At 64.2% G+C, this 114621-nt stretch carries 102 protein-coding genes and 3 pseudogenes (2 of these 105 cut by a window edge); 61 read left to right on the top strand and 44 right to left on the bottom strand.

Annotation, left to right across the window (positions count from 1 at the left end):
• From QA640_RS41110 to QA640_RS41050, 13 genes are all read left to right on the top strand, one after another.
• A protein-coding gene (locus QA640_RS41110) for an ABC transporter substrate-binding protein (protein ID WP_283038301.1) crosses the window boundary here: on the top strand, positions 1–637 show its end. Its footprint begins 1022 nt before the window's first position; the window shows 637 of its 1659 coding nt (coding positions 1023–1659); its start codon lies off the left edge, out of view; the stop codon is at positions 635–637.
• 162 nt (positions 638–799) lie between these two features.
• Positions 800–1753, top strand: coding sequence for an ABC transporter permease (locus tag QA640_RS41105; RefSeq protein ID WP_283038300.1), 954 nt, complete (start codon positions 800–802; stop codon positions 1751–1753).
• Between the two features lie 209 nt (positions 1754–1962).
• Complete coding sequence (locus QA640_RS41100) at positions 1963–2865, top strand: ABC transporter permease (RefSeq protein WP_283038299.1); 903 nt, start codon at positions 1963–1965, stop codon at positions 2863–2865.
• A gap of 80 nt (positions 2866–2945) precedes the next feature.
• Positions 2946–4007 carry an ABC transporter ATP-binding protein gene (locus QA640_RS41095; RefSeq protein WP_283038298.1) on the top strand — a complete coding sequence of 354 codons (1062 nt, stop codon included), beginning with the start codon at positions 2946–2948 and terminating at the stop codon, positions 4005–4007.
• Positions 4004–4201, top strand: coding sequence for a hypothetical protein (locus QA640_RS41090; RefSeq protein ID WP_283038297.1), 198 nt, complete (start codon positions 4004–4006; stop codon positions 4199–4201). The genes QA640_RS41095 and QA640_RS41090 overlap by 4 nt, the downstream gene beginning before the upstream one ends.
• Positions 4198–5613, top strand: a complete 1416-nt coding sequence (locus QA640_RS41085; protein WP_283038296.1) for an amidase — start codon at positions 4198–4200, stop codon at positions 5611–5613. The genes QA640_RS41090 and QA640_RS41085 overlap by 4 nt, the downstream gene beginning before the upstream one ends.
• The gene (locus QA640_RS41080; RefSeq protein ID WP_283038295.1) at positions 5610–6587 is read left to right on the top strand and encodes an ABC transporter ATP-binding protein; all 978 of its coding nucleotides are present in this window, start codon (positions 5610–5612) and stop codon (positions 6585–6587) included. The genes QA640_RS41085 and QA640_RS41080 overlap by 4 nt, the downstream gene beginning before the upstream one ends.
• Before the next feature lie 360 nt (positions 6588–6947).
• On the top strand, positions 6948–7217 hold the full coding sequence (locus QA640_RS41075) for a GlsB/YeaQ/YmgE family stress response membrane protein (protein WP_283038294.1): 270 nt from the start codon (positions 6948–6950) through the stop codon (positions 7215–7217).
• 233 nt (positions 7218–7450) lie between these two features.
• Positions 7451–9202, top strand: a complete 1752-nt coding sequence (locus QA640_RS41070) for a type I secretion system permease/ATPase (protein WP_283038293.1) — start codon at positions 7451–7453, stop codon at positions 9200–9202.
• Entirely contained in the window at positions 9199–10533 is a 1335-nt protein-coding gene (locus tag QA640_RS41065; RefSeq protein WP_283038292.1) for an HlyD family type I secretion periplasmic adaptor subunit, read from the top strand. Before QA640_RS41070 ends, QA640_RS41065 begins: the two co-directional genes overlap by 4 nt.
• 261 nt (positions 10534–10794) lie before the next feature.
• A complete protein-coding gene (locus tag QA640_RS41060) occupies positions 10795–12285 on the top strand; it encodes an AMP nucleosidase (protein WP_283038291.1) in 1491 nt (496 codons plus the stop codon).
• A 150-nt stretch (positions 12286–12435) separates the two neighbouring features.
• Entirely contained in the window at positions 12436–13059 is a 624-nt protein-coding gene (locus tag QA640_RS41055; RefSeq protein WP_283038290.1) for a tetratricopeptide repeat protein, read from the top strand.
• A gap of 183 nt (positions 13060–13242) precedes the next feature.
• Positions 13243–13518, top strand: coding sequence for a DUF1488 family protein (locus tag QA640_RS41050; protein ID WP_283038289.1), 276 nt, complete (start codon positions 13243–13245; stop codon positions 13516–13518).
• A gap of 20 nt (positions 13519–13538) precedes the next feature.
• Here the strand turns inward: QA640_RS41050 and QA640_RS41045 are convergent, their stop codons facing one another.
• On the bottom strand, positions 13539–14057 hold the full coding sequence (locus tag QA640_RS41045; protein ID WP_283038288.1) for a CinA family protein: 519 nt from the start codon (positions 14055–14057) through the stop codon (positions 13539–13541).
• A 142-nt stretch (positions 14058–14199) separates the two neighbouring features.
• Here QA640_RS41045 and QA640_RS41040 point away from each other — a divergent pair, with 142 nt between their 5' ends.
• The 3 genes from QA640_RS41040 to QA640_RS41030 all read left to right on the top strand — a co-directional run bounded on the left by QA640_RS41040 (position 14200) and on the right by QA640_RS41030 (position 16888).
• Positions 14200–15258, top strand: a complete 1059-nt coding sequence (locus QA640_RS41040) for an amidohydrolase family protein (RefSeq protein WP_283038287.1) — start codon at positions 14200–14202, stop codon at positions 15256–15258.
• A 23-nt stretch (positions 15259–15281) separates the two neighbouring features.
• On the top strand, positions 15282–16394 hold the full coding sequence (locus tag QA640_RS41035) for an amidohydrolase family protein (RefSeq protein ID WP_283038286.1): 1113 nt from the start codon (positions 15282–15284) through the stop codon (positions 16392–16394).
• Between the two features lie 80 nt (positions 16395–16474).
• Positions 16475–16888, top strand: a complete 414-nt coding sequence (locus QA640_RS41030) for a Rieske (2Fe-2S) protein (protein WP_283038285.1) — start codon at positions 16475–16477, stop codon at positions 16886–16888.
• Positions 16889–17088: 200 nt separating this feature from the next.
• On the opposite strand, the gene QA640_RS41025 is transcribed toward QA640_RS41030, so the two are convergent.
• Positions 17089–18420 carry an MFS transporter gene (locus QA640_RS41025; protein ID WP_283038284.1) on the bottom strand — a complete coding sequence of 444 codons (1332 nt, stop codon included), beginning with the start codon at positions 18418–18420 and terminating at the stop codon, positions 17089–17091.
• A 140-nt stretch (positions 18421–18560) separates the two neighbouring features.
• Positions 18561–19454 (bottom strand): transcriptional regulator GcvA, encoded by an 894-nt coding sequence (locus tag QA640_RS41020; RefSeq protein WP_283038283.1) that lies wholly within the window; start codon positions 19452–19454, stop codon positions 18561–18563.
• A gap of 111 nt (positions 19455–19565) precedes the next feature.
• Between QA640_RS41020 and QA640_RS41015 the strand changes: the two genes are divergently transcribed.
• Together QA640_RS41015 and QA640_RS41010 are read left to right on the top strand one after the other, a co-directional pair.
• On the top strand, positions 19566–19769 hold the full coding sequence (locus QA640_RS41015) for a DUF1127 domain-containing protein (RefSeq protein WP_283038282.1): 204 nt from the start codon (positions 19566–19568) through the stop codon (positions 19767–19769).
• A gap of 67 nt (positions 19770–19836) precedes the next feature.
• A complete protein-coding gene (locus QA640_RS41010; RefSeq protein WP_283038281.1) occupies positions 19837–20460 on the top strand; it encodes a GNAT family N-acetyltransferase in 624 nt (207 codons plus the stop codon).
• 200 nt (positions 20461–20660) lie between these two features.
• Here QA640_RS41010 and QA640_RS41005 read toward each other — a convergent pair whose 3' ends face one another.
• Positions 20661–21491 (bottom strand): enoyl-CoA hydratase, encoded by an 831-nt coding sequence (locus tag QA640_RS41005; RefSeq protein WP_283038280.1) that lies wholly within the window; start codon positions 21489–21491, stop codon positions 20661–20663.
• Between the two features lie 121 nt (positions 21492–21612).
• Positions 21613–22314: an SDR family NAD(P)-dependent oxidoreductase gene (locus tag QA640_RS41000; protein WP_283038279.1), complete on the bottom strand. Its 702-nt coding sequence runs from the start codon at positions 22312–22314 to the stop codon at positions 21613–21615.
• A 245-nt stretch (positions 22315–22559) separates the two neighbouring features.
• Here QA640_RS41000 and QA640_RS40995 point away from each other — a divergent pair, with 245 nt between their 5' ends.
• Positions 22560–24344 (top strand): acyl-CoA dehydrogenase family protein, encoded by a 1785-nt coding sequence (locus QA640_RS40995; protein WP_283038278.1) that lies wholly within the window; start codon positions 22560–22562, stop codon positions 24342–24344.
• A 77-nt stretch (positions 24345–24421) separates the two neighbouring features.
• A pseudogene (locus tag QA640_RS40990) lies at positions 24422–25465 on the top strand (Zn-dependent alcohol dehydrogenase); the annotation flags it as partial.
• Between the two features lie 250 nt (positions 25466–25715).
• On the opposite strand, the gene QA640_RS40985 reads toward QA640_RS40990, so the two are convergent.
• From QA640_RS40985 to QA640_RS40965, 5 genes and pseudogenes are all read right to left on the bottom strand, one after another.
• Positions 25716–27188, bottom strand: a complete 1473-nt coding sequence (locus QA640_RS40985) for an amidase (protein ID WP_283038277.1) — start codon at positions 27186–27188, stop codon at positions 25716–25718.
• A 109-nt stretch (positions 27189–27297) separates the two neighbouring features.
• Positions 27298–27399 (bottom strand): annotated as a pseudogene (locus QA640_RS40980) (cytochrome b); the annotation flags it as partial.
• Between the two features lie 104 nt (positions 27400–27503).
• Positions 27504–28475, bottom strand: coding sequence for an iron exporter MbfA (gene mbfA, locus QA640_RS40975; protein WP_283038276.1), 972 nt, complete (start codon positions 28473–28475; stop codon positions 27504–27506).
• A 63-nt stretch (positions 28476–28538) separates the two neighbouring features.
• Positions 28539–29699, bottom strand: coding sequence for an alpha/beta hydrolase (locus QA640_RS40970; RefSeq protein ID WP_283038275.1), 1161 nt, complete (start codon positions 29697–29699; stop codon positions 28539–28541).
• 414 nt (positions 29700–30113) lie between these two features.
• Complete coding sequence (locus QA640_RS40965; RefSeq protein WP_283038274.1) at positions 30114–31286, bottom strand: acetyl-CoA C-acetyltransferase; 1173 nt, start codon at positions 31284–31286, stop codon at positions 30114–30116.
• Positions 31287–31386: 100 nt separating this feature from the next.
• Between QA640_RS40965 and QA640_RS40960 the strand changes: the two genes are divergently transcribed.
• From QA640_RS40960 to QA640_RS40935, 6 genes are all read left to right on the top strand, one after another.
• Entirely contained in the window at positions 31387–32088 is a 702-nt protein-coding gene (locus QA640_RS40960) for a TetR family transcriptional regulator (RefSeq protein ID WP_283038273.1), read from the top strand.
• Positions 32089–32140: 52 nt separating this feature from the next.
• Positions 32141–32899 carry an SDR family NAD(P)-dependent oxidoreductase gene (locus QA640_RS40955; protein ID WP_283038272.1) on the top strand — a complete coding sequence of 253 codons (759 nt, stop codon included), beginning with the start codon at positions 32141–32143 and terminating at the stop codon, positions 32897–32899.
• A gap of 314 nt (positions 32900–33213) precedes the next feature.
• On the top strand, positions 33214–35085 hold the full coding sequence (locus QA640_RS40950) for an AMP-binding protein (RefSeq protein WP_283038271.1): 1872 nt from the start codon (positions 33214–33216) through the stop codon (positions 35083–35085).
• A 164-nt stretch (positions 35086–35249) separates the two neighbouring features.
• The gene (locus tag QA640_RS40945; protein ID WP_283038270.1) at positions 35250–36377 is read left to right on the top strand and encodes an acyl-CoA dehydrogenase family protein; all 1128 of its coding nucleotides are present in this window, start codon (positions 35250–35252) and stop codon (positions 36375–36377) included.
• 144 nt (positions 36378–36521) lie between these two features.
• Positions 36522–37766, top strand: a complete 1245-nt coding sequence (locus QA640_RS40940) for an acyl-CoA dehydrogenase (RefSeq protein WP_283038269.1) — start codon at positions 36522–36524, stop codon at positions 37764–37766.
• A 120-nt stretch (positions 37767–37886) separates the two neighbouring features.
• Positions 37887–38585, top strand: coding sequence for a nitroreductase (locus tag QA640_RS40935; RefSeq protein WP_283038268.1), 699 nt, complete (start codon positions 37887–37889; stop codon positions 38583–38585).
• A gap of 60 nt (positions 38586–38645) precedes the next feature.
• Here QA640_RS40935 and QA640_RS40930 read toward each other — a convergent pair whose 3' ends face one another.
• The 5 genes and pseudogenes from QA640_RS40930 to QA640_RS40910 all read right to left on the bottom strand — a co-directional run bounded on the left by QA640_RS40930 (position 38646) and on the right by QA640_RS40910 (position 43080).
• Entirely contained in the window at positions 38646–38885 is a 240-nt protein-coding gene (locus tag QA640_RS40930; protein WP_283038267.1) for a hypothetical protein, read from the bottom strand.
• A gap of 312 nt (positions 38886–39197) precedes the next feature.
• On the bottom strand, positions 39198–39983 hold the full coding sequence (locus tag QA640_RS40925) for an enoyl-CoA hydratase/isomerase family protein (RefSeq protein ID WP_283038266.1): 786 nt from the start codon (positions 39981–39983) through the stop codon (positions 39198–39200).
• A gap of 12 nt (positions 39984–39995) precedes the next feature.
• A pseudogene (locus QA640_RS40920) lies at positions 39996–41103 on the bottom strand (cyclic nucleotide-gated ion channel).
• A 149-nt stretch (positions 41104–41252) separates the two neighbouring features.
• Positions 41253–41471, bottom strand: a complete 219-nt coding sequence (locus QA640_RS40915; RefSeq protein WP_283038265.1) for a hypothetical protein — start codon at positions 41469–41471, stop codon at positions 41253–41255.
• Positions 41472–41574: 103 nt separating this feature from the next.
• A complete protein-coding gene (locus QA640_RS40910; protein ID WP_283038264.1) occupies positions 41575–43080 on the bottom strand; it encodes a TAXI family TRAP transporter solute-binding subunit in 1506 nt (501 codons plus the stop codon).
• A gap of 395 nt (positions 43081–43475) precedes the next feature.
• Between QA640_RS40910 and QA640_RS40905 the strand changes: the two genes are divergently transcribed.
• Positions 43476–43823, top strand: coding sequence for a DUF3307 domain-containing protein (locus QA640_RS40905; RefSeq protein ID WP_283043044.1), 348 nt, complete (start codon positions 43476–43478; stop codon positions 43821–43823).
• Positions 43824–43952: 129 nt separating this feature from the next.
• Entirely contained in the window at positions 43953–44351 is a 399-nt protein-coding gene (locus QA640_RS40900; RefSeq protein ID WP_283038263.1) for a hypothetical protein, read from the top strand.
• Here QA640_RS40900 and QA640_RS40895 read toward each other — a convergent pair.
• Positions 44348–44674, bottom strand: coding sequence for a YkgJ family cysteine cluster protein (locus QA640_RS40895; protein ID WP_283038262.1), 327 nt, complete (start codon positions 44672–44674; stop codon positions 44348–44350). The two genes, QA640_RS40900 and QA640_RS40895, sit on opposite strands and share 4 nt — an antisense overlap.
• Positions 44675–44679: 5 nt before the next feature.
• Positions 44680–45378: a YafY family protein gene (locus QA640_RS40890; protein ID WP_283038261.1), complete on the bottom strand. Its 699-nt coding sequence runs from the start codon at positions 45376–45378 to the stop codon at positions 44680–44682.
• 115 nt (positions 45379–45493) lie between these two features.
• On the opposite strand from QA640_RS40890, the gene QA640_RS40885 reads away from it, so the two are divergent.
• Positions 45494–45757 carry a hypothetical protein gene (locus tag QA640_RS40885; protein ID WP_283038260.1) on the top strand — a complete coding sequence of 88 codons (264 nt, stop codon included), beginning with the start codon at positions 45494–45496 and terminating at the stop codon, positions 45755–45757.
• A gap of 36 nt (positions 45758–45793) precedes the next feature.
• Positions 45794–46522: a glutathione S-transferase family protein gene (locus QA640_RS40880; RefSeq protein ID WP_283038259.1), complete on the top strand. Its 729-nt coding sequence runs from the start codon at positions 45794–45796 to the stop codon at positions 46520–46522.
• A gap of 287 nt (positions 46523–46809) precedes the next feature.
• Here the strand turns inward: QA640_RS40880 and QA640_RS40875 are convergent, their stop codons facing one another.
• The 5 genes from QA640_RS40875 to QA640_RS40855 form a co-directional block, all read right to left on the bottom strand.
• Entirely contained in the window at positions 46810–47961 is a 1152-nt protein-coding gene (locus QA640_RS40875; RefSeq protein WP_283038258.1) for an ABC transporter substrate-binding protein, read from the bottom strand.
• A 95-nt stretch (positions 47962–48056) separates the two neighbouring features.
• The gene (locus QA640_RS40870) at positions 48057–48476 is read right to left on the bottom strand and encodes a thioesterase family protein (protein ID WP_283038257.1); all 420 of its coding nucleotides are present in this window, start codon (positions 48474–48476) and stop codon (positions 48057–48059) included.
• A gap of 85 nt (positions 48477–48561) precedes the next feature.
• Entirely contained in the window at positions 48562–49323 is a 762-nt protein-coding gene (locus tag QA640_RS40865; RefSeq protein WP_283038256.1) for an SDR family NAD(P)-dependent oxidoreductase, read from the bottom strand.
• Between the two features lie 25 nt (positions 49324–49348).
• Complete coding sequence (locus QA640_RS40860; RefSeq protein WP_283038255.1) at positions 49349–51232, bottom strand: feruloyl-CoA synthase; 1884 nt, start codon at positions 51230–51232, stop codon at positions 49349–49351.
• Between the two features lie 10 nt (positions 51233–51242).
• Positions 51243–52052 carry a crotonase/enoyl-CoA hydratase family protein gene (locus QA640_RS40855; RefSeq protein ID WP_283038254.1) on the bottom strand — a complete coding sequence of 270 codons (810 nt, stop codon included), beginning with the start codon at positions 52050–52052 and terminating at the stop codon, positions 51243–51245.
• 701 nt (positions 52053–52753) lie between these two features.
• Between QA640_RS40855 and QA640_RS40850 the strand changes: the two genes are divergently transcribed.
• The 7 genes from QA640_RS40850 (at position 52754) to QA640_RS40820 (ending at position 59625) form a co-directional block, all read left to right on the top strand.
• The gene (locus tag QA640_RS40850) at positions 52754–53188 is read left to right on the top strand and encodes a DUF411 domain-containing protein (protein WP_283043043.1); all 435 of its coding nucleotides are present in this window, start codon (positions 52754–52756) and stop codon (positions 53186–53188) included.
• A 94-nt stretch (positions 53189–53282) separates the two neighbouring features.
• Complete coding sequence (locus QA640_RS40845) at positions 53283–53639, top strand: hypothetical protein (protein WP_283038253.1); 357 nt, start codon at positions 53283–53285, stop codon at positions 53637–53639.
• Positions 53640–53738: 99 nt separating this feature from the next.
• A complete protein-coding gene (locus QA640_RS40840; RefSeq protein WP_283038252.1) occupies positions 53739–54146 on the top strand; it encodes a FixH family protein in 408 nt (135 codons plus the stop codon).
• Entirely contained in the window at positions 54143–55585 is a 1443-nt protein-coding gene (locus QA640_RS40835; RefSeq protein ID WP_283038251.1) for an efflux RND transporter periplasmic adaptor subunit, read from the top strand. The genes QA640_RS40840 and QA640_RS40835 overlap by 4 nt, the downstream gene beginning before the upstream one ends.
• On the top strand, positions 55582–58767 hold the full coding sequence (locus QA640_RS40830) for an efflux RND transporter permease subunit (RefSeq protein ID WP_283038250.1): 3186 nt from the start codon (positions 55582–55584) through the stop codon (positions 58765–58767). Before QA640_RS40835 ends, QA640_RS40830 begins: the two co-directional genes overlap by 4 nt.
• Positions 58768–58775: 8 nt before the next feature.
• On the top strand, positions 58776–58904 hold the full coding sequence (locus tag QA640_RS40825) for a hypothetical protein (RefSeq protein ID WP_283038249.1): 129 nt from the start codon (positions 58776–58778) through the stop codon (positions 58902–58904).
• Between the two features lies 1 nt (position 58905).
• Positions 58906–59625, top strand: a complete 720-nt coding sequence (locus tag QA640_RS40820; protein ID WP_283038248.1) for a cytochrome c family protein — start codon at positions 58906–58908, stop codon at positions 59623–59625.
• A gap of 392 nt (positions 59626–60017) precedes the next feature.
• Here QA640_RS40820 and QA640_RS40815 read toward each other — a convergent pair whose 3' ends face one another.
• The 3 genes from QA640_RS40815 to QA640_RS40805 form a co-directional block, all read right to left on the bottom strand.
• Entirely contained in the window at positions 60018–61337 is a 1320-nt protein-coding gene (locus QA640_RS40815; protein ID WP_283038247.1) for a TRAP transporter permease, read from the bottom strand.
• Positions 61338–61339: 2 nt separating this feature from the next.
• Positions 61340–61849: a TRAP transporter small permease gene (locus QA640_RS40810; protein WP_283038246.1), complete on the bottom strand. Its 510-nt coding sequence runs from the start codon at positions 61847–61849 to the stop codon at positions 61340–61342.
• Between the two features lie 192 nt (positions 61850–62041).
• Positions 62042–63058 carry a TRAP transporter substrate-binding protein gene (locus QA640_RS40805; protein WP_283038245.1) on the bottom strand — a complete coding sequence of 339 codons (1017 nt, stop codon included), beginning with the start codon at positions 63056–63058 and terminating at the stop codon, positions 62042–62044.
• A gap of 261 nt (positions 63059–63319) precedes the next feature.
• On the opposite strand from QA640_RS40805, the gene pobA reads away from it, so the two are divergent.
• From pobA to QA640_RS40790, 3 genes are all read left to right on the top strand, one after another.
• Positions 63320–64489: a 4-hydroxybenzoate 3-monooxygenase gene (pobA, locus tag QA640_RS40800; protein WP_283038244.1), complete on the top strand. Its 1170-nt coding sequence runs from the start codon at positions 63320–63322 to the stop codon at positions 64487–64489.
• A 156-nt stretch (positions 64490–64645) separates the two neighbouring features.
• Positions 64646–65635 carry an integrase core domain-containing protein gene (locus QA640_RS40795; protein WP_283038243.1) on the top strand — a complete coding sequence of 330 codons (990 nt, stop codon included), beginning with the start codon at positions 64646–64648 and terminating at the stop codon, positions 65633–65635.
• Positions 65636–65761: 126 nt separating this feature from the next.
• Complete coding sequence (locus QA640_RS40790) at positions 65762–66181, top strand: PaaI family thioesterase (RefSeq protein WP_283038242.1); 420 nt, start codon at positions 65762–65764, stop codon at positions 66179–66181.
• 122 nt (positions 66182–66303) lie between these two features.
• Here the strand turns inward: QA640_RS40790 and QA640_RS40785 are convergent, their stop codons facing one another.
• Complete coding sequence (locus QA640_RS40785) at positions 66304–67188, bottom strand: LysR family transcriptional regulator (protein WP_283038241.1); 885 nt, start codon at positions 67186–67188, stop codon at positions 66304–66306.
• Between the two features lie 120 nt (positions 67189–67308).
• Between QA640_RS40785 and QA640_RS40780 the strand changes: the two genes are divergently transcribed.
• Positions 67309–67941 carry a pyridoxamine 5'-phosphate oxidase family protein gene (locus QA640_RS40780; RefSeq protein WP_283038240.1) on the top strand — a complete coding sequence of 211 codons (633 nt, stop codon included), beginning with the start codon at positions 67309–67311 and terminating at the stop codon, positions 67939–67941.
• Between the two features lie 165 nt (positions 67942–68106).
• Here the strand turns inward: QA640_RS40780 and QA640_RS40775 are convergent, their stop codons facing one another.
• The 3 genes from QA640_RS40775 to QA640_RS40765 are packed head-to-tail and all read right to left on the bottom strand — an operon-like array spanning position 68107 to position 71650.
• Positions 68107–68838, bottom strand: a complete 732-nt coding sequence (locus QA640_RS40775; RefSeq protein WP_283038239.1) for an ABC transporter ATP-binding protein — start codon at positions 68836–68838, stop codon at positions 68107–68109.
• Entirely contained in the window at positions 68835–70604 is a 1770-nt protein-coding gene (locus QA640_RS40770) for a branched-chain amino acid ABC transporter ATP-binding protein/permease (RefSeq protein WP_283038238.1), read from the bottom strand. The genes QA640_RS40775 and QA640_RS40770 overlap by 4 nt, the downstream gene beginning before the upstream one ends.
• Before the next feature lie 5 nt (positions 70605–70609).
• The gene (locus tag QA640_RS40765) at positions 70610–71650 is read right to left on the bottom strand and encodes a branched-chain amino acid ABC transporter permease (protein WP_283038237.1); all 1041 of its coding nucleotides are present in this window, start codon (positions 71648–71650) and stop codon (positions 70610–70612) included.
• Between the two features lie 175 nt (positions 71651–71825).
• On the opposite strand from QA640_RS40765, the gene QA640_RS40760 reads away from it, so the two are divergent.
• From QA640_RS40760 to nuoB, 8 genes are all read left to right on the top strand, one after another.
• Positions 71826–72356, top strand: coding sequence for a MarR family transcriptional regulator (locus QA640_RS40760; protein ID WP_283038236.1), 531 nt, complete (start codon positions 71826–71828; stop codon positions 72354–72356).
• Positions 72357–73029: 673 nt separating this feature from the next.
• A complete protein-coding gene (locus tag QA640_RS40755; RefSeq protein ID WP_283038235.1) occupies positions 73030–73302 on the top strand; it encodes a helix-turn-helix transcriptional regulator in 273 nt (90 codons plus the stop codon).
• A gap of 34 nt (positions 73303–73336) precedes the next feature.
• Positions 73337–75337, top strand: coding sequence for a hydrogenase 4 subunit B (gene hyfB, locus QA640_RS40750; protein WP_283038234.1), 2001 nt, complete (start codon positions 73337–73339; stop codon positions 75335–75337).
• The gene (locus QA640_RS40745) at positions 75334–76290 is read left to right on the top strand and encodes an NADH-quinone oxidoreductase subunit H (protein WP_283038233.1); all 957 of its coding nucleotides are present in this window, start codon (positions 75334–75336) and stop codon (positions 76288–76290) included. The genes hyfB and QA640_RS40745 overlap by 4 nt, the downstream gene beginning before the upstream one ends.
• A gap of 3 nt (positions 76291–76293) precedes the next feature.
• The gene (locus QA640_RS40740; protein ID WP_283038232.1) at positions 76294–76956 is read left to right on the top strand and encodes a hydrogenase-4 component E; all 663 of its coding nucleotides are present in this window, start codon (positions 76294–76296) and stop codon (positions 76954–76956) included.
• Positions 76953–78392 (top strand): hydrogenase 4 subunit F, encoded by a 1440-nt coding sequence (locus QA640_RS40735; RefSeq protein ID WP_283038231.1) that lies wholly within the window; start codon positions 76953–76955, stop codon positions 78390–78392. The genes QA640_RS40740 and QA640_RS40735 overlap by 4 nt, the downstream gene beginning before the upstream one ends.
• A gap of 3 nt (positions 78393–78395) precedes the next feature.
• Entirely contained in the window at positions 78396–79904 is a 1509-nt protein-coding gene (locus QA640_RS40730) for an NADH-quinone oxidoreductase subunit C (RefSeq protein ID WP_283038230.1), read from the top strand.
• Between the two features lie 3 nt (positions 79905–79907).
• Entirely contained in the window at positions 79908–80432 is a 525-nt protein-coding gene (gene nuoB, locus QA640_RS40725; protein ID WP_283038229.1) for an NADH-quinone oxidoreductase subunit NuoB, read from the top strand.
• 116 nt (positions 80433–80548) lie between these two features.
• Here the strand turns inward: nuoB and QA640_RS40720 are convergent, their stop codons facing one another.
• The 10 genes from QA640_RS40720 to QA640_RS40675 all read right to left on the bottom strand — a co-directional run bounded on the left by QA640_RS40720 (position 80549) and on the right by QA640_RS40675 (position 91881).
• Positions 80549–81832 (bottom strand): glycerate kinase, encoded by a 1284-nt coding sequence (locus QA640_RS40720; RefSeq protein WP_283038228.1) that lies wholly within the window; start codon positions 81830–81832, stop codon positions 80549–80551.
• 203 nt (positions 81833–82035) lie between these two features.
• On the bottom strand, positions 82036–83265 hold the full coding sequence (locus tag QA640_RS40715) for an ABC transporter substrate-binding protein (RefSeq protein ID WP_283038227.1): 1230 nt from the start codon (positions 83263–83265) through the stop codon (positions 82036–82038).
• A 167-nt stretch (positions 83266–83432) separates the two neighbouring features.
• Positions 83433–84662, bottom strand: a complete 1230-nt coding sequence (locus QA640_RS40710) for an ABC transporter substrate-binding protein (RefSeq protein ID WP_283038226.1) — start codon at positions 84660–84662, stop codon at positions 83433–83435.
• A gap of 256 nt (positions 84663–84918) precedes the next feature.
• Positions 84919–86145, bottom strand: a complete 1227-nt coding sequence (locus tag QA640_RS40705; protein ID WP_283038225.1) for an ABC transporter substrate-binding protein — start codon at positions 86143–86145, stop codon at positions 84919–84921.
• Positions 86146–86278: 133 nt separating this feature from the next.
• On the bottom strand, positions 86279–87505 hold the full coding sequence (locus tag QA640_RS40700; protein ID WP_283038224.1) for an ABC transporter substrate-binding protein: 1227 nt from the start codon (positions 87503–87505) through the stop codon (positions 86279–86281).
• A 21-nt stretch (positions 87506–87526) separates the two neighbouring features.
• Positions 87527–88546 (bottom strand): branched-chain amino acid ABC transporter permease, encoded by a 1020-nt coding sequence (locus tag QA640_RS40695; RefSeq protein ID WP_283038223.1) that lies wholly within the window; start codon positions 88544–88546, stop codon positions 87527–87529.
• A gap of 2 nt (positions 88547–88548) precedes the next feature.
• The gene (locus QA640_RS40690; RefSeq protein WP_283038222.1) at positions 88549–89427 is read right to left on the bottom strand and encodes a branched-chain amino acid ABC transporter permease; all 879 of its coding nucleotides are present in this window, start codon (positions 89425–89427) and stop codon (positions 88549–88551) included.
• Between the two features lie 13 nt (positions 89428–89440).
• Positions 89441–90154 carry an ABC transporter ATP-binding protein gene (locus QA640_RS40685; RefSeq protein ID WP_283038221.1) on the bottom strand — a complete coding sequence of 238 codons (714 nt, stop codon included), beginning with the start codon at positions 90152–90154 and terminating at the stop codon, positions 89441–89443.
• Entirely contained in the window at positions 90151–90948 is a 798-nt protein-coding gene (locus QA640_RS40680) for an ABC transporter ATP-binding protein (RefSeq protein ID WP_283038220.1), read from the bottom strand. Before QA640_RS40680 ends, QA640_RS40685 begins: the two co-directional genes overlap by 4 nt.
• Positions 90949–91014: 66 nt before the next feature.
• Positions 91015–91881: an IclR family transcriptional regulator gene (locus tag QA640_RS40675; RefSeq protein WP_283043042.1), complete on the bottom strand. Its 867-nt coding sequence runs from the start codon at positions 91879–91881 to the stop codon at positions 91015–91017.
• A gap of 132 nt (positions 91882–92013) precedes the next feature.
• Between QA640_RS40675 and QA640_RS40670 the strand changes: the two genes are divergently transcribed.
• From QA640_RS40670 to QA640_RS40630, 9 genes are all read left to right on the top strand, one after another.
• Positions 92014–94110: a 3-hydroxyacyl-CoA dehydrogenase NAD-binding domain-containing protein gene (locus QA640_RS40670; RefSeq protein ID WP_283038219.1), complete on the top strand. Its 2097-nt coding sequence runs from the start codon at positions 92014–92016 to the stop codon at positions 94108–94110.
• A gap of 193 nt (positions 94111–94303) precedes the next feature.
• On the top strand, positions 94304–95989 hold the full coding sequence (gene pimA, locus QA640_RS40665; protein WP_283038218.1) for a dicarboxylate--CoA ligase PimA: 1686 nt from the start codon (positions 94304–94306) through the stop codon (positions 95987–95989).
• Complete coding sequence (locus tag QA640_RS40660; protein ID WP_283038217.1) at positions 95986–97173, top strand: acetyl-CoA C-acyltransferase; 1188 nt, start codon at positions 95986–95988, stop codon at positions 97171–97173. The genes pimA and QA640_RS40660 overlap by 4 nt, the downstream gene beginning before the upstream one ends.
• Before the next feature lie 56 nt (positions 97174–97229).
• Positions 97230–98420 (top strand): pimeloyl-CoA dehydrogenase large subunit, encoded by a 1191-nt coding sequence (gene pimC / locus QA640_RS40655; RefSeq protein WP_283038216.1) that lies wholly within the window; start codon positions 97230–97232, stop codon positions 98418–98420.
• Positions 98421–98627: 207 nt separating this feature from the next.
• Positions 98628–99770 carry a pimeloyl-CoA dehydrogenase small subunit gene (gene pimD, locus QA640_RS40650; protein WP_283038215.1) on the top strand — a complete coding sequence of 381 codons (1143 nt, stop codon included), beginning with the start codon at positions 98628–98630 and terminating at the stop codon, positions 99768–99770.
• Positions 99771–100016: 246 nt separating this feature from the next.
• Positions 100017–100394, top strand: a complete 378-nt coding sequence (locus QA640_RS40645) for an endonuclease domain-containing protein (RefSeq protein ID WP_349253765.1) — start codon at positions 100017–100019, stop codon at positions 100392–100394.
• A gap of 313 nt (positions 100395–100707) precedes the next feature.
• Positions 100708–102210 (top strand): glycerol kinase GlpK, encoded by a 1503-nt coding sequence (gene glpK, locus QA640_RS40640; protein WP_283038214.1) that lies wholly within the window; start codon positions 100708–100710, stop codon positions 102208–102210.
• A 7-nt stretch (positions 102211–102217) separates the two neighbouring features.
• A complete protein-coding gene (locus QA640_RS40635) occupies positions 102218–102811 on the top strand; it encodes a GNAT family N-acetyltransferase (protein ID WP_283038213.1) in 594 nt (197 codons plus the stop codon).
• Positions 102812–103117: 306 nt separating this feature from the next.
• Complete coding sequence (locus QA640_RS40630) at positions 103118–103747, top strand: glutathione S-transferase family protein (RefSeq protein ID WP_283038212.1); 630 nt, start codon at positions 103118–103120, stop codon at positions 103745–103747.
• Between the two features lie 16 nt (positions 103748–103763).
• Here QA640_RS40630 and QA640_RS40625 read toward each other — a convergent pair whose 3' ends face one another.
• From QA640_RS40625 to metF, 3 genes are all read right to left on the bottom strand, one after another.
• Positions 103764–104330, bottom strand: a complete 567-nt coding sequence (locus QA640_RS40625; RefSeq protein ID WP_283038211.1) for a YbhB/YbcL family Raf kinase inhibitor-like protein — start codon at positions 104328–104330, stop codon at positions 103764–103766.
• A gap of 740 nt (positions 104331–105070) precedes the next feature.
• Positions 105071–108943, bottom strand: a complete 3873-nt coding sequence (gene metH / locus QA640_RS40620; RefSeq protein ID WP_283038210.1) for a methionine synthase — start codon at positions 108941–108943, stop codon at positions 105071–105073.
• A gap of 3 nt (positions 108944–108946) precedes the next feature.
• Positions 108947–109882, bottom strand: a complete 936-nt coding sequence (gene metF, locus QA640_RS40615; RefSeq protein ID WP_283038209.1) for a methylenetetrahydrofolate reductase [NAD(P)H] — start codon at positions 109880–109882, stop codon at positions 108947–108949.
• A 388-nt stretch (positions 109883–110270) separates the two neighbouring features.
• On the opposite strand from metF, the gene QA640_RS40610 reads away from it, so the two are divergent.
• The gene (locus tag QA640_RS40610) at positions 110271–111290 is read left to right on the top strand and encodes an LLM class flavin-dependent oxidoreductase (protein ID WP_283038208.1); all 1020 of its coding nucleotides are present in this window, start codon (positions 110271–110273) and stop codon (positions 111288–111290) included.
• 103 nt (positions 111291–111393) lie between these two features.
• On the opposite strand, the gene QA640_RS40605 is transcribed toward QA640_RS40610, so the two are convergent.
• Together QA640_RS40605 and QA640_RS40600 are read right to left on the bottom strand one after the other, a co-directional pair.
• A complete protein-coding gene (locus tag QA640_RS40605) occupies positions 111394–112251 on the bottom strand; it encodes a prephenate dehydratase (RefSeq protein WP_283038207.1) in 858 nt (285 codons plus the stop codon).
• 21 nt (positions 112252–112272) lie between these two features.
• Positions 112273–113013 (bottom strand): 3-deoxy-manno-octulosonate cytidylyltransferase, encoded by a 741-nt coding sequence (locus tag QA640_RS40600; protein ID WP_283038206.1) that lies wholly within the window; start codon positions 113011–113013, stop codon positions 112273–112275.
• Between the two features lie 220 nt (positions 113014–113233).
• On the opposite strand from QA640_RS40600, the gene QA640_RS40595 reads away from it, so the two are divergent.
• The gene (locus tag QA640_RS40595; protein WP_283038205.1) at positions 113234–113785 is read left to right on the top strand and encodes a cytochrome c family protein; all 552 of its coding nucleotides are present in this window, start codon (positions 113234–113236) and stop codon (positions 113783–113785) included.
• Positions 113786–114008: 223 nt separating this feature from the next.
• On the top strand, positions 114009–114621 hold the 5' end (the start) of the coding sequence (locus tag QA640_RS40590; RefSeq protein WP_283038204.1) for an extracellular solute-binding protein. The gene runs 1283 nt beyond the window's last position; the window shows 613 of its 1896 coding nt (coding positions 1–613); the start codon lies at positions 114009–114011; its stop codon lies off the right edge, out of view.

Genomic DNA, 114621 nt, shown 5'->3' with positions numbered 1-114621 from the left:
GCCGGCGACCGGAACCTTTGAGCCTGGCCATCCCTGGCGCGGCAATCCGACCTTCCAGATCAAGTACGACAAGCCTGCCGCGCAGAAGCTGATGCAGGAGGCCGGCTTTGGTCCAAGCAAGAAGCTGACGGTGAAGGTGCAGACCTCGGCGTCCGGCTCCGGCCAGATGATGCCGCTGCCGATGAACGAATATCTCCAGCAGGCTCTCGCCGAATGTTATTTCGACGTGCAGTTTGATGTCATCGAGTGGAATACGCTGGTCAACAACTGGCGGCGTGGCGCGAAGGATCCTTCCGCCAACGGCTCCAATGCCGTCAATGTGACCTACGCGGCGATGGACCCGTTCTTCGCGATGGTGCGCTTCCTGCAATCGAGCATGGCGCCGCCGGTCTCGAACAATTGGGGCTTCATCAACAATCCCAAGTTCGATGAGCTCGTCACCAAGGCGCGGCAGAGCTTCGATCCCGTCGTGCGCGATGCCGCGCTCGCCGAGCTGCATGCGGCCTCCGTCGACGACGCAGCCTTCCTCTACGTCGCCCACGACGTCGCCCCGCGCGCCATGAGCCCGAGGGTGAAGGGCTTCGTGCAACCGAAGAGCTGGTTCGTCGACTTCTCGCCGGTGTCGATGACACCGTGAGGCGGCCGTCGCTCGATCCATGCGTCAGCTTTTCCTCCACTCCGTCATTGCGGGTTCGATGCTGCGCATCGCCCCGGAATGACGGAGCAAGAGGCATTGGATGGCCGGGACAAGCCCGGCCATGACGATCGAGATGTCTACGTACCAACCTGAGTAACCGACGTGCTCGCCTATATCGCCAGACGCATCGTCTATGTCATCCCCATCGTCATCAGCGTGGCGCTGGTGTGTTTTCTGCTGGTGCACATCACGCCGGGCGACCCGCTCGTCGCCGTGCTGCCGGCCGATGCGTCGCAGGAGCTCGCGGCGCAGCTCCGCGCGGCCTACGGCTTTGACCGGCCGCTGCCGGTACAGTTCGGCCTCTGGCTCTTGCGCGCACTGCATGGCGATCTCGGCAATTCGATAGCGACTGGGCGTCCCGTGCTCGCCGAGGTCATGCGCGCGGTCGGCAACACCGTGACGCTGGCGATCGCTGCCGCAATCATCGGCTTCACGATGGGGATCCTGCTTGGCCTGATCGCCGGCTATTTCCGCGAGACCTGGATCGACAAGCTGGCGACATCCTTTGCCATCGCCGGCGTCTCGGTGCCGCATTACTGGCTCGGCATGCTGCTCGTCATCATCTTCTCGGTCGAGCTGAACTGGCTGCCCGCGGTCGGCGCCGGTCCCGGCGGCTCCGGCACCTGGGGCTGGGATTGGGCACATCTGCAATACCTCGTGCTGCCGGCAATCACGACATCGGTGATTCCCATGGGCATCGTCACCCGCACGGTGCGCGCGCTGACCGGCGATATCCTCAGCCAGGATTTCGTCGAGGCCTTGCGCGCAAAGGGCCTGCGTGAAACCGGTGTGTTCCGCCACGTCATCAAGAACGCCGCGCCCACCGCACTCGCGGTGATGGGCCTCCAGCTCGGCTACATGCTCGGCGGCTCGATCCTGATCGAGACCGTGTTCTCCTGGCCGGGCTCGGGCTTCCTGCTGAATTCGGCGATCTTCCAGCGCGACCTGCCGCTGTTGCAGGGCACGATCCTGGTGCTGGCCCTGTTCTTCGTCTTCCTCAATTTGCTGGTCGACATCGCGCAAGCCGCGATCGATCCGCGCATCAAGCGGGGCTAGCCGATGAGCGCAGCTTTAGCCGCGAAGGCAGCGCGCTCCCTCCCCCGCCTGCGGGGGAGGGTTGGGGAGAGGGTGTCGCCGCAATCGAGAACCTCCAAGAGGAGAGACCCCTCACCCGGCGCTGCGCGCCGACCTCTCCCGCAAGCGGGCGAGGTGCACCCCGTCCTTGGCGTGTACCGTTTGCACCAATACGCAACGGGAGCCCGGCAATGAGCGAGCTTCCGTTGTCAGCCATCAACGATGCGGCGCTCCAGGCCGCACCCGTGACAAAAGCGCGCGGCTACTGGGCGACCGTCGGCCGCCGCATCCTGCGCGACAAGGTCAGCATGGCCTGCGCGCTGGTGCTGCTGTTGATCTTCCTCTCCGCGCTGCTTGCGCCGTGGCTTGGACTGGAGGATCCCTACAAGGGCTCGATGATCCGCCGCCTGCGCCACATCGGCACGACCGGCTATCCACTCGGCACCGACGAGCTCGGCCGCGACATGCTGGCGCGGCTGATCTATGGCGGGCGGCTGTCGCTCGTCGTCGGCATTCTGCCCGTGATCCTCGCCTTTGGCATCGGCACCTCGCTGGGTCTCGTCGCCGGCTATGTCGGCGGCAAGCTCAACACCGCGATCATGCGCACCGTCGACGTGTTCTACGCCTTCCCCTCCGTGCTGCTCGCGATCGCTATCTCCGGCGCGCTCGGAGCCGGCATCCTCAACTCCATCGTGGCGCTCACCATCGTGTTCGTGCCGCAGATCACCCGCGTCGCCGAAAGCGTCACCACCGGCGTGCGCAACATGGATTTCGTCGAAGCCGCGCGGGCGTCCGGTGCGGGGCCCTTCACCATCATGCGCGTGCACATCCTCGGCAACGTGCTGGGCGCGATCTTCGTCTATGCGACCAGCCTGATCTCGGTCTCGATGATCCTGGCCGCCGGTCTCTCCTTCCTCGGGCTCGGCACGAAGCCGCCCGAGCCGGAGTGGGGGTTGATGCTGAACACGCTGCGCACCGCGATCTACGTCAACCCCTGGGTCGCAGCCCTTCCGGGAGCGATGATCTTCGCGGTCTCGATCTGCTTCAACCTGCTTTCGGACGGCCTGCGCAGCGCCATGGACATCAGGAACTAGGAGATGATGAGAGACACGCAGATTGCCGCGACGGCGGTGACACACCTCACCCCGATGGGGAGAGGTGAAGGACAGCGACCATGAGCGAGACCAACGCCTCTATCGCCATGCTTGCGCCCGTCGAGGATCGCGGCGGTGTCGCGCAGCCGCTGTTGAGGGTGAACGGCCTGACCAAGCATTTCCCCGTGCGCGGCGAGCTGTTCAGCGCGAAGCGCACCGTACGTGCCGTCGACAACGTCTCCTTCTCCGTCGCCAAGGGCGAGACGGTCGGTATCGTCGGAGAATCCGGCTGCGGCAAGTCGACCACTGCGCGCCTTCTGATGCATCTGATGCCGCGCGATGCCGGCGACATCATCTATGACGGCATGACGGTCGGCCGGGCGCTCAGCTTGCGCGAGCTGCGCCGCGGCATGCAGATGGTGTTCCAGGATTCCTATGCCTCGCTCAATCCGCGCCTGACCATCGAGGAATCCATTGCCTTCGGCCCGAAGGTCCACGGCATGGCGGATAGCGCGGCGCGCGCGCTGGCGCGCGAGCTGCTTGGCAAGGTGGGCTTGCGTCCGGAAAATTTCGCCAACCGCTACCCGCACGAGATCTCCGGCGGCCAGCGCCAGCGCGTCAACATCGCCCGTAGCCTGGCGCTGTCGCCGCGGCTGGTGATTTTGGATGAAGCCGTTTCCGCGCTCGACAAGTCCGTCGAGGCGCAGGTGCTGAACCTGCTTGCCGATCTCAAGCGCGAATTCGGCCTGACCTATCTCTTCATCAGTCACGATCTCAACGTCGTCCGCTACATCTCAGATCGCGTTCTGGTGATGTATCTCGGCGAGGTTGTCGAGCTCGGCCCGGTCGATGCGGTCTGGGACGCGCCCGCCCACCCCTATACCCGCGCGCTGCTGGCGGCGATGCCGTCCTCCGATCCCGACAAGCGCACCGAGACGCCGCCGATCTCGGGCGACCCGCCCAACCCGATCGATCCGCCCCCCGGCTGCCGTTTCCACACCCGCTGTCCGTTCGCGGAACCGCTCTGCGCAAAAGCTACGCCAAAGCTCACTGCGCTCGATACAATGGGCCACGAGGCCGCCTGCTATATGGCCATACCGGGATCGGGCCACAGCCTCGCGCGGCAAGAGGGAGCAGCATGACAAGACCGACTGCAAAAGACATCAAGGCGATGGCCGACACGGCTGGCGTCCCCGTGGACGAGGAGACTGCAACCCGTATCGCCAATTCCATGGGGCCGGTGTTCGACGGCTTTGCGACCATCGCCGGCACGTTGCCGATGGATCTGGAGCCTGCGCTCTTCGTGCTCGCGCAAGCCACCAAGGTTTCGGTATGAGCACCGAGCCCGCTTTGATGACGCTGACCGAGGTCGCACGCGCGATCGCGACGAAGCAGGTGTCCTCGCACGAGGTGACACAAGCGCTGTTGCATCGCATCGCGCAATGGCAGCCGCATCTCAACGCCTTCATGGCGGTCGAGGCCGAGGCCGCGCTGCAGGCGGCGGAGGACGCCGACGCTGCGCTCGCGGCGGGCGAGGTGCGCGGGCCGCTGCACGGCGTGCCGCTCGCGCACAAGGACATGTATTACGAGGTGGGCAAGGTCGTGACCTGCGGCTCGCTGATCCGCCGCGACTATGTCGCCACCACGACGTCGACGGCACTCCAGCGCCTGAAGGATGCCGGCCAGATCCGGCTCGGCACGCTGCACATGGCCGAGTTCGCCTACGGTCCGACCGGCCACAACAGCCATTATGGTCCGGTGCGCAATCCCTGGAACCTCGCGCATGTCACCGGCGGCTCGTCGTCGGGCTCGGGCTCGGCGGTCGCCGCGCGGCTGACCTTCGCCGCGCTCGGCTCCGATACCGGCGGCTCGATCCGCATGCCCGCGAATTTCTGCGGCGTCACCGGCTTGAAGGTGACCTGGGGCCGCATCAGCCGCGCCGGCGCGATGCCGCTGTCGCAATCGCTCGACACCGTCGGCCCCTTGGCGCAGACCGCGGAGGACTGCGCGCTGCTGCTCGCGCTGATGGCGGGGCCCGATCCTGAGGATCCGACCGCGAGCGCCGAGCCTGTGGCGGATTACGTCGCTGCGACAAAAGGCTCGCTGAAGGGCCTCAAGTTGGGGGTGCCCGCATCCTTCTATGTCGATGATCTCGATCCTGAAGTGGCACGTGTGCTCGACGAGACCATCGCGGTGCTCAAGCGCGAGGGTGCCGACATCGTCAAGGTCGAGCTGCCGGATCAGCGGCAATTGCAGGCGGCGAGCCAGCTCGTGCTGGCGGTCGAGGCCGCCGCCTTCCACAAGCGCTGGTTGATCGAGCGACCGCAGGACTATGGCGCGCAGGTATTGATGCGTCTCCAGAACGGGCTTGCGGTCCCCGCCATCACCTATCTCGAAGCGATGCGCTGGCGCGGGCCTGCGCTCGCCGCTCATCATGCGGCCACCGCCGGCGTCGATGCCGTGATCGCGCCGGTCTCGCCCGGGCCGCCGCCGACGATTGCCGAGAGTGATGTCGGCGGGAATGCGAATGCGCCGGGGGTGTTGCAGCGGCTGACGCTGTTCACCCGTCCGGTGAACTATCTCGGCCTGCCGTCGCTGGTCGTGCCGTCGGGCTTCACGCGAAGCGGCCTGCCGGTCGGCATGCAACTGATCGGGCGCGCATTCGACGAAGCGACCCTGCTCACCATCGGCGCCGCGTTCCAGCGCGCGACCGACTATCACGCCAAGGTGCCGAAGCTGCCGTCATGACAAAGCTCGTCGAGATATCAAGCCTCAACATCCGCTTCACCGGCGAACGCACGGTCCATGCCGTGAACGATCTCGATCTCACCCTCGGTGACGGCGAGGTGCTTGGCCTGCTCGGCGAGTCCGGCTCGGGCAAGAGCGTGACGCTGCGTGCCCTCATGCGGCTTCTGCCGAAGAAGCGCACGCAGATCTCGGGCACCGTCAACGTCATGGGCCGCGATGTGCTGGCCATGGGCGAGGAGGAGCTCTCGTCGTTTCGCGGCCAGATGGTGTCGATGATCTTCCAGGAGCCGGCGCTCGCGCTCGATCCCGTCTACAGCATCGGGGCGCAGATCGCCGAGAGCGTGGTGCGTCACGAAGGCAAGAGCTATGCGGAGGGCAGGGCGCGCGCGCTGGACATGCTCGAGGTCGTCCGCATCCCCTCGGCGAAGCGTAGGTTAGAGGCCTATCCGCACGAGATGTCCGGCGGCATGCGCCAGCGCGCGATGATCGCGCTGGCGCTCGCCTGCCGGCCAAAAATCCTGCTGGCGGACGAGCCGACCACCGCGCTCGATGCGACCGTGCAGATCCAGATCCTGTTGCTGCTGCGCGAGTTGCAGCGGGAGTTCGGCATGTCCGTCATTTTCGTCACCCACGACATCGGTGTGGCGATCGAAATCTGCGACCGTGTCGCGGTGATGTATGCCGGCCAGATCGTGGAGCAGGGGAACTTGCGCGACATCGTACGTGCGCCGGTGCATCCCTACGCCAAGGGCCTGCTCGCCTCGACCATTCACGGCGCCAAGCGGGGGCTGCGGCTCGAGACCATCCCGGGCACCCCGCCTTCGCTCGCCGAGAAGCCGCACAACTGCTCGTTCGCCCCCCGCTGCGCCGTCGTCCAGCCGCAGTGCCTGGCGCAGCTGCCTGCGAACGTGGCCGTTGGGTCGGGCAGGGCCGCGAGGTGTGTGCTGGCGGAGGCGGCGACGGCCGCTTCGTAGCCTGTTGGTATGAAGTCGGTGCAAGCCACGAGTCGGCTGCGCTCCCTCCCCTTGCGGGGGAGGGCTGGGGAGGGGGTAGCCCCGGGCGAGGCCGGAGTTCGTGGCACCCCCTCCCTGACCCCTCCCCCGCAAGCGGGAAGGCAATGAGAGAGCGGTGCGTCCCTCAGTCCAGATCCTCCGTGCCAATTGTAGCGACGCGGCCGAAAGCATCCCGGCCCAGGCCGGTCCTACTTTGCATGGGGTTGTTTTCGACATTTTTGTTTGTCGGGCCGCGCAGCCGGGGACAGGTCAAGAGCATTCAGTTCCCGTTCATCCCGGTTCCCGTTCCATGCCCCCGTTCACGGAGAGGGACTTCAACTTATGTATATTTCTGGCCAAAGCCTGATCGTCATCCTGTTCGTCGGCCTGGTTGCCGGCTGGCTCGCCGGCAAGGTGGTGCGCGGGAGCGGGTTCGGCATCATCGGCGACATCGTGATCGGCATCGCCGGCGCGTTCGTCGCGAGCTTCCTGTTCCCGCGGCTCGGCATCCATCTCGGCTTCGGGCTTGTCTCAGAGATCATCTACTCGGCGATCGGCGCCATCATTCTGCTTCTGGTGGTTCGCCTGGTGCGTGGCGGCGGGCGGCTCTAGCGATTCGTTGCCAAACCGGCTGCCGCGTTGAGAAATTCATCGCGGCAGCCGCAAAGCTGTGAAGTTCCGGATTTGCGCCGCAGCGCGGCTGCGCTAGAGATTTTGAGCCTGATTGTTGATCGACTGTCGTGCATTGGACGATAACCACAAACGCGATATTAATCCGGGTCGAGTACCCCAAATTCAGCTAGTGAAATCAGGGGTTTTACCCCTCATCCGATGAGAAGCGACTGATGGCAGCGGTTCCCGGCTTACGCCGTTCCGAGCTCGGTGACGCCTTGCGCGCCTGCCGCGCTGTGTTCCTCGGCGTCGGCCTGATGAGCTGCATGATCAACCTGCTCTATCTGACCGGGTCGATCTTCATGCTGGAGGTCTATGACCGGGTGCTGCCCAGCCGCAGCATCCCGACGCTGGTCGGTCTGATCATCCTCGCGAGCGGCCTCTACATGGTGCAGGGCGTTCTGGACCTGATTCGGGGCCGCATCCTTGGCCGTGTCGGCACTGCGCTCGACGAGGCCCTGAACAAGCGGGTGTTCGACACCATCGTGCGGCTGCCGCTTCTGGTCGGCAGCCGCAACGAAGGCCTCCAGCCCCTGCGCGACCTCGACAACGTCCGCTCCTTCCTCGGTGGCATGGGCCCGAGCGCGTTCTTCGATCTGCCCTGGCTGCCGCTCTATCTCGGCATCTGCTTCGCATTCCACGTCTTGATCGGCATCACCGCCTTGGTCGGTGCGATCATCCTGGTCGGCCTCACGCTGGTGACGGAGTTCATGTCACGCCGGCCCGCGCGCGAGGCGACGAGCCTCGCCGCGCGGCGCAACGATCTCGCCGCCTCCAGCCGCCGCAATGCCGAGGTGCTGGTCGCGATGGGCATGGCCGGCCGGCTCAACCAGCGCTGGAACGAGGCCAACGAAAAATACCTCGCCGGAAATCAGCGCGCCAGCGACGTCGCCGGCGGTCTCGGTGCCATTGCAAAAGTTCTGCGCATGATGCTGCAATCCGCGGTGCTCGCGGTCGGCGCCTATCTCGTCATTCATCAGGAGGCGACCGCCGGCATCATCATCGCGGGTTCGATCCTCTCGGCGCGCGCGCTCGCGCCAGTCGATCTCGCGATCGCGCATTGGAAGTCCTTCGTCGCCGCGCGGCAGAGCTGGCAGCGGCTCAGCCGCCTGCTGGAGCAGATTCCGGCCCAGGTGATGCCGACCCAGTTGCAGGCGCCCTCGAGCCGCCTCGCGGTCGAAGGTGTCAGCATCGTGCCGCCGGGCGAACAGCGCATCATCGTGCAGGACGTGACATTCATGCTCACTGCCGGCATGGGGCTCGGCGTGATCGGCCCGAGCGGTTCGGGAAAATCGTCGCTGATCCGCGCCCTGGTCGGCGTCTGGCAGCCGGTGCGCGGCAAGGTGCGGCTCGACGGCGCGGCGCTCGACCAGTGGGCCTCCGACGTGCTCGGTCGCCACATCGGCTATTTGCCGCAGGACGTCGAGCTGTTCGGCGGCAGCATCGCGCAGAACATCAGCCGGTTTGATCCCGACGCGACGTCCGATGCGATCATTGCCGCCGCGAAAGAGGCCGGCGTGCACGAGATGATCATCAAGATGCGAGAAGGTTACAACACGCAGGTCGGCGAGCAGGGCACGGCGTTGTCCGCCGGCCAGGCGCAGCGCGTGGCGCTGGCGCGCGCGCTCTACGGCAATCCGTTCCTGATCGTGCTCGACGAGCCCAACTCCAACCTCGACACCGAAGGCGACGAGGCCTTGACCCGCGCGATCCGCGCCGCGCGAGAGCGCGGGGCGATCGTCGTCGTGGTGGCGCACCGGCCGATCGGCGTCGAGGCGGTCGACCAGATCCTGGTGCTGCGCGACGGCCGTATGCAGGCCTTCGGCCCGAAGGAGCAGGTGCTCGCGCAGGTGCTCCAGCCGCGTGTCGCCCCACCGGCGCCGCCGATCAAGATCGTCAGCGAAGGCGGAGTGGCCAAACCATGAGCACGATGGCGATGGAGGGCGCCAAGCCCGCGGCAAAGAGAAGCGTGCGGCAGTCGATCAGGTTTCACCTGCTGCTCGGACTTGGGATCGTGCTGCTGCTCGCCGGCGGGCTCGGCGGCTGGGCTTCGACCGTGCTGATCTCCGGCGCGCTGATTGCGCCGGGCCAGATCGTCGTCGAATCCAACGTCAAGAAGGTGCAGCATCCGACCGGCGGCGTGGTCGGCGAATTGCGCGCCCGCGACGGAGACGTAGTGAAGGCCGGCGACATCGTGGTACGGCTCGACGACACCGTCACCAAGGCGAACCTCGCCATCGTCACCAAGAACCTCGACGCCGCCCAGGCGCGCGCGGCACGGCTGCAGGCCGAGCAGCGCGGCCTGGACAAGCTGGAATTTCCGCAGGCCCTGCGCGAGCGCGCAAGCGACCCCGACGTGGCGGCGCTGCTGGCCAGTGAAGGCAAATTGTTCGACGTCCGCGTCAACGGCCGCGCCGGACAGAAGGCCCAGCTCCGCGAGCGCATTCAGCAGCTCAACGAGGAGATCGACGGGCTGAGCGCGCAGGAGACGGCCAAGGACAAGGAGATCGCGCTGGTGCAGCAGGAGCTCGTCGGCGTCCGCGATCTCTACGAGAAGCATCTGGTGCAGCTCTCGCGCCTGACCACGCTCGAGCGCGATTCGGCCCGCCTCAATGGCGAGCGCGCGCAGTACATCGCCTCGCGCGCGCAGGCCAAGGGCAAGATCACTGAAACCGAGCTCCAGATCATTCAGGTCGACAAGGACATGGTGAGCGAGGTCTCCAAGGATTTGCGCGAGACCAACGACAAGATCGGCGAGCTGATCGAGCGCAAGGTCACCGCCGAGGATCAGCTCCGTCGCGTCGACATCCGCGCGCCGCAGGACGGCATGGTGCTGCAATCGACCGTGCATACGGTGGGCGGCGTCGTCACCGCCGGCGATACCCTCATGCTGATCGTGCCGCAGCAGGACGACCTTCAGGTCGAGGCCAAGGTCAATCCGACCGACATCGACAAGCTCCAGGTCGGCCAGAAGACGCTGCTGCGCCTGTCCGCCTTCAACCAGCGTACCACGCCGGAGCTCAACGGGGTCGTGAGCCGCGTCTCGCCCGACGTCACCACGGACCAGCGCACCGGGCAGAGCTATTACACCATCCGCGTCTCGATGCCGCCGGAGGAGGTCGCCCGCCTCGGCGAGGTGAAGCTAATCCCCGGCATGCCGGTCGAGGCCTTCGTGCAGACCGGCGATCGCACCATGCTGTCCTATTTGATGAAGCCGCTGCACGATCAACTGATGCGGGCGTTCCGGGAGAAGTGACCCGCAGGGCCATCCCGGGATCTCGGGCCGTGGGTTAGCTTGAGCGGGGCCACGCGGTCGCCGTTGATGCAGGGATCGCTTCGCATTCTCCGCCGTCATTCCGGGACGCGCGCGCAGCACGCAGGCCCGGAATTCATAACCCTGCTGGAGATTATGGATTCCGGGCTCGCGACTTCGTCGCGCCACCGAATGACGAGTTGCAACAAAACGCTTTCCTGTTGCTATACTCACGTCGTTCAGCACGAAACGGCATCACGCCCCATGCATCACGCCCCGATCCAGACCCCGCCGACCATCGCCACCGAAGCCTTCACCGATGCGAGCCTCGCGGTCGCCCGCCTCGAAGAGATCTACGAGCGCAATACGAAATTCCTGCGCGATTACTTCGAGGCCTATCTGGGCGGTAGGTCGCCGACGACGCGCGTGCGGGCGTTCTATCCCTTCGTCCGCATCACCACCGCGACGCATGCGCGGCTTGATTCGCGCCTGGCCTATGGGTTCGTTGCCGGACCCGGCGTGCACGAGACCAGCGTGACGCGGCCGGACGTGTTCCGGACCTATCTTACCGAACAGATTGGCCTCCTGATCAAGAATCACGGCGTGCCGGTCGAAATCGGCGAGTCCGACGAGCCGATCCCGATTCATTTCGCCTATCGAAGGGACATCAACATCGAGGCGGCGATCAGCACGGGCGATACCAACGGCACGCGGCTGATGCGCGACGTATTCGATACGCCGGATCTCGCCACCATGGATGATGCGATCGCCGACGGCACGCTCGCGCTGGCGCCGGGCGCGCCGGAGCCGCTGGCCCTGTTCCGCGCGGCGCGCGTCGACTATTCGCTGCGGCGGCTCTATCACTACACCGGCACCGATCCCGAGCACTTCCAGAATTTCGTGATCTTCACCAACTACCAGTTCTATGTCGATGCCTTCGTGCAGCTTTGCCAGCAGCGGCTCGCCTCGGGCGAGGACGGCATCGATGCCTTCGTCGCACCCGGTAACGTGGTCACCCGCAACACGCGGCTCGGCGGCGGCACGAGCGGGGTTGCGCCGGAGCGCACGCCGCAGATGCCGGCCTTCCATCTCGTCGAGCCTGGCTATCAGGGTATCACCCTGATCAACATCGGCACGGGCCCTTCCAATGCGCGGAACGTCACCGACCATGTCGCGGTGCTGCGGCCGCATGCCTGGCTGATGGTCGGGCATTGCGCGGGCCTGCGCAACACGCAGCGGCTCGGCGATTACGTGCTGGCGCATGGTTACGTCCGCGAGGACCACGTGCTCGATCAGGAGCTGCCGCCCTGGGTACCGATACCGGCGCTCGCCGAGGTACAGGTCGCGCTCGAGGAGGCTGTCGAGGAGGTCACGGGATTATCCGGCTTCGAGCTCAAGCGCCTGATGCGGACCGGGACGGTCGCCAGCGTCGATAACCGCAATTGGGAGATCAGCGGCGCGGCGGTCATCCGCCGCCTGTCGCAATCCCGCGCCGTTGCGCTCGACATGGAATCGGCGGCGATCGCCGCCAACGGCTATCGCTTCCGCGTTCCCTACGGCACCTTGCTGTGCGTCTCGGACAAGCCGCTGCATGGCGAGATCAAGCTCGCAGGGATGGCGAGCGCATTCTACCGGCAGCGTGTCAGCCAGCATCTCGAGATCGGTCTGAAGGCGCTCGAACGGTTGAAGCACCAGGAGTCCGAACGCCTGCATTCGCGCAAGCTGCGCAGCTTCGCCGAGGTCGCATTTCAGTAGCGTCGGTGCGTCAAGCGCGCGATTGGGCAGCGCAACTGTCATACGTCCACTGACGACTCTGTGAGCGCTCGGCGCGGTTGGAATATCACGGCTCACGCAGGGTTTACACGTCGTCCGGGGCCCCCTTGACCAAGGCCACAGGAGGCAGACATGTGCAATCCCCTGATCAGGTACGTCGTGCTGGGAACCGTTGCGGCGGCGCTGTTCGCGGCGCCGGCATCAGTCTTTGCGGCAGGCGGCGGTGGAGGCGGCGGCGGCGGAGGCGGCGGAGGCTCCGGCGGCATGGATCCCTTCGCAAGCAAGTCCACGGGCCAGGCGGCGCCGTCCTATCCGAACCGTTCCGGCACGAAGGCGACCCAGAAGGGCAAGAAGCCCAATAACCAGTCGAGCATCGGCGACCCCGCCTTTGCGGCTGCCTATCGCGCCGCCTATGACACCATTTACGAGCGCGACGACTACACTTCAGCGATCGCGCAGTTGAAGGCGCTCGGCGGTGACGACAATCCGAACGTCGCCAATCTCATCGGCTATTCCTACCGCAAGCTCGGCGACTACAAGCAGTCGCAGGTCTGGTACGAGCATGCCCTGGCGATCGATCCGAACCACGTGCTGACCTGGCAGTATTACGGCCTGTGGCAACTCGAACAGGGCAATCGCGAGCAGGCGATGTATCACCTGGAAAGGATCGCCGCGATCTGCGGCACGAACTGCGACGAATACAAGTCGCTGGCCGCGGCACTCGAGAAGCCGACGGGCACGGCGCTGGTATATTGATGTTGCATGGTGGGTTGACGACTTGTCCGCCGATACTCCAAGAGCAAAGGCGAAAAGCCCAACCCACCTTTTTTCTAGCGGCATTGAAGATGCCGTCCGCATCAATCACGACCCAGCAAAAGCGGTGACAAGCCGCAAAAATTTCAGCATTGTCCCGCTCGGGGGCGCGACCGGGACGATTGGATGCCGCTGACGCGTGACAAGATCATTGGCCATGACCTCGAGCGGCTGGCCTTCCGTTTCACCATGCTGAGCGACGGCGACGTCGTGACGTGCCAGATCAGCGACGCCGCGATGGATGAACTTGCGGGCATGCAGGGCACAGAAAGCAGCGCACGCCAGGCGCAATTCGTCTCGCTGCGCGAGACCATCGAACGGATCGCCTCGGAGCTCTACGACGAAGCCCCGCGCTTCAGGGGGTATGTGGTGCGGATATTTACCAAGCATTTGGGAAGGTAGTGTTGCCGCGCACAGCGTCGTCATGGCGGGAGCCCGGACGACGCACGTCGCGCATTCGCGCTTGTCAAATTCTTCAGCAGCAATCGCATCGCCGCCGCGGCAAACGTCTGCATATTCGCGAAGCGGTCGTTGCTGCCCGTTTCCAGCGTCATAACTTCTGCCGCGGGTCCCGCAACTGCCATGCAGCTATGACCGGCCGCATCGCCGTAGCGATTGCCGGTGGGGCCCGCCGCGCCGGTCTCGGACAGGCCCCAGTCGCTGCCGAAGCGCGTGCGCATCCGTTCGGCGAGCAGTTTTGCGTAAGGCTCGGACGAGGAGCGCAAGCCCTTCATGCCGTCATCTGAAATATCCATCAGCACGCGCCGCGCATCGCGCGTGTAGACGACGGCACCGCCAAGAAAGTAGGCCGACGCGCCGGGTACGGCGAGCAGGCTTGCAGCGATCAGGCCGCCGGCGGAGGATTCGGCGACCGCAATCGTCTCCTTGCGCGCGATCAGTTTGGCCGCGACCTGTTGCGCAATCCCCACCAGCTCTTTCATCTTGCGCCTCACTCCCGAGCAACCTAGCTGCGCTCTTCTAGCATATGACAGCGGCGCTGGCCGAGTTGCGGACGGCTTGCAGGCCTGCTTGAATGGCGTCAACGAGCCGCGCTACGAAGGCGCGCTGCGAAGAGGAGGCGTCATGACGTCCCTGATCGCCGGCGGCGTGGACTGCGACGTGCACCCGGCGGTGCCGCATCTCACTAGCCTGTTGCCGTATCTGAACGATTACTGGCGCGACCAGGTGACGACGCGCGGCATGATCGATCTGGTCTCGCAGTCCTACCCGCAGAATTCGCCGATCACGGCCCGCCCCGATTGGCGCGCCGAAACCGGCAAGCCCGGATCGAGACTTGAGGACATGCAGCGCCATCTGCTCGATCCCTTCGCTCTCAGCTATGCCATCTGCAATCCGCTCTATGGCGTGCAGATGGTGTTTTCCGAGGACATGCAAAACGCCTTCTGCCGCGCGCTGAACGACTGGCTGGCGAGGGAATGGCTCGATCGGGAACCGCGGCTGCGTGGCTCGATCGTCATTCCCCTTCAAAATGTCGAGAAGTCGGTGGCCGAGATCGAGCGCTGCGCGACGGACAAGCGTTTCGTGCAGGTGTTGATGCTTGTCATGGGCGACACCCCGCTGGGAAAGCGCGCGCTGTGGCCGATCTATGCGGCGGCGGAGCGGCTCAACCTCGCCATCGGCATCCATGCCGGTTCCGCCTATCACAACCCACCGACCGCGGTGGGGTGGGGCTCCTATCACATCGAGGATTATGTCGGGCAGGCGCAGGCGTTCCAGACCCAGCTCACCAGCTTGATCGTCGAGGGCGTCTTCGCCCGCCATCCCGGGCTGAAGATGGTGATGCTGGAGTCCGGCATCTCGTGGATCGCGCCCTATCTCTGGCGGCTGCACAAGTTCTGGCGCGGGGTGCGTATGGAGACGCCCTGGGTCGATCGCGCGCCACTGGAGATTGTGCGCAGCAACATCCGCTTCTCGCTGCAACCGTTTGACGTGCCGCCGGAACCGGCGACATTAATTCGCCTGTTTGATCATATGCAGTCCGACGAATTAGTCCTATTCTCCACGGACTATCCGCACTGGCAATTCGACGGCCAGGACGCGCTGCCCGAAGGTCTATCCCCCGATCTCGTGCGCAAGATCATGATCGACAATCCACATGCGACCTACCCCCGCCTGATCTAGCCGCTGCCAAAGGAGGCAAGGCGATGAATATCCAATTCCGCGAAACGACCGAGTCCGCTTCCCCTCCCACAATCAAGACCGCAATCGCGGACTGCGATATTCACCCGGCGCGCGCGACACGAACCGAGCTCTACCCCTATCTCGCCAAGCGCTGGCAGCACCATCTCGACGTCTATGGCGTGCACGCCTATCAGGGGATGATGGAAGGCCCGCCCTATCCGAAGGCTCAGCCCAACGCCTCGCGCCGCGATGCCTATCCGCCGGAAGGCGGCCCGCAGGGCTCTTCGCTCTCATTCATGCAGCAGCAGCATCTCGATCCCAACAACGTGCAGCTGGGGGTGCTCAATCCGCTCGGCACCGGGCAGGGCATCCGCAATCACGAGCTCTCGGCGGCGCTGTGCTCGGCGATCAACGACTGGCAGATCGACAAATGGACCTCCAAGGACAAACGGCTGAAGGCCTCGATCGTCGTCGGCAATGAGGATGCGATGACGGCGGCGGCCGAAATCCGCGAGCGCGCGGGCGACAAGAACTTCGTCCAGGTGCTGCTGCTCAGCCGCAATGTCGAGCCACTCGGTCAGCGCCGCTATTGGCCGATCTACCAGGCCGCGGAAGAGGCCGGCCTCCCGGTCGGCGTGCACGCCTTCGGCTTCGGCGGCAATCCGATCACGCCGTCGGGCTGGCCGAGCTATTACATCGAGGAGATGGTGGGACATTCGCAATGCCAGCAATCGGCGCTTGCGAGTCTGGTGCTTGAAGGCGTGTGCGAGCGCTTCCCGAAACTGAAGATGGTGATGATCGAGGCCGGCTTCGGCTGGGCGCCGTCGCTGTGCTGGCGGCTCGACAAGGTCTGGCAGAGGCTGCGCAGTGAGGTGCCGCATGTGCGGCGGCCGCCATCGGAATATATCCGCGAGCAGGTGTGGTGGACGACGCAGCCGATGGAAGATCCGGAGCGGCGCGAGGACCTGCTCGACGTCATCGAATGGATCGGCTGGGACAGGCTGCTGTTCGCGACCGACTATCCGCATTGGGATTATGACGAGCCGTCGCGCGTGCTGCCGCCGGGCGTCAGCGAAGCCAACCGTGAGGCGTTCTACCTGGGCAATGCGCGGAAGCTTTACGGGATCACCGCATGATCCGAAAAAGGGTGAAGCGGTTTTTCCTCGCGGCAAACGCGGAAGGCGTTTGCGCGGAGATCATGCGGAAGACATAAAGCATGGCGCGACACGTCATTGCGCCCGTGGATGAGTTTCCGCCGGGCACGCGAAAATTCCTCGAGATCGACGGCCGGCCGATCGCGGTCTTCAACATCAAGGGCGAGTATTTCGGTCTCTCGAATCGCTGTCCGCATCAGGGCGCGGCGTTGTGCGAGGGACCGCTGATCGGGCTCGCGCAATCAAAAGATCCCGGAGAGATCGAATACAGCCGGCTGGGGGAGATCATCCGTTGCCCCTGGCACGGCTGGGAATTCGACGTGCGCACCGGCCAATCCTACTGCGACCCGCGCCGCTTCCGCGTGAAAGCCTATCCGGCTCATGTCGAGCCCGGCGCCAGCGTGGTGAAGGGCCCGTATGTTGCGGAGACGATTCCGGTGCGGGTCGAGAGCAATTACGTGGTGGTGGAGCTGTAACCCAACCGCACGGAGCTGCGCTCCCTCGCCCCGCTTGCGGGGAGAGGGTTGGGGTGAGGGGGAGTCTCCACGGGGACGGTGATAGTGAGACCCGCGGAGAGTCCTCCTCACCCGGATTGCATCTTGCGATGCAATCCGGCCTCTCCCCGCAAGCGGGGAGAGGCAAAAGAACGTCTCTTCGAGGCGCCCCGGAACGACGATCAACGGCCTGGGATCGGCTCCGCCACCGGATCATACGTCGCCACCGCCTGGCCGCCGCCGCGGTAGACCGTCGAGGCCGCAATGATGCCGAGCACGGCGGCGAACATCAGCCAGAAGCCGGGTGAGGCCTTGTCGCCGGTTTTTTCGATCAGCCAGGTCGAGGCGAACGGCGTGAAGGTGCCGAACAGGGCGGCCGCGAGCGCAAAGGCGAGCGAGAAGCAGGTGGTGCGCACATGCGCCGGCACGATCTCGACCAGCGCACCGAGCATGGTGCCGCTGTAGACGCCGAAATAGAACGAGAACATCATCTCGACCGCGAGCAGCTTGCCGAAGGTCGGCGCGGCCACGAGCCAATGCAACGCCGGATAGGCTGTGACCAGCGACAGGCAGGCGATGGCGAGCAGCACCGGCTTGCGGCCGATGCGGTCCGACAACGCGCCGCCGACCGGATTCCAGATGAAGTTGGTCACGGCGACGAGCAGCGTGACCAGCAGCGCATCCTGTGTCGACAGCTTCAGCACGTTCTTGCCAAAGGTCGGCGTGTAGACCGTGACGAAATAGAACGTCGTGGTGGTGAGGATCGCGATCATCATGCCGAGGATGACGATGCGCCAGTTGGCGATCGCCGATGAGAACACCTGCGCCGCGGTCGGATGTTTCTTCATCGCCAGGAATTCAGGCGTCTCCTGGAGCGTCCGCCGCAGGAAGAAGATCAATGGAATGATCAGGCAGCCGACGAAGAAAGGAATGCGCCAGCCCCAATCGGCGACGGTATCGGCCGGCATCAGCTCGGAAAGGATAAACCCGAGGATGGACGCCACGAAGATCGCGACCTGCTGGCTCGACGACTGGAACGAGGTGTAGAAGCCGCGATTGCCCGGCGTCGAGATCTCGGCAAGGTAAACTGACACACCGCCGAGTTCGACACCGGCGGAGAAGCCCTGCAACAGGCGGCCGAGCAGCACGATGATCGGCGCCGCGATGCCGATGGTCGCATAGCTCGGGCAGAACGCGATCACCACCGTGCCGGCGGCCATGATCGCGAGCGTGACGATCAGGCCCTGGCGGCGGCCGATGCGGTCGATATAGGCGCCAAGCACGATCGCGCCGACGGGGCGCATCAACGCGCCGAGCCAGAACACGCCAAAGGTGTTGAGCAGCGAGGCTGTCTCATTGGTCGAGGGGAAGAACGCCTTGCCGATCGCGGCGGCATAGAAGCCGAACAGGAAGAAGTCGAACTGCTCGAGGAAATTGCCCGAGGTCGCGCGCAGGATGGCGCCGATTCGTGATTTGATCTCGGGCGGATTGGTTGAAGTGGCTGGTCCAGCCATGACGCTTGCTCCCTGAGGATGTGGCCGGACCGGAACTCATTTTCACGGCAGGCGACGGACGTGCTTGCGACAAACTGTCTTACCCCTCTCGCGTGAGGTTGCGGGAGTCAACCGATTTCGCCGCCGATGCTGATGGTTTTTCAGGCTTTATTCTGCGCTGCAGCGACCAGCCAGTCACGGAACGCAACCAGTTTCGGCGCCTGGCGGTGGCCGTCCGGTGCGACCAGGTAGAAGCCGGCATCGGCCGGAAGCGCGATCCGGAAGGGGACCACGAGGCGGCCCTTGGCGATGTCGTCCTGGACGTAGGTAGTCCGTCCCATCGCCACCCCCATGCCGTCGATGGCCGCCTGCACGGTCATGAGCGTCATGTCGAAGGTGATGCCGGGCTGCTTGGAAATGCTGGTCGAAAGCCCCGCTGCCGTCAGCCACAGCCGCCAGTCGTCGCCATTGTTGGTGTGCAGCAGCACGTGGTCTTTCAGGTCCTGAGGTGTGCGCAGCGGCTTGTCGCCCCTGAGCAGCGACGGACTGCACACTGGAAACAATTCGTCCCGCATCAGCCACTCGGCGCGCACGCCCGGCCATTGGCCGCGGCCGTAACGGATCGCGGCATCGACGTTGTCGCGCTGGAAATCGACGAGGCTGGTCGATGTGGTGATGCGAACGTCGATGCCGGGATGCTGCTCCTGGAAATTGGTCAGCCGCGGCAGCAGCCATTTGGCGGCGAGCGAGGCGATGGTCGAGACGGTCAGCACCTTGTCGTCGTCCTTGCGGAGCAGCCGGTCGGTGGCAAGCCTGAGGTCGTTGAAGGCGGCGCGGACCCCGGGGAGGTAGTCGCGCGCCTCCGGCGTCAGTGACAGCGCGCGGTTCTGGCGGACGAACAGGCGGGTGCCGAGCTCCTCCTCGAGCCTGCGGATTTGATGGCTGATCGCGGTCTGCGTCACGTTCAACTCGGCCGCAGCCAGCGTGAAGCTGAGGTGGCGCGCGGCGGCCTCAAAGGCCCGCAAACCGTTGAGCGAAGGCAATCTGGCAGTCATTTGGCAGCAGGATACATGAGCTTATTTCATGCGAAAGGGTACAAATTGTCGTTTGTCGAAAGACGTTTTGAGGCGGATATTTCGGCTGAAAGTTAGCTCCAGGAGCTGAAGATGTCCACTTATACCACCCATTCGATGACAAATCATCATGCGCCCGGCCTGCTGTACCAGATCGGCGACACGCTGCATGTCTGGTACGAGCGCTACCGCACCCGGAAAGAGCTCGCGCAGTGGACCACCCGCGATCTCCAGGACGTCGGTCTCTCCTGGAGCGATATTGCCTTGGAGGCTGAAAAACCTTTCTGGCGGGCCTGATTGGCCGCCGGCCGGCGCCGCCTCAAGAGAGGGGCGCCGGCGGTCCCTTGTCCCGCGGGAGGCTCCCATGAGCACGCTGCGCCTGGATGATCTTGAGCGATATTCGGACACGCTGCGCACCCGTCGCGGGGACGCGCTCACCGTGCGCTTCGTCGAGCCGCGCGATACCGATGAGCTCCAGCACTATTTCCGCTCGTTGTCGTCCCGCTCCCGGTACAACCGTTTCTTCGGCGCGTTGAGCGAGCTGCCGAAGGCGCTGCTGCACGACTTCACCCATGTCGGCGAGCGTGAGCGTTTCAGCGTGATCGCAACCATGATGGTCGATGGTTTCGAGACCATCGTCGGCGAAGCGCGCTACGCCTTCCACGCCGAGACTTCGGCCATTGAGTTCGGCCTCTCGGTCGACGACCGCTGGCAGGGCCATGGCATCGGCACGGCACTGCTCGAGAACCTCGAATGCCGCGCGGCTGCGTTCGGCGCCGAGCACATTTTCGGCGACACGCTGCGCTCCAACGACGTGATGATCTCGCTTGCGCGCAAATCCGGCTTCGCCTTCGTCAGTCATCCGGACGACTGGAAGCTGGTTCGGTTCGACAAGGAGATCGCGGTCGTGCCGAAGGACATTCCCTGCGCAAGCTGGCGTCTCGCCGCCCTTTCCCGTCAGGCCGAAAGCCCCTCAGCCACAGCCTGACCCTACTCGAAGCCCGGTTCTGGTGGACCAGAACCGGGCTTTTCTTTACTCGCGCGGCGTCTTCATTGGTGAAGTCGGTTGGCCTGCCGCGAAGCCCGGATGGAGTGAAGCATAATCCGGGATTCGTGCCACGTTCGCAGGCGCTCCAGATTTCGCTTCGCTCGATCGGCTACCAATGGCTCCGGCATGAAAGGCGCGGCTTACTTCCCCGCAAACACCGGCTTGCGCTTCTCGATGAAGGCCTGCACGGCCTCCTTGTGATCGGCCGTCGTGGTCAGGCGGATCAGCCGTCCGGCCTCATGGTCGCGGGCGGTCTCGAAATCGAACAGCAGCGCCTCGTCCAGATTGTCCTTCATGTAGCGCAGCGCCAGCCGCGGTCCCTCGGCGAGCGACTTGGCCAGCGTGAAGGCTTCATCCTGCAATTTGTCGTCCGGCACCACGCGATTGACGAGGCCGATCCCCTCGCACCTGATGGCGTCCACCTTGTCGCCCGTGAACATCAACTCGCGCGCCCGCGCCGTGCCGATGAGACGCGTGAGCAGCCAGGCGATGCCGTAGTCACCACTGAGCGCAACACGGGCATAGCCGGTGGCGACGAACGCCGACTGCGCGGCGATGCGGATGTCGCAGGCCAGGGCGATGGCGAGCCCCGCGCCGACCGCGGGGCCCGGCAGCGCCGCGATCGTCGGCTTGCGCACCGACACCAGCGCCCCGGTGAGGAGCCGCTGCCGTTCCTGCAAATCGGCGACCCGGTCGTCGAAGGACATCTCGAGCTTCGCCTTGTCGCGATGCGCGCCCATGCCCTTGACGTCGCCGCCGGCGCAGAAGGCATGGCCAGCACCGGTGATCAGCAACGCGCCGACATTTTGATCCTCGCCGCAGGTCCGGATCATGGTGCGCAGCGCCGGCGTCAGCATGTCCGACAGCGAATTGCGCGCCTCCGGCCGATTCAGCGTGATCACCGCGACGCGGTCGCGAATAACGCAGAGGAGTTCGTCCGTGCCGGTGTCGATGGTGGTTTCGGTGGTCATTGCGCTCCTCGTTCTCCTCCGTCATTGTGAGGAGCAAAGCGACGAAGCAATCCAGCCTTTATCCGCGGAGACATTTCTGGATTGCTTCGCTTCGCTCGCAATGACGATTGCGGTTATTGCCTCAAAACTTCTCCACCCAGGGCCGCAGTTCCATTTCCCAGGCCCAGGAGCTGCGCGGTTGTTGCAGGACGTTCCAATAGCTCGCGGCGATCGCATCGGGATCGAGCATCGAATCCGGCTTGTCCGGCGCTTCCGCGCGCGCTGCGCTGCGGATGCCGCCGTCAATGACGAAATGGGCGACGTGAATGCCCTGCGGCGCCAGCTCGCGCGCCATGCTCTGCGCAAGCCCGCGCAGCGCAAACTTTCCCATCGCGAACGGCGCCGACTGCGCATAGCCCTTCACGCTGGCCGATGCGCCCGTGAACAGGATCGCACCGTGCTTGCCCGGCAGCATGCGTTTGGCCGCTTCCTGCGCCACCAGGAACCCGCCGAAGGCGCTGACGGTGATCGACTGCGCGACATCGGCTGCGACGAGCTCGACAAAGGGTCCGCGCGTGCGGCCGCTGGCATTGTAGACCACGACATCAGGCGTGCCGATTTCACGCTCGACGAGGCCGAACAGACGTTCGACCTCCTCCGGCTTGGTCGCATCGCAGGCATAGGCCTTCGCGCCCGTCTCGCCGCAGAGCGCGCCAAGTTTTTCGATCTTTCGCGCGGCGAGCGCCACGCGCAGGCCCTGCGCGGACAACAGCCGTGCCAGCGAGGCGCTTAGGCCTTCACCGGCACCGACGATGAGCGCGATGTTGTACTTGGGATGTTCCATGGTGCGATCCTTAACGGGAGCAGGAACAGCGTATCTATGCATGCTTCGCTCGAACGACCAGCTGCGCCCGCCGAAGCGGCCGATCACAATTCCGCAGAGCGGTCCCGGTCATCGCCACGTTCATCCCTCCCTGACGATTTGCGGCTTTATCCGCATTCTTGCCTGGAGCATGATCAACATCATCCAAAGCAGCAAGCACCAAAGCGGCGGAAAATGCCGCGGGACGGAAACGAGAGAGGTGGGCCATGCACAAGCCGAGCACGCCGCAGCGGAAAAACGTCGCGGCCGAGCAGCCGGGTCTGCTTGCGCCCGACACCACGGGCATGAATTTCTACCGCGCCGATCCGGCGTTGACGGATCTGTTGCGCATCCATTTGCCCGATTCGTTATTCCGTCACATCGAGCCGCATCTCGACCGTCTCGGCGAACTCGCCGGCGGCATTCTCGACGAATGCGCGCGTCTCGCCGATCGGCATACGCCGGTGCTGCACCAGCGCGACAAGTTCGGTCGCGACGTGCAGTGGATCGAATATCATCCGGCCTATCGCGAGCTGGAGAAGGCTGCGTTCGGTGAGTTCGGCATTCATGCGCTGTCGATCCGCAAGGGCATCATGGGCTGGCCGGACAAATATCCCGTCGTGGCAAAACACGCCTTCACCTTCCTGTTCAACCAGACCGAATTCGGCATGGGCTGCCCGATCAACGTCACCGACGGCTGCGCAAAGCTGCTCGCGAATTTCGGCGACGAGGCGTTGAAGGCGAGATATCTGGACGGCCTGACCCAGACCGATATGAGCAAGCTGACGCAGGGCGGCCAGTTCATGACGGAGAAGGAGGGCGGCTCTGACGTCGGCACGCTGACCACGCGCGCGGTGCGGGACGGCGACCATTGGCGGCTCTATGGCGAAAAATGGTTCTGCTCGAATGCCGACGCCAAAGTCGTGATGCTGCTTGCGCGTCCTGAGGGCGCCGGCCCCGGCACGCGCGGCGTCGGCTTGTTCCTGATGCCGCGCTTCCTCGATGACGGTTCGCAAAACCACTACCGGATCGTGCGGCTGAAGGACAAGCTCGGCACCCGTTCGATGGCTTCTGGCGAGATCAAGCTCGAAGGCGCAATCGCCTATGCGGTCGGCAAGCTCGATCGCGGCTTCGTGCAGATGGCTGAGATGGTCAACTCCTCGCGGCTCTCGAACGGCGTGAAGTCGACTGCGCTGATGCGGCGCGCCTACCACGACGCGATGACGGTCGCGACCAACCGCGTGGTGTTCGGCAAGCGCATCATCGACCTGCCGCTCGGACGGCGGCAGATGATGAAGATCATGCTGCCGGTCGAGCAGGCACTGTCGATGAGCTTTTTGACCGCCGACGCACTCGACCGCGCCGAAGCCGGCAGCCAGGATGCCGCGGCGCTCTTGCGCATCTTGACCCCGACGCTGAAATTCCGCGCCACACGCGATGCACGAAAAGTCTGCGGCGATGCGCTCGAGATGCGCGGCGGCATCGGCTACATCGAGGAATTCGCCACCGCGCGCCTGTTGCGCGATGCGCATCTCGGCTCGATCTGGGAGGGTACCGGCAACATCGTCGCCATCGATGCCTTGACGCGGGCGGTGGGTCGCCATGGCGCAGAAGCTGCGCTCGCCGCCGATCTGCACGTCCGACTCGACGACAGTGCATCCGTGCCGCAGGTCTGGCGTGATCGACTGCGCGGGCTCACGGATCGCGCAGTCGGCTTCGCGCGCGAGGTCGCGGATAGCGCCGACAACGAAGCCGATGCGCGGCGCGTCACCAGCCTGCTCTATCACGTCGCAAGCGCCGTTTCGCTCGCATGGGAATCGCACCGCATCCACGAGATGCGCGGCGATGCGCGACGGCTCCTGTTGTCGCGGCTCGTGATCGATCATCGGGTATCGCCAAGCGATCCGTTCCGGCTCACGGAAAATCCAGCCCAGCAAGCAATCGTGTCGCTGCTGCTGGGTGATCGCGCGGCTACGATGGCCGAGGTTGGCGAACTGGTTCTGGCAGCGTAGGCTGCGCGTCACCTCTCCCAATGGGAGAGGTGACGATATCGCCGCCAACGAAACGACAATAATAAGGAAACAAACAAATGAAGGCCGCCGTCCTCTATGAAGTCAACACGCCGCTCGTCATCGAGGACGTCAGCCTGCCGAAGCCGGGCCCGCGCGAGGTTCTGATCCGCACCGCGGTCGCTGGTCTTTGCCATTCCGACCTGCATTTCATGGAGGGGCTCTATCCGCACCCGCTGCCCGCCGTGCTCGGCCACGAATCGGCAGGTATCGTCGAGCAGGTCGGCTCCGATGTCACCTATGTGAAGCCGGGCGATCACGTCGTCACTTGTCTCTCGGTGTTCTGCGGCACTTGCGACAATTGCACGACGGGACGCACCGTGCTCTGCACCGATACCACGGTGAAGATGCTGCCCGGTGTCTCCGATCGGATGCAGTGGTCGAAGCCGGAGAAGCTGCACCAGTTCCTCAATCTGTCGTCCTTCGCCGAGCAGATGCTCGTGCACGAGAACGCCATCGTCAAAATCCGCAAGGACATGCCGCTCGAACTCGCCGCGCTGATCGGCTGCGGCGTGATCACAGGCTATGGCGCGGTCGTGAACACCGCAAAAGTCCAGGCCGGCGAGACCGTGGCGGTGATCGGCTGCGGCGGCGTCGGCATGGCCGCGATCAACGGTGCTGAGATCGCCGGCGCCGGCCGCATCATCGCGATCGATACCAACCCGGCAAAACTCCAGCTTGCGACCAAGCTCGGCGCCACCGACATCATCAATCCCGCCGACGGCGACGTGGTGAAGCAGGTGCGCGACCTCACCAATGGCGGCGTGCATCATTCCTTCGAGGTGCTCGGGCGCAAGGAGACCGCCGAGCAGGCGTTCGGCATGCTCGCCGCCGGCGGCACCGCGACGACGATCGAGCTGCACGGCTTCGACTTCCTGCGCGAGCGCAAGATCCAGGGCTCGTCGATGGGCTCGAACCACTTTCGCGTCGACATGCCGCGCCTGGTCGAGTTCTACCTGCGCGGCCGCTTGCACCTCGAGGACTGGATCTCGGCCAAGCTAAAACTCTCCGAGATCAACGAAGGCTTCGCCAACATGAAGGCCGGCAAGACGCTGCGCAGCGTGTGTTCGACAGTTAGCCCTAACTCGGCGTCATCGCCCGGCGTCGACCGGGCGATCCAGTACGCCGCGCTGGTCGTTGTGAATTTCACCGCCTCTGGAATACTGGATGCACCGCTTGAAGCGGGGCATGACAGCGGAGAGGTTGGCTCGCCACATCTCACCGCGACACGTGGGCTGACACCGCGAGCGAAGCAATCTCCGCGGGAGGATTCTGGATTGCTTCGCTGACGCTCGCAATGACGATCCGGTGAGACTAATCACCAAACATGGGCGGCGGCTTGAAGCCGCCGAATTCTTGCTCGATCAACTCGGCGAGCTTCAGCGGCGTGCGGTCTTCGAGGAAGGGGCCGACCACCTGCACACCGAGCGGAAGGCCGTCCTTGGAAAACCCGAGCGGAACCGCGGTTGCCGGCAGCCCAGGCAGCGTCGCGATGCCGGGCCAGGCGAGCTGGTCTGAATAGGGGTAGGCTTCACCATCGATCATGATGCGCCGGTCGTCCTGCTCCGGCGTATGGTCGTGCGGATAGGCCGGCGTCGGCATGATCGGGCAAATCACCGCATCGAAGCTCTTGAACAGCGCGCGCCACTGAGCCCGCAAGCCGGCGCGCGCGCCGGCATCGAGCACCCAGGCGCGATGGCTCGCGACGATGCCACGCAGCCGCTCGGCGGCGAGGCTCTTGTCCGCGGGCGAGAGCTGGCCCGCGCCGGCCTGCGCGCCCGCATAGATGTCGGGCATGAAGAACGCGCCGAGGAAGCCCAGCAGCATGCGCATATAGAGCCGCGAGGTCTCCGCGAAATCCGGCAGCAGGGCACTCTCGCGTGCGACGGTCACGCCGGCCTTTGCGAGATCGCCTGCGAGCTTCGTGATCGCGCCGCGAACCTCCCGGTCGGTCGGCAGTAGCGGATGGCTGTCGATCACCAGCACGCGAAAGTCTTTCAGCGTCTGATGGCGTGCAGCCGGCAGCTCGAGCCTGTAGCCGACGCCGGCCTCCAGTGGATCCGGCCCAGCCATGACATCCAGCAGCAAGGTGAGGTCCGCTGCCGTGCGCGCCATCGGGCCGATCACGGCGAGGTCGTTGTCGTGCGGAATGGCCGGAAACGGCGGGGGCGTCATGCCGCGCGCCGCACAAATATTGATGGTCGGCTTGTGGGCGTAGATGCCGCAATGGAAGGCCGGCACGCGCAGCGAACCGCCGATGTCCGATCCGGTCGCAAGCGTGCAGTAGCCAGCGGCGAGTGCTGCCGACGAGCCGCCGGAGGAGCCGCCAGGCGTGCGGCCGAGATCGTAAGGATTGTTCGTGGTGCCGTAGATCTCGTTGTAGCTCTGCCAGTCGCCGAGCCCTACCGGCACGTTGGTCTTGCCGAGGATCACGCCGCCGGCGGTCTTGATGCGGGCCACGGCAAGCGCATCTTCCGCCGGCCGAAAATCCTTCTGCGGCACGAAGCCCCAGGTCGTGGGCAGGCCGGCGATGTTGAAGGATTCCTTGATCGCTATCGGCAGGCCGAGCAGCGGTCGCTTCTCGCCGCGCGCCAGCGCGGCATCCGCCTCGCGCGCCGCGGCGAGCGCACGGTCGAAATCCCGTACGCAGACCGCGTTGATCTTGCCATCGTGGCGTTCGATGCGCGCGATGGCATCTTGCGTGAGCTCGACGGCAGAAACCTTCCTCGCAGTCAGCGCGGCCGACAATTCGGTTGCGCTCCTGAAACTCCATTCCGATTTGGCCAAGGCATTTCTCCTGCTCTTCATGGCGGCGATGACGATGCGCAGTTTGGCATGAAGTCGCAACTGCGGTTTGACAGCTATTGCGGTGGCGGGAGATTGCGTCGACGCAAGACTATCCCGGCAGCATGCGCCGCATCACGCGGTCGCGATAAATGAAGATGTGCGCGAGCGCAGCGGCGACGTGGAGGCCGATGGTGACAAGGAGCGCCCACTCCATGACCTTTCTCGCGCATAGGTGTGCGCGGACCGATTCGTGGGACCACTGGTCAAGCCTGCGTTGGCATCCGACGGACGATAGCTCAGGATCACCGTTGCCACCTAGGCCGCTCCGATCAATATCCCGACCCCGAGCACGATGGCGCCGCCGAGCACGATCTGGAAGACCGCCTGGAGGAACAGCGTGTCCATGTAGCGCGCGCGAATGAAGGCGATCGCCCACAATTCGAAGAACACGACGACACAGGCGATCGCGGTGGCGATCCAGAAGGCATTCGGCCAGCTATCGGGTACCAGATAAGGCATGGTGTGGCCGAGGCCGCCGAGCGCGGTCATGAGGCCGCAGGTGATGCCGCGCAGCCAGGGCGAGCCGCGGCCCGTGAGCGAGCCATCGTCCGACAAGGCTTCCGCAAAGCCCATGCTGATGCCCGCACCGATCGAGGCGGCCAGCCCAACCAGGAAAGTCTGCCAGTTCTGATGCGTCGCGAAGGCCGCCGCGAACAGCGGCGCCAGCGTCGAGACCGAGCCGTCCATCAGGCCGGCGAGGCCCGGCTGCACATATTGCAGCACGAACATGCGGCGGCTGGTGCGATCTTCCTCGGCGCGCACATCGGGGCTGAGGATCTTGTCGGTCAGGCGCGTCGCGGTCTTCTCGTGGGCCTTCTCGGCTTCGGCGAGATCGCCCAGCAGCCGGCGCACGCCGACGTCCTGCGCCTGCTCGGCGGCCTTGATGTAGAACCGCTCGGCCTGCAGCTCCATGGTCTCGACCTCCTTGCGGATGGTGTCGAGCGGCAGGTTCTTGGTGAGCCAGATAGGGCGGCGGCGCAGGAAGCCCTTGACGTCCTCGCGGCGGATCGGCGGCAAATGCTTTCCGAAACGCTGCTCATACATTTCGAGCAGCATGTGGCGGTGACCGCGCTCCTCCTCGGCCATCTCCTCGAACAGCTTTGCCGAGTCCGGGTAGCGGTCCTTCAGGTCCTCTGCGAAAGCCATGTAAATGCGGCTGTCCTCCTCCTCGGAGGCGATGGCGACCGCGAGCACCTCGCGTTCGGTCAGATCAGCGAAATTCTTCACGTTGGGTACCGTTGCTTACTTTAGAATAATTCTAAAGTGTTATAGGACGCCGGATATCCGCGGTCAAACCGTCCCGTTTGCCGCCCGCGCCCGGGCGAGGAAGTCGAGCAGCAGCCGGCTCACCTCGGCGGGTTGCTCCTGCTGCACCCAGTGACCGGCGCCGTCGACGAGATGACAGCCGAGCATGTTCGTGCAGGCGCGTGCCTGCATCGCCTCGAACACGCCGGGGCGTTGATACGTGCCCCAATCCTGCTTGCCGGAGATGAAGCAGGAGGGCACGTCGATGGTGCGGCCCGCGAATAGTTGCAATTCGCTATTGAAAGCGCCCGACGTGCCGCAGCGATACCATTGCAGTCCGCCCTGGAATCCGGTGCGACCGTATTCGGCGCCGTAGTAGGCAAGCTCGCGTTCCGGCAGCCACAGGTTGGCGGCGATCTCGGCTGGCGAGGGCATTTCCTTCGCGACCGTCTGCGGCATGGTCTCGTCGAAATCCATCACGTAATAGGTCGGCAGTTTTGCGAGCTCGCTGGCGGACCAGGATTTCAGCGGATAGGGCTTGTTGTCCGTCCAGTCCGCGCTCTTGTGATGATAGTAGGCGCGCAGGAAATCGTGCACGCCCTGCGGCGCGCGATGCATGTCGGCATTCGCTTCGCGTGTCGAATAGTACCACTGATAGTGTTTGCGCGGACGCGGCAGCGCGGCGAGCTCGCGATGCACGGGATCATCGCTCGGCGGCGACATCGGCTTGTCGGTTGTGTTGAACGGCAGGGGCGGCGGCCCGCCGAACGGCGCGCTCATCATCGCCACCGAGCGAAACACATCGGGCCGCACCAGCGCGCACCAGGATGCGACTGGGCTGCCGAAATCATGCCCGACCACATCGACCTGCTTGTACCCGAACGCCGACACCAGCCCGAGCGCGTCACGCACCAGGTTGAAGAGCCGGAACGGCGCGAGATCGCCGTCATAGTCGGCGGTCCATCCCGTGGTTCGGCCATAGCCGCGTTGGTCCGGCGCGATCACGTGATAGCCGGCAGCGGCGAGCGCCGGCATCACCTTGCGCCAGGAAAAGGCGAGCTCCGGAAAGCCGTGCAGCAGCAGCACGCAGGGCCGCTCCCGCGTCTCGAAGCCGGCTTCGAGCACGTGCATGCGCAGCCCGTTGATACCATCGACATAGCGCGAGCGGATGCCGGCGGGCAGGGGAATGTCGGGGAGGGATGTCATGGCACTTCCTCGTCGTGGCCGCATTACGCAGCAAGTTTTCTCGTGCCCCGGATGCAGCGCGGCATGCAAGGACGCGCTGCTGAACCGGGGCCCAGCTTTTCGACACTATACAGGAAATCGCCATGGATCCCGGCTCTGCGCCGCACCGCTTGCGCGCCGCGTCGCGCCCGGGACACGAGAGCTCACCTAGATCTTCACCGCCGCCTTCGGCCAACAGCGGTCGCGCAAATGGCGCTTGACCAGCTTGCCGGTGGGCGTGCGCGGCAGCATGGTGATGACGACCTTGGCGCCGCAATCGCCGATGATGTAGTCGATCTCGTCCTGCTCGTACAGCTAGCTGTGACGTTCCCCGGACGCAGCGCAGCATCTGCGACGCGGCGCTTCGCGTTGCATCGCGTCCGGGACACGAGAGGCTTACAACCGCTCCACGATCGTCACATTCGCCATGCCGCCACCTTCGCACATGGTCTGGAGGCCGTAACGCTTGCCACGCTGCTTCAGCGCATGGACAAGCGTCGTCATCAGCTTGGTGCCGGAGCCGCCGAGGGGGTGGCCGAGCGCGATCGCGCCGCCATTGACGTTGAGGCGGGCGGGATCGGCGCCGGTGGTCTTCAGCCACGCGGTCGGGACCGAGGCAAAGGCCTCGTTGACCTCGAACAGGTCGATGTCACCAATTGCCATGCCGGCCTTCTCCAGCGCGCGCTTGGTGGCGTGCAGCGGCGCGTCCAGCATGATGACGGGATCGCCGCCCATCATGGTCATGTGATGCACGCGCGCGAGCGGCTTGACGCCGAGCGATTTCAGGCCGCGCTCGTTCACCACCATCACGCCGGAGGCGCCGTCGCAGATCTGGCTGGCGCTCGCAGCCGTCAGCTTGCCGTTCTCGGCGATCAGCTTGACGCTCTTGATGCCATCGAGGCTGGCGTCGAAGCGGATGCCTTCGTCGATGTGATGGGTGTCCTTCGAGCCGTCGGCGCGGGTGATCTCGAGCGGCACGATCTCGTCCTTGAAGTGGCCGGCTTGGGTCGCCGCAATCGCGCGCTGGTGGCTGTTGTAGGAGTACTCGTCGAGCTCATCCTTGGAGAGGCCGTACTTCTCGGCCATCATCTCGGCGCCGGTGAACTGGCTGAACACGATGTTCGGATAACGCTGCTCGATGCCCGGACTCTTGTAGTGGCCAAAGCCGTTCTTGGCCGCGAGCTGCGAGGACAGGCCCATCGGCACCCGCGTCATCGATTCCACGCCGGCCGCGATCACCACGTCCATCGCGCCGGACATCACCGCCTGGGCAGCGAAATGCAGCGCCTGCTGCGAGGAGCCGCACTGCCGGTCGATCGAGGTGCCCGGCACGCTCTCCGGCAGTTTCGAGGCCATCACCGCGTTGCGCGCCACGTTGTTGGACTGCTCGCCGACCTGCATCACGCAGCCCATGATGACGTCTTCAACCAGGGCCGGATCGGCCTTGGTGCGGTCGACCAGCTCGTCCAGCACTTTTGCGGCGAGATCGGCCGGATGCCAGCCGGCGAGGCGGCCCCCCTTGCGCCCGCCGGCGGTCCGCGCGGCGGCGACGATGTAAGCCTCGGCCATTTCGGTCTCTCCCAGGATTGTTCTGTTTGTCGGGCGCGGATTTAAGAGGTGGCAGATGATTTAGTCAATCGATCAATTAACGCTTGTGGGGAGACGCTGCATGCGCTTATCTGCGGGCCATTGGGCGAGACAGGGATCTTTAGTGACTACCAGCGTACCGAACAGGCTTCCGAGCGGCAAAAGTTCCACTGCGGAGAAACTGCTGGTGGCCGCGAGCGAGCTGATGATCGAACGCTCCTCGATCGAGATTTCACTCAGCGACATCGCGCAGAAATCCGGCGCCAACGCCGCGCTGGTCAAATATCACTTCGGCAACAAGGACGGCCTGTTGCTCGCGCTGCTGGCGCGGGATGCTGCGACCGAGTTGTCGAACCTCGAATATCTGCTGGCGCAGCCGATCACGCCGACGGCGAAGCTGAAGCTGCATATCGGCGGCATCATCCGTGCCTATCACCGCTTCCCCTACATGAACCGGCTGATCCACTATCTCCTGCATGAAAGCACGGCGGAGTCCGCCGACGAGGTCTCGAAGTTCTTCGTCGCGCCGCTGCTCGACTTTCACCGTCGCCTGCTCGCCGAAGGTGTCAGCCGCGGCGAGTTCCGCGTCACGGATCCAGTGTTGTTCTACACCAGCCTGATCGGCGCCTGCGATCACCTGTTCTTCGGCCGGCACGCGATGTCTCGCGCGACCGGCGTCGGCCCGGTCACCGACGAAGTCTGCCGGCAATACATCAAGCACATGGAAACGCTGATCTGCGGCGGCATCCTCACGGGAGGCGAGCAAGCTGCCGCGGCCGGATGATCGACCCAAGACGTTCAAGTCCAGAGAAGAAACGCCCAAGGAGAGACTTACGATGCAATTGAAAGACGTAGCCGTTCTCATCACCGGCGGTGGTTCGGGCTTAGGTGCCGCGACCGCCCGCGCCATGGCGGCCAAGGGCGCCAGGATCGGCGTAATCGACCAGAGCAAGGAGAACGCCGAGAAGGTCGCGGCGGAAGTGAAGGGCGTCGCGCTGCATGCCGATGTCACCGACGAGGACGGCATCAAGGCCGCCATCGCCAAGGCGGAAAGCGCGCACGGCATCGCGCGCGTGCTGATGAACTGCGCCGGCATCGGCGGCTCGCAGCGCATCGTCGGCAGGGACGGCGTCTATCCGCTGGCGAAGTTTGCGCGCATCATCAACGTCAACCTGATCGGCACCTTCAACTGCCTGCGCCTGTTCGCCGAGCGCCTGGTCACGGCAGAGCCGATCGGCGAGGAGCGCGGCGTCATCATCAACACGGCGTCTGTTGCCGCCTATGACGGCCAGATCGGCCAGATCGCCTATTCGGCCTCAAAAGGCGGCGTCGTCGGCCTGACCCTGCCGGCCGCGCGCGATCTCGCGAGCCAGAAGATCCGCGTTAACACCATCGCGCCGGGCCTGTTCTTCACGCCGCTGTTGATGGGTCTGAGCGAAGAGGCGCTGAAGAGCCTTGGCTCACAGGTGCCGCATCCCTCGCGCCTCGGCGACGCCGCGGAGTACGGCGCGCTCGCCGTGCACATCGTCGAGAACGCCATGCTCAACGGCGAGACCATCCGCCTCGACGGCGCGATTCGGATGGCGCCGAGGTAAAGGCTCTTCTTCCCTTCTTCCCCTGCGGGAGAAGGTGGCATAGGCGGCCTTCGGCCGCCGTTCTTAAGAGACGCCGATGCCGTCGCATCGGCTATGGCACCGGAGGAAGGGTTCTCTCCGCGGAGATAACCCCTCACCCAAACGAAGACTGGGCTCACAGCGATCATGCCCTCTCCCACAAGGGGAGAGGGCGCAATAACAGCCACTTCAAGCGTGGATGCAGGAAGTCCACTTCCTCGACAAGCGAAAGCCTGTCTATATCAAGCGCTGAACGAGAATGATCCGCAAAGGACAATAATTCCGGGAGACGCAAAATGAGTGGGAATGCGGCGACGGTGATGACGAAGCCCGCCTTTCGCAAGATCGAATGGCTGCCACGCGACATCAATGTCGAGCGGCGCGACGACGGCACGGTGGTGCTGAAGTCGCGCATCCCGCTGCAGCCTTACGAGACGCACATTCCGGCGTCGCTGGCGAAATGGGCGAGGGAAGCGCCCGACCGCATCTGGCTCGCGCAGCGCGGCGGTCCCGATCGGCAATGGCGCAAAGTGTCGTACGGCGAAGCCAAGCGCACTGTGGATGCGCTGACGCAGGGCCTGCTCAATCTCGGCCTCGACGAACGGCCGGTCGCCATCCTCTCGGGCAATTCGATCGAGCACGCGCTGATGACGCAGGCTGCGATGCAGGCGCGCTCGCCGGCGGCGCCGGTGTCGCCGGCCTACTCCCTGATGAGCCACGATCACGTCAAGCTGAAATATCTGTTCGACCTGATCAAGCCGGCCGTCGTGATGGTGCAGGATGGCCCGACCTTCGAGAAAGCGCTGAAAGCGATCGATCTCACCGGCGTCACCGTCGTGCACGTCGCTCGCGCCTGCGAAAGTGTCAAGAGCGTCAGCTTTGCCGAGCTTGCGGCAACGCCGGTGACCAAGGACGTCGACGCCTCGATCGCGAGGATCACGCCTGAAACCATCGGCAAGCTGCTGTTCACCTCCGGCTCGACCGGCATGCCCAAGGCCGTCATCAACACGCAAGCGATGATGTGCGCGAACGCGGCTATGATGATGCAGGTCCGGCCGCGCACGCCCGGAGGCCCGCTGCCGACCGTGCTCGACTGGATGCCCTGGAATCACACCATGGGCGGCAATGCTGCGTTTCATCCGATCCTGATCGATGGCGGCACGCTCTATATCGACGATGGACGCCCGATGCCGGGCCAGTTCGAGGAGACGCTGCGAAATTTGCACGAGATCTCGCCGACCTACTACGCCAACGTGCCGGCCGGTTATGCAGCGCTTGCGGCGGCGATGGAGAAGGACGATGCGCTCTGTCGCTCCTTCTTCAAGAACCTCGCGATCATGGCCTATGGCGGCGCGCGGCTGCCGGACGATCTCTACGACCGTATGCAGGCGCTGGCGGTGAAGACCACCGGCGAACGCATCGTATTCTACACCGGCTGGGGCTCGACCGAGACCGCGCCGACCTCGACCGGCACCTATTGGGACACCGAGCGCGTCGGTCTGATCGGCCTGCCGTTCCCCGGCGTCGAACTGAAGATGGTGCCCTGCGGCTCGAAATACGAATTGCGGCTGCGCGGTGTCAACGTCACGCCCGGCTATTTCGGCCAGGCTGAGCTGACGAAGAGGATGTTCGACGAGGAAGGTTTCTATTGCATCGGCGATGCCGGCATCTTCGTCGACGACGAGGATCCCATGCAGGGCATCATCTTCGCGGGGCGCGTGGTGGAAGACTTCAAGCTCACCACGGGCACCTTCGTGCATGTCGGCTCGCTGCGCACCGACGCGATCGCGGCCACGACGCCGGTCGTGCATGATGCGCTGGTCGCCGGACAGGATCGCGCCTGCATCGGTCTGCTCGCCTGGCCGAACCTGCATGCCTGCCGCCAACTCGTTGGTAATCCGGAGCTGAGCTTTGAGGACGCCGTGAAGCACCCAGAGGTGATCGCCTGCTTCAGGCGCGGACTGGAAGCGCACAACAGGGTGTGCGAAGGCGCGAGCAGCCGGATCATCGCGCGCGCCATGCTGATGGTCGAGCCGCCCTCGATCGACGGCAACGAACTGACGGACAAAGGCTACATCAACCAGCGCGCCGGCCTGGAGCGCCGCGCGGCACTGGTGGAGCGGCTGTATGCCGAGAAGCCTGATCAGGACGTGATCGTGCTGAAATGAAGCGCCTTTCTCTCTACTCGTCATTCCGGGGCGCGCGCAGCGCGAGCCCGGAATCCATCGGGCCGCATGAACGTGGTGAAATGGATTCCGGGCTCGCCGCTTACGCGGCGCCCGGGAATGACGGCCTCAATTCAAGCGCCAGACAATAAAAAAGGTAAGCCGCCATGAATTTCGATTTCTCTGACGATCAAAAGCAGCTACGCGACCAGGCGCGCAAGTTCCTCGGCGAAAAGTGCTCGCCTAAGGCGGTACGCGTTGTGCTTGATGGCAAGGCGCCTTATGACAAGGAGCTGTGGAAGGGCCTCGCCGAGATGGGCTTCCTCGGCGTCGCCATCCCCGAGGAGTTCGGCGGCGCGGGCGCCGGCCATCTCGAGCTCTGCGTGATCGCGGAGGAGATGGGCCGGGCAAACGCGCCAGTGCCGTTCTCCTCCACCGTCTATCTCGCCGCCGAAGCGCTCTTGATCGCGGGCAGTGACGCGCAGAAGAAGAAGTGGCTGCCGGCGATCGCCTCTGGCGAGGCGATCGGCACGCTGGCGCTGTTCGAGGGCACGCGCAATCCGTCGCCGAAGAACATCAGGCTTGCCGCGTCCAATGGTCTGCTCAACGGTGTGAAGAAGCCGGTGCCGGATGGCGCGATTGCCGATTTCGCGATCCTTGCTGCGCGCACGGGATCGAGCGGCCGCGAGAGCGATATCTCGTTGTTCCTCGTGGACCTCAAAGCCGGTGGCGCCGAGGCCAGGAGCCTCACCAATCTCGATCCGACCCGCGGGCAGGCCGAGCTCACTTTCAAGAACTGCAAGGCCGAGCCGCTGGGGGCCGCGGGTGAAGGCTGGAGCATTTTGACCCAGGTGCTCGATCGCGCCGCGGTGCTCACCGCTTTCGAGCAAGTCGGCGGCGCCGATCGCGCGCTGGAAATGGGCCGCGACTACGCGCTCGACCGCATTGCCTTCGGCCGTCCGATCGGGTCCTTCCAGGCCATCAAGCACATGCTCGCAGACATGTATGTCTCGGCGACGCTGGCGCGCTCCAACAGTTATTACGCCGCCTGGGCGCTCTCGACCAATGCATCCGAGCTGTCGGAAGCTGCCGCTGCCGCGCGCATCAGCGCGACGCAGGCGTTCCAGCATTGCGCCAAGAACAACATTCAGGTTCACGGCGGCATGGGTTTTACCTGGGAGTTCGACTGCCACATGTATTACCGCCGAGCCAACGCGCTCGCGCTGGGGCTCGGCAGCCTGTCGTATTGGGAAGACCAGCTGATCGACCGCATGCGCAAGAAGAACGCGGCGTGACAAGAGAACTGCGATGAACTCAATCGTAGGGTGGGCAAAGGCGCCAAGCGCCGTGCCCACCAATTCTGTCGATAACAATTGAAGGTGGTTGGCACGCTTCGCCTTACCCACCGGACGCACCGAGCAAGGATTGAGAGGTTCGCCATGAATTTCGACGACACGCCACAGGAAGCCGAGTTTCGCGCAATCGCCCGCACATGGGTCGACGCCAATGCGCCGAAGCAGTTCGAGGAGGAGTTGTCGAAATCCTCGCTCGGCCGCATCCGGCTTGCGAAGCACGACATGGTCGAGGTCGGCAAGGCCTGGCAGAAGAAGAAGTCAGAGGCGGGTTGGGCCTGTCTGCACTGGCCAAAGGAATATGGCGGCCGCGGCGCAACGCCGATCGAGCGGGTGATCTGGCAGCAGGAGGAGGGCGTCTACGGCAAGCTGACGCAGCCGTTCCAGATCGGCGAAGGCATGTGCGGCCCGACCGTGATGGCCTGGGGCAGCGAGGAGGCGAAGCGCCGTTATCTGCCAAAGCTCGCCTCAGGCGAGGAGATCTGGTGTCAGCTTTTCTCCGAGCCGGCCGCCGGCTCCGACGTTGCAGGGCTTCGTACTCGCGCGGAGAAGAAGGGCGATAGCTGGGTCGTCAACGGCCAGAAGATCTGGACCTCGGGTGCGCATTATTCCGATTACGGGCTCCTGATTGCGCGCACCGATCCCAACGTGCCCAAGCACAAGGGTCTCACCATGTTCTTCCTCAGCATGAAGAGTCCTGGCGTCGAGGTGCGGCCGATCAAGCAGGCCAACGGCATGCAGGAGTTCAACGAGGTCTATTTCACCGACGTGGTGATCCCGGACAGCCAGCGCCTGGGCGCCGTCGGCGACGGCTGGAACGTGTCGCTGACCACGCTGATGAACGAGCGCATGTCGATCGGCTCGCGGCTTGCGACCGGCGTGCCCGAGATGTTCGAATTCTGCTCGAACCTGATGCTGGAGGATGGCCTTGCGATCGACGATCCCGCCGTGCGCTCGAAACTTGCGAGCTGGGCGGTGAAATCGAACGGGCTGAAATATACCAGCTACCGCGCGATCTCCGCGCTGTCGAAGGGCGAGCGTCCGGGCCCGGAAAACTCCATCGGCAAGCTGGTGTCGGGCATGATGCTCCAGGACATCGCGGCCTACGCGATGGACCTGCAAGGCGCGGCCGGCGTTCTCACCGGTGCGGACGAGGAGACCGTGCACGGGCAGTTCCAGCAGATGCTGCTGTCGTCGCCCTCGATGCGCATAGCGGGTGGCACCGACGAGATTTTGCGCAACATCATCGCCGAGCGCGTGCTGGGCCTGCCCGGCGATATCCGTGTCGACAAGGACGTGCCGTACAACAAGATCCCGACCAAGGGGCGCTGAACATCCTCGTGTCCCGGACCGGTGCGGCACGAAGTGCCGCTCCGCAGAGCCGGGACCCAGATGGCCACAATGGGCCCCGGTTCAGCAGCGCACTACTGGGGCACGAAAGCGAGTTGATCCATGGACGCAAGCGTGAACCATAAAGACCGCATCGGCGTGCTCGAAGAGCTCCTCAACGAGCGCTATTCGGTGCGCGCCTTCCTGCCGAAGGAGGTCGATCGCGCGACCATCGCGCACGTCCTGACGACGGCCCAACGCACCGCGTCCTGGTGCAACAGCCAGCCGTGGCAGGTCGTGATCGCCAGCGGGGAGGCCAAGGAGCGCTTTCGCAAGGCGATCTACCAGGAAGCCTCAGGCGGCCGCGGCGACGATTACGATTTCACCCCGCCTCGCGAATATGTCGGCGTGTACCTGGAGCGGCGCCGCGAGAGCGGCTTTCAACTCTACAACACGCTGGGCATCGCCCGTGGCGACAAGGCCGCCTACGCAAAACAGGCGCTGGAGAACTACAACTTCTTCGGCGCGCCGCATATCGCGATCATTCACACGGACGAACCGCTCGGCATTTACGGCGCGATCGATTGCGGCGCCTATGTCTCGAACTTCATGCTGGCCGCGCAGGCGCTCGGGCTCGGCACGATTCCGCAGGCCGCGCTCGCGCGTCATTCCGGCTTGATCCGCCGGCATTTCAATCTGCCCGACGACCGCCGCGTCGTCTGCGGCATCTCGTTCGGCTATGCCGACCATGCCCACAAGGTCAACAGCTACCGCACTTCGCGGGCGAGCCTGGCCGATACCGTGACGTTCGTGGACGAGTGAGCTGCCGACGACGAAAGCCCCGATCACCATGATCGGGGCTTCGTTGCCGGACGTTGTCGCTTAGTAGATCCCGTACGCGCAGACGTTCACGATGCGCACGCGCGGGCCGTGACGGGTCGGCACCACGCGCTCCTGGTAGCAGCCGCTCACGCCGGTGTTGACATAGAGGCCGCCATAGCCCCAGCCCCAGCCGGGGCCCCAGTGATGATGGAAGCCGTGGGCCGACGCGGCGCTGGGCGCGAGGGCGGCAACGCCGAGCGAACCGGCGGCGACGAGACCAAGGGCAAGCTTGCGAAACATTCTCTTCTCTCCAGTGTGGCACGAAGCCGTTGTTGTGTCCCTGCATCTCGGTCGGCGTGACTCCGAAACGCGTTCATGCGCGCGAGCAGGAATCGTGTTTCAGGATTGTTTCGTGGAGGGCGGGAGACGGGTTGGTCTCAGGCCTTGCGCGTCGTTGGGACTGCATCATGCGACGTGTCGATCGCGTGCGATGGCCGCGCCTCAATCTCCACTCGTCGTCCCGGATCAGCGCTCGCTTGTCGGGGACGACACCGGCGCCGTGGTGCCATTTGCGCTCAATGCACCACAATGATCGCGAGCAGTCCGCAAAGCTCAAAACCTTGGCGGCCGCTTTTCCGCAAAGGCGTTGATGCCTTCCTTGATCTCGTCGCCGCGCATGCTTTCGCGATGGCGGCGGTCGGCTGCCGCCTCGTCGAGCGCGCCGCGCGCGAATTCGTTGATCGCGCGCTTCATGCCGCGCATCGCGACCGGGGCGTTGCCGGCGAGGATGTGGGCGAGCTTGTCGACTTCTTCGTCGAGAAGCTCTGGTGCCACCATGGCGGTGAGATAGCCGATCCGCAGCATCTCGGGCGCGCTGATCTTTTGCGCGGTCAGGAACAGCATCCTGGCATTGTCGACGCCGAGTCGGCTCACGTAGCGTTTGATGCCGCTGGTGTAGTAGTGCAATCCGAGCCGCGCCGCCGGCATGAACATCTCGGCGGTGTCGACGCCGATGCGGAAGTCGCAGGCGAGCGCAAGGTCGGTCGAGCCGCCATAGACGCCGCCGTTGAGGCGGCAGATCGTCGGAACGCCGAGATCCTCCAGGCGGTTGACGACCACTTCGAACGCCGAGCCTGCGCTCTGCTGCTCCGTCGCGCTCACCGCACGCTCGGCGACCGAATTGAGGTCGTAGCCGGCGGAGAAGGCGCGTCCAGTGCCGGTCAGCACCAGCACGCGGATCGTGGGATCGGCCTCGATCCTGTCGAACAGTCTCGCGAGCTCGCCGAGGTCTTCGGTCTGCAACCGGTTGAGCTGCTCCGGCCGGTTGAGGCGGATGGTGGCGCGCGCACCGTCGATCTCGAGCAGGGGCACGCTGGCGGTCTCGGCTGCATCCGACATTGGTGTCTCCATCTACTTGTTTTCGAGCGCGCGGCGTTTGGCTTCGGCATCGATGGTTTCGGCGAGATCGGGATGCCGCGCCATCAGCACGCGGAAATCGACGAGGTCGAGCACCAGCAGCCGCGAGACCGTGACGGTCGTGACGTTGGCGCCGCGCACATTGTTGCCGAGCAGCGCCATTTCGCCGAAGAACGCGCCTTCGCCGAGCGCCACCTTCTTGCCGGGCAGGTCGACCTCGACCTCGCCGGAGGCGATGAAATACATGCAGTCGCCCTGTGCGCCCTTCCTGATGATCATGGTGCGGGCGGGCAGGTCCATGGTGCGAAGCATATGGGTGACGTCGGCGATCGCGGACGGTCCGAGAGCGGCGAAGAACGGCACCTTGCTGACGGTCTCCCAGGTCTTGAGGAAATTGTCGCGACGCGTTTCGGCGGCGAAACCGGTTGCCAGAATGCCGGTCCAGAGCCCGAACACGCCAAGGCCGGAGATCATCACCAGCGCGGCCACCATCCGCCCGAGCGGCGTCACAGGCACGACGTCGCCATAGCCGGTCGTCGTCAGCGTCACCACCGCCCACCAGAGTGCCGACGGCACGCTGCCGAAAGTCTGGGGCTGCACGTCGCGTTCCAGGAAATATTCGGCAACGGAGGCGAGGAACACCACCATCAGGAAGATCACGAGCACGCTGAGCAGTGGCCCCGATTCCAGCACCAGCACGCGGCGCAGCTGCCTCAGGCCCGGGATGCCCGGCACGACCTTGAGCACCCAGAGCACGCTGAGGAGCCACGCCGTCTTGGGTTCGACTCCCAGCACCAGGGCGACCGGCACCGCCAGCGCCCCGATCGCATCGACCAGGCCGCTCGAGGACCGCACGTAGAGTCCCAGCCGCTGCTGTCTTGCCATGGCGCAGCCGGACCAGCCATTCGAACACGAAATAGGCCAGGCACGCCCACAGCAAGGCGTTCGCCCCGTGATGCGCGGCCTCATAGGCGGGGTCGACCGTCAACAGCATCGTGGTCACGACGCCGACTGTGACCGCCACGTAGGCCGCCGTGGTCATGTTCCGGCCGGCCGTCGCGGCCACGAATTTCGCCAGAGCTGATATCAACGGCTTGAACATACGGGATTGCGGTCCGGTCTTGGCTGGATTGCGTCCCGGTCGGGACTGCGGCGCCAAAGTGCCTGCGCAGGCGGGGGCCGTCAACGATGGACGCTGACAGCGTTATCGGCGCTCACCTCACAACCCAGGGGGGCGAGTGGCTGAGATCGCTATTTGAAATGCGGTGGCTCGTCGTAGCCGCGGCGGCTCGAGAAGAACAACAGCGCCATGAGCCCGACGCCGACGATCACCGAGAAGCCGGCGCCCAGCGCGAGCGCCACGTAACCTTCGGTCGGAATCGGCTCACCATCGACGGACAGGGCGGAGTAGGCGAAATAGCCGACGCCGGCGAGCATCGCGAACAGGATGATGACGAGCAGTGAACGCATGGTCGATCTCCGGTTGCGCGAAGCATCAACCGTCGCGTATCGAGTCAGTTCCAGGTGCGCGGCGCGGTCGCGCGGGCGGGTTCCCCGCGTCGCAGGCCAGGCCTTACGCGCTTTGTGCGGTCTTCACCACCACCACGTTGGTATCGTCATGGGCGGCGGTCTCGCGCGCGGCTTTGTCGGCATCGCCGGCGCGCCTCTCGGCGTCGCCGGCGCGCCTCTCGGCGTCGCCGGTATTTCGTTGCGCATCGCCGGCGTGCCGCTTCAGATGCTCGCGCCGCATGCCGATCTCGTCGCGGACGAATTCATAGCCGAGCTTGAATGTATCGAGCCCGTCGGTGCTTATCGTGCCGTCTCTTAGACCCACGACGGCTCTGCGCAGGATCGCTTCGAGTTCGTCTGCCAGGCACTCGAGCTCGTCCAGCGAATGAGCATGCTCGATGCGCTCGCCGACATCGAGGATGGCCGTGGAGAGCTCGCTGGCCTTCTCCGGTGCGATCCTGGTGACCTTGGCGTAGATCGCGGCGAAGATCGAGCCGATGACGCTGAGCGCGCCGGCGCCCAGATACATCATGTCGCTGTATTTATCCATGAACGACTTGGTGTCGTCGTTGATGTAGTCGGCCGCGCCCTGCTGGGCCATCACGAAAGCGTCCTTGTCGGTCGATGCCGGCTCGATCCTGGTGGCGAAGCCGCTGTCGAGCCCGAGCTCTGACTTGTTCTCGTAAATGATCCGCGCGAGGTCGCCGCCAGTGCTTCCCGACATCTTCGATTGTGCGACCAGCAGCCATTCGAGCCCGATCGTATCGAGATCGTCGTCAGGAATCTCCGGCGAGGCCGACAGCGTGCCCGCCGTCAAGGTCTCCTCGGAAATGCCGGGAATCTTGCGCTCCAGCGCCTTGGCCTCGTCGATGGCATTCAGCGTGAAGCCGCCGCGCTTGGCGGCCTGCTCATAGGCCTTGTCGCGCACCGCCTTCGAGGCGTGGACGATGGCGATCACCGCGGAATAGCCGCTCGCAGGCGCCAGCAGCTTGTCCAGCGTTGCGCCCTGCGGGGCCATCTGAACGCGTGCCGCAGCGTCCGGCGTGTCGGGGACGTCGAGGATGCCGCGTACGAAGGCGAGCGAGGAATCGCTCTCGGCGAGCACCGCGACCTTCTTCTTCTTCAATTCCGCGAGCGACTTGATCTTCTTGTTGCCAGGGCCGAGCAGCAGCACGAGATCGTGCTCGAGGATGGCGAGCGTGCGCGCGCGCGGCGGGATCTTGCCGTCGGTGCGCAGGATGGCGAGATCGGCCTGCTTGCGATCGAATTGGGCAATCGCCTTGGCGTTGTCAGGATTGTTGACGATTTTGATCCGGAAACGTGAGGCATTGTTCTTGAGCACGGCGGCGAGCTTGTTGGCGAAACGCGCCTCGTCGCTGTTGGCGTTGCCGACGGCAAAGGTCAGGGTCTCCGAATGGCGAAGCATGGCCCGGCCGCCCCAGACGGTGGCAAGCGACAGGATCAAGGTCAGCACGACATAGAGCACGACCTGTTGCTGGTTGGTCTTGATGACCTTCGGGCGCGACGCTGGGGACTGCTTGGTCGGTGACATCTGGCCTTCAGCACTCATGGCTGGCCTTATCCCGTTGCCAGGCAGCGGCCGGCTTGCCGGCAAAGGCCGCCCGAAAATTCGTAAGCGCCTGAAAAAAGTACGATAATCCGTGCTTGGGATGATAGCTCTCCGGCGGCAGAATGCAAATTTCGAGCCGCAGGTAACGTTACCGCGAGCGGCGACGGCGACCGGTCCCTATCGTCGTTTGGCCACACCTTGCGATTTTCCGGTTCCTCCCGGGGTGCATTCCGCCGCGAGAGATGTCATAAAAGTGCGATCTCGGCGATTTGGCCGGACCCAAGAAGAAGTCGCACTGAACGCTCCATTTTTTCTTCCACGTTCAATGAGGGCGTCCAGCTTTGTCGTTTCCACCCATGTCATCGGCGGTTCCGGTCGAAGCGCTCATTGGCTGGATGCTGCTGCTCACCTTCAAGCACATCATCGCCGATTTCGTCCTTCAGACCGCCTGGATGGCGCAAGGCAAGGACCAGAAGCACGGCTGGGCGCTCCCGCTCCTCGTGCACTGCCTGATTCACCTTGCGGTTGCGCTGCCGCTGATCCTGATATTCGCGCCAAGATTCTGGTTCGTCGCCCTGATTGATTTCGCGATCCACATCACGGTCGATCGAGCCAAGGGGCTGGTCTCGGCCAATTTTGGCGTCAACCAGGAGCACCCTTGGTTCTGGACCCTGATCGGCGTCGACCAGGCGCTGCACCACCTCACCGGTTTTGGGCTGTCGATCTTCATGGCGGCGAACTGAGCCCGCCGGCTGCGGCGGCGTTTCCGATTCGCGAGACGGGACGCAAAAACCCGGGACACTACCGGCCCGTGTGGTTAACCTTTCGTTAGAGAATTGCGCGGCATCTTCCGCATACGAGGGAGAACCGCAATGTTTTCAAGCCGAGACGCCTACGAAAGCGATTTCTGCCCGGTCCGCGACGAGCTCCTTGGCGAGATGTATCGCGCCAGCGAAAGCGGTCTGCCGAGACTGGTTGAGAGTGTTGCCCCCGAGGCCCGCGCCAGGCTGGCCTTGTTCTGCTACCGCCGCAGCCATCTGCATTCGCTGGCGGTCGCGATCGCGGCGAGCTGCACGGAGCGCGAACTGATCGAAAGTGGGGGGCGCGTCGGCTCCACGCTTTACGCGCTGTCGCGTGAAAGCACGGCCAAGGCATCGCCGTCGCTGTCGGGCAGCCGCAAGCCGATTACGCTGTCGACCAAACCACTCTCGGTGCTTGCGCCGCTCGAGGACGAACTCGACGACGATCTCGCTGAAGCCGTCCCAGCCTAAGCACCGATCTCGATCACCGGCAGTCCGAACTTCCGCCGCGCCATCGCGCATTCGGCATCGCCAGGCATGCAGGTGCGGCACACCTCCGGCCGCACGGCATAGATGCCGCAGGTGGTCGTACCCCCGATATTCCCTTTCAGTGCCGAACAACGATCGCCGTCGCAGCGCATGCCCGATTGCCGCTCGTTGACGAGGGCTTGCGGGATCAGCGCGAGCTCCTCCTCGCTCTCGATCGAGAAACGCGGCCAGTTCGCCGAATAGGCGCAGCAGGCGCCGCAAGCCTGGCAGAGCTGCGACAGGTCGGTCGTGGAGTTCTGGTCCATGTCGCTCAATTGTCCTTCGGCGGACCCCAGACCAGGCTCTGCCGCCACTTGGCGCGCAGCACGTCACGCCGCTCCGGATATCTCTCGTCGAGATAGGTCGCATCCACCACACGGTCGGTGCGGAAGCTGCGGAAATCGCTGCGCAGCTCGCACCAGGCTGCGAGCAGCCGCACGGCCTCGAGGTAGCCGACGGCAATCGGCCAGATCGTGCGCTGGCTGTCGCGGCCCTGCTCGTCGCGATAGCGCAGCGTGATCTTCTTGCCTTCATGGATTTGCGTGCGCGTGCGCACCATGTCCATGCGGTCGGGTTCACGATTCCAGCTCGGCCGCGCGCGGCTTGCCGGCTCGAGCACGAAGGGGCGCAGGCGCTCGGGCACTGTGTCGGCGATCTTCGCCATCAGGTCTTCGGCGGCGCGCGCCAGCGCCGTGTCGGCGTGGCCGGCAACCCATTGCGCGCCCAGCACCGCCGCCTCGATCTCGTCGGGTGTCAGCATCAAGGGCGGCAGGTCAAAACCCTTTTCCAGGATGTAGCCCATGCCGGCCTCGCCACGGATCGGCACGCGCTGGCCGATCAGCGTTGCGATGTCCCGATAGACGGTGCGCTTGGAGGTCTCGAGCTCGGCCGCGATCGCGTCCGCCGTCAGCGGTTTGCGGCTCCGCCGGAGCACCTGGATGATCTGAAACAGCCGGTCGGCACGTCTCATGACACGTCTTCCGATTTGGCGCGCCGTTTAAAAACCGGCGCGCGGATGCTGACAGGATGTTGGCAGCAGGGGAGTTCTATACCGGGACAACAGTTCGAATGAAGAGGATTTGTCCATGATGCTTCCCACCACCTTCAGCCAGGCGAGCCCGCTATGGCGGGTGCAGGCCTTGCTGCAAACCTTCGTTCTTGGCCGTCCCGGCGCGTTCGATCTCATGTTCGTCGACCTCCGTCTCGCGATCGTCGCTCTCATCGCACGCTCGCTGCTCGGGGCCGCGGACGCCGTGGTTCGCCACGTCATGGGCCGGGCCTGGCAGGGCGCCCGTTTCGCGCAGGATATCACGGCTGCTGCCACCATGGTGGCAGCAGCCGGTCGGTAGGTTCCAACAGCAGTTTCGGGGATCAGGAGCACTAGCATGATCACGCTTTACGGCTTTGGCATCGGCTTCGGCCTGCCGGAAATCAGCCCCTTCGTCACCAAGACGGAGGTGCAGTTGAAGATGGCAGGACTGCCCTATCGGAAGGAGCGGGCGATGCCGCCTGCTTCGCCCAAGGGGCAGCTGCCGTTCATCGATGACGATGGCGAAGCGGTCGCCGACTCCACCTTCATCCGGGCACATATCGAGCGCCGCTATGGTTTCGATTTCGACGCCGGCCTGTCGTTGCAGGAACGCGCCCAGGCCTGGGCCTTCGAGCGCATGATCGAGAGTCATGTCTATTGGGCGCTGGTCGGCGCGCGCTGGGTGGACCCGGTCAATTTCGCCAAAGGTCCGGCGCATTTCTTCGACGGCGCACCGGAACACAACCGCGAGAAGCTGCGCGAGGATGCGCAATTCCGCGTCGCAGAGAACTATCTGCTGTCAGGCCTTGGCCGCCACGCGCCCGATGACGACGTCGATCTGGCCGTGCGTTCGCTGTTCGCGCTGTCGGTGCAACTCGGCGACAAGGCGTATCTGATGAGCAACAAGCCGTGCGGGGTTGATGCAACCGCCTTCGGCGCGCTCAGCGGAATCCTGACGCCATTCTTCGAATCCAAGCTGCGCGAGCGGGCGGAAGAGTTTCCGAACCTCAGGGCGTATGTCGATCGTATGATGGATCAATACTATCCGGAGTTCGCCTGGACCAAGCTCCGGGAGGCAGCCTGAAGCCTGATGGAATGAGACTCGTCTAGCGCCCCGACGGAGGTGCGTTCCCTCCCCCCTTGCGGGGGAGGGCTAGGGAGGGGGGATGACCTAGGAAAAGGTGCTGGTTGTTGATGATGCATCGGAGGCGTGAGCGCGACGGAAAGAATCCCCGTGTGGCACCCCCTCCCTGCCCCTCCCGGAGAGAGTGCTGCTGTTGGCCGAACTCGTCACGCTCGCTAATCTCAAAGCCGAATTAAGTGAGCCGGCCTGATGGGCCGGCTCACGTCGTCTCAAAACTGCTGACGTGCTTACCTCACCAGCTTGTACTTGCCGTTCGTCACCGTCAGCAGGATGCGCGAGCGCTCGTCGAGGCCGTAGCGGTCCTTTTCGGTGAAGTTGTAGACGCCTTGGCTCGCGGCCAATTCCTTCTCCGACAGCAAGGCCTGGCGGATCGCTTCGCGGAATTCCGGCGTGCCGGGCTTGGCGGTCTTCAGCGCCGTCGGGATGATGCGCTTCAGGATTTCGAAGGCATCGTACGAGTGGCCGGCGAACTGGCTGCGGCTGTTCGGACCGTACTTCGCCTCATAGGCGGTGTTGAGCGCAAGCCCCGGCTTCTTGGTCTGCGCCTCGTCCGGCTGGTCTTCCGGATCCATCACCGGCCCCGAGGCCATCAGCACGCCTTCCGCTGCCTTGCCGGCGATGCGGATGAAGTCCATGCTCGCCGCGCCATGGGTCTGGTAGATCAGGCCCTGATAGCCGCGCTCGCGCAGCTCGGTCTGCGGCAGCGCGGCTGCGGTGCCGGACGCGCCGACCAGGATCGCGTCGGGGTTGGCGGCAACGAGCTTGAGCACCTGTCCGGTCACCGATGTATCGGGACGCGCAAAGCGCTCCTCGTCGGCAACGGTTATGCCCATCGGCCCGGTCTGCGCCTTCAGGTCGTTGAACCAGAGGTCGCCGTAGGAGTCGGAATAGCCGATATAGCCGACGGTCTTCACGCCCTTGGCCTTCATGTGGTCGTACAGCACCTTGCCCACGATCGGGATCGGCTGCGGCATCGCCACCGACCACTTCATGCGCTCAGGCGTTATCGGGAAGGGGGCGAGGCCAAAATGCGGAATGCCGGCTTCGTTCGCGACATTGGAGACCGCGATCGTCGGCGGCGTCAGCGCGGAGCCCATGATGATGTCGGCCTTGGATTCCGTGACGAAGCGGCGCGCGTTGGTGGTCGCGGTGGTCGGATCGCCACCGTCATCGAGCACGATGACCTTCAGCGGTACGCCGGCGATTTCCTTCGGCACGAACTCCAACGCATTGCGCTCGGGAATGCCGAGCGCCGCGCCCGGGCCGGTCGTGGTGGTGGTGATGCCGATGGTGATTTCGTTGGTCTGGGCCATCGCGGGCAGCGCCGGCAGGGCCAGTGTTGCCGCCGTTATCGCGGCGCTCAGGTAAAACCGTTTCATCTATTCCTCCCTTAAGGTGTGTCTTTGAAAGCAGACTTTGTGATCGAATTCAGCCCCGTCTTTGGGCGGTGCGGCGATTTAGCTCCCCAAGAATCTTAGCTCCCCAAGAATTTGGCGACCATCTCCGGCGGAAACGGCGCGGATTTCAGCTTGTCGGGATTGGCCGGGTCGCGGGCGACGAGAACGCGGGTCTCGAAGGCCTCGATCGCCAGGGCCTCGCCCTTGTACACGTTGTGCTTCACCTCGAAGCTCGAGCGCTTGATGCTCTCGATGCTAGTTTCGATGGTGATCCAGTCGCCATGGGTCGAGGGGATGTAGAACTTCGCCCGCGTGTCGACCATGGGAATGCCGACCAGGCGGTATTTGTGGACCAGGTCCTGTTTCGAGAAGCCTGCCTTCTCGAACAGGACCGAGGTCGAATCGTCGAACATCGAGAAATAGCGCGGGTAATAGACGATGTTCGCGGGGTCGCAGTCACCCCACTGGACCTGGACGTCGCGCCGATGAACGAACATGCGTTATGTACTCACTAGTGCTGCGCCACGCTCTCCCGGAGGGAGAGGTAAGATCGAAATCCCAGCGACAATCCCGATCACTAGTCTACTTCGGCGCCATGCGCAGCGAGCCGTCGAGACGGACCACCTCGCCGTTGAGATAGGCATTCTCGACCATGTGAAGCGCAAGCGCTGCGAACTCGTCGGCGTTGCCGAGGCGGCGCGGGAACGGGATCGCGGCAGCGAGCGAATCCTGGGCCTCCTGCGGCAGGTTGGCGAGCAGCGGCGTGAGGAACAGGCCTGGCGCTATGGTCAGCACGCGGACGCCGAACTGCGCGAGTTCGCGCGCGATCGGCAGCGTCATGCCGACGATGCCGCCCTTGGACGCCGAATAGGCGGACTGGCCGATCTGGCCGTCATAGGCGGCGACGGAAGCGGTGTTGATGATAACGCCGCGCTCGCCGCTCGCCTGTGGCTCGAGCTTGGACATCTCGGTGGCGGCAAGCCGCAGCATGTTGAAGGTGCCGATCAGGTTGACCTTGATCACCTTGTCGAAATCGGCGAGCGCCATCGGACCGTCGCGGCCGACCACGCGTTTGGCAACGCCGATGCCGGCGCAGTTGACGAGCACGCGGGCCGGGCCGTGCGCCTTGGTGGCCGCGGCGATCGCCGCTTCGGCCGAGGCGGCATCGGAGACGTCGCAGGTCACGGCCACGCCCTTGATCTCTGCCGCGACGGTTTCGGCGAGCTTGGTGTTGAGGTCGCAGACTGCGACCTTGGCGCCCTGCGCCGCAAGTTTTCGCGCGGTCGCCGCGCCCAGCCCCGATGCGCCGCCGGTGACGATGGCTGCCTGATCCCTTAACAACATGGCGTTCTCCTTTGGCGGATTGTTTCTAGGCGACCGATATCACACGGTCCGTTGGATTTGCAGCATAGAGCTCGTCGATCAGCGCCGTGCGATGTTCCAGCACGGCACGCTGGTTGATCGAGCCTTTGTCGGTGACCTCGCCCTTGTCGATCGACAGCGGCGTATCCAGAAGGATCGCGCGGGTGATCCGGGTCGAGGAGCCGGTAGCCGAGCCAAGGAATTGGGCGAGACGCTCGCGGAACGCCTCTCGTACCAAGCGATCGCGCGCGGTGACGACGAGATCGTCAGCCGGCAATGTCGGATTGATCAGGCGGCAGCCGTCGAGGTCGAGCACCACGAGCGCGGAAATCTCGTCGCGGTTGATGCCGGCGATGACGACGTCGCGCACCAGCGGCGCGCAGGCCGCTGTGAGGCGCGCGCGCAACGGGCCGACGCTGACCCAGGTGCCGCTCGCCAGCTTGAAGTCCTCGCTGACGCGGCCGTCGAAGTCGAAGCCGGCATTGAGGTCATCGGGGTCGGCGGGCTTGAGCGCATCGCCGAGCTTGTAGAAGCCTTCCTCGTCGAAGGATTTTGCCGTGACTTCGGGTTGGCGCCAGTAGCCGGGCATGACGTTCGGACCCTTGCAGCGGACTTCCAGCTTGCCGTTGTTCGGCACCAGCTTGGCGTCATTGCCGGAGACCGGCAGGCCGACATGGCCGGAGCGGCTGGTGCGCGGATTGACCGACATGAAGAACGGCGCAGTCTCGGTGGCGCCCAGGCCCGTCAGCATCGGCACGCGATAGCCCTTCTCCTTCACTGCGAGCTCGTCGAGGCTGTTCCAGACGAACGGCGACAATGCCGCGCCGGAGAAGAACATCGCATGCAGGCGGTCGAAGAACCTTGCGCGCAGGCCCTGGTCGTCGCGCAAATAGGGCAGCAGCGATTCGTAGCCCTTCGGCACGTTGAAATAGATTGTCGGCGAAATCTCCTGGAGATTGCGCACGGTCTCCTCGATGCCGCCGGGCACCGGCTTGCCGGCATCGAGATACATCGAGCCGCCGTTGTAGAGCGTCAGCCCGATATTGTGGTTGCCGCCAAAGGTGTGATTCCACGGCAGCCAGTCGATGATGACCGGCGGCTCGTCCTTCAGGAACGCCAGCGTCTCGCGCAGCATCACCTGGTTGGCACAGATCATGCGCTGGGTGTTGATGACGGCCTTGGGATTGCCGGTCGAGCCCGACGTCAGCAGGAATTTTGCGATCGTGTCGGGGCCGATCCCCCCATGCAGCTCGTCGAGGTTGGGGTGGATCGGCGTCGCCATGAGGTCGGCGAGCAGCGTGACGTCGCGCCCAGGCATGGCGCCGTAGGACGCGGCGATCTCCGTGCCGAGCGAGACGTTGGCGGCGAGCGCGTCCGCGAACTTGTCGGCGTCCTCCGCGAAGACGAGGCCCGGCGTCAGCAGCTTCATCAGATAAGAGAGCTTGGCGTAGTCCTTCGAGACCAGCGAATAGGCCGGCGAGACCGGGCAGAACGGCACGCCGGCATAATACGCGCCGAAGGCGAGCAGCGCGTGGTCGATCGAATTGCCGGAGAGGATGACGACCGGCTTGTCCGCCGACAGGCCGCGCTGGATCAGGCCGGACGCGATGTGCCGGCTCGCGGTGAGGAGCTCGGCATAGGTGATCTTGCGCCAGCCGCGGCCGCCTTCGCGCTCGGCCATGAAGACGCGATCCGGCGTCGTCTTCGCCCAATGATGCAGGCGGTCGGTGATGCGCACCGGATAGTCGCCGAGCGGCCGTTTTGGCCGCAGGTAAATCGTGCCGTCATCGCGCCGCTCGATGTTGACGACGGGATCGCTGAACGAGATCGGCCGCAGCGCGGAGGCGCTCGCACCGCGTTCCGTGGGCGACGAGGACGGCTTTGCGCTCATGACTCTACGCTCATGACTTGGGCTTCACCTTGGCGGTCTTGTGCTCGAGGAATTCGCGGATCCGGCGTTTTGCCTCTTTGTCGCTCTGGGCGACCGTTGCCATCAGCGATTCCATCAACAGGCCGGCCTGCGGATTGGCCTCCGCGATCATCGGCAGCGCCTGGAGCACGGCGAAATTGGTCAGCGGCGCGTTGGAGGCGATGCGCGCGGCGAGCTCGAGCGACTTCGTCAGCGAGCCGCTTTCGTCGGTCAGATATTGCGCAAATCCGTAGGAAGCGCCTTCGGTCGCGGGATAGACGCGGCCCGTCAGCATCATGTCCATCATCCGCGCGACGCCGATCAGCCGCGGCAGCCGCACCGAGCCGCCGCCGCCGACGAAGATGCCGCGCTGGCCTTCCGGCAACGCGAAATAGGTCGAGGGCTCGGCGACGCGGATATGGGCCGCACAGGCCAGCTCTAGCCCGCCGCCGATCACGGCGCCCTTGAGCGCCGCGATCACGGGCACGCGGCTGTACTGGATGCGGTCGAACACCCGGTGCCACATCTGCGAGTGCAGGAGGCCGCCGGTCGCGTCGTGGTCGGTCAGCTCGGACAGATCGAGGCCGGAGGAGAAATGGTCGCCGATGCCATGGATGACGACCGCGCCGATGTCGTCCGGCAGCGTCGCAAAGCAGTCGCCGATCGCGTGAATGATGCCGTCATTGAGCGCATTGCGCTTGGCGGGCCGGTTCAGGCCCACGGTCAAGACCTTGCCCGCCCGCTCGATCTTGAGCAGCGCATCAGGTCCCGCTGCTGCGCTATCGGCGTTTCCCTGTGTCATTTGCGTCCTTTTCAGAATAGTTATGTTGTATAACGAATTTCGAGGGAGTCAATACGGGAAGCCAGGGCGCCGGCGGACCGGAGGTCAGGAGCGGTAAGGGAAGCGCCCATTTGTCGCCGTCGTCCCGGCGAAGGGCCGGAATCCATGACAAGGAGATGTTGGGCGCAGACTCCTGGCCCGGGTTCCCCCAACAACTCTATCCTGAAGTTATGGATCCCGGCGACTCTGTCGCGCCCCGGGACGACGAGCGACGTGTGAGGCGCGGCCATTGCCACTGGCAGCACCCGCGCCTGCAATCGGTTCAACGCCGTCGCGTCACCCTCACATCACCTGATGCACGTCGATCACCACGCGGTCGGCATGCCGCGCAGGCATCGTTACCTCGCAACGTGCCCCGATGTCTGCATTCGCTTATGACCGGGGAGCGTCGTGGATAGAGCCCATGATCGTTCCGAGCGCTTCCACCTGGCGCTATCATGGCGGACCCAAGTCATCCCAATAGATTGCATGAGCCCGGCATTTACTGACGTGGCCGGTCACGTAGGATTGCAGACGAGCGTACCTCTGCAATCCCTTGATCTCGGTCGTCAGTGGCGCGAACGTCCAACCGTCCATGCCAGGAATGGATCGCCAGGCCAACGGAGGAGCTGCATATGACCAAGGATGTGGGTGGATTCGCGCGACGATCCGTTCTGGGGTTGATGGCCACGGTCGCCTTGGGACGGCTGGCTCGCCCCGCCTCCGCCGCTGAACCGCTGATCAAGGTCCACAAGGATCCGAACTGTAGCTGTTGCGCGGGTTGGGTACAGCATCTGCGCGACACGGGTTTCACGGTCGAGGTCGACGAGGCTGCTGATCTCCCGAGCGTCCGGAGGCGTCTGGGCGTCCCGGCCGATCTGGCGGCGTGTCATACGGCAGAGGTGAGCGGCTACATCCTAGAGGGCCATGTCCCGGCGTCGGCGGTGCGGCGGCTGCTGACGGAACGCCCGAAGGCTCTCGGGCTTGCCGTGCCCGACATGCCCATAGGATCGCCGGGAATGGAAGGCGGACATCCCCAGCCTTATGCGGTTGTGATGTTTGGGCCGGCCGGCCGAACGACTTTCATGCGTTTTGTCGGCAAGGAAGCCATTGGCTGACCGTGTGAGACGGTTAACCACCAGGGGCGTGGGGCTCGCGAATTCGTGAACCGGGGCGCTTTCCAGCATCCCGCCCCTGTGAGAGTGTAGCACCATGAATGTTCGCCACTTCCTCAGGCTCTTGCTCGCGGTGCTTGTGACGGCCGGGCTGACGGTCGCGCCGCTGGTAACACCGGCGGTGGCGGGACATTCTATGGCCGCCATGCAGATGACAGATGCGCAAGACATGCCGGACGACATGTCGTGCTGCCCGGACGAGCAGAACAGCAAGCAATGCAAGGACTGTCCGCTCGTCGCAATCTGCATGTTGAAGGTGTTGGAGGCTGGGCCGTCGATCACGCCAATCATTGTTAGGCAGCCCGCACGGGAGCTGCTGCGGTCGCTTGATGACGTCATGGCCGCCGGTCTGACCCGTCCGCCTCCCGAACATCCCCCTCGACGTTTGGTCTGAGCGGCGCTGGAAGCGCCGGTTGCCGTCCCGTGGCCTGGAGGTCGCGGGCGTACAACGCCGCACAAGCGGCAGACCAAAAGCAATCGAGGATCAGAAAATATGAAATCGTTCGACTATTCGCGCGCGGTCGCGGCTGCGCTCATCGGTATGGCCGTGTTCGGCACGGCACCCGCGGCGCTCGCCGAGGTCAAGGACTACGAATTCCAACTCGTCGACCAAACGGTCAAGACCGGCGCGGACAAGATCGTCACCGTCCGGCTGCTGAACAAGAAGACCGGCAAGCCGGTGCCCGATGCGGTCATTTTCGCAACCCGTCTCGACATGGCACCGGACGGCATGCAGGAGATGGTCACCAAGGTTGCCTCGGTGCCGGGCGGCGAGCCGGGAACCTACAAGTTCAAGGCCAACTTCAGTATGGAGGGCCGATGGCAGCTTTCCCTTGGCGCCAAAGTGCAGGGCGAGACCGGCACTGTCGAAAGTAAGCTCGTCGTCTCGGCGCAGAAATGAAGCGCGCCGTCACCATGGGCACGGTCGTTACGCTTTGCGCAGCGGCCGGTGCCGGCTTGCTCGCGGTCGCGGTGCCGTCTGCGAATCCGTTCAGCCGACCGGCTGTGTCGCTCGCCGCTGCAGCCGGGGGCGGCGCGACGATCTATTACCAGGATCCGGACGGGAAGCCGATCTACTCGCTCGAGCCGAAGAAGACGTCGGACGGGCGGGCCTGGCGCGCCGTGCCGGCGAGTGCCGACGTCAGCTTCGACGAGCCCGAGGAGGCCCAGGGCCCGAGCAAAGGGGCCGAGGCGAAGACCGACCGCAAGATCAAATACTACCGCAACCCGATGGGGCTGCCGGACACCTCGCCCGTGCCGAAGAAAGACTCCATGGGCATGGACTACATCCCGGTCTACGAAGGCGAGGACAGCGACGACGGAAGCGTGAAGCTCTCGCCGGGAAAGATTCAGCGCACCGGCGCGAAATCCGAGCCGGTCGTGCGCCAACCGGTCAAATCGATCGTTCGCGCACCTGGCGTCATCCAGGAGGACGAGCGGCGCATCTCGGTCGTCGCGCTGCGCTTCGAGGGCTTCGTGGAAAGCGTCGCCAACGTCACGACCGGCGACCACGTTCACAAAGGTCAACCGCTGATGAACGTGTATAGCCCGGCGCTTTCGAGCGCCGCCGCCGAGTATCTCTCCGCGATCAACGCAGGCGCCACCGGTAAGGAGCTGAAGGGTGCGCGCCGGCGGTTGGAAAATCTTGCCACGCCGGAGCCGGCCATTAGGGAGCTGGAGCGCACGCGGGAGATTTCGCTTTCCATTCCCTGGCTCGCACCGCAGGACGGCGAAATCATTGAGCGCAACGCGGTGAACGGGATGCGCGCCGGGCCAGGGGACGTCCTGTTCAGAGTCGCCGACCACCGTCTCGTTTGGGTGCTTCTCGACATCGCGGAACGTGATCTCGTTCAAGTCGGGGTGGGGACGAAAGTCACGATCAGGCCGCGAGCCCTGGGTGGGCAGACGTTCGCCGGCGCCGTGACGCTGATCTATCCGCATCTCAATGCCCAGACCCGCACAGCGCGGATCCGCATCGAAGTGCCCAATCCGGATGAACTGCTGCGACCTGAGATGTACGTCGATGCCGAAATCGAAACGGGCACCTTGGCCCCGGTGCTGACTGTGCCCGAAAGTGCCGTGCTCGACAGCGGCACGCGCCAGGCCGTCCTTGTCGACAAGGGAGAAGGTCGTTTCGAGCCGCGCGAGGTGAAGCTCGGCCGGCGCGGCAGCGGATACGTCGAGGTCACGCAAGGCGTGTCCGAAGGTGAAGCGGTCGTGACCTCCGCCAACTTCCTGATCGATGCCGAAAGCAATCTGAAGGCGGCCTTGAAGGGCTTTGCCGACCCGCAAGGCGCGCAACCCGGCGAGGGAGCCGGCGCCACGGGGGCGCGGCCATGATCGCTCGCCTTATCGCCTGGTCGGCCCGCAATCTGCTCCTGGTGCTATTCGGCACGGGCTTCGCGGCTGCGGCCGGAATTTACGCGCTGGTCCATCTGCCGCTCGACGCCATCCCGGACCTCTCCGACACACAGGTGATCGTCTACACGGAGTACCCGGGTCAGGCACCGCAGGTGATCGAGGACCAGGTCACCTATCCGCTGGCGACGGCCATGCTCACCGTGCCGAAATCCAAGGTGGTGCGCGGCTTCTCGTTCTTCGGGGTCTCGTTCGTCTACGTGATCTTCGAGGACGGCACGGACATCTACTGGGCGCGCTCGCGCGTGCTCGAATTCTTGAATGCCGCGACGTCGAGGTTGCCGGCAGGAGTGGCGCCAAGCATCGGTCCGGACGCCACCGGCGTCGGCTGGGTCTATCAGTATGCGGTCATGTCCAAGGAATTGAACCTTGCCGACACGCGGACCATCCAGGACTGGAATCTCAAATTCGCGCTGGCCAAAGCCGAAGGCGTCGCCGAGGTTGCGAGCGTCGGTGGCTTTGTCAAGCAGTACAACGTGATCCTCGACCCGCAGCGGATGCGCGATCTCGGGATCACCATGCAGAAGATGCGAGAGGCGATCAGGGCAAGCAATGCCGACGTCGGTGGCCGCACGGTCGAATTGTCCGAGTTCGAATACGTCATCCGCGGCAAGGGCTACCTGAAGAGCATCAACGATCTCGGCGATATCGTGCTGAAGACCGACAAGGGTACGCCCGTATTGCTCCGGGACGTGGCTCGGGTCCAGCTAGGGCCGGATGAAAGGCGCGGCATTACCGAGCTGAACGGCGAAGGGGAGGTCGCCAGTGCCATAATCCTGCAGCGGTTCGGCTTGAATGCGCTGAACGTGATTGAAAACGTCAAGAAGCGGTTCAAGGAGATCGCGACCAGCCTGCCAAAGTCAGTCGAGATCGTGCCGGTCTACGACCGTTCGAAACTGATCTACGCCGCCATCGATACGCTCAAGCACACCCTGCTAGAGGAGAGCCTCGTCGTCGCGCTGGTCTGCGTCGTCTTTCTGCTGCACGTCCGCAGCGCGCTCGTAGCCATCCTGATGCTGCCGGTGGGTGTCCTGATGGCGTTCGGCGCGATGAAGTTGCTGGGCATCGGCTCCAACATCATGAGCCTCGGCGGCATCGCCATTGCGATCGGCGCCATGGTAGACGCCGCGATCGTGATGATCGAGAACGCCCACAAGCGTCTCGAACGCGCAGAGCCAGGCAAGTCGCGCATCACGATCCTGATCGAGGCGGCCGCCGAGGTGGGGCCAGCGCTGTTCTTCAGCCTGTTGATCATCACCGTTTCGTTCATGCCGATCTTCACGCTGGAATCGCAGGAAGGACGGCTGTTCAGTCCGCTGGCCTTCACGAAGACCTTTGCCATGGCGGCGGCGGCCCTGCTGTCGGTCACCCTGGTGCCGGCGCTCATGGTGCTCTTCGTCCGCGGCAGAATCGTCCCCGAGCACCGCAATCCGATCAATCGATTTCTGATCTGGATCTACCGGCCCGTGATCAACGGCGTGCTGCGTGCGAAGACCCTTGTCGTCCTGCTGTCGATCGCCGTGCTCGCGGCCACGATCTGGCCAGCACGCCGCCTCGGCACGGAATTCATGCCGAACCTGAACGAAGGCACGCTGCTCTACATGCCGACGACGCTGCCCGGCATCTCCATCACCAAGGCGGCCGAACTGATGCAGACGCAGGACAGGATCATCCGGTCCTTTCCCGAGGTCGCATCGGTCTACGGCAAGGCGGGACGCGCTGCCACCGCGACCGATCCCGCTCCGACGGAGATGTTCGAGACCATCGTCAACCTGAAACCAAAGGAGCAGTGGCGCTCCGGGGTGTCCATCGACAGCCTTGTCGCCGAGATGGACAAGGCATTGCAGTTCCCGGGCGTTTCCAACGCCTGGACGATGCCGATCAAGGCGCGCATCGACATGCTCTCGACCGGCATCCGAACGCCGGTCGGCGTCAAGGTGATCGGCACCGATCTCGCTGAGATCGACCGCCTCGCCAAGCAGATCGAGCAGCTACTGCGTGCGGTGCCGGGCACCTCGTCGGCCTATGCCGAGCGTGGCATCGGCGGTTACTACCTCGAAATCGCGCCGGACCGGTCGGCGCTGACGCGCTACGGAATCATGGTGCAGGATGTCCAGGATGCTATCGCGACGGCGCTCGGCGGACAGACGGTCACCACCACAGTCGAGGGTCGGCAACGGTTCACCGTCAACATGCGTTATCCCCGCGATCTCAGGGACAATCCAAAGGCTATCGCGAGCGATATCCTCGTCCCGATGCCCGCCGGCGGGGCTGTGCCATTGGGTGAGGTCGCAACCGTTCAATCGACGCGCGGTCCGACGTCGATCCGGACCGAAAATGGACAGCTTGCGACCTATATCTACGTTGACATTCGCGAGCGCGATCTCGGCGGCTACGTCGCGGACGCCCAGCGCGCGGTGCAGGCCAGTATTCAGTTCCCGGCCGGGTACTACGTGGTCTGGAGCGGTCAGTACGAATATCTGGAGCGGGCCATGGCGCGCCTCAAGATCGTCGTGCCGGCGACGCTGCTTATCATCTTTCTGCTGCTGTACCTCAATTTCAGGTCGGTCACCGAGACGATGATCGTCATGTTGTCGCTGCCGTTCGCGCTGGTCGGCGGGCTTTGGCTGATGTGGTGGCTCGGTTTCAATCTTTCGGTTGCCGTTGCCGTCGGCTTCATCGCGCTCGCCGGCGTCGCCGCTGAGACCGGCGTCGTGATGCTGATCTACCTCAACCAAGCGCTCGCGGAGATCAGGGAGCGCCGCGCTGCGGAAGGATGGACACTTAGCCGTGCCGATCTCCGCGAGGCGATCATGGAGGGCGCCGTCGAGCGCGTACGGCCGAAGATGATGACCGTGGTCGCCATCATGGCGGGACTGCTGCCGATCATGTGGAGCACCGGTACCGGCTCCGAAATCATGCAGCGCATCGCGGTGCCGATGATCGGCGGCATGGTCTCGTCGACTCTGCTCACGCTGATCGTGATCCCGGCCATCTTCGGGTTGGTCAAAGGCTTCCGCTTGCCTCCCGCGGGCAAACCACAATCGCCGGTGAAGACGAAAGCGATCGTCACGAAATTGAGAATCCCGGAGCCTGCCAAATGAGGTGAACCATGATGAACGACATGATGTCAGGGATGATGGGCGGTATGGGTCTCGTCGCCGCGCTGATCATCATCGTTCTGGTGTTGGGGGCAGCCGCGCTGATCAAATACCTGTTCTTCTCAAACAGGAGAGATTGATATGCATCGCACCCTATTTGCAGCGCTCGCGGCTGTCCTCGTCTTATCGCCGGTCTACGCGCAGCAAGACAGCGTCGCTCGCGGGGAGCGGGATTTTCGTGTTTGCGCACCGTGTCACTCGCTGGAGCCCGACCGCAACATGACGGGGCCGAGCCTCGCCGGCCTGTGGGGACGCAAGGCGGGCTCCCTGCCGAGCTTCGAGCGCTACTCCGACGCACTCAAGTCTTCCGGAATCCTCTGGGACGACCGCTCGCTCGATGGGTGGCTAACTGATCCGGACCGGATGGTCCCTGACAATGAAATGCCGTTCAACGGCATCAAGAACCCGCAGGATCGTGCAGACCTGCTCGCCTTTCTGAAAGAGGCCACCAAGCCGGGCGCGGCACCGCAGCGAACGGCGCAGGCGCCGATGGGCGGGATGGGAGGCATGATGGGCGGAATGATGGGAGGCGGCGGGCAGGTCCCAAATCTGAAAAGCCTTGAGCCGAACATGCAGGTGAAGGCGATCACCTATTGCCACGACACCTACCGGGTCACCACTGCTGACGACAAGACGCGGCATTTCTGGGAGCGCAATCTGCGGCTGAAAACTGATTCCAGCCAGGACGGTCCGCAGCGTGGCGCTCCAGCCATCGTGCCGGCTGGAATGATGGGCGACCGAGCCGACGTGATTTTCGCCGCGCCTGAGGAAATCAGCAAGATGATCATGTCACGATGCTGAATGTCTGGCTTTGGCCCGACTCGGACCTCGGGCGATGTCCGCCTTCGTACCGCTGATGGCACAGCGGACATCTAACGCGCCTGAGCTGCTCTAAGTCACTTATTGTGAGTACACGTCGACGACGGCGCCCTCATATCCGCGTTCGCCGCCCGAGGATATTGAGCCGCATGCCGCCCCTCCGATCCGGGCCCCATCAAAGGCCCCGATCCGGGGTTTTTTCATGGGGATAGGCGGGTCCGGGGAAATACAGTATCGGTTTATAGTATCGCCCGGAGGCGGAAAGCGGGAAGAACCTTTCTTCTCAATGCCTTCGGCCAATTCATCCTTTTTCCACAAGGGGAGAGGGGAAAGCAGCGCGCATTGGCGCGAATTCAAACAATGCAATTGCGTCCCTAATGCGCCATCATGCGCGTCGGCAGCCAGGTCGCCAGCAGCGGGAAGGCGATCAGGATCACGAGACGCACGAGGTCCGTGGCCACGAACGGAATCACGCCCTTGAAGATGGTGGAGAAGGACACGTCCTTCACCACGCTCTTGATGACGAAGACGTTCATGCCGACCGGCGGATGGATCAGACCGAGCTCGACCGTCATGACGATGATGACGCCGAACCAGATCGGATCAAAACCAAGGTGCGTGATCACGGGGAAGATGATCGGCACCGTGAGGATGATCATCGCCATGGCGTCCATCAGGCAGCCGAGCACGAGATACATCACCATGATCAGCGCCAGCACGCCGTAAGAGCCGAGACCGAGGCTCGTCAGGAATTCCGTGACCTTCTGCGGGGTCTGCGTCACCGTCAGGAAATAGCCGAAGATCAGCGCGCCGATCAACACGGTGAACACGGCGGCTGCGGTGCGCGTCGCCTGCAGGAGCGAGGCCAAGATCTTCTCGCGATCGAGCCGCCCGGTGAGGACGCCGATGATGAAGGCGCCGGTGGCGCCGACGCCGCCGGCTTCCGTCGGCGTGAAGCGCGGCAGGAAGGGCAGGCCGTAGAGGCCGCCGATGACGAACACGAACAGCAGCACCGGTGCCCAGATCTCCTTCAGGCCTGCAAAGCGCGCGCGCCACCGCAGCTTCTTGCCCTTTGGCAAAAAGTCCGGACGGAAGTATCCGATCAGGCCGATGGTAATCATGTACATGCTCATCGCGAGCAGGCCCGGGATGATGCCGGCGATGAAGAGTTTTCCGATGTCCTGCTCGGTGATGATGCCGTAGACCGCCAGCACGGTGGAGGGCGGCAGCATCGCACCTAACGTGCCGCCGGCTGCGATCACGCCGGTGGCAAAGGATTGCGGATAGCCGAAGCGGCGCATCTCCGGATAGGCGACGGCGGAGAAGGTCGCGGCGGTCGCGACGGACGAGCCGCAGATCGCGGCAAAGCCGCCGCAGGCGCCGACGGTCGCAATCCCGAGCCCGCCGCGCAAATGGCCGACAAAACCGTTGGCGGCGCGGAACAGCTCGCGGCTCATGCCGGAATTGCTGACGAAGGAGCCCATCAGCAGGAACATCGGGATGACGCCAAAAGTGTAATCGGTGACCGTGCGCATCGAGGTCTGGCCGACCAGTTTGAGCGCCGGCGTTGCGCCGACGAGATAGGAGAAGCCCGACACGCCGACGAGTCCCATCGCCATGCCGACGGGTACGCGCAGCAGCATCAGCGCGAACAGGGAAACGAAGCCGATTACGGCGACGGCATCGGTGCTCATGACTACTCCGTCGCCTTCAGCTTGGGATCGTGCATTTCTTCGGGATGGAAGATCAGCCGGTAGGTGCGGATCGCGATCAACAGCACCGCCGAGACGTCGCCGATCCAGGCGATCGCGAAGAACGGCCAGGTCGGCATGTGCAGGTCGAAGGTCTGCACATTGTCGTTATAGGTGCCGCGCACCTTGTCGAACAGCGTCCAGGTCTGCACGGTGACGACGAACAGCAGCACGAGCGTTGCGAACACGTCGATCCAGCGCTGGTAACGCGGGCTCACATTGGCCCAGACCAGGTCGACCGTGATGTGCGTGCCGCGATAGGACGTCGCGGCGATGCCCCAGAAGATCAGGATGCCGAGCAGCATGCGGCCGATGTCGAAGGAATCGGGGATCGAGTAGTTCAACATGTTGCGCAGGAGGACCGAGACGAAGATGTCGAGCGCGACGAGGCCGACGAAACCGGCCGCGATCCATTCGATCGTGTCGATAAAGCGATCCATCCAGGCGCGCTTCATGAGGGAAGATTCCTGTTCAAACGTCCGTTGGGTCCAAAGTTGCAGCCACGATTGGGCTGCGCTCCCTCTCCCGCTTGCGGGGGAGGGTTGGGGTGGGGGTGCATCCGCGAGCGAGATCTCTCGATTGGATTGAGCCCCCACCCGGCGCTTTGCGCCGACAGGTGCAGCGAGGCAGTGGCCGAAAGCGCAATGCTACTCCGCCAGCGCGTTGTACTTCTTCAGCGAGGCCTTCAGCTCGGCGAGCGCTGCGTCCGGATCGGTGCCGGTCTTCTTCACGCCCTCGCCCCAGGTCTTGACCAGCGGCTCCGCCGCTTTCTTCCAGGACGCGGTCTGCTCCGGGTTCAGCTTGTAGACCTCGTGACCCTCTTCCGCCTTGATCTTGTCGATGCCGGCATCCTCGAACTTGCCCCAGTGCTCGCCGACCACGCCGGCCATCTCGGTCGTGCAGTTCTTGTCGATGGCCGCCTTCTGCTTGTCCGACATCGCATTGTACTTGTCCTTGTTCATTACGATAACGAACGTCGTGACGTAAAGCGGCGCGTCCATGTGATACTTCGTCACTTTGTCGATGCCGAACAGCACCAGTGAGCCCCAGGGGAAGGTGACGCCGTCGGCGACGCCGCGCTCGATGATGTCGCGCACTTCGGGCGCAGAAGACTGCACATTGGTGCCGCCGAGCGCGGTGACGAAATTCGCCATGGTCGCATGGGCCGGGCGGATCTTCAGGCCCTTCACGTCCTCAGGGTTGACGATCCTCTTGGTGCGCGAGTGGAAGGAGGAGGGCGAGTGGACGAAGGCGAGGCAGTATTTGACGTCCTTCATCTCCTTATCGACATATTTGCGATACCATGCATCCAGCCCCATCGAGCCTCCCTTGGCATCCGAGACGAGGAACGGCAGTTCGCCGGCGCCGATGATCGGGAAGCGGCCGGGCTGGTAGCCGGGATTGACGTAGGTGACGTCGGCGATGCCGTCGCGCGCCATGTCGTAATGGTCGAACGCCTTGCCGAGCTGCTGCGCCGGAAACACCTTGCTCTTGATAGTGCCGCCGGAGTCCTTCTCCACCGCGGCCGCCCAGTCCTCCAGCGACTTCTGAAGCGGATGCGAGGCCGGCACCCAGTGCGAGATCTTCAGGTCGAAATTCTTGTCCTGCGCGAAGGCAGGCGTCACGCTTGCTGCCAGCAGCAACGCCAGACAGGCTTTCCTCATCGCTCGTCTCTCCCTGTTCTTGACCGCAGGCTTCTTCGGCCCCGGTCCCGTTAGTTAACATGTTATATAATTGAAAAACTCGTTCAAGCCGGAAGTAGCGACGCGGCAGCTTTCGTCGCGCGGAAAGCCGTTGCCGGATATGTCGCGCTGCGGCGAATGACACTCCCTTTTGCTCAAACGTTATATGTTATAATTATCGCGCGCGGGCGAACGCGACAAGCAAGCTCGCGCCGCAACCTACAGGATCGGGAGGGGTAAGTATTGCGGACAAAAGTCGCAATCATCGGCGCTGGACCGGCGGGATTGCTGCTTGGGCAGTTGCTCAACAGCTACGGCATCGACAACGTCATTATCGAGCGCCAGAGCCCGGACTACGTGCTCGGGCGGATCCGCGCCGGCCTTCTCGAAGAGGGAACCGTGGCGCTGCTCGACGAAGTCGGTGCGGGAGCGCGCGCGCACGCCGAGGGCCTCCTGCATGAGGGCATCGAGCTCGCCTTTTCCGGCCAGCGTCATCGCATCGATATGAAGGGTGCGACCGGCAAGACGGTGATGATCTACGGCCAGACCGAAGTGACGCACGACCTGATGGATGCACGCAAGGCGGCAGGCCTCACGTCGATATACGAAGCCAAGGACGTGCAACCACATGATTTCGACGGCAGTCACCCGCGCGTAACCTACGTCAAGGATGGCGTCGGCCACGAGATTCTCTGCGACTTCATCGCCGGCTGCGACGGCTTCCATGGCGTCAGCCGCGCCAGCGTCAAACGGTCGGCGATCGAGGAGTTCGAGCGGATCTATCCGTTCGGCTGGCTCGGCATCTTGTCGGACACCCCGCCGGTCAGCCACGAGCTGATCTATACCAACCATGCCCGCGGCTTTGCGCTCTGCACCATGCGCTCGACCAAACGCAGTCGCTACTATGTGCAGTGCCCGCTCGACGACCATATCGACCAGTGGCCGGACGATCGTTTCTGGGACGAGTTGAAGCGCCGCCTCGACCGGGAGGCCGCCGACGGTCTCGTCACCGGTCCCTCGATCGAAAAGAGCATCGCGCCGTTGCGCAGCTTCGTCGCCGAGCCGATGCGCTTCGGCCGGATGTTCCTGTGCGGTGATGCGGCCCACATCGTGCCGCCGACCGGCGCCAAGGGACTCAACCTCGCGGCGTCGGATGCGCATTATCTCGCGACCGCGCTTCGCGAATATTACGACGAGAAGTCGAGCGCGGGGATCGATGGCTATTCCACCAAGGCGCTGGCGCGGGTCTGGAAGGCCGTGCGTTTCTCCTGGTGGATGACCTCGATGCTGCACAAATTCCCCGACACCGGCACCATCGGCGCGCGCATCCAGCTCGCCGAACTCGACTACGTCACGCAGTCGCAGGCCGCGATGACGTCGCTGTCGGAGAATTACGTGGGGCTGCCGTTTTAGGCAGAGCGCGGCCGCTGCCGCGTATTCCGTCATTGCGAGCGAAGCAATCCAGACTGCACCCGCGGAAAGGTTCTGGATTGCTTCGTCGCTGCGCTCCTCGCAATTGTGCATGTTCACTAATTCGCTGATTGGATCGCTCCACAGGAGGACGATCCGATGCGCGACAACAGCTACGACCGGACGATTGAGCGCAACTATCTACAGAAGTGGCGTTTTCTGATCCCGGAGTATGAGGCGGTGAAGGCTGGCCGATCGGCGCTGTTCAAGCGGGTCGGCGACTTTTACCGGCACCACGGGACCTGCTCACAGACGTTCCGCAAGTATTACAATCGCTATCTGCAGAGCGGCGAGGAAGCGGACCTGCTGCCGCGGCGGCGCGGCCCCAAGTGGCGGGAACGGCGCGACCCGGAAGGAATCGAGGCGGAGATCGTCACCCATCGCAAGCGGGGGATGAACCGTTATGAGATCCATGCCGTCTTGCGCGAGACGCGCGACACGGTACCTTCACCGATCACGATCTACCGGGTGCTGAGGCGCTATCAGCTGAACCGGCGCACGCCGGCGATGCGTGAGGAGAAACGCCGTATTATCAAGGACAAGCTCGGGGAGCTGGGCCACGTCGACCTGCATCAATTGCCGCGCGACATGTTCCTCGCGCCACCCCCGGTCACGGCCTCCATCATCAGCCTGATCGACAGCTGCTCGCGCCTGGCCTGGGCCGAGGTCCTGACGTCCAAGAAGGCGCTGCCGGTCATGTTCAAGACCCTGAAGATGATCAACACCCTCAACGTCACTTACGGGCTCGTCTTCCAGGAAATCCTGTCCGACAACGGCGCCGAGTTCGCCGCCCGCACCAAGCCGGACGAGCATCCGTTCGAGGCCATGCTGCTCGAGCTCGGCATCAAACACCGCTACACCAAGCCATACCGGCCGCAGACCAATGGCAAAGTCGAACGCTTCTGGCGCACGCTGGATGATGACGTCATCGAAGGCGCGACCTTCGATAATCTCGACCACATCGCCAACGAACTGTTCGAATACCTCGTCTACTACAACAACCACAGACCCCATCAGGCCTTGGCAGGACAAACTCCCAAAGCCTTTGCGGCTACCAAGACCACCGCGATCCAATCAGCGAATTATTGAACATCGACAGCAATGACGGCAGTGCTCATTTCAAACACCTGCGCAAATGTCGTTTAAAACTTTGTAGGTGATGCATCCATCACGTCCATTGCGTTCAATGGCGGCAATCAACGACGCGAGGCACGCATGACCGCCACCGCCATCCCCGACGGCTTTGAGCCGCATTTCCGCAAGAGCCCGCTCACCGATCCCTGGGAGCCACTCTATTCAAAGCGTACCGACAAGGCCGTGATCGTCGGATTGCGGCTGGCAAAGCCGCACACCAACGCGCGCGGGCTCATCCACGGCGGTCTCATCGCGGCCCTTGCCGATGCCGCGATGGGCTATAGCTGCGCGCAGGCGACGGGCTGGACAACGTCGTTCGTGACGATCTCGCTCGCCATCGACTACGTCGGCGCGGCCGAGATCGGGCAGTGGTGTGCGGTCGAGAGCGAGGTGATCAAGACCGGCAGCACGATCTGTTTCGCGCAATGCCTGGTGAAGGCGGACGACGCCGTGATCGCGCGGGCGAGCGGCACGTTCCGCGTGGTGCCGAAGCAGGCATGAGCTTTCGTGTCCCGGACGCGGCGCGTCATGAAATGACGCGACGCAGAGCCGGGACCCAGCCGGCGTGGGCCCCCGCTCAGCAGCGCATCACTACGTGCTGCGCTGCATCCGGGGCACGAGACTTACCCAAATTTCCAGTTCGTCGTCTCCACCACGAGATCGATGAATGCGCGCACCTTGGCCGACAGCAGCCGCGAGGTTGGATAGACGATGTGGATCGGCAAGGCCGGCTGCTCGAACTTTGCCAGCACGATCTTCAGTCGTCCGCGCTTCAGGCCGTCGGCGGCCTGATACGCCAGCACCCGCGTCACGCCGCCGCCTTGTTCGGCGTATTGCAGCACTGCATCGGCGCTGTTGCTGATGAAGCGCGGGCTCGGCGTGACCTCGATATCGCGGCCGTCGCGCTGAAAACGCCAGTTGGTCGCGGGACCGAACTGGATGGTCCGGTGCTGAAGCAGCGCCTCCGGCGACTTCGGCTCGCCATGGCGCTTGAGGTAGTCGGGGGAGGCGACCACGATCCGCCGCATCTCGCCGACCTGCCGCGCGACAAGCGAGGAATCGGCGAGGTGGCCAATGCGCACCGCAAGGTCGACTGCGTCCTCGACGAGGTTGATCATATGGTCGGACAGCCGCAATTCGCCGGTGACGTCCGGATAGCGCTTCAGGTACGCCGACATCACGGGTCCGACATGCAGCCGGCCGAAGCCGACTGGCGCGGAGACCACGAGCCGCCCGTTCGGTCGGTTGCGCTCGGCGCGCGCCGAGCCATCCGCCTCCTCGACATCGGCGAGGATCCGCCGCGCCCGCTCCAGATAGCGCGTGCCGACGTCGGTGAGAGTCACCGAGCGCGTGGTCCGCTGCAACAGCCGCGCGCCGAGATGCTCTTCCAGCGAGGCGATCAGCCGGGTCACCGCTGACGGCGACAGGTGCAGCCTGCGCGCTGCCGGCGCAAAGCCGCGCAGCTCGGCGACAGCGACGAAGACGTGCATGGCCTCGAGCCGGTCCATGGCTTTATTGCATATATTGCAATGATGAAGTGTCAAGCAGGCTGATTGTTTTGGACCGACGGCGGGCTAATTTTATTCGTGAGAGACGCGAGAACGCGCCAGTTTCCTGGAGATGCTCCGATGCCGTCCGCCCGTATCTACGCCAGCGACGTTGCTTTCACCCCGGCAGTTAAATCGATTCAGACACGAAAGGGCTCGCGCGAGGCGTATTCCGACGCCGAGCAGCGCGGCTGGCGCACCGAGGTCGACGAAAATCTCGCGGCGTTCCTGGCCGATGCCAGCAGTTTCTATCTCGCCACGGCCTCCACCGATGGCCAGCCCTATATCCAGCACCGCGGCGGCCCCAAGGGCTTCTTGAAGGTGCTCGACAAGCAGACGCTCGCCTTCGCGGACTACGGCGGCAACCGGCAGTATCTCACGCAAGGGAACCTCTCCGAAAATCCCAAGGCCTATATCTTCGTGATGGACTATGCTCATCGCCGGAGGGTGAAGATCTGGGGCGAGGCGCGCGTGGTGGAGGACGATGACGCGCTGATGCAATCGCTGACGCCAAGAGGCTACAAGGCGCGCCCCGAGCAGGTCATCCTGTTCAAGATCGCCGCCTGGGACACCAACTGCCCGCAGCACATCCCGCAGAAATTCGACGCGGCCGATGTGGCCGCAGCGCTTGCCGCACGTGATGCAAGGATCGCAGAGCTGGAAGCGGATGTCGCAGCACTGAAGGGACGGAAGTTGGCGGCAACGACAAGCTGACGCAGCGCGTCGAATCTCATGCAACGAGGACGGTGCATACCGCTCTCCCCTTTGTCGGAGAGGGTGGCTCGCCGCATGGCGGCGAGACGGGTGAGGGGGTCTCTCCGCGAATGAATCAGTAGCAGTGAACTCGCGGAGGCGAAGGGAAGTGGAGTTCGTGGAGAGCTACAGCACACTCGCGCCCTCGTGCTGGAAGCCGAGGTAGCTCGCTGCGACGCGTTCGTTGGCGGCGATGTCGCTGGCCTTGCCGGAGAGCACGAACTCGCCGAGCTCCATCACGTAAGCCTTGTCCGCGATCTTCAGCGCGGCCTGCGCGTTCTGCTCGACCAGCAGCACCGAGACGCCGCTGGCGCGCAGCTCGGTGACGATGCGGAAGATGTCGGCGACGATGATGGGAGCCAAGCCGAGGCTCGGCTCGTCCAGCATCAGCAGTTTCGGCTCGCCCATCAGCGCGCGGCCCATGGCGAGCATCTGCTGCTCGCCGCCGGACAGCGTGCCGGCGAGCTGTTTGCGCCGCTCCTTCAGTCGCGGGAACAGTGCGTAGACGCGCTCGATCGAGCTCTTCGCCCTGCCCGCCTCGATGCGGAAGGCTCCGAGCTCCAGATTGTCCTCCACGTTCATGGTCACGAACAATTCGCGGTGCTCCGGCACGAGGCCCAGCCCCAGCGCAACGCGATCCTCGATGCCGAAGCGCGCGAGATCCTGGCCGGCAAAGGCGACCCGGCCCTTCAGCGGCAAAATGCCCATGATGGCGGAGAGCAGCGTGGTCTTGCCGGCGCCATTGGCGCCGACGATGGTGACGATCTCGTTTTGGCCGACCTCGAGCGAAACCGAGCGCACGGCCTCGACCTTGCCGTAGGCGACATGCGCGTCGGTGACTGACAACAGCGCGCTCATGCCGCCACCCCGAGATAGGCCTTGATCACTTCGGGATTGGTCTTGATCGTGGCGGGCGTGCCTTCGGCGATCTTGGTGCCGAAATCGAGCACCACGATGCGGTCGGCCAGATTCATCACGAAGCCCATGTCGTGCTCGACCAGCAGCACGCTCATGCCACCGCCGCGGAGCTCGCGCAGCAGCCTCGCAAGCTGCTGCTTCTCCATGTGACGCAGGCCGGCCGCCGGCTCGTCGAGCAGCAGCAGCATCGGATCGACGCACAGCGCGCGTGCGATCTCGACGATGCGCTGCTGACCGAGCGAGAGTGAGCCTGCGAGCTGATGCATCTGCTCTCCCAGGCCGACGCGCTCGATCTGGCGCGCGGCTTCCGCCAGCAGCCGCGCCTCGTCGGCACGGTCGAGCCGCAGCATCGAGGCAATCGGGCCGGAATGGCCACGCAGATGCGCGCCGATCGCGACGTTCTCCAGCACGGTCATGTCGGGCACCAGCTTCACGTGCTGGAAGGTGCGGGAAATGCCGAGCTTGACGATCTCCTGCGGCGGCGCCTTGTCGACCTTCTTGCCGAGCACCGAGATCGAACCTGACGTGGCGGACAGCACGCCGGTGATCAGGTTGAACGTCGTGCTCTTTCCGGCGCCGTTCGGGCCGATCAGTGCGACGATCTCGCGGGCCTGGACATCGAAGGAGACATTGTTCACGGCGATCACGCCGCCGAACTGCTTTCGCGCTTTTTCGACCTGGAGCAGTACGCTTGCCTCGCCGGGCGCGCGGACGCGCGCCGGCAGGGTCAGCGAGGTGTCCGGCTTCCTGCCGCCAGCCTTCTGCGGCAGGAACGACATCAGCCACGGCCAGACTCCGCCGGGCGCAAGCTGCAAGAGCGCCACCAGCATGATGCCGAATACGATGGTCTCGACCTGGCCCGAGCCGGGCAGGATCAGCGGCAGATAGCTCTGCAGAACCTCCTTCAGGACCACGACGATCGCCGCGCCGAGCACGCCGCCCCAGACATAGCCGGCGCCGCCGACCACCGCGATGAAGAGATACTCGATGCCTGCCTGCGCGCCGAACGGCGTCGGATTCACCGCGCGCTGGAGATGCGCATAGAGCCAGCCGGAGAGACCGGCGAGCACCGCGGCGTGGATGAACACCAAAAGCTTCGCGCGTGGCGTCTGCACGCCGAAGGCTTCGGCCGCGACATGGCCGCGCCTGAGCGCACGGATGGCGCGGCCGGTGCGGGAGTCCAGCAGGTTCATGGTGAGTACCGCCGAGAGGATCACCGCAACCCAGATCGCGTAGTAGATCGAGCCGGGTGAGAGCATCTTGAACGTGCCGATCGAGAGCGGCGGGATCGCGGAGATGCCGTCGTTACGCCCAAGGAATTCGAGCTTGCTGAAGAGGTAGAACAGCCCGAGCCCCCAGGCGAGCGTGCCGAGCGGCAGATAATGGCCCGAGAGGCGGACCGTGATCAGCCCGAGAAGCACCGCGAGCAGGCCGCTGACCAGCAGCGAGAGCGGCAAGGTCAGCCAGGGCGACAGGCCATAGGCCGTCGACAGCACTGCGGTGGTGTAGGCGCCGAAGCCGACGAAGGCCGCCTGTCCGAACGAGGTGAGGCCGCCGACGCCGGTGAGCATCACGAGGCCCATCGCGACCAGCGCGGCGAGGCCGATATTGTCCAGGAGCACGATCCAGAACGGCGGCACGCCGGGAAGATGCGGGATCGCCGCGATGAGAAGCGCGAAGACGAGAATGGGAAGACGGTCGTTCATCGCGCTCAGTCCTTCTCTTCCTCGACCGCAGGGGCTGCGAGCGAACGCAGCAGCAGCACCGGGATCAGGAGCATGAAGACGATGACCTCCTTGTAGTTGCTGGCGTAGAAGGACGAGAATGCCTCGACGATGCCAACGAACAGCGCTGCGATTGCCGTCAAGGGATAGCTGACGAGGCCGCCGATGATCGCGGCGACGAAACCCTTCAGTCCGATCAGAAAACCGCTGTCGTAGTAGAGGGTCGTAATCGGGACGATGAGGATGCCGGACAGCGCGCCGATCACGGACGCCAGCAGGAAGGCGATCTGCCCCGACAGCGAGGTGCGGATGCCGGCAAGCCGCGCACCCAGCCGGTTGACGGCGGTCGCGCGCAGCGCCTTGCCGTAGCGCGTGAAGCCGAAGAACAGCCAGAGGCCGACGATGAAGGCGATGGTGATGCCGTAGACTGTGATGCTCTGGCCGGTGAAGCGAAGCGATCCGAGCGTGAAGGCGGTCGACAGCACTGCCGGTCCGCGCTGGCCTTCGGCGCCGAAGAACAGGAGCCCGAGGCCCTGGAGCGCGAGATGGACACCGACGGAGGCGATCAGCAGCACGAGCACCGAGGTGTGCGCTAAGGGCTGGAACACGATGCGGTAGAGCGACACACCGATCAGCGCGACGATCACGAGCGACAGCGCCATCGAGATCGCGACCGGCGGCCTCTGGCCGGCGAAGTAGAGGGTCACCGCCAGCACGACTGCCGGCAGCACGATGTTGGCGAGGAAGGTGCGGAGGATCAGTCGCCCATGCAGCGCTTTGCGGCCTGCGAACAGGTCGAACACGAAGGCGACGATGCCCATCGCGAGCGCGAGCTTGGCCGTGCCCGGCATCTGGCCGGAGGCGAGCGAGGCATAGGTCAGCGCGCCATAGGTAACGAATTCGCCTTGCGGAATCAGGATGACGCGGGTGACGGCGAACACCAGCACCAGGGCCAGTCCGAGCAGCGCGTAGATCGCGCCGTTGGTGATGCCGTCCTGGACAAGGAACAGCAGGATGGTGGTATTCAAGAGCGGTCGCTCCCCCCTTAAGGTCGGGGCCGATCCCGCTTTCGTGGTGGATCGGCCCTCATGGCCATTGAAAACTTCTGGCGATATTTGATATGATCCATAACAATTATCGAATATAACTTCAAGGGCCGGGGAACACCGGGCATAAATCTAGCGGGATTGCGGGCAACAGGCGATGACCGTTTCCAAGGCGGCGGAAAAGTCGGCGGAATCAACCGCAAAGGGCGCGGAGGCGGCCAGGGCGCGCAGGGACGCGCTTGATGATGCCGGCGAGGCCCTTCAGCTTGGCGAACTCTCCGAGCAGCTCGGCTACGTGCTCAAACGCGCCCAGCTCAAGGTGTTCGAGAATTTCCTGCGCTGCGTGGCCTCGCTCCAGCTCACGCCGGCGCAGTTTTCCGTGCTGCTGCTGGTCGAGAAGAATCCCGGCCGCAATCAGACCGAGATCGCTTCCACGCTTGGCATCCTGCGCCCGAATTTTGTGGCCATGCTGGATAACCTCGAGAGCCGCGACCTTTGCGCGCGAATCCGCTCCACCAACGATCGCCGCTCGCACATCCTCGTCTTGACCGACAAGGGCAAGGCCGTATTGGGCCGCGCCAAAAAGCTCGTCGCCACCAAGCACGAGGCGCGACTGAACGAGCTCTTGGGGGGAGCCAACCGCGAAGCCCTGATCGCGATGCTCTCCACGATCGCCAACGAGTTTTGAGGCGAGCTGTCGTTCCGGGGCGCGACGGCGATGAATCTCACGGCGATGACTTCTGCCCGACTTACTGGGGCACCGTTCTTGCCGCTGGGCACCCTGCGCTCCCTCCCCCCTTGCGGGGGAGGGTAGGGGAGGGGGGTAGCCCGGGAAAAGGTGCACGGCGTTTTCGCGGATCGCAGCAACGCGGACTCGTGTCGCCTTCTCGAGAGAGCGTGCCGTGTGGCACCCCCCTCCCTGGCCCTCCCCCGCAAGGGGGGAGGGAACATACCTGCCTTGTCTCGAACGCTCGGTGCAATGCTTGCGCTTGATCCCAAGGCGAATGCTTTCGCAGTGATTACGCCGCGGCGAACCGATCAGGCAGTGCAGGCGTATCGAGGGACAGCAAGCGCCGCTTGCCTTCCGCGCCGGCAGGGGGCGACTGACTAGATAGCCCTGCATTTCCGTGCATCCCGCCGCGATGCGGTCGAGCTGCTCGGGCGTTTCGACGCCTTCCGTCGCCTTCATTCTCACCCCACTCGCGAGCGCGGCCATCGCCCGCAGCCGGCCGGCATCCGGCCCCTGCGGCCGCGAGCGTGCCGCCTGATGTGCAATGCAGCATAATTGATGCTTGATACATCATTTTAGATGTTATATGCCTGCTTTATCAATCATGGCACTTGCCATGGAGGCTCACCCAGTGATTACCGCCGCGCAACTTCGGGCTGCCCGGGCCCTGCTCGGGATCGACCAGCGCGAACTGGCGCAGCGCTGCTCGCTGTCACTGCCGACGATCCAGCGCATGGAGGCTTCCGAGGGCGTCATTCGCGGCAACGTCGATTCCCTGATGAAGCTGGTCGAGGCGCTCGCGACGGCGGGCATTGAACTGATCGGCGAGGGCGCGCCCTCGACCGGCGGCGGCCGCGGCGTGCGGCTGAAATCCCTGCCGAGCGCGGGCGAGGACAACAAATGACGACGCGCGCGCAACTCGCAACCCGGGAGCCCTGATGATCTCGGTGGCGCTATGGTCGGTGGCACTGCTGCTGGCGCTGGCGCCGGTCGGGATCGCGCTGTCGACGCGGCCGCGCGGTTCGACCGTTCTCTATGGCGCCTGCCTCGCTGTCACTGCGACGCTCTGCATCGCCGCGCTTCTTCATCTGCTCGATCCCGCGTATCCGGTGTTGAGCGCGACGCTGCCGATCGGCCTGCCCTGGCTGGGGGCTCACTTCCGTCTCGATGCGCTGTCGGCTTTCTTCCTGGTCGTGGTCAATCTTGGCGGCGTAGCCGCGAGTCTGTTCGCGCTCGGCTATGGCGCGCATGAAGAATCTCCCGGCCGCGTGCTGCCGTTCTATCCGGCGTATCTCGCCGGCATGAACACCGTCGTGCTGGCGAACGACGCCTTCAGTTTTCTGGTGGCATGGGAGTTCATGTCGCTGACCTCCTGGGCGCTGGTGGTCGCGCATCATCGCGAGGCCGACAACGTTCGCGCCGGCTACGTCTATCTCCTGATGGCAAGCTTCGGCACGCTGGCGCTGCTGCTCGCCTTCGGCCTGCTCGCCAATGGCGCCGGTTACGATTTCGATACGATTCGCGCTTCGCATCCCTCGGCCGCGCTCGCCGGCATGGTGGTGATCCTCGTCCTGCTTGGCGCCGGCTCCAAAGCAGGCCTCGTGCCGCTGCACGCCTGGCTGCCGCTCGCCCATCCCGCCGCACCGAGCCACGTCTCAGCCCTCATGAGCGGGGTGATGACCAAGGTCGCCGTCTACGGTTTTGTCCGCATCGTCTTCGACCTGCTGCCGGAGCCGGAGTGGTGGTGGAGCATGGTGGTGCTACTGGTCGGCGGCCCCACCGCGACGCTGGGCGTGCTCTACGCGCTGATGCAGCGCGACATCAAGCGCGTGTTGGCCTATTCGACCATCGAGAATATCGGCATCATCTTCACCGGCCTTGGCCTCGCGCTCGCCTTCAAGGCGCAGGGGCTCGACTGGGTGGCGGCCCTGGCCTTCACCGCGGCGCTGCTGCACGTGTTCAATCATGCGATGTTCAAGAGTCTTCTGTTCTTCGGCGCCGGCGCGGTGCTGGAGTCGACCGGGGCGCGCGACATGGAGAAGCTCGGCGGGCTGATCCATCGCATGCCCCGCACGGCCTTCGCGATGTTGGTCGGCTGCGTCGCGATCTCGGCGCTGCCGCCCTTCAACGGCTTCGTCTCGGAATGGCTGACCTTTCAGGCGATCCTGCTGTCGCCGCAACTGCCGTCCTGGGGCTTGAAGCTCGCAATCCCCGCGGTCGGTGGTCTATTGGCGCTGGCGGCGGCCTTCGCCGCGGCCTGCTTCGTCAAGCTCTACGGCATCAGCTTCCTCGGCCGTTCCCGCTCCGATGCCGCCGCGACCGCGCACGAGACCGATCGTTTCTCGCTGACTGCGATGTTCGCGCTCGCGGCGCTTTGCCTCGTCGCCGGGATCCTGCCCGGCCTGTTCATCGATGCGCTGGCGCCGGTGAGCAAGGCCATGGTCGGCAATGTCATGCCGCATCAGACGGGATTGCAATGGCTCACGATCGTGCCGATCGCGGAAAGCCGCAGCTCCTACAACGGTCTCCTCGTCTTCCTCTTCATCGCGCTCTGCGGCACCGCCGCGGCATCCGCCATCCATCGCCTCGCCTCCGATCGCCTGCGCCGCGCGCCCGCCTGGGATTGTGGTTATCCCGATCCCAACCCCGCGATCCAGTACTCGGCCTCGAGCTTCTCACAGCCGATCCGCCGCGTCTTCGGCAGTGTGATCTTTGCGGCTCGCGAGATCGGCGAGATGCCGCCGCCATCCTCGCCAGCGCCCGCGCGGCTCACTGTCGAGCTGCATGACCTGATCTGGGAGGCGCTCTACGCGCCGATTGCAAAGGCAATGACCTTCGCCACCGAGCACGTCAACGTCCTCCAGTTCCTCACCATCCGCCGCTACCTGACGCTGGTGTTCGTGGCGCTCATAGTCCTGCTCCTGGTGGTGGCACTATGAATGCGCTGCGCGACATCCTCTCGCAAGGCACGCAGATGCTGCTGGTGCTGCTGCTCGCCCCGCTGCTCACCGGCTACGTGCGCAAGGTGAAGGCGCGGCTGCTTCGTCGGCGCGGACCGCCGTTGCTCCAACCCTATCGCGATCTCGTCCGCCTGATGCGCAAGGACGTCGTGCTCGCGGACAACGCCTCCTGGCTGTTTCGCGTCATTCCCTATCTGATGTTCGCCGGCACCTGGGTGGCGGCCTCGCTGGTGCCGACATTCGGCAACGGTCTGTTGTTCTTCTGGAGCGCCGATCTCATCGCCATCATCGCGCTGCTCGGCAGCGCCCGTTTCTTTCAGGCGCTCGCCGGCATGGATGTCGGCACCGCCTTCGGTGGTATCGGCTCCAGCCGCGAGGTGATGATCGCCTCGCTCGCCGAGCCCGCGATCCTGATCACCGTGTTCTCCGTCGCCATGATTGCGGGTTCGACCCAGCTTTCCAACGTTGCGGAGTTCATGGGCTCGGACGCGGTTGGTTTGCGCGTGTCGCTGGGCATGGCGTTTGTCGCACTGACTATCGTGGCACTGGCAGAGAATGCCCGCATCCCCGTCGACAATCCCGCCACCCATCTCGAGCTCACCATGGTACATGAAGCCATGGTGCTGGAATATTCGGGGCGGCATCTCGCGCTGATCGACCTGTCGTCGCAGCTCAAGCTCCTGCTCTACGTCTCGCTGATCGCCTGCATATTCCTGCCCTGGGGCACGGCAACCGCCGATGCGAGCGTTGCGGCTCTGGCGTCTGGCGTGCTGCTCTATCTCGGCAAGCTTGCAGTCCTCGGCTTCCTGCTCGCCGTGTTCGAGACGTCGATCGCCAAGATGCGCGTGTTCCGGATTCCCGAGTTCCTGGGCGCGGCGCTGATGCTGGCGCTGCTCGCCACCCTGCTGCGCTTCGTGTCGGGGAGCCTGTAAGACATGAGCAGCCTGCAATTCGATATCGCCCACCTGCTCGCCGGTTCGCTCGTGCTGGCGAGCTTCATGCTGCTTTACCAGGACCGGCTTTATGCGCTGCTCAACGTCTATGCGCTGCACGCGACCGTGCTGGCGCTGTCGGTGGCCTGGCAGGCCTATATCCAGGCCGCGCCGCACCTCTATGTCACCGCGCTGATCGCTCTCGTTTTCAAGGCCATCATCATTCCGGTGGCGCTGCACCGGATCATCCGGCGGCTCGGCATTCACCGCGAGATCGAGAACGTGATCGGCGTGGGACTCACCATGATGGCCGGCATCGGCCTCGTCGCGCTGTCGATGGTGGTGATGCTGCGGGTCACGCCGGGCGCCGACGCGCTCGCGCGCGAGGATCTCGCCTTCGCGCTGTCGGTGGTGCTGCTCGGGCTTTTGATCATGGTCACAAGGCGCAACGCGGTGAGTCAGGTGGTCGGCTTCATGTCGCTGGAAAACGGGCTCGTGCTGGCGGCGACCGGCGCCAAGGGCATGCCGTTGGTGGTCGAGATCAGCGTCGCCTTCTCGGTGCTGATCGCCTTCATCGTGATCGGCATCTTCCTGTTCCGCATCCGCGAGCGCTTTGACAGCGTCGATGTGCAGGCGCTCGACCGCTTCAGGGGAGAGCGGCGATGACGATCGACGCGCTCGGTGCCATCCTGCTGATCCCGGCCGTCTCGGCCGCGCTGCTGGCGATCCTGCCCGGCTACCTCTTGACGGCAAAGCTCAACGTCGTTGCAGCGCTCGCGACCTTCCTCACCTCGCTGTCGCTGTTCGTGATCGAGCCGACGTCGGGGCAATATCTGCTGCTCGACGACCTCAACAAGGTTTTCATCGTGCTGACGACCTTCGTCGGCTTCACGACATCCGTGTTCAGCGCGAGCTACATTCACCACGAAATCGAGACCGGACGGCTGACGCCGGCCTTCCTGCGCTTCTATCACGCGATGTACCAGACGCTGATGTTCGCGATGAACCTCGCGCTCGTCGCCAACAATATCGGCCTGATGTGGGTCGCGGTCGAGGTCGCGACGCTCACCACCGTGCTGATGGTCGGCATCTACCGTACCCATGAGGCGCTGGAGGCCGCCTGGAAATATTTCATCCTCGGCAGCGTGGGCATTGCGCTGGCGCTGTTCGGCACGATCCTGGTCTACATGGCGGCGCGCCCTGCGGTGGGCGAGGGGCTCGACGGCATGGTCTGGACCGTGCTGGTGCGGCACGCCGCAGCATTCGATCCGGCGCTGCTCAACGTCGCTTTCGTCTTCCTGCTGCTCGGCTACGGCACCAAGGTCGGCCTCGCGCCGCTCCACGCCTGGCTGCCCGACGCGCATGCCGAAGGTCCGACGCCGATCTCCGCGGTGCTCTCGGGCCTTCTGCTCAATGTCGCGCTCTATGCGCTGCTCCGCTTCAAGATGATGCTCGCGGTCAACGCGGCGGCGATCGCGCCGGGGCCGCTGATGGTGACCATGGGCCTGATCTCCGTGATCTTTGCCGCGCTGATGCTGTACCGCCGCCGCGACATCAAGCGCATGTTCGCCTACTCCTCGATCGAGCATATGGGCATCATCGTCTTCGCCTTCGGCATGGGCGGGTCGCTCGCGAATTTCGCCGGCCTCCTGCACATGACCATGCACTCGCTGACCAAATCCGCGATCTTCTTCGCGGTCGGCCATATCGCGCAGGTCAAGGGCACCCAGAAGATCGCCGATATCGGGGGGCTCACGGTGACCAACCCGGTGCTCGGCTGGGGCCTGATGCTCGGCGTCATGGCCATCGTCGGCCTGCCGCCGCTCGGCATCTTCATGAGCGAGTTCCTGGTCGTCAGCTCGACCTTTACCCGCGCGCCATGGCTGACCGCGATCCTGGTGCTTGGTATCATCATCGCGCTGGGCGGGCTTTTCTTGCGGGTCGGCGTCGTCATGTTCGGCGCGCCCAAGGGCAAGAGCGCGCCGGCGGAGGCCTCCTATGTGCCGATGTTCACGCATCTGGCGCTGGTGGCGATGGCCGGCATCTATCTGCCGCCGGTCCTGGTGACCGGTTTTACGAATGTCGCAAAGCTGCTGGGATAGGCGATGGATATCCTCGACGGCATCCCCCATGTTCACGCGGTTGCGTCGCACCGGCCCTGGCCGCGTGCCGTCGTGGCGGACGCGGGCTGGCAGGCGGCGATCGAGCAACTGACCGCCGGCCGCCTGACGCTGCTCGGCTTCTGGGGGGAGCCGTCTGCGGTGCACATGGCGCTGCTCGATGGAGCCGCCGCCGAGATTGCGGTCGTCACCTACGAATGTGCGGCGGGTAGATTTCCGAGCGTCGCCCGCCAGCATCTGCCCGCGCTGCGGCTGGAGCGTACCATCCACGACCTGTTCGGGCTGACGCCAACCGGCGCCGACGATATGCGGCCATGGCTCGATCACCACGTCTGGGGCAAATCGTTCCCGCTTGGAAACCGCAATGTGCCGCGCGGGGCGGTCACGTACCAGTTTCTACCGGCCGAAGGCGAGGCGCTGCACCAGGTTGCTGTCGGCCCCGTCCATGCCGGCATCATCGAGCCCGGTCATTTCCGCTTCACCGCCAATGGCGAACATGTCGTGCGGCTCGAGCAGTGGCTGGGCTACACGCATAAGGGCATCGAGCGGCTGATGCAGGGCGCGAGCCTGGACGTCGCGGCAAAGCTCGCCAATCGCACCTCCGGCGACAGTGCGGTCGCCTACGCCTTCGCCTTTGCGCGCGCCGTGGAGGCGGCGCTCGACATCGAGGCGCCGCCGCGGGCGATATTCTTGCGGGCACTGATGGCGGAGCTGGAACGCCTCGCCAACCATTTCGGCGACATCGGTGCGATCTGCAACGACGCCTCCTTCGCGCTGATGCATGCCCAGACCGGCATTTTGCGCGAGCGCTGCTTGCGCGCCGCGAATGTCGCGTTCGGCCATCGCCTGATGATGGATGTCATCGTGCCCGGCGGCGTGGTGCAAGACATCGCGCCCGACGGAGACATGGCACTGCGGAGGCTGCTAGCTGAAATCAAGAGGGTGTTTCCGCGCCTGATCGAGCTCTACGACAACACGGCGTCACTCCAGGACCGCACCGTCACCACGGGCATCGTGAAGACGGAGTATGCACGGCAGTTCGGCGCCGGCGGCTATGTCGGCCGCGCCTCGGGGCGCAATTTCGATGCGCGACGCACGCTCGCCTACGCGCCTTACGATCGCTTGGCGTTCGAGGTGCCGGTGCTCGAAGCGGGCGATGTCAATGCACGGGTCTGGATCCGCATCCGCGAGGTCGAGCAGAGCGTCGCGCTGATTGCGCAGATTCTGGACCTGATGTCGCCGGGCGAGATCAGGAGCGCGGTGCCGGCCGGGCGCGGTGACTGCGAAGGCCTGGCGGTGACGGAGGCGTTTCGCGGCGACGTGCTGATCTGGCTCAGGCTGGACCAGGAGTTGCGCGTGCAGCGCTGTCATCTGCGCGACGCCTCGTGGTTCCAATGGCCGCTGCTGGAGACCGCGATCGAGGGCAATATCATCGCCGACTTCCCGCTCTGCAACAAGTCCTTCAACTGTTCCTATTCGGGCGCGGATCTCTGAGCCATGCGCAAGACCCTGCTCGAAAGCCTCACCCACGGTTCGCTGACGGAGCCCGCACCCGCGCCGGACGAGGCCGCACTCGCCGAGCTTGCGAGCAAGGTCGACCGTGCCGCGCAGGCAAGGCTCGGCCGTTCGCTCGCGATCCGCCAGGTCGATGCCGGCTCCTGCAATGGCTGCGAGCTCGAAATTCACGCGCTCTCCAACGCCTTCTACGACATTGAACGCTTCGGCCTGCGCTTCGTCGCCTCGCCGCGCCATGCCGACGTGCTGCTCGTCACCGGTCCCGTGACCCACAACATGAGGCAAGCGCTGGAGCGGACCTACAACGCCACGCCCGACCCGAAATGGGTCGTCGCCGTCGGCGGCTGCGCGCTCGATGGCGGCATTTTTGGAGGCAGCTACGCCTGCGTCGGCGGCGTGTCCGAGGTCGTTCCGGTGGATCTGCAGATCAAGGGCTGCCCGCCGACACCGACGGATCTGCTGAAAGGCCTGCTCGCGCTGCTGGAGCATGTCGGCGGGAAGGGGTGAGCTGTATCCACATCCTCGGTCATTGCGACGAGCGAAGCGACGAGGCAATCCAGAGTCTTCCCGCGGAAAGATTCTGGATTGCGTCGCTTCGCTCGCAATGACGGGGGAGCCGTGCCTCAATCCACCAAGATCGCCCTGATGTCGTTCACGTTCGTCAGCGTCGGCCCCGGCAGCAGCAGGTCGCCGGTCGCGGCAAAGAACGCCGACGCGTCGTTGTTGTCGAGATAGGCCTGCGGCTCCAGCGCCAGCATCTTCATCTTCGCAAACGTCGCCGCGTCGATCAGTGCGCCCGCGGGGTCGGTGGCCTTGCCGGCGCCGCCATCGGCGCCGTCGGTGTCGCCGGCGAGGGCGGCGACATCGGGGGTGTCCTTCAACAGGTCGGCGAGCGCCAGCGCGTATTCCTGGTTCGGGCCGCCGCGGCCATTGCCGCGCACGGTTACCGTGAGCTCGCCGCCGGAGAGGATGGCGGTGCGCTTGCCGGCGGCGCGCGCCTTCAAGGCCAGCTGCGCATGCGCGGCGGCGACCTCGCGCGCCTCGCCCTCGAGATCGGCGCCGAGATCGATCACCTCATAGCCCGCGTCCTTCGCCAGCTTGACCGCGGCGTCGAGCGACTGCCTGGGACGCGCGATCAGTTCGAAATGCGCGCGCACAAACGCGGCATCGCCGGGCTTGCAGCTCTCGTTGCCGGGATCGTCCAGCGCGCGGCGTACCGCGTCGTCGAGCGCGAGCTCGTATTTCGCGACGATGGCGCGGGCATCGGCGAGCGTGGTCGGGTCCGGCACCGTGGGGCCGGAGGCGATCGCGGAGGGCTCGTCATGTGGCACGTCGGAGATCGCGAGCGTCACGATCTCGGCTGCATTTCGGCCGGCGCGCGCGAGCCGCCCGCCCTTGATGCGCGACAGATGTTTTCTGACCGTGTTGACCTCGCCGATCGGCGCGCCCGAGCGCAACAGCGCACGGTTGACCGCCTGCTTCTGCGCGAAGCTGATGCCTTCGATGGGGGCGATCCAGTTCGCCGAGCCGCCGCCGGAGAGCAGCACCAGAAGGAGATCGTCGGGCCTGGCCTGTTGCGCGAGTTCCAGCGTGTCGGCGGCGCCCTTGAGGCCTGCTTCATCAGGCACGGGATGGCCGGCCTCGACCACCCTGATGCGCCGCGTCGGCACGCCATGGCCGTGGCGGGTGGTGGCGATGCCGACCAGTCGCTCCGGATCGAGCTTGAGCGTGTCGAGATAGTACCGCTCGGCGGCCGCTGCCATCGCGCCTGCGCCCTTGCCGGCGGCGAGGCAGATCACGCGGCCCTTAGGGGCGGGGCGCAGATGCGGCGCCAGCACGACGTCCGGGTGAGCGGCGGCGACGGCGGCGTCATAGAGGGCGCGGAGCAGGGGACGTCGGTCGGTCATGGCGATGCTTTCGTCAAGGAGAGCCGGTTGCCGGCGCCTCGCCGGACTAGGCCCGCCCCTTGCCTAGCGCATCGCCGCGCAAAGCGTAAGCGGGCTTGCCCATCATTCGATTATGCAATCGCGTGATGATAATCGGAAGGCAATGAACCCCCCCGCGATGGCCTCGCGAGGGGTGTTTTTCGCAACTCGAATCCGCGGGGTGGCTAACCGCCGACGTCGGCGCTGATCACGTCGCCGAACAGCTCCCACTTCTCGCCCTTGAACTTCTCGAGCTGGAGCTGGCTGATCGGCGCGAAGTCGGTCGCGGACGTGTTGATCTGGATGCCGGGCAGCAGCACCTCGGTGCGGAAGCCCTTCAGGCTGGCCGCCTGCTTCATGACGTTCTCGCGCGTGAGATTGTCGCCGCACTGCTTCAACACCTGCACCAGGGTCTGCGCCACGCCGTAGCCGACGATGGTGCCGTGGTCGAGCTTGTCGCCGTCCGGAAAGTACTTCGTCATGAAGGCGAGAAATTCCTTCATGCCGGGATCGTTGTTCCACTGCGGATCCGACACGTCCTTCAGATAGTCGGCGGAGATGACGTCCTGGGCGTTCTCGAAGCCGGCGGGCTTCAGCACGCTGCCGACGGAGGCCGAGACGTTGTTGAGGAAGTGCAGCGGTTTCCAGCCGATCTCGGCGTTCTTCTTGATCGCCTGCGCCGCGAATTTCGGCGTCGTGATGTTCATGAAGACGTCGGCGCCGGTCGACTTCAGCTTGACGATATGGTTGTCGATCGTCGGTTCGGAGGTCTCATAGCTCTCCTCGGCGACGATCATGCTCGCGGCCTTGGAGCCGAGGCCATCCTTCAGGCCCTTGAGATAGTCCTTGCCGTAGTCGTCGTTCTGGTAGAGCACCGCGATCTTGGCGTCAGGCTTGTTCTTGAGCAGCCACTTCGCATAGATCTGCGTCTCGCTCTGGTAGTTGGGCTGCCAGCCCATGGTCCAGGGGAAGTCTTTCGGATCGTTCCACTTGGTGGCGCCGGTCGCGACGAAGAGCTGCGGCACCTTTTTCGAGTTCATGTATTTCTGGATCGCCGAGTTCGGCGGCGTGCCGAGCGAATTGAAGATGAACAGCACCTCGTCGCTCTCGACGAGCTTGCGCGCCTGCTCCACCGTCTTCGGCGGCGAATAGGCGTCGTCATAGGAGATGAAGTTGATCTTGCGGCCGTTGATGCCGCCTTCCTCGTTGATCTTCTTGAAATAGGCGGCCTCGGTGCGGCCGATGATGCTGTAGGCGGATGCCGGTCCGCTATAGGGCATGATGTTGCCGATCTTGATCTCGGTGTCGGTCGCGCCGGTATCGTATTTCTTCTGGGCTGATGCAGTGGAGGTCGAGGCCGCGAACAGCGCAAGCGCGACTGCCGCGGCGGCAAGTTTGCCAGTAACAGCGGGCATTCCAGTCTCCCTGATTTTCTTGGTGTATGTGCGTCCTTTTCTTTTGGACTTCTTGGCGACGCGGCGACGATTGAATACGATTTGCGATGCAGCATCAAGAAAAAGCCCCTGCGACCAGCTTGCAGGGGCTGCTTCTTTAGTAGTCATTGGTTGGCCAGGCCGGACCTTTAGCCGCTGACGTCGCCACTGAGGACATCGCCGAACAGCTCCCAGGTTTCGCCCTTGAAGCGCATGAGCTGCACCTGGGACAGTGGAGCAAAGTCGGTGGGGCTGGTGTTAACCTTGATCCCCGGCAGCAGGCCGCTCGGTTCGAAGTCCTTCATACTGGCTGCCTGCTTCATCACGTTGGCGCGCGTCAGATCGTCGCCACATGCCTTCAAGACGTGCACGAGGCCTTGGGCCACGATGTAGCCGTACATCACCGATGCATCCGCGCGGTTGGCTTCGGGATAGTACTTGTCGAGGAACTCATTCCAGGCCTTCATCGCCGGATCGTTCTTCCATTGCGGATCGGTCGGATCCTTGTAGTAGTTCGAGGAGATGATGCCTTGCGAGGCCTCGAAGCCGGCCGGCTTCATGACGCTGCCGATGGAGACCGAGACGTTGTTGAGGAAGTGCATCGGCTTCCAGCCGATCTCGGCGTTCTTCTTGATGGCCTGGGCTGCGAATTTCGGCGTTGTGATGTTCACGAAGACGTCCGCGCCGGTGGCTTTCAGCTTGACGATGTGGTTGTCGATGGTCGGCTCGGACGTTTCATAGCTCTCTTCGGCAACGATCATCGACGCAGCCTTGGCGCCAAGCCCGTCCTTCAATCCCTTGAGATAATCCTTGCCATAGTCGTCGTTCTGGAAGAGCACCGCGATCCTGGCGTTCGGCATCTCCTTCAGGATGTATCTTGCATAGATCCGCGTTTCCATCTGGTAGTTTGGCTGCCAGCCCATGGTCCAGGGGAAATCCTTCGGATTGTCCCACTTGGTGGCGCCGGTCGCGACGAACAGTTGCGGCACCTTCTTCGAGTTCATGTATTTCTGGATTGCCGAGTTGGGCGGCGTGCCGAGCGACTGGAAGATCAGGAGCACCTCGTCGCTCTCGACCAGCTTGCGCGCCTGCTCCACCGTCTTGGGCGGCGAGTAAGCATCGTCATAGCTGATGAAATTGATCTTGCGGCCGTTGATGCCGCCTTCTGCGTTGATCTTGCGGAAATAGGCCTCTTCGGTCTTGCCGATCACGCCATAGGCCGACGCCGGCCCGCTATAGGGCATGATGTTGCCGATCTTGATTTCGGTGTCGGTTGCGCCGGTGTCGTATTTCTTCTGCGCCAGGGCTGCCGTCGAGAGCGTGGCAGCCAGCGCAATGGCGGCCGACAAGGCCCCCAAGCGCACATGCGTTGCAGGCATCTTGATCTCCCTAGGATCCGGTTCAAATGTGTCGTTTGTTATTGATTGGGGGCGCGGTTTCCCATCGCTCCGTAACACATTGAATACCCATCCCTCTTCGCCAGCAAGAAAAACGCCCCCCGCGGAATGACGGCAGGGGGCGCGATTTGATCGAAGCAAGGGGGAATATTTGGGGCCTTCGACGTAAGGATGAGATGAGTGCTGGTTGATGTCGATCGCACAAGCGATCTTTAATTGCGTCGAGCTCAGCGATCACCTAACGGCCCAGCTCGCTCGAGAGCACGTCGCCGAACAGCTCCCAGGACTTGCCCTTGAAGCGCATCATTTGGAGCTGCGAGATCGGCGCGAAATTGTCCGGCGCGGTGTTGATCGTGATGCCTGGAAGCAGCGTATCCGGTGCGAAATCCTGCAAGCTCGCGGCCTGCCTCATGACGTTCTCGCGCGTGAGATCGTCGCCGCACATCTGAAGAACCTTCACCATCGTCTGCGCCGCGCCGTAGCCGAATGCGACGGCGGCATCGAGCCTGTTCGCCTTGGGATCAAACTGCGCGAGGAAATCGTAGAACCTCTTCATTCCGTCATCGGCGTTCCACTTCGGGTCGGAGCCGTCCTTGACATAGGTCGCCGAGAGGATGCCCTGCGACACCTCGAAGCCGGCAGGCTCGATCACTCCGCCGACCGATGCCGAGACGTTGGAGATGATGTGCATCGGATGCCAGTTGATCTCGGCCGCCTTCTTGATCGCCTGGGCCGCGAATTTCGGCGTGGTGATGCTGATGAAGACGTCGGCGCCGGAGGCCTTCAGCTTCACGACGTGCTCGTCGATCGCGGGCTCGGAAGTATCGTAGCCGTCCTCGAGCACGATCATCGAGGCCTTCGGCCCGAGGCCGTCCTTCAGGCCCCTCAGATAGTCCTTGCCGAAATCGTCGTTCTGGTAGAGCACGCCGATCTTGGCTTCCGGCTTCTCCTTGATGATGTATTTGGCGTAGATGCGCGCTTCGCTGGCGTAGCTCGGCTGCCAGCCCATGGTCCAGGGGTAGTTTTTCGGATCGTTCCATTTGGAGGCGCCGCTCGCCACGAACAATTGCGGCACCTTCTTCTCGTTCATGTACTTGCGGATGGCGCCGTTGGTGGAGGTGCCGAGCGATCCGAAGATCAGGAGCACCTCGTCGCTTTCGACGAGCTTGCGGGCCTGTTCGAGCGTCTTCGGCGGCGAGTAGGCGTCGTCGTAGGAGATGAACTTGATCTTGCGGCCGTTGACGCCGCCTTCCGCATTGATCTTGTTGAAGTAGGCCTCTTCGGTCTTGCCGATCACGCCATAGGCGGAGGCCGGCCCGCTGTAGGGCATGATGTTGCCGATCCTGATCTCGGTGTCGGAGGCGCCCGTGTCATATTTCTTTTGCGCCAGAGCGGTGCCGTTCGTTGCAGCGCACAAGACGAATGCGACCGACAGGGCCACGAACTGATGACGGACGGCAGTCATTGCTCCCCCACCTTGGGTTAAATTCGGGCGCCGCATTGAACAAGATTGACGCCTGCCGTCAACAAAAAGCCCCCGAGATTTCTCGCGGGGGCCCTTAGCCGATGGTTGCAGATCAAGCCCGAGCTTGAGCGCTTCATTCGGGCGCGACGTCGCCGCTGATGATGTCGCCGAACAGTTCCCATTTGTCACCCTTGAACCGCTGCATCTGCAACTGGCTGATTGGGGCGAAGTCGGTCGCGCTGGTGTTGATTTTCACGCCGGGCAGCAGGGGGTCCGGAGCGAAGTCCTTGAGGCTCGCCGCCTGCTTCATGACATTCGCGCGGGTGAGATCATCGCCGCACATTTCCAACACCTTCACGAGTGTCTGCGCGGCACCGTAGCCATAGACGACGAAGCTGTCGTTCTTGTCGGTGCCGGGCATGTACTTGTCGATGAACTCCGACCACTTCTTCATGCCGGGGTCATTGTTCCACTGCGGGTCGCCGGCGTCCTTGGCGTAGGTCGCCGACAACACGCCCTGTGCGTTTTCGAGGCCGGCCGGCTTCATCACGCCGCCGACCGAGCTCGAAACATTGGTGACGATCTGCAGGGGCTTCCAGGAAAGCTCGGCCACCTTCTTGATGGCCTGGGCGGCAAATTTCGGCGTTGCGTAGATCACGAGCACGTCGGGATTGGCGGCCTTGATCTTGACGATATGGCCGTCGATCGAGGGCTCGGACACCTCGTAGCTCTCTTCGATGATGATGTTCGAGGCCTTCGCGCCGAACCCGTCCTTGGTGCCCTTGAGATAGTCCTTGCCGAAATCGTCATTCTGGTAGAGCACCGCGACCTTGGCGTCGGGCTTCTCCTTCATCAGCCACTTCGCGTAGATCTGCGCTTCGCTCTGGTAGGAGGGCTGCCAGCCCATGGTCCAGGGGAAGTTCTTCGGATCGTTCCACTTGGTGGCGCCAGTCGCAACGAACAGCTGCGGGATCTTTTTGGCGTTCAGATATTTCTGGATCGCGGTGTTCGAGGGCGTGCCGAGCGGATTGAACACGGCCAGCACCTCGTCGCTTTCGACGAGCTTGCGGACCTGCTCGACCGCCTTCGGCGGAGAGTATCCATCGTCATAGGTAACGAAGTTGATCTTGCGACCGTTGATGCCGCCCTTCTCGTTGATCATCTTGAAATAGGCTTCTTCGGTCTTGCCGATGACGCCATAGGCGGAGGCCGGCCCACTATAGGGCATGATATTGCCGATCTTGATCTCGGTATCGGTCGCGCCGGTATCGTATTTCTTTTGGGCGAGTGCTGCGCCGGAGGCGATCGTTCCGACCGCCGTTACAACCGCGGCGATTCCCAGTATTCTTGCTCGCAGCAATTCAGTCTCCTTTTGAGCGTTTCAGTTCTTCTTGAGTTTGCCAATCAACTGTTGGCCGATGATCGCGACCTGCCTTGCACCGTGCGGCACGAGGTAGATGACGAGGAACAGCAGCACGCCAAACACCGCGCCCGAGAGTCCCTTGGAGATGCTCTCCGCGATGTTCGGCACGAAAATGATGAAAGCCGCGCCGACGAACGAGCCGGGCAGCCAGCCGACGCCGCCGACGACCATGCCGAGGAACAGCGAGATCGCGAGCGTGAAGCTGTAGCTGTCGGGCGCGACGAACTGCACGGCGATCGCGCTGAGGCCGCCGGCGACGCCGGTGATGCCGGCGGAGACGCCGAAGGCCAGCGTCTTGTACAAGGCGACGTTGACGCCCATCGACGAGGCCGCGATCTCGTTGTCGCGGATCGCCATGAAGGCGCGGCCCGAGCGGGAGCGCAACAGGTTCACCGAGAGGATATAGATCGCGAGGGTAACGACGAGCGTGAAGTAGTAGAGCCACATGTCCTGGCCCATCGGCAGGCCGAACGGGGCGTCCGGCTTGGTGACGACGAGGCCCTGAACGCCGCCGGTCCAGTGCTCGAGGAAGTTCAGCTTCAGGAGCTGTGGCATCGCGGTCGCGAGCGCGAAGGTCGCAAGCGCCAGATAAACGCCGGACAGCCGCAGCGCCGGCTGGCCGAACAGGAAACCGAAGCCGAAGCAGATCACCCCGGCAACCGGCAGCGTGAGCGCATAGTTGACGTTGAACTGCTCCATCAGCACCGCTGTGATGTAGGCGCCGACGGCATAGAACGCGCTCTGGCCGAGCGAGAACTGCCCCGAACCCCCCGTCAGGATGTTCAGCGCCAGTACAGCGAGCCCGTAGATCAGGAGCATCGTCAACTGGAAGATGATGAAGTTCTTGGCGAACAGGGGGACGATCAGGAGCGCTGCGAGCACCACCAGCGAGGTGGTCGTGCCCAGCGTCATGGCCCGCTTCGGAACGGCTTCGACGGCCTGGTGGCCTTCCGCGACGATTTCTTCTGCTGCGCTCATGATCAAACTCGCTTGACGACGTGCCGGCCGAACAGACCAGCGGGTTTGACGACCAGGACGGAAATGATCAGCGCGAGGGCGATCGGAAGTTTCAGCTCATTGCCGACGCCGGGGATGTAGGTGCCGGCGAGGTTCTCGAAGATGCCCATCAAAAAGCCGCCGACAACAGCGCCGAACGGGCTGGTCAGGCCGCCGAGCACGGCTGCGGCAAAGCCGTAGAGCAGGACGCCGACCATCATGTTGGGCTCGAGGAACACGACCGGTGCGATCAGCATGCCGGCGATCGCACCGATCGCGGACGCCATGCCCCAGCCGAGCGCAATCATCCAGCTGGTGTTGATGCCGACCAGCCGGGCCGATTCAGGCAGCGAGGCCGCCGCCCGCATGGCGAGCCCGATCCGCGTGTATTGGAAGAAGAAAAACAGGCCGAGCAGCAGCAGCAGGGTGACGCCGATCATGCCTGCCTGGTGGGTCGAGATGAGCTGGCTGCCGAGGAAGGGCGAGGATCCGAACGGGGTGGGATACTGCTTGATGGTGAAGTCCCAGATCAGACCGGCCGAGGAGTTGATAATGGAAAAAAGCGCGATGAAGCCGGCGACATTGGTCAGGATCGGCGCTTTTGCCAGCGGCTTGAACAGGATGCGCTCGATCGCGACGCCGCCGATGAAAGCGAAGACCAGCGTCAGCACGAAGGCGCCCCAATAGGGCACGCCCCATTGCATCAACTGCCAGGAGATGAAGGTCGAGAACATCGCCATCTCGCCTTGCGCGAAGTTGAGATGATCGATCGCCTGGTAGATCATGACCACCGCGAGCGCCATGCAGGCGTAGATCGCGCCGGTGGCAATGCCGGCCAGGACCTGGTTGGTGAACAGCTCCATCGTCCCGGCTCCCTCAGTAACCCAGATAGGATTTGCGGATTTCTTCGTTGTTCGCGATGTCCTTGGCATTGCCCGACATCACAATGCGGCCGGTCTCGATCACATAGGCCTGGTCGGCCAGTTCGAGCGCGAGCTGCGCGTTCTGCTCGACCACCAGGATCGTGACCTTGTCCTCGCGGTTGATCTTGCCGAGGATCTTGAAGAGGTCGCGCACGACCAGCGGCGCAAGCCCGAAGGACGGCTCGTCCAGCAGCATCAGGCGCGGCCGCAGCATCAGCGCGCGGGCAACCGCGAGCATCTGCTGCTCACCGCCCGACAGCGTGCCGGCCTGCTGGGTATGTCGCTGCTTCAGCACCGGGAAATGCGCATACATGCGCTCGATGTCGGAGACGATGCCGGCATTGTCGTTGCGGGTGATGGCTCCGAGCTGAAGATTTTCCTCCACCGTCATGTTGGTGAAGGTGCCGCGGCCCTGCGGTACATGCGCGATGCCGAAGCGCACGATATTCTCGGTCGAGCGGCTGGCGAGCGGCTTGCCGTCGAACTCGATCGCGCCGGTGGAGCGCACCATGTTGCAGATCGCGCGCAGCGTGGTGGTCTTGCCGGCGCCGTTGGCACCCAGGAGCGTCGTCAGCGAGCCCTCGTTGAGCGAGAAGGACAGGCCGTGAAGGGCCTGCACCTGTCCGTAAAAGGCGCGCAGGTCCTTGACGTTGAGCAGCATCGTCATTGGTCCTTGCTCCCGAGATAGGCCTTGATGACGTCGGGATCCGCCTGCACCTGGGCGGGCGTGCCTTCCGCGAGCTTCTTGCCGAAATTCAGCGCCACGACGTGATCAGCGATCGACATCACGAGGCCCATGTGATGCTCGACCAGCAGCACGGTCATGTGGCGGTCGTCGCGGATGCGGCGGATCAGGTCGCCGAGCACGTAGACCTCTTCGTGGTTGAGGCCGCCGGCCGGCTCGTCGAGCAGCAGGATCTTTGGATCCGCCGCCAGCGCCCGCGCCAGCTCGACGCGCTTCTGCGTGCCGAATGGCAGGCCGGAGACGGTGTTGTGGGCGACGTCCTCGAGGTCGAGATAGGCGAGGATCTCGTGCACCTTCTTGTTGACGCTCGACTCGCTGCGACGAATCCACGCAAGGCGCAGGGAGTCGCTGATGATGTCGCTTGAGGTGCGCGCATGCGTGCCGACGCGCACATTGTCCATCACCGAGAGGTTGGGGAACAGCGCCACGTTCTGGAAGGTGCGGCCGATGCCGATCTCGGCGATGCGGTGCGGCGGGCGCGTCAAGATGCTCGCGCCTTCCATCAGGATGTCGCCGGACGAGGGTTGGTAGAGCCGGGACAGGCAATTGAACAGTGTGGTCTTGCCGGCGCCGTTGGGACCGATGAGCCCGAGGATCTGGCCCTTGTGCATGTCAAACGACACGCCGTTGAGCGCGACGATGCCGCCGAACACGACGCTGACGTCGCGAACCGCGAGCAGAGGAGAATTCCCCTGCGCGAGCTGTGCCTGCGTCATCTCGTCTCGCCCACAGCGTTGAGTGGGCCGGAGGGCGACACGAAACGCCCTCTGCAACGACGATGGCTATCTGATCCCCTCGGCCACACGTGCAACTTTTCCTCCTGATTTAAGCTTCTTGCCGGCTTCTTTTTTGAATTGCGGCGCAATTCCGCCGAGCGCCGCTTCGATGTTCCTTACCATCGCCAAGAGACGTGGTCCAATGTCGGTGATCAAACGCTCTTCCGTGAAGCGGAATGCGGGCGCGCCGCAGTTGAAAGCGTAGGGACCGGTTCCGTCGTTCAGCCTGAGTGCGACGCCGGCGGCGCCGATGTCGTCGTGCCAGTCGCCAACCGAGATCGCAAACCCGTATTTCGCGACGACCTCGCCGGAACGTTCGAGCCCGTCGCGCAATTTCGGCCAGCGGCTGCCGTAATGTTCGCGCAGGTCGCGCAGAAGCGAAGCGCGTTCCTCTTCGTCCAGCGCCCAGAAATAGGCGCGACCCATCGCGCTGGTTGCAATCGGCACACGGGAGCCGACGTCAAGTTGAACGCCGACCGTCTCGCTGCCCCGGCTCTGCCCGAAATAGATCATGCTCTGGCGGTCCCGACCGCCGACCGCGACCGCGCCGCCTGTGGCGCGCATCACGTCCTCGCGAAACGGCTCGGACAGATGTCGAATGCCGAGATTGGCCAGCGCCGCGTAACCGAGCGCCATCGCGGCCGGCGCGAGCTGGTACTTTTCGAAGCGGGGAACCGGTGTAAGATAACCGAGCTTCGTCAACGTATAAGTCAGCCGCGAGACGGTTGGCTTGGGCAAATTCGTACGGGCCGCAATCTCTTGATTGCCGAGAAGTCCGTCATTGGGTTGGAATGCGCGCAATACATCGAGCCCGCGGGAAAGCGCGACGACGAAGTTCCGATCAGTCGCTGGTTTCTTTCCTGTACGCTTCATCCCTGATCTGCTTCTTGCGCGGAGTCGTTGACAAGGCTCGTGCTTCAAAATAACCCTGCCGTCAAGATGCGAAATTAAATTCCGCACTGCGAAATTGAAGCAAAAGTAGATCCTTAACCGGGAGGGTATGCCGTGAGCGAAGTGGTCAAACTTGAGCGTCATGACGAGATCGGAGTCGTCACGGTCAACAGCCCTCCGGTGAACGCACTCAGCGCGGCCGTCCGCGGCGGAATCCTGGAATGCGTCAAGCAGGCGGTCGCCGATCCCGCCATCAAGGGCATCGTGCTGACCTGCGCGGGCCGCACGTTTATTGCCGGCGCAGACATCACCGAGTTCGGCAAGCCGCCGAAGCCGCCCGCACTCAACGACGTGCTCGCAGAGATCGAGAATTCGCCCAAGCCCGTGGTCGCCGCGATCCACGGCACCGCGCTCGGCGGCGGCCTCGAGGTTGCGCTGGCCTGTCATTTCCGCGTCGCGACCAAGGACGCAAAGTGCGGCCTGCCCGAAGTGAAGCTCGGCCTCTTGCCCGGCGCCGGCGGCACCCAGCGCCTGCCGCGCGCGGTGGGCCCGGAACTCGCGGTCAAGATGATCGTCGGCGGCGATCCGATCGGCGCGGCGGAAGCGCTCAAGAACGGCCTGATCGAGGAGATCGTCGAAGGTCCGACGCTCGGCGCCGAAGCCTTCGTCCGCAAGCTGCTCAATGAGAAGCGTCCGCTGCGACGCCTGCGCGATGACGACAGCAAGATCGCCGCGGCCAAGGCCGACCGCTCGATGTTCACCAATGCGGTCGCCGCCATGACCAAGAAGGCGCGCGGCCTGGAGGCGCCATTCGCGGCCGCCGACGCCGTCGGCTATGCCATCGACCTGCCGTTCGACGAAGGCCTCAAGAAGGAACGCGAAGGCTTCCTCAAGCTCCTCACCAGCGATCAGTCGAAGGCCCAGCGCTACGCGTTCTTCGCCGAGCGCGAGGCCAACAAGATCGCAGGCGTGCCCGAAGGCACCAAGTCGCGTCCCGTCGAGCGCGTCGCCATCCTCGGTGCCGGCACCATGGGCGGCGGCATCGCGATGTCCTTTGCCAATGCCGGCATTCCCGTGACCCTGATCGAGACCGGCGAAGAGCAGCTCAAGCGCGGCATGGGCATCATGCAGAAGAACTGGGAAGCGACGGCCGCGCGCGGCGGCATCCCGGCTGACGCGCCTGCCATGCGCATGGCGCTGATCAACGGCGTTGTCGGCATCGAGAACGTCGGCGATGCCGACCTCGTCATCGAGGCGGTGTTCGAGACCATGGCGGTGAAGAAGGAAGTGTTCGGCAAGCTCGACCAATACGCCAAGCCGGGTGCCGTGCTCGCCTCCAACACCTCGTATCTCAACATCGACGAGATCGCGAAGGCGACCAAGCGCCCGCAGGACGTTTTGGGAATGCACTTCTTCTCGCCGGCCAACGTCATGAAGCTCTGCGAGATCGTGCGCGCCGACAAGACCGCGCCGGATGCGCTGGTGACCGCCGTCACCATCGCGCGCAAGATCGCGAAGGTGCCGGCCGTGGTCGGCGTCTGCGACGGCTTTGTCGGCAACCGCATGCTGGCGCAGCGCGGCAAGCAGGCGGAAAAACTGCTGTTCGAAGGCGCGCTGCCGCAGCAGGTCGACGCTGTCGTGACCAAGTTCGGCATGCCGATGGGCCCATTCGCGATGGGCGATCTCGCCGGCCTCGACATCGGCTGGCGCTCGCGGAAGGACCGCGGCATCAAGTCGGAGATCGCGGACGCGCTCTGCGAAGCCGGCCGCTTCGGTCAGAAGACCGGCAAGGGCTACTACAAGTATGAAGCCGGCTCGCGCGCACCGCTGCCCGATCCCGAGGTCGAGAAGCTGATCGACGAGACGCTGCTGCGCCTCGGTCGCAAGAAGCGCGTCGTCAGCGACGAGGAGATCCTCGAGCGCATGATGTACCCGATGATCAACGAAGGCGCGAAGATCCTGCAGGAGGGCATCGCGGCCCGTCCGTCGGATATCGATGTGGTCTGGCTCTACGGTTACGGCTGGCCGATCTATCGCGGCGGCCCGATGTACTGGGCCGACACGGTTGGCCTCAAGCACATCGCCGATCGCCTGTCGGTCTACGCCAGGGAGACCAACGACCCGAGCCTCGAGCCCGCGCCGCTGCTGAAGAAGCTCGCGGCGGAAGGCAAGACCTTCGCCTCGCTCGCTGCCGAATCGAAAGCGGCGTGATGGCCGCTGGCACACTCTCTCCGTTCCCTCCCCCCTTGCGGGGGAGGGCCAGGGAGGGGGGTAGCCCCAGGCGACGTCGGCGTTCGTGGCACCCCCTTCCCCAACCCTTCCCCGCAAGGGGGAAGGGAGCCCGTGCGCTTCTGCCCGCCTCACGCGACATTGTTGCGATCGCTTTGCAGAGTATCGACCGCCCATGACCCATCCCGGCGAACAGTTCTATCCCGAAGGCGTGCGTTGGGACGACACCATCGTCCAGGGCACGCTGCCTGATCTCCTCTCGAAAGCCGCGGCCGATTTCGGCGCGCGCGCCGCGCTCGAATTCCGTGATCGTCCGATCAGCTACAGCGAGCTGGAAGCGATGGCGGAGTCCGCCGCCGCCGCTTTCCTGCGCGCCGGCTGCGGCAAGGACAGTTCCGTCGCGCTGTTCCTCGGCAACACGCCCGACCATCCCGTCAATTTCTTCGGCGCGCTGAAGGCAGGTAGCCGGGTCGCGCATCTCTCTCCGCTCGACGGCGAGATTGCGCTGACGCACAAGGTCTCGGATTCCGGTTCGCGCGTGCTGGTGACATCCAACCTCGCAGCGCTGCTGCCGACCGCACTGAAATTCCTGGATAAGGGCCTGATCGACCGCCTGGTCGTCTGCGAGGACGATCATTGGGGCAAGGTCGGCACGCCGCAAGCCGCAATCCCCGCCGATCCCAGGATCATCACTTTCAAAGCCTTCGTCGACGGCGCGGTCAAACCGGCGCAGTGGCCGGTCGTCACGGCCGACGACGTCGCGCTGCTGCAATATACAGGGGGCACCACGGGCCTGCCGAAAGGCGCGATGCTCACGCATGGCAATCTCACCTCGGCGGTGTCGATCTACGACGTCTGGGGCAAGCCGGGACGCGCGGCGCGCGGCAACGTCATCGAACGCGTGATCTGTGTGCTGCCGCTGTTCCACATCTATGCGCTCACCGTCGTTCTCTTGTCCTCGCTCCGCCGCGGCAATCTGATCTCGCTGCACCAGCGCTTCGACGTCGAGGCTGTCATGCGCGACATCGAGGTCAAGCGCGCGACCTACTTTCCGGGCGTGCCGACGATGTGGATCGCGATCGCGGCGCTCCCCGATCTCGACAAGCGCGATTTCACCTCGCTGGCCATGATCGGCTCCGGCGGTGCACCGCTGCCGGTGGAGGTGGCGAATTTCTTCGAGCGTAAGGTTGGCAAGAAGTTGAAGAGCGGCTGGGGCATGACCGAGACCTGTTCGCCCGGCACCAGCCATCCGCCCACCGGCCCGGAAAAGCCGGGCTCGATCGGACTGATGCTGCCCGGCATCGAGCTCGACGTGGTGTCGCTCGACGATCCCATGAAGGTGCTGCCGCCGGGCGAGGTCGGCGAGATCCGCATCAAGGGCCCGAACGTCACCAAGGGCTATTGGAATAAGCCGAAGGAGAGCGCGGAGTCCTTTGCCGATGGCCGCTTCCTCACCGGCGACATCGGCTATCGCGACACCGACGGCTATTTCTTCCTGGTCGACCGCAAGAAGGACATGATCATCTCCGGCGGTTTCAACGTCTATCCGCAGATGATCGAGCAGGCGATCTATACGCATCCGGGCGTGCACGAGGTCATCGTCATCGGCATTCCCGACCAGTATCGCGGCGAGGCGGCAAAAGCCTTCATCAAGCTCAAGGCGGATGCAAAGCCGTTCTCGATCGACGACCTGCGCACGTTCCTCGCCGGCAAGGTCGGCAAGCATGAGTTGCCGGCTGCCGTCGAGTTCGTCGACGAGCTGCCGCGCACGCCGGTCGGCAAGCTGTCGCGCCATGAATTGCGCCAGCAGCAAAAACCATCTCAATCCCCTCAGCAAAGCGCTACAGGAGTCCGCTCGTGACCGACGCCGTCATCGTTTCCACCGCCCGCACGCCGATCGGCAAGGCCTATCGCGGCGCGCTCAACAACACCGAGGGCGCGACGCTGCTCGGTCACGCGATCGGCGAGGCCGTCGCGCGTGCGAAGATCGATCCGAAGGAGGTCGAGGACGTCGTGATGGGCGCCGCCCTCCAGCAGGGTTCGACCGGCGGCAACATCGCGCGCAAGGCGCTGCTGCGTGCCGGCCTGCCGGTCACCGTCGCCGGCACCACGATCGATCGGCAATGCGCGTCGGGCCTGCAGGCGATCGCGCTTGCGGCGCGATCAGTGATCTTTGACGGCGTCGAGATCGCGGTCGGCGGTGGCGGCGAGTCGATCAGCCTCGTGCAGAACGACAAGATGAACGCCTTCCACGCCCAGGATCCGGCGCTGCTCAAGATCAAGGGCGAGGTCTACATGCCCATGATCGACACGGCCGAGGTCGTGGCGAAGCGCTACGGCATCTCGCGTGAGAAGCAGGATGAGTATTCGCTGGAGAGCCAGCGCCGCACTGCGGCCGCGCAGCAGGCCGGCAAGTTCAGGGATGAACTCGCGCCGGTCACGACCAAGATGGCCGTGACCGACAAGGCAACCGGCGAGGTCTCGTTCAAGGACGTGACGCTCTCGCAGGACGAAGGGCCGCGTCCCGAGACCACGGCCGAAGGCCTCGCCGGCCTCAAGCCCGTGCGCGGCGAGGGCTTTACCATCACCGCCGGCAATGCCAGCCAGCTGTCGGACGGCGCCAGCGCCTCGGTGATCATGAGTGACAAGGAAGCGGCCAAGCGCGGCCTGAAGCCGCTCGGCATCTTCCGCGGCTTCGTCTCCGCCGGCTGCGAGCCCGACGAGATGGGCATCGGCCCGGTGTTCGCCGTGCCGCGGCTGCTCAAGCGTCACGGGCTCAAGGTCGACGACATCGGCCTCTGGGAATTGAACGAGGCGTTCGCCGTGCAGGTGCTCTACTGCCGCGACAGGCTCGGCATCGACCCCGACAAGATCAACGTCAATGGCGGCGCGATCTCGGTCGGCCACCCCTACGGCATGTCGGGCGCGCGCCTGACCGGCCACGCTTTGATTGAAGGCCGCCGCCGCAAGACCAAATACGCGGTCGTCACCATGTGCGTCGGCGGCGGCATGGGCGCGGCGGGACTGTTCGAGGTGCTGCAGTAACAACTGTCGTCCTGGCTTTCGTCAGGACGACGAAGGGAAGTTCACAGGAGGATCCGATGGATCTCGCATTCACGAAAGAAGAGCAGGCGTTTCGCGAGGAAGTGCGGCAGTTCTTCCGCGACAACGTGCCGCCGGATACGCGGCGCAAGCTGGTCGAGGGCCGCCACCTCTCGAAGGACGAGATGGTCGCCTGGTGGCGCATCCTCAACAAGAAGGGCTGGGGCGTCAGTCACTGGCCGAAGCAGTATGGCGGCACGGGCTGGACCAGCGTGCAGCACTACATCTTCAACGAAGAGCTCCAGTCCTATCCGGCACCGCAGCCGCTCGCCTTCGGCGTCAGCATGGTCGGTCCGGTCATCTACACCTTCGGCAACGAGGAGCAGAAGAAGAAGTATCTGCCGCGCATCGCCAATGTCGACGACTGGTGGTGCCAGGGCTTTTCCGAGCCGGGCTCGGGCTCGGACCTCGCCTCGCTGAAGACCAAGGCCGAGCGCAAGGGCGACAAGTGGATCATCAACGGCCAGAAGACCTGGACCACGCTGGCGCAGCACGCCGACATGATCTTCTGCCTCTGCCGCACCGATGCGAACGCGAAGAAGCAGATGGGCATCTCCTTCATCGTGTTCAGCATGAAGTCGAAGGGCGTCACGGTGCGCCCGATCCAGACCATCGACGGCGGCGTCGAGGTCAACGAGGTCTTCTTCGACGACGTCGAGGTGCCCATCGAGAACCTGATCGGCGAAGAGAACAAGGGCTGGGACTACGCGAAATTCCTGCTCGGCAATGAGCGCACCGGGATTGCCCGCGTCGGCGTCTCCAAGGAGCGGATTCGCCGCATCAAGGAGCTGGCCTCGAAGGTCGAGTCCGGCGGCAAGCCGATCATCCAGGATGCCGCCTTCCGCGAGAAGCTGGCGGCGTGCGAGATCGAGCTGAAGGCGCTGGAGCTCACGCAGCTCCGCGTCGTCGCCGACGAGGGCAAGCACGGCAAGGGCAAGCCCAATCCGGCGTCCTCGGTGCTCAAGATCAAGGGCTCCGAGATCCAGCAGACCACGACCGAGTTGCTCATGGAGGTCATCGGCCCGTTCGCCGCGCCTTACGACGTGCACGGCGACGATGGCTCGAACGAAGCCATGGACTGGACCGCGCAGATCGCGCCGAGCTACTTCAACAATCGCAAGGTCTCGATCTACGGCGGCTCCAACGAGATCCAGCGCAACATCATCGCCAAGGCGGTGCTGGGGCTTTGAGGGACGCAACAAATGGTGTCGTTCCCCGCCAACCGATCCGGCCTTTGGCCGGCCGGATGACAGGCTCCGGCGGGGGACCCGGTACGCCGCGGCGGTGGTGGTTACGGCAGGCGGTTGCGTTTACTGGATCCCCGCCTTCGCGGGGATGACGTCTGAGGACAAGGCGACGGTAGGCGAAGAGCCCTGCGTCGATTTTTGGAGAGACAGATGGATTTTGATTTGACCGAGGAGCAGCGGCTTCTCAAGGACAGCGTCGAGGGCCTCTTGACCGATTCCTACGATTTCGAGAGCCGCAAGAAGTACATGAAGGAGAAGGGCGGCTGGAGCAAAGCCGTCTGGGGCAAGCTCGCCGAGCAGGGGCTCTTGGGCCTGCCCTTCGCGGAAGCCGATGGCGGCTTCGGCGGCGGCGGCGTCGAGACCATGATCGTGATGGAGGCGCTGGGCAAAGCGCTGGTGCTCGAGCCCTATCTCGCAACCGTGGTGATCGGTGGCGGCTTCCTGCGCCATGGCGGCTCGGATGCGCAGAAGGCGGCGCACCTGCCCGGCATCATCGACGGCAGCCAGACGCTCGCGTTTGCGCAGCTCGAGAAGAACTCTCGCTACGATCTCTTCGACGTCGCAACCTCGGCGAAGAAGAAGGGCGGCGGCTGGGTCATCGACGGCGAGAAGTTCGTCGTGCTGAACGGCGAGAACGCCGACACGCTTGTCGTCACCGCCCGCACCAAGGGCGACCGCCGCGACAAGACTGGCGTCGGCGTGTTCCTGGTGCCCGCGAACGCCAAGGGCGTCGCCAGGAAGTCGTATCCGACACAGGACGGCCTGCACGCTGCCGACATCACCCTCACCGGTGTCGAGGTCGGCGCCGATGCGGCGATCGGAAACCCCGAGGATTCGCTCGCGCTGATCGAACGCGTCGTCGATGAGGCCCGCGTCGCGCTCTGTGCGGAAGCGGTCGGCCTGATGGATGAATCGCTCAAGACCACCGTCGAGTACATCAAGACGCGCAAGCAGTTCGGCGTCGCGATCGGCTCGTTCCAGAGCCTCCAGCACCGCGCCTCCGACATGTTCGTCGCCACCGAGCAGGCCCGCTCGATGTCGATGTTCGCGACCATGGCGAGCGATTTCGAGGACGCACGCGAGCGCTCCAATGCGATCGCGGCGGCCAAGGTGCAGATCGGCAAGTCCTTGAAGTTCGTCGGCCAGCAGTCGATCCAGCTCCACGGCGGCATCGGCATGACCATGGAGGCGAAGATCGGCCACTACTTCAAGCGCCTGACCATGATCGAGAACACGTTTGGTGATACGGAATACCATCAGCGCCGCGTCGCGGACGCGGGCGGGTTGATCTGATCCACGAAGACTGTCATCCCGGGGCATCGTGAAGCGATGAGCCCGGGATTCATCGTGCGGCATCACGCGCGATGAGATGGATTCCGGCTCGCGCCAAGTGGCGCGCGCCCCCGGCGGCGGTGCAGACTACCACTTGCAATTGTGCTGAGACGACGCTTCACTTCACCCTCCCCTGGAGGGGGAGGGTCGCTGCGCATGTAATGCGCAGCGGGGTGGGGTGAAGCCGCAGAGATGGTCTCAACATCGATCCGACGCGCCGCCGCGAAGAAGCTGAGAGACAATACGACACCGCATGAGCGGCTGCTGTGGCGTGCTCTCAAGGAGCTTCCGATGGAAGGCTCGCACTTCCGGCGGCAAGCGCCGATCGGTCCCTATGTCGTCGACTTTCTCTGTCCGGCCAAGCGACTGATCATTGAGCTTGACGGCGGCCACCACAACGAAGACGAGACGGCCAAACGAGACTACAAACGTCAACTCTGGCTTGAGAAGGAAGGCTATCGCGTCATCCGATTCTGGAATTCTGAGGTCACGGCTGACCTGAATTCAATTCTCGAACGCATCTATATCGAACTATATCAATCACGCGATGCGGAAGCTGTTCGACTGAAGCATACCCGCAGGTAGAGCTTCGAGTTGCTGTTCACTCTCCCCTGGAGGGGGAGGGTCGGTTCGCATGCAGCGAAGCGGAATGCGAACCGGGGTGGGGTGACAGACTATCCGCGAATGTGGTGCTTCCAAATTTGCGGCTGAGGGCCGCTCGTCGGAGAGACTTTATGCGTGGCTTCACCCCACCCCGCCCGCGCTTTGCGCGGTCGACCCCCCCTCCAGGGGAGGGTAAGGGGCATCGTCATCCCGGCTTGACCTTCCCATCCCAATCCCTTTTCTTTGGCGCGACACAACAACCTCCCGGGATACGGGAATCGCCAAGGTAGCTTCCATGTCTTTCGTCCTCGCCATCGATCAGGGCACCACCTCCTCGCGCGCCATCGTGTTTCGCAGCGATATTTCCATCGCGGCGAAGGCGCAGCAGGAGTTTCCGCAGCATTTCCCGGCCTCGGGCTGGGTCGAGCATGAGCCGGAGGACATCTGGACCTCGACCGTGATGGTCTGCCGCGACGCGATCGAGCAGGCCGGCATCACTGCGAAAGACATCGCTGCGATCGGCATCACCAACCAGCGCGAGACCACGGTGGTGTGGGACCGCGCCACCGGCCAGGCCGTGCACCGCGCCATCGTCTGGCAGGACCGCCGCACCGCCGAAGTCTGCTCGAAGCTCAAGGCCGAAGGCCACGAGCCCCGGATCTCAGAGAAGACCGGCCTGATCATCGACCCCTATTTCTCCGGCACCAAGGTCGCCTGGATCCTCGACAACGTCCCCGGCGCCCGTGCCCGGGCCGCGCGCGGCGAGCTGATGTTCGGTACGGTCGATTGCTACCTGCTCTGGCGGCTGACCGGAGGCAAGGTGCACGCAACGGACGCCACCAACGCCTCGCGTACGCTGCTGTTCAACATCCACACCGGGGAGTGGGACGACGAGCTCCTGGAGCTCATCGGGGTGCCACGCTCGATGCTCCCTGAAGTGAAGGACTCCTCCGCCCGTTTCGGCGAGACGACGGCCGACCTGTTCGGTGGCGCCATCCCGATCTGCGGCATCGCCGGCGACCAGCAGGCCGCGACCATCGGCCAGGCCTGCTTCCGCCCGGGCATGATGAAGTCGACCTACGGCACCGGCTGTTTTGCCCTGCTCAACACCGGCACCACGCCGGTGGCCTCGAAGAACAAGCTGCTGACCACCATCGCCTATCAGCTCGGCGGAAAACGCACCTACGCGCTCGAAGGCTCGATCTTCGTGGCAGGGTCAGCCGTGCAGTGGCTGCGCGACGGTCTCGGCGTCATCAAGCACGCGGCCGAGACCGGCCCGCTCGCGGATCAATCCGATTCCATGCAGAGCGTCTATCTCGTGCCGGCCTTCGTCGGCATGGGCGCGCCGTACTGGAATCCGCGCGTGCGCGGCGCGCTGTTCGGGTTGACCCGCAACACCGGCCCGGCCGAGCTTGCCCATGCCGCGCTGGAGAGCGTCTGCTACCAGACCTTCGATCTCTGGGCCGCGATGCGCGCCGACTGGCCGAGCTCGGAGACGGCGAGCGTGGTGCTCCGCGTCGACGGCGGCATGACCGCCTCTGACTGGACCATGCAGCGCCTCGCCGATCTCCTCGACGCGCCGGTCGACCGCCCCGTGATCCAGGAGACGACGGCGCTGGGCGCCGCCTACCTCGCCGGCCTCAACGCCGGCGTCTATCCCGAGCCGACGCAATTCGCCGACAACTGGCGCCTCGAGCACCGCTTCAAGCCGAACATGAGCCAGGCGACGCGCGAGCGAAAGCTCGCCGGCTGGGCGCGCGCGGTGAAGGGCGTGCTGGCGAGCGACGAGGGAGAGTGAGCGGCGAATGATCCTCCCCGACGGCTATTCGGACGTGCCCGACGGGAAGATCGCTGCGGTCGTCACGCATCTGGAGATGACCGCGCGGCCGCCGCTGCGCGACGATCCGGTGGGCGCCTGGACCTTGCGCCAGGTCGAACAGCCCGGCCTCGACTGGTTTCGCGCGCTCTATGCGCGGGTCGGCGAGGATTGGCTGTGGTTCTCGCGCCTGCGTATGCCGGACGCGGAGCTCGCGGCGATCGTGCAGTCGCCGCTTGTCGAGATCTGCGCGCTCGTCGCGGACGGCCGCGATGAAGGCCTGCTCGAGCTCGACTTCCGCGAGGCCGGCCAGTGCGAGCTCGCCTTCTTCGGCGTCACCACAAAGCTCATCGGCACCGGTGCCGGCCGCTGGCTGATGAACCGCGCGCTCGAACGCGCATGGTCGCGGGAGGTTGAGCGTGTCTGGGTGCACACCTGCACCTTCGATCACCCGTCCGCAGCTGCGTTCTACCAGCGCTCCGGCTTCCGCCCGTTCCGCCGTCAGATCGAGATCGCCGACGATCCACGCCTCGACGGCACGGTGCCGCGGACGGCGGCGAAGCATGTGCCGATCATCGAATAGCAGCAGATTTGTAGCCCTGATGGAGCGCAGCGAAATCCGGGTGACGGTGGTCCCGCATTCCGCTGCGCTTCATGCAGGCTACGACACGTTCAAAATACCTCCTGCTTCGTCCGCGTCGTTGAGGAGCGAAGAGTGATGAACGGTCGCATGCACATACGTGTGCCTCCCGGGCGCGCGTCAGGCGCGCAATGATCCATGCTTGTTGCGGCCGGCGCAATGCTCCCTTTCCGAGATTTCGCTTGTCAGGTGCGCGCATTGGCGATGAACTGGCTGGCCCTGCCGGGTCAACGAGAAAGAGCGCAAACCATGTTCCTGATCGGACAGTATGATTCTCCCTTCGTCCGCCGTGTCGCGATTGCGCTGAAGCTCTATGGCATCGCCTTCGAGCACAGACCGTGGTCGACCTTCGGCGATGCCGACAAGATCGCGCCGTATAATCCCTTGCGCCGCGTGCCGACGCTGGTGCTCGACGACGGCGAGGCGCTGATCGAGAGCACGATCATTCTCGATCATCTCGACGATCTCGCCGGACCCGAGAAAGCGATGCTGCCGCGCACGGGCGCGGAGCGGCGGCGTCACTTGCGCATCTGTGCGCTGGCCTCCGGCTTGGGGGACAAGGCGGTCAGCCTGCTCTACGAGCGTGTGCTGCGGAAGGAGCAGCTCGCGCTGTGGGTCGAGCGCTGCCAGGCACAGATCGCCGACGTGCTGAAGGTACTGGAAGCCGAGCGCGCCAAGGTGACGACGCCGTACTGGCTGGGTGATCGCATCGGCCACGCCGATGTCGCGGTCGCCTGCGTCGTCCGCTTCACCCGCGAGGCGCACCCGCAGCTCTTCGATCCCGCGCGCTATCCGGCGCTTGCGGCGCATGCCGAGCGCTGCGAGGCGCTGGCGCCGTTCAGGGAGATCGTCCAGCCGCTCGCCCCGCCGAAGGGGTGAGCGCCGCCAGGTCACCTCATCGGCCGTAGAGACCGGTCAGTGTAGCTTTCGCGAGCGTGTGAAAGTGCAGATCGAAACCAACCAGCGCTGCGGACGCCGAATGATCCTTGGCGTCCGGAAGTTTTGCGACATCTACGGCGAAGACGGTGATCTGATAGTGATGCGGCTTGTCGCCGGTCGGTGGGCACGGTCCGCCATAGCCATCACTGCCGAAGTCGGTGCGGCTCTGGATCGCTCCCTTCGGCATCAAATTCTTCTTCGGATCGCCTGCCCCCTTTGGAAGCGAAGCGACGGAAGCTGGAAGATTGAAAACGACCCAATGCCACCAGCCACTGCCGGTCGGCGCGTCAGGATCATAAATCGTCACGGCGAAGCTCTTGGTGCCTGCCGGAGCACCGGTCCAGCTCAAGGCCGGCGAAACGTTGTTGCCCGTACAGCCGAATCCCTTGAATATCTGCTCGTTGGCGATCGTTGCACCTTCGGCGATGTCCGGGCTGGTCAACGCGAGGCTCTGCGCACCAGCTTCGCTTGCAGACAACAGGAACGCGCACGATGCCACCAATGAGAACGCAAACCTTGTCATGGGAAGCTCCCTTCGCAGAAGCGTTCGAAACACTGGAAGGTAGCGCCCAAGGAACGGTGTTTCAATCGGCCTGCCCCGTTGCTTTCGATGCTGCGGCGCAATTGGGCGCTGCGAGGCACTGGCGCCGTTCAAGCAGAACGCCCAGCCTCTCGCTCTGCCGAAGGGGTGAATGCACATCCGCTGTCATTCCGGGGATGCGCCCTGGGGCGCAGGCCCGGAATCCATAACCCCGGTGCGCATGGCCCTAGGGCCATTCGCGCAATCAAAAAAGGCAAGCGCGCCTCTTTTGATTTTTGCCGCGAATGCGGCACGCCGCAAGCGCGGTGGTGGTTATGGATGCCGGGGCTCGACGTTGGTGCGCCGCTCCGGAATGACGAATTGGTTGTGAACTATTTACTCCGCTTCACACCATTCGCCTTCAGATACTCCTCCAGCTCGAACCCCAGCTCCTCGGCGCGATCGAAATATGCCTCTGCTGCATTCGCATCCTTCCGTCCCTTCGCCACGCGTCGCCGCGGCCCTTGTCGCGTACTCGGCCTCATGGTTCGAGACGCGTCGCAAGCGGCGGCCCCCCATTCGCCAAGCCGAACGCATGTTGCGTGATGATCGAATATTACCCCTGATTTGCCCGACGGGTCAAGCGAAATTCGCTAAATCCGCAATGCATCTTTCGGCAGCCGTCGCGCCTTTGCATGGGGTTGTTTTTCAAATTTTGATCGGGAGCGTCGCAGGGAACAGGCCTAGCCCGCCCCGACGCGCTTTTTCTGCCAGGCCAGATGCACCGCGCAGGTGCAGCCGGGGGGGTGCGTGGCGAGGTCGTTGGACGTGACGTCGTTCGCCGGTGTAGCCGCGAACGAGGCATTCACGTCCCTGGCGGCCGAAGCCTGTTGCGCCGGGATGTAGTTGAGGATCGGCGCCAGCCAGCGTTCGACCTCGGCGACGCTCATCTCCTTGCGTGCGGCATAATCTTCGACCTGGTCGCGCTCGATCTTGCCGACGCCGAAATAGAAGCTTTCGGGATGGCTGAAATAGAGCCCGCTCACGGACGAGCCCGGCCACATCGCAAAGCTCTCGGTCAGCTTCACGCCGGCGGTGCTCTCCGCATCGAGCAGAGCGAACAGCGTCTTCTTCTCGGTGTGATCGGGTTGCGCGGGATAGCCGGGCGCGGGGCGGATGCCCTGATACTTTTCGAGGATCAGATCTTCGTTGGAGAGCTGCTCGTCCGGGGCGTAGGCCCAGAACTCGCGGCGGACGCGGGCGTGCATCCGCTCGGCGAAGGCTTCCGCGAGACGATCGGCCAGCGCCTTGCACAGGATCGAGGAATAATCGTCATTGGCCTTCTTGAAGCGGTCGGCGACCGCATCCTCGCCAATGCCGGCGGTGACGACGAAGCCACCGACGTAATCCGGCACGCCTGCGTCGGTCGGCGCGATGAAGTCGGACAGCGCCGCGTTGAAACGGCCCTCGCGCTTCTCGAGCTGCTGGCGCAGCGTGTGCAGCGTGGCAATCTTCCTGGTCCGATTGTCATCGGCATAGAGCACGATGTCGTCGCCATCGGCATTCGCGGGCCAGAAGCCGATCGTGGCGCGCGCCCGGAACCATTTTTCCTTGACGATGGTGTCGAGCATCTTGCGCGCGTCGTCATAGAGCGAGCGCGCGACCTCGCCGACCTTGGGATCATCGAGGATCGCGGGGAATCGCCCGGCGAGTTCCCAGGTCTGGAAGAATGGCGTCCAGTCGATGCAGTCGACGAGCTCGGCGAGGTCGTAATCGTCAAACGTCTTCGTGCCGAGGAAGGTCGGCTTCACCGGCGTTGTCGCGACGAAATCGACCGGCACGCGGTTCGCGCGGGCGTCAGCGAGCTTCAGCCGCTTCTTGTCGGCCTGCGCGCGCAGATGCGCCTCGGAGATCTTTGCGTATTCGGTGCGCACATCGGCGGCAAAGGCCTCGCGCTTCTCGGGCGACAGCAGCGAAGAGGCGACGCCGACGGCGCGGCTCGCATCGTTGACGTGAACCACCGGGCCGGCCTTGTAGTTCGGGTCGATCTTGACGGCGGTATGCACGCGGCTCGTGGTGGCGCCGCCGATCAGGAGCGGCAGCTTCAGGCCTTCGCGCTGCAATTCGCCGGCGAAGAACGCCATCTCGTCGAGCGAGGGCGTGATCAGGCCGGACAGGCCGACGATGTCGGCCTTCTCCGCCTTCACGGTCTCGACGATTTTTGCCGCCGGCACCATCACGCCGAGGTCGATGACCTCGAAATTGTTGCACTGGAGCACGATGCCGACGATGTTCTTGCCGATGTCGTGGACGTCGCCCTTCACGGTCGCGAGCACGATCTTGCCGGCAGACGAATTCGCGTCGCCGCCAATGCCGCTGGCGAGGTTGCGCGCCTTCTCCTCCTCCATGAACGGCATCAGCCAGGCGACCGCCTGCTTCATGACGCGCGCCGATTTCACGACCTGCGGCAAGAACATCTTGCCGTCGCCGAAGAGATCGCCGACCACATTCATGCCGGCCATCAGCGGGCCTTCGATCACGTCGAGCGGACGCGTGGACGCCTTGCGGGCCTCTTCCGTGTCCTGTTCGATGAACTCGGTGATGCCATGCACCAGCGCGTGCGAAAGGCGCTTCTCGACCGGCCATTCGCGCCAGGCGAGATCGGCTTCCTTGCTCTCCGTCTTCTTGCCGCGGAATTTTTCGGCGAGCGCGAGCAGGCGCTCGGAGGCGCCGGCGTCGCGGTTCAGTACGACGTCCTCGCACACCTGGCGCAGCTCGGGATCGATGTCGTCATAGACGATCATCTGCCCCGCATTGACGATGCCCATGTCCATGCCGGCCTTGATGGCGTGATACAGGAACACCGAGTGCATTGCCTCGCGCACCGGCTCGTTGCCGCGGAACGAGAACGACAGGTTGGAAACGCCGCCCGAGATGTGGGTGCCGGGCAGGTTCTTGCGGATCCAGCGTGTCGCTTCGATGAAGTCGACGCCGTAATTGTTGTGTTCTTCGATGCCGGTCGCGATCGCAAAGATGTTGGGATCGAAAATGATGTCTTCCGGCGGGAAACCGACGCGGTTCACCAGGATGTCGTAGGCGCGCTTGCAGATCTCGGTCTTGCGCGCGAACGTATCGGCTTGGCCGACTTCGTCGAATGCCATCACCACGACGGCCGCGCCGTGACGCCGCGCGATCTTGGCCTCAAAGATGAATTTCTCCTCGCCTTCCTTCATCGAGATCGAGTTGACGACCGGCTTGCCCTGCACGCATTTCAGGCCGGCCTCGATGACCGAGAATTTCGAGGAATCGACCATCACGGGCACGCGGGCGATGTCGGGTTCGGCGGCGACGAGGTTGAGAAAGGTCCGCATCGCGGCTTCCGAGTCCAGCAGGCCCTCGTCCATGTTGACGTCGATGATCTGCGCGCCGTTCTCGACCTGGTCGCGCGCGACCTGGAGCGCGGCCGTGTAGTCGCCGGCCGTGATCAGTTTACGGAAGCGGGCCGAACCCGTGACGTTGGTGCGCTCGCCGACGTTGACGAAGGGGATCGCATCCGTCAGCACGAACGGCTCGAGGCCGGAGAGCCTTAAGCGCGGCTCGATCGCGGGCACGAGCCGCGGCTTGTGCGGCGCTACTGCCGCGGCAATCGCCGCGATGTGCTCCGGCGTGGTGCCGCAGCAGCCGCCGACGATGTTGACCAAACCATCACGCGCGAACTCGCCGACCAGGCGGGCCATGTACTCCGGCGTCTCGTCATACTGGCCGAATTCGTTGGGCAGGCCGGCATTGGGATAGGCGCAGACGAGCGTATCGGCGACGCGGCCGATATCGGCGATATGCGCGCGCAGATCTTCTGCGCCGAGCGCGCAGTTGAAGCCGATGGTGACGGGCTTTGCGTGCCGCACCGAATTCCAGAACGCCTCCGGCATCTGTCCCGACAGCAGGCGGCCGGACTTGTCGGTGATGGTGCCGGATACCATCACGGGCATGTCGATGCCGCGTTCTTCCGTGATCTCCGCGATCGCGTAGAGCGCGGCCTTGGCGTTCAGCGTGTCGAAGATGGTCTCGACCAGCAGGAGGTCGACGCCGCCGTCGAGCAGGCCGCGGATCTGCTCGCCGTAGGATTCGCGCAGGTCGTCGAAGGTCACGGCGCGGTAGCCAGGGTTGGCGACGTCGGGCGAGATCGAGGCGGTGCGGTTGGTGGGGCCGATGGCGCCGGCGACGAAGCGCGGCTTGCCGTCCTCGGCCTCGACACGTTTGGCGGCGTTGCCGGCGAGGCGGGCGCCTTCGCGCGCCATCTCATAGACGACGTCAGCGAGGTCGTAGTCGGCCTGCGCGATCGAGGTCGTCGAGAAGGTGTTGGTCGCGACGATATCGGCGCCAGCACGCAGGTACGCGGCGTGGATGTCCTCGATCGCCTGGGGCTGGGTCAGGATCAACAGGTCGTTGTTGCCGCGCAGGTCGCGGTGAAAATCCTTGAAGCGCTCGGCACGGAAGGCGGCCTCGTCGAACTGGAGACCCTGGATCATCGTGCCCATGGCGCCGTCGAGCACCAGGATGCGGTCGCGCGCGGCGGCGAGCAGTGCGGTGCGTTTGGGGGAAACGGTCACGGTCATTGGTTACGCCGCCTTCTTCGCGCTCTTGCCGCGAATGCCGAGCAAATGGCTGATCGCGAACACGAGATCGGCGCGGTTCATGGTGTAGAAGTGGTAGGTGTCGACGCCGTGCTTGGCCAGCTTGTGCACCTGGCCGGCGGCAACGGTCGCCGCGACGAGCTTGCGCGTCTCCGGATCGTCGTCGAGCCCATCGAACTTCTCCGCAAGCCAGTCCGGCACCGTGGTGCCGGCGCGGGTGACGAAATTGCGGGCCTGCCTGAAATTGTGCATGGGCATGATGCCCGGCACGATCGGGATGCTGATGCCGCGCGCGCGCACGCGCTCGAGGTAGCGGAAGTAGAGGTCGTTATCGAAGAATACCTGGGTGATCGCGCGCGTCGCGCCCGCATCGACCTTGGCCTTCAGCGTGTCGATATCGGCGTCGAGGTCACGCGCCTCGGGATGCTTCTCGGGGTAAGCCGAGACCGACACTTCGATATCGGGGTGCCGCTTCTTGATGCCGTCGATGAGCTCGGCGGAGGTCTGGTAACCGTCGGGATGGGTGGCGAAGGGCGTGCCGATGCCGCCAGGCGGATCGCCGCGCAAGGCCACGATGTGGCGGACGCCGACCTCGTGGTAGTGGTCAACGATCTCGTCGATCTCACCGCGCGACGCGCCGACGCAGGTCAGATGCGCCGCCGGCAGCAGCGAAGTCTCCTTCAGGATGCGGGCGATGGTGGCGTGGGTGCGCTCACGGGTCGAGCCGCCCGCGCCATAGGTCACCGAGACGAATTTCGGCTCGAGCGGGGCGAGGCGATTGATGGTCTCCCACAGGTTCTTCTCCATCTCCTCGGTCTTGGGCGGAAAGAACTCGAAGGAGATCGCCGGACGCTTGGCGAGGTGCCCGTCTTGCCCATTGTCTTGCCCGCTATATTGGGCAGGCGTCGTCGGCTCAGTCATGGCACACTCACTCCAGATCTCTCCTCGCAACTGCAGCAGATTTAGCGGGAAGCGCTAAGATAGGCCAAACAGGGTCTTCCTGACAGCCCATCGGCGATGGGAAATGGCCCACTATTGCCGGTAGTATCAGTACTTTTGTGCCTTTGTTAGCTCTGGTGGGAGGTAGGCGGAGCTAATAAATATAAGTTATATCAAGTAGATATGTGGCGTTTGGAGTCTGGCCGGGTTCAGCTGATCAAGTGGGCAACGTGAACATTGGGTGATTTGTGCGCGCGGAATCCCACCGCCCTCCAAACACTTCTCCGGGGGCGTCTCGCTGCCAGCACACGTCAGCTCTGCTCCGTTGGACCATTGCCGCTCCGACGCTGCGCACTACGTTGAACCGGCCATGATCCCGCTCTCCGTCCTCGATCTCTCCGTTGTCACGTCGGCTACCCGGCCGGCGGCGGCGCTGCGCAACAGCATTGATCTCGCGCGCCATGTCGATGGGCTCGGCTATGTCCGCTACTGGCTCGCCGAGCACCACAACCTCGCCTCCGTCGCGAGCCCGGCGCCCGACGTCATGATCGGGCAGATCGCGGCGGTGACGAAGCACATCCGTGTCGGCTCCGGCGGGGTGATGCTGCCCAACCACGCGCCTCTGGTGGTGGCCGAACGTTTCAAGATGCTGGAGGCGCTGTTTCCCGGTCGCATCGATCTCGGCCTCGGCCGCGCGCCCGGCACCGACGGCGCCACGGCGTACGCGCTTCGGAGCCGGCTCGACCGCCGCGAGGGCGACGATTTCCTGGAGCGGCTGCACGAATTGATCCTGTGGGAGACCCGCGAATTCCCCTCAGGCCATCCCTATAACAACGTCGTCGCAATGCCCGACGACACGCGCCTGCCGCCGATCTGGCTGCTCGGCTCCAGCGATTATTCGTCGGAATTGGCAGCCCAGGTCGGCATGGGCTTCGCGTTCGCGCATCATTTTGCGAGCCATGATGCGATCGACGCGATGGTGCAATACCGCAGCCGTTTCCAGCCCTCAGCCTGGCGCGCCACGCCGCACGCAATTCTCGCGGTAGCAGTCGTCACGGCGGATACGGACGAGGAGGCGGAAAAGCTCGCCTCGTCCTTCGACCTCAATCGCCTGCGCCGCGACCGCGGCCAATATCTGCCGCTGCCGAGCGTGGAAGAGGCGCTCGCCTATCCCTACACCGATGCCGACCGCGCCTCGATCGCCCGCAACCGTTCGCGACTGTTCGTCGGCAGCCCACCGACCGTGCAGCAGAAGCTCAAACCGCTGATCGACGCGAGCAAGCCGGACGAATTGATGGTGATCACCGCGGTCTACGACCACGAGGCACGGAAGAAGTCGTATTCGCTGTTGGCCGAGGCGTTCGGGCTGGTGAAGAGCGCGGCCGCCTAACAGCTATCGCGCCCGGGACGCAGCGCGCAGGGTGCGCCGCTGAGCCGGGGCCATCGCGGCCCCTTACGCCCCGGCTCGCGCCTCGCGCGTCCGGGACAGGCGATCACTCCAGCTTCTCGCTGAACGTCGCGCGGAAGGGATGGCCGGGATAGACGCCGACGATGCGGAATTCGCGCGAGAAGAACTTCAGTTCCTCGAGCGCGAAGGCAAGCCCCTTGTCGTTGGGGTGGCCGTCGACATCGGCATAAAACTGCGTCGCAAAGAAATTGCCGTCGACCATGTAGCTTTCGAGCTTGGTCATGTTGACGCCGTTGGTGGCAAAGCCGCCTAGTGCCTTGTAGAGCGCGGCGGGCAGGTTGCGCACCCGGAATACAAAGGAGGTGACCAGCGGGCCCGAGCCCTGCTCGGCCCACTTCGCCTCGCGGGCCAGCACCACAAAACGCGTGGTGTTATGGGCCTCGTCCTCGATGTCCTCGGCCAGGATGTCGAGCCCGTAGATCTTTGCGGCAAGCCGCGAGGCGATCGCGGCGACGCTCTTGTCCTTGCGCTCGGAAATATCGCGCGCGCTGCCGGCGGTGTCGGCCGCCACAATCGGCTTGACCCCGAGCTTGCGGATCACGCGCCGGCACTGACCGAGCGCATGGACATGGCTTTCCACGCTCTTGATGTCTTCGAGCTTCGTGCCCTTCACCGCCATCAATTGATGGCGGACCGGCAGAAACCATTCGCCGATGATGAAGAGGCCGGAGGCCGGCAGCAAATGATGGATGTCGGCGACGCGTCCCGCGACCGAATTCTCGATCGGGATCATGCCGAGATCGGCTTCGCCCGAGGAGATCGCCGACAGCGCGTCCTCGAAGGTTGCGCACGGCATCGGCTCGGCGTCGGGATAGGCCTCGTCGATGGCGATGTGGGAGTTGGCCCCACGCTCGCCCTGGAATGCGATTTTCATCTTGCTCATGTCGGGCCTTGTAACAGCGGCTCAGGATTTGGAAAGGATGCTGCGGGCGGTCTCTAAGTCCGCCGCGGTGTCGACCCCGCGGGGTACCGTATCGACGATGGTGAAGTCGATGCGCATGCCGGCCTCCAGCGCCCGGAGCTGCTCCAGCTTCTCCTGCAATTCCAGCGGCGAGGGCGGCAGCGAGACGAACCGCTCCAGCGCCGCACGGCGGTAGGCGTAAAGCCCGATATGGTGGTAACGCGGTCCGTCTCCAGTGGGGGCGGTCGCGCGGGTGAAATAGAGCGCGCGCATCCGCCGTCCGCCGAGCGAGGTTCCAACCGCCTTCACCACGCTGGGGGCGCGGTCCTCCTCCTCGGTATGAATTTGCGAGGCCAGGGTCGCAATGTCGACCGCGGGGTCGGCCAGCGGAGGCAGCACGTCACGGATGTTGCCGGTCGAGATCGTCGGGAAATCGCCCTGGAGATTGACCACGATCTCGGCCTTGCCCTCGGGATCGAGCTTCTGCATGGCCTCATGGATGCGGTCGGAGCCCGACGGATGCTCGGGGCGGGTCATCACGGCGACGCCGCCATGCGCGGTGACGACGTCTGCGATCTCCTGCGTGTCGGTTGCAACCGCGACCCGCCCGATGGCCGCCTCTTCGGCTCGCCGCAGCACGTGCACGATCATCGGCTGGCCGGCGATGTCCTTCAGCGGCTTGCCGGGCAGGCGAGTGGCCGCCATGCGGGCCGGGATCAGCACCAAAATGCGGGGATCGGTCATCCTGTTCAGGGCCTGGAAACGGGCGCATTCCGCGCCGAGAAATGGGGTGGGGATGGGGTGAAAGCGGGGCCGTTTATACGGGTTGCCAGACCCCGGGCAAACCGATATCTCAATCGCTGCTCGGGGGTGGGGTGGAACGTCCGATTCCCAGTGTCTTATTCTCGTGTCCTGGCGGCCGCTTGGGCCGCTTTCCTTCATGCGGTGTGGGGCCTGATCCGACATGGACTCGTTCGAACTCAACAAGATCCTCGGTGCCATCCTCGGCACCTGCCTCGTCGTCCTGGTGACGAGCTTCACTGCCCAGGCACTGTTCGCCGCGAAACCGCCGGAGAAGCCCGGTTTCGAGATTGCCGTGAAGGAAGAGGCCGGCGGCAAGGAAGGGGGTGCTGCGGCGGCGCCGTCCGAGCCGATCGAGAAGCTGCTCCAGACCGCCTCCGTCGAGAAGGGCGCCTCCGCCGCCAAGAAGTGCGGCGCCTGCCACACCTTCGAGAAGGGCGGCCCGAATCGCGTCGGTCCGAACCTCTACGGCATCGTCGGCGACCACAAAGGCGAGGGCCGTGGCGGATTCAATTTCTCGGCTGCGATGAAGGCCAAGGGCGGTACCTGGACCTTCGACGAGTTGAACAAATTCCTCACCAATCCGAAGGCTGATATTCCCGGCACGGCGATGGGCTTTGCTGGTATTCCCAAGGACAGCGAGCGCGCGGACGTTATCGCCTATCTCAACAGCCTGTCGGACAGCCCGCAGCCGCTGCCAACGGCGGCGAAGTAAGATCGCCAAAAGATTGTGCTGATATGGCGGCCAGGCTCGAAAAGCCTGGCCGTTTCCTTATCTACCGCTTGCCCACCTCGCAGCGTTGTCATCGGGGCGTTTCGCCGCAGCGATCCGGCCCGGTAGGCTTCCAAGATGAGGAAAAAGCAACATAATCGGTCGAAACCTTGCCGTATATTGGGGCCTTAAAGGGGTAACCTCCTTCCAGGACAGGGATGTTCATTTGGCCATTACCCGACGCGATCTTCTGCTAGCCGGCGCTGCGACTGCTGCGCTTCCCGCCCTCGGTTCCGCCGCAGGGGTTCCGATCGTTGGTGCCGCGCAGGCGCAATCTGCCAGTGAGCTCCCCTGGCGCCACGGCCTGTCCCTGTTCGGCGACATCAAATATCCGGCAGACTTCAAGCGTTTCGACTACGTCAATCCGGACGCGCCCAAGGGCGGTGTCGCGCGCATGATCTCGATCGGCACCTTCGACAATTTCAACCTCGCAGTCGCCGGCATCAAGGGCGCGCTCGCGCCGGCCGCGGCCATGATCTACGAAACGCTGATGACCCGGGCGCAGGACGAGGTGGCGACCGAGTACGGCGAACTTGCCGAAGCGGCCCAACATCCGGACGACTTTTCCTGGGTGATCTATCGCCTCCGGAAGGAAGCCCGTTGGCATGACGGCAAGCCGGTGACACCGGACGATGTCATCTTCTCACTTGCGACGCTGAAACAGCATAGTCCGATGTATGCGTCCTACTATCGCCACGTGGTGAAGGCGGAGAAGGTCGGCGAGCGCGACGTCAAATTCACCTTCGATGGACCGGGCAACCGGGAATTGCCGACCATCG

This window comes from Bradyrhizobium sp. CB82 (genome assembly GCF_029714405.1).
Lineage (GTDB): Bacteria > Pseudomonadota > Alphaproteobacteria > Rhizobiales > Xanthobacteraceae > Bradyrhizobium.
Note: the sequence above shows the minus strand (reverse complement) of the source record. Positions and strands in the feature narration are given on the sequence as shown.

Excerpts from the sequence above, each read along its gene's own strand:
- QA640_RS41100 (WP_283038299.1), top strand. The coding sequence starts at position 1,963 with ATGAGCGAGCTTCCGTTGTCAGCCATCAACGATGCGGCGCTCCAGGCC.
- QA640_RS41095 (WP_283038298.1), top strand. The coding sequence starts at position 2,946 with ATGAGCGAGACCAACGCCTCTATCGCCATGCTTGCGCCCGTCGAGGAT.
- QA640_RS41090 (WP_283038297.1), top strand. The coding sequence starts at position 4,004 with ATGACAAGACCGACTGCAAAAGACATCAAGGCGATGGCCGACACGGCT.
- QA640_RS41085 (WP_283038296.1), top strand. The coding sequence starts at position 4,198 with ATGAGCACCGAGCCCGCTTTGATGACGCTGACCGAGGTCGCACGCGCG.
- QA640_RS41080 (WP_283038295.1), top strand. The coding sequence starts at position 5,610 with ATGACAAAGCTCGTCGAGATATCAAGCCTCAACATCCGCTTCACCGGC.
- QA640_RS41075 (WP_283038294.1), top strand. The coding sequence starts at position 6,948 with ATGTATATTTCTGGCCAAAGCCTGATCGTCATCCTGTTCGTCGGCCTG.
- QA640_RS41070 (WP_283038293.1), top strand. The coding sequence starts at position 7,451 with ATGGCAGCGGTTCCCGGCTTACGCCGTTCCGAGCTCGGTGACGCCTTG.
- QA640_RS41065 (WP_283038292.1), top strand. The coding sequence starts at position 9,199 with ATGAGCACGATGGCGATGGAGGGCGCCAAGCCCGCGGCAAAGAGAAGC.
- QA640_RS41060 (WP_283038291.1), top strand. The coding sequence starts at position 10,795 with ATGCATCACGCCCCGATCCAGACCCCGCCGACCATCGCCACCGAAGCC.
- QA640_RS41055 (WP_283038290.1), top strand. The coding sequence starts at position 12,436 with ATGTGCAATCCCCTGATCAGGTACGTCGTGCTGGGAACCGTTGCGGCG.
- QA640_RS41050 (WP_283038289.1), top strand. The coding sequence starts at position 13,243 with ATGCCGCTGACGCGTGACAAGATCATTGGCCATGACCTCGAGCGGCTG.
- QA640_RS41045 (WP_283038288.1), bottom strand. The coding sequence starts at position 14,057 with ATGAAAGAGCTGGTGGGGATTGCGCAACAGGTCGCGGCCAAACTGATC.
- QA640_RS41040 (WP_283038287.1), top strand. The coding sequence starts at position 14,200 with ATGACGTCCCTGATCGCCGGCGGCGTGGACTGCGACGTGCACCCGGCG.
- QA640_RS41035 (WP_283038286.1), top strand. The coding sequence starts at position 15,282 with ATGAATATCCAATTCCGCGAAACGACCGAGTCCGCTTCCCCTCCCACA.
- QA640_RS41030 (WP_283038285.1), top strand. The coding sequence starts at position 16,475 with ATGGCGCGACACGTCATTGCGCCCGTGGATGAGTTTCCGCCGGGCACG.
- QA640_RS41025 (WP_283038284.1), bottom strand. The coding sequence starts at position 18,420 with ATGGCTGGACCAGCCACTTCAACCAATCCGCCCGAGATCAAATCACGA.
- QA640_RS41020 (WP_283038283.1), bottom strand. The coding sequence starts at position 19,454 with ATGACTGCCAGATTGCCTTCGCTCAACGGTTTGCGGGCCTTTGAGGCC.
- QA640_RS41015 (WP_283038282.1), top strand. The coding sequence starts at position 19,566 with ATGTCCACTTATACCACCCATTCGATGACAAATCATCATGCGCCCGGC.
- QA640_RS41010 (WP_283038281.1), top strand. The coding sequence starts at position 19,837 with ATGAGCACGCTGCGCCTGGATGATCTTGAGCGATATTCGGACACGCTG.
- QA640_RS41005 (WP_283038280.1), bottom strand. The coding sequence starts at position 21,491 with ATGACCACCGAAACCACCATCGACACCGGCACGGACGAACTCCTCTGC.
- QA640_RS41000 (WP_283038279.1), bottom strand. The coding sequence starts at position 22,314 with ATGGAACATCCCAAGTACAACATCGCGCTCATCGTCGGTGCCGGTGAA.
- QA640_RS40995 (WP_283038278.1), top strand. The coding sequence starts at position 22,560 with ATGCACAAGCCGAGCACGCCGCAGCGGAAAAACGTCGCGGCCGAGCAG.
- QA640_RS40970 (WP_283038275.1), bottom strand. The coding sequence starts at position 29,699 with ATGACATCCCTCCCCGACATTCCCCTGCCCGCCGGCATCCGCTCGCGC.
- QA640_RS40965 (WP_283038274.1), bottom strand. The coding sequence starts at position 31,286 with ATGGCCGAGGCTTACATCGTCGCCGCCGCGCGGACCGCCGGCGGGCGC.
- QA640_RS40960 (WP_283038273.1), top strand. The coding sequence starts at position 31,387 with ATGCGCTTATCTGCGGGCCATTGGGCGAGACAGGGATCTTTAGTGACT.
- QA640_RS40955 (WP_283038272.1), top strand. The coding sequence starts at position 32,141 with ATGCAATTGAAAGACGTAGCCGTTCTCATCACCGGCGGTGGTTCGGGC.
- QA640_RS40950 (WP_283038271.1), top strand. The coding sequence starts at position 33,214 with ATGAGTGGGAATGCGGCGACGGTGATGACGAAGCCCGCCTTTCGCAAG.
- QA640_RS40945 (WP_283038270.1), top strand. The coding sequence starts at position 35,250 with ATGAATTTCGATTTCTCTGACGATCAAAAGCAGCTACGCGACCAGGCG.
- QA640_RS40940 (WP_283038269.1), top strand. The coding sequence starts at position 36,522 with ATGAATTTCGACGACACGCCACAGGAAGCCGAGTTTCGCGCAATCGCC.
- QA640_RS40935 (WP_283038268.1), top strand. The coding sequence starts at position 37,887 with ATGGACGCAAGCGTGAACCATAAAGACCGCATCGGCGTGCTCGAAGAG.
- QA640_RS40930 (WP_283038267.1), bottom strand. The coding sequence starts at position 38,885 with ATGTTTCGCAAGCTTGCCCTTGGTCTCGTCGCCGCCGGTTCGCTCGGC.
- QA640_RS40925 (WP_283038266.1), bottom strand. The coding sequence starts at position 39,983 with ATGTCGGATGCAGCCGAGACCGCCAGCGTGCCCCTGCTCGAGATCGAC.
- QA640_RS40915 (WP_283038265.1), bottom strand. The coding sequence starts at position 41,471 with ATGCGTTCACTGCTCGTCATCATCCTGTTCGCGATGCTCGCCGGCGTC.
- QA640_RS40910 (WP_283038264.1), bottom strand. The coding sequence starts at position 43,080 with ATGAGTGCTGAAGGCCAGATGTCACCGACCAAGCAGTCCCCAGCGTCG.
- QA640_RS40905 (WP_283043044.1), top strand. The coding sequence starts at position 43,476 with ATGCTGCTGCTCACCTTCAAGCACATCATCGCCGATTTCGTCCTTCAG.
- QA640_RS40900 (WP_283038263.1), top strand. The coding sequence starts at position 43,953 with ATGTTTTCAAGCCGAGACGCCTACGAAAGCGATTTCTGCCCGGTCCGC.
- QA640_RS40895 (WP_283038262.1), bottom strand. The coding sequence starts at position 44,674 with ATGGACCAGAACTCCACGACCGACCTGTCGCAGCTCTGCCAGGCTTGC.
- QA640_RS40890 (WP_283038261.1), bottom strand. The coding sequence starts at position 45,378 with ATGAGACGTGCCGACCGGCTGTTTCAGATCATCCAGGTGCTCCGGCGG.
- QA640_RS40885 (WP_283038260.1), top strand. The coding sequence starts at position 45,494 with ATGATGCTTCCCACCACCTTCAGCCAGGCGAGCCCGCTATGGCGGGTG.
- QA640_RS40880 (WP_283038259.1), top strand. The coding sequence starts at position 45,794 with ATGATCACGCTTTACGGCTTTGGCATCGGCTTCGGCCTGCCGGAAATC.
- QA640_RS40875 (WP_283038258.1), bottom strand. The coding sequence starts at position 47,961 with ATGAAACGGTTTTACCTGAGCGCCGCGATAACGGCGGCAACACTGGCC.
- QA640_RS40870 (WP_283038257.1), bottom strand. The coding sequence starts at position 48,476 with ATGTTCGTTCATCGGCGCGACGTCCAGGTCCAGTGGGGTGACTGCGAC.
- QA640_RS40865 (WP_283038256.1), bottom strand. The coding sequence starts at position 49,323 with ATGTTGTTAAGGGATCAGGCAGCCATCGTCACCGGCGGCGCATCGGGG.
- QA640_RS40860 (WP_283038255.1), bottom strand. The coding sequence starts at position 51,232 with ATGAGCGCAAAGCCGTCCTCGTCGCCCACGGAACGCGGTGCGAGCGCC.
- QA640_RS40855 (WP_283038254.1), bottom strand. The coding sequence starts at position 52,052 with ATGACACAGGGAAACGCCGATAGCGCAGCAGCGGGACCTGATGCGCTG.
- QA640_RS40850 (WP_283043043.1), top strand. The coding sequence starts at position 52,754 with ATGGCCACGGTCGCCTTGGGACGGCTGGCTCGCCCCGCCTCCGCCGCT.
- QA640_RS40845 (WP_283038253.1), top strand. The coding sequence starts at position 53,283 with ATGAATGTTCGCCACTTCCTCAGGCTCTTGCTCGCGGTGCTTGTGACG.
- QA640_RS40840 (WP_283038252.1), top strand. The coding sequence starts at position 53,739 with ATGAAATCGTTCGACTATTCGCGCGCGGTCGCGGCTGCGCTCATCGGT.
- QA640_RS40835 (WP_283038251.1), top strand. The coding sequence starts at position 54,143 with ATGAAGCGCGCCGTCACCATGGGCACGGTCGTTACGCTTTGCGCAGCG.
- QA640_RS40830 (WP_283038250.1), top strand. The coding sequence starts at position 55,582 with ATGATCGCTCGCCTTATCGCCTGGTCGGCCCGCAATCTGCTCCTGGTG.
- QA640_RS40825 (WP_283038249.1), top strand. The coding sequence starts at position 58,776 with ATGATGAACGACATGATGTCAGGGATGATGGGCGGTATGGGTCTCGTC.
- QA640_RS40820 (WP_283038248.1), top strand. The coding sequence starts at position 58,906 with ATGCATCGCACCCTATTTGCAGCGCTCGCGGCTGTCCTCGTCTTATCG.
- QA640_RS40815 (WP_283038247.1), bottom strand. The coding sequence starts at position 61,337 with ATGAGCACCGATGCCGTCGCCGTAATCGGCTTCGTTTCCCTGTTCGCG.
- QA640_RS40810 (WP_283038246.1), bottom strand. The coding sequence starts at position 61,849 with ATGAAGCGCGCCTGGATGGATCGCTTTATCGACACGATCGAATGGATC.
- QA640_RS40805 (WP_283038245.1), bottom strand. The coding sequence starts at position 63,058 with ATGAGGAAAGCCTGTCTGGCGTTGCTGCTGGCAGCAAGCGTGACGCCT.
- QA640_RS40795 (WP_283038243.1), top strand. The coding sequence starts at position 64,646 with ATGCGCGACAACAGCTACGACCGGACGATTGAGCGCAACTATCTACAG.
- QA640_RS40790 (WP_283038242.1), top strand. The coding sequence starts at position 65,762 with ATGACCGCCACCGCCATCCCCGACGGCTTTGAGCCGCATTTCCGCAAG.
- QA640_RS40785 (WP_283038241.1), bottom strand. The coding sequence starts at position 67,188 with ATGGACCGGCTCGAGGCCATGCACGTCTTCGTCGCTGTCGCCGAGCTG.
- QA640_RS40780 (WP_283038240.1), top strand. The coding sequence starts at position 67,309 with ATGCCGTCCGCCCGTATCTACGCCAGCGACGTTGCTTTCACCCCGGCA.
- QA640_RS40775 (WP_283038239.1), bottom strand. The coding sequence starts at position 68,838 with ATGAGCGCGCTGTTGTCAGTCACCGACGCGCATGTCGCCTACGGCAAG.
- QA640_RS40770 (WP_283038238.1), bottom strand. The coding sequence starts at position 70,604 with ATGAACGACCGTCTTCCCATTCTCGTCTTCGCGCTTCTCATCGCGGCG.
- QA640_RS40760 (WP_283038236.1), top strand. The coding sequence starts at position 71,826 with ATGACCGTTTCCAAGGCGGCGGAAAAGTCGGCGGAATCAACCGCAAAG.
- hyfB (WP_283038234.1), top strand. The coding sequence starts at position 73,337 with ATGATCTCGGTGGCGCTATGGTCGGTGGCACTGCTGCTGGCGCTGGCG.
- QA640_RS40745 (WP_283038233.1), top strand. The coding sequence starts at position 75,334 with ATGAATGCGCTGCGCGACATCCTCTCGCAAGGCACGCAGATGCTGCTG.
- QA640_RS40740 (WP_283038232.1), top strand. The coding sequence starts at position 76,294 with ATGAGCAGCCTGCAATTCGATATCGCCCACCTGCTCGCCGGTTCGCTC.
- QA640_RS40735 (WP_283038231.1), top strand. The coding sequence starts at position 76,953 with ATGACGATCGACGCGCTCGGTGCCATCCTGCTGATCCCGGCCGTCTCG.
- QA640_RS40730 (WP_283038230.1), top strand. The coding sequence starts at position 78,396 with ATGGATATCCTCGACGGCATCCCCCATGTTCACGCGGTTGCGTCGCAC.
- nuoB (WP_283038229.1), top strand. The coding sequence starts at position 79,908 with ATGCGCAAGACCCTGCTCGAAAGCCTCACCCACGGTTCGCTGACGGAG.
- QA640_RS40720 (WP_283038228.1), bottom strand. The coding sequence starts at position 81,832 with ATGACCGACCGACGTCCCCTGCTCCGCGCCCTCTATGACGCCGCCGTC.
- QA640_RS40715 (WP_283038227.1), bottom strand. The coding sequence starts at position 83,265 with ATGCCCGCTGTTACTGGCAAACTTGCCGCCGCGGCAGTCGCGCTTGCG.
- QA640_RS40710 (WP_283038226.1), bottom strand. The coding sequence starts at position 84,662 with ATGCCTGCAACGCATGTGCGCTTGGGGGCCTTGTCGGCCGCCATTGCG.
- QA640_RS40705 (WP_283038225.1), bottom strand. The coding sequence starts at position 86,145 with ATGACTGCCGTCCGTCATCAGTTCGTGGCCCTGTCGGTCGCATTCGTC.
- QA640_RS40695 (WP_283038223.1), bottom strand. The coding sequence starts at position 88,546 with ATGAGCGCAGCAGAAGAAATCGTCGCGGAAGGCCACCAGGCCGTCGAA.
- QA640_RS40690 (WP_283038222.1), bottom strand. The coding sequence starts at position 89,427 with ATGGAGCTGTTCACCAACCAGGTCCTGGCCGGCATTGCCACCGGCGCG.
- QA640_RS40685 (WP_283038221.1), bottom strand. The coding sequence starts at position 90,154 with ATGACGATGCTGCTCAACGTCAAGGACCTGCGCGCCTTTTACGGACAG.
- QA640_RS40680 (WP_283038220.1), bottom strand. The coding sequence starts at position 90,948 with ATGACGCAGGCACAGCTCGCGCAGGGGAATTCTCCTCTGCTCGCGGTT.
- QA640_RS40675 (WP_283043042.1), bottom strand. The coding sequence starts at position 91,881 with ATGAAGCGTACAGGAAAGAAACCAGCGACTGATCGGAACTTCGTCGTC.
- pimA (WP_283038218.1), top strand. The coding sequence starts at position 94,304 with ATGACCCATCCCGGCGAACAGTTCTATCCCGAAGGCGTGCGTTGGGAC.
- pimC (WP_283038216.1), top strand. The coding sequence starts at position 97,230 with ATGGATCTCGCATTCACGAAAGAAGAGCAGGCGTTTCGCGAGGAAGTG.
- pimD (WP_283038215.1), top strand. The coding sequence starts at position 98,628 with ATGGATTTTGATTTGACCGAGGAGCAGCGGCTTCTCAAGGACAGCGTC.
- glpK (WP_283038214.1), top strand. The coding sequence starts at position 100,708 with ATGTCTTTCGTCCTCGCCATCGATCAGGGCACCACCTCCTCGCGCGCC.
- QA640_RS40635 (WP_283038213.1), top strand. The coding sequence starts at position 102,218 with ATGATCCTCCCCGACGGCTATTCGGACGTGCCCGACGGGAAGATCGCT.
- QA640_RS40630 (WP_283038212.1), top strand. The coding sequence starts at position 103,118 with ATGTTCCTGATCGGACAGTATGATTCTCCCTTCGTCCGCCGTGTCGCG.
- QA640_RS40625 (WP_283038211.1), bottom strand. The coding sequence starts at position 104,330 with ATGACAAGGTTTGCGTTCTCATTGGTGGCATCGTGCGCGTTCCTGTTG.
- metH (WP_283038210.1), bottom strand. The coding sequence starts at position 108,943 with ATGACCGTGACCGTTTCCCCCAAACGCACCGCACTGCTCGCCGCCGCG.
- metF (WP_283038209.1), bottom strand. The coding sequence starts at position 109,882 with ATGACTGAGCCGACGACGCCTGCCCAATATAGCGGGCAAGACAATGGG.
- QA640_RS40610 (WP_283038208.1), top strand. The coding sequence starts at position 110,271 with ATGATCCCGCTCTCCGTCCTCGATCTCTCCGTTGTCACGTCGGCTACC.
- QA640_RS40605 (WP_283038207.1), bottom strand. The coding sequence starts at position 112,251 with ATGAGCAAGATGAAAATCGCATTCCAGGGCGAGCGTGGGGCCAACTCC.
- QA640_RS40600 (WP_283038206.1), bottom strand. The coding sequence starts at position 113,013 with ATGACCGATCCCCGCATTTTGGTGCTGATCCCGGCCCGCATGGCGGCC.
- QA640_RS40595 (WP_283038205.1), top strand. The coding sequence starts at position 113,234 with ATGGACTCGTTCGAACTCAACAAGATCCTCGGTGCCATCCTCGGCACC.